90 protein-coding genes, 1 tRNA gene and 1 riboswitch (2 of these 92 cut by a window edge) are annotated in these 115,343 nt (G+C 48.6%); of the genes, 43 read left to right on the top strand and 48 right to left on the bottom strand.

What is annotated here, in order from left to right:
- The 5 genes from panB to asnB all read left to right on the top strand — a co-directional run.
- Positions 1 to 336: the end of a 3-methyl-2-oxobutanoate hydroxymethyltransferase gene (gene panB, locus G499_RS0103840; protein WP_026998849.1), read on the top strand. 483 nt of this gene lie to the left of the window's left edge; the window shows 336 of its 819 coding nt (coding positions 484-819); the start codon falls outside the window, past its left edge; it ends in the stop codon at positions 334 to 336.
- 352 nt (positions 337 to 688) lie between these two features.
- A complete protein-coding gene (locus G499_RS0103845; protein WP_026998850.1) occupies positions 689 to 1,099 on the top strand; it encodes an OsmC family protein in 411 nt (136 codons plus the stop codon).
- A gap of 447 nt (positions 1,100 to 1,546) precedes the next feature.
- Entirely contained in the window at positions 1,547 to 2,992 is a 1,446-nt protein-coding gene (gene sufB, locus G499_RS0103850; RefSeq protein WP_026998851.1) for a Fe-S cluster assembly protein SufB, read from the top strand.
- 235 nt (positions 2,993 to 3,227) lie between these two features.
- Positions 3,228 to 5,090 carry a tRNA uridine-5-carboxymethylaminomethyl(34) synthesis enzyme MnmG gene (mnmG, locus tag G499_RS0103855; protein WP_026998852.1) on the top strand — a complete coding sequence of 621 codons (1,863 nt, stop codon included), beginning with the start codon at positions 3,228 to 3,230 and terminating at the stop codon, positions 5,088 to 5,090.
- Positions 5,091 to 5,200: 110 nt separating this feature from the next.
- A complete protein-coding gene (gene asnB, locus G499_RS0103860) occupies positions 5,201 to 7,108 on the top strand; it encodes an asparagine synthase (glutamine-hydrolyzing) (RefSeq protein WP_026998853.1) in 1,908 nt (635 codons plus the stop codon).
- A 102-nt stretch (positions 7,109 to 7,210) separates the two neighbouring features.
- Here asnB and G499_RS0103865 read toward each other — a convergent pair whose 3' ends face one another.
- Complete coding sequence (locus G499_RS0103865; RefSeq protein ID WP_161627689.1) at positions 7,211 to 11,632, bottom strand: lamin tail domain-containing protein; 4,422 nt, start codon at positions 11,630 to 11,632, stop codon at positions 7,211 to 7,213.
- Between the two features lie 299 nt (positions 11,633 to 11,931).
- On the opposite strand from G499_RS0103865, the gene G499_RS0103875 reads away from it, so the two are divergent.
- Positions 11,932 to 12,768, top strand: coding sequence for a DUF481 domain-containing protein (locus G499_RS0103875; protein WP_051295888.1), 837 nt, complete (start codon positions 11,932 to 11,934; stop codon positions 12,766 to 12,768).
- A gap of 281 nt (positions 12,769 to 13,049) precedes the next feature.
- On the opposite strand, the gene G499_RS0103880 is transcribed toward G499_RS0103875, so the two are convergent.
- Complete coding sequence (locus tag G499_RS0103880; RefSeq protein WP_026998856.1) at positions 13,050 to 13,583, bottom strand: DUF4199 domain-containing protein; 534 nt, start codon at positions 13,581 to 13,583, stop codon at positions 13,050 to 13,052.
- A complete protein-coding gene (locus G499_RS0103885; protein ID WP_026998857.1) occupies positions 13,580 to 14,851 on the bottom strand; it encodes a dihydroorotase in 1,272 nt (423 codons plus the stop codon). The genes G499_RS0103880 and G499_RS0103885 overlap by 4 nt, the downstream gene beginning before the upstream one ends.
- Before the next feature lie 266 nt (positions 14,852 to 15,117).
- On the opposite strand from G499_RS0103885, the gene G499_RS0103890 reads away from it, so the two are divergent.
- Positions 15,118 to 16,629, top strand: a complete 1,512-nt coding sequence (locus G499_RS0103890) for a S1C family serine protease (protein ID WP_245576645.1) — start codon at positions 15,118 to 15,120, stop codon at positions 16,627 to 16,629.
- A gap of 23 nt (positions 16,630 to 16,652) precedes the next feature.
- Here the strand turns inward: G499_RS0103890 and G499_RS0103895 are convergent, their stop codons facing one another.
- Together G499_RS0103895 and G499_RS0103900 are read right to left on the bottom strand one after the other, a co-directional pair.
- Positions 16,653 to 17,048: a diacylglycerol kinase family protein gene (locus G499_RS0103895; protein ID WP_026998859.1), complete on the bottom strand. Its 396-nt coding sequence runs from the start codon at positions 17,046 to 17,048 to the stop codon at positions 16,653 to 16,655.
- Positions 17,049 to 17,771 (bottom strand): hypothetical protein, encoded by a 723-nt coding sequence (locus G499_RS0103900; RefSeq protein ID WP_026998860.1) that lies wholly within the window; start codon positions 17,769 to 17,771, stop codon positions 17,049 to 17,051. It lies immediately after the preceding gene.
- 339 nt (positions 17,772 to 18,110) lie between these two features.
- On the opposite strand from G499_RS0103900, the gene G499_RS0103910 reads away from it, so the two are divergent.
- Together G499_RS0103910 and groL are read left to right on the top strand one after the other, a co-directional pair.
- The gene (locus G499_RS0103910; RefSeq protein WP_026998862.1) at positions 18,111 to 18,386 is read left to right on the top strand and encodes a co-chaperone GroES; all 276 of its coding nucleotides are present in this window, start codon (positions 18,111 to 18,113) and stop codon (positions 18,384 to 18,386) included.
- A 62-nt stretch (positions 18,387 to 18,448) separates the two neighbouring features.
- A complete protein-coding gene (gene groL, locus G499_RS0103915; protein WP_026998863.1) occupies positions 18,449 to 20,086 on the top strand; it encodes a chaperonin GroEL in 1,638 nt (545 codons plus the stop codon).
- A gap of 261 nt (positions 20,087 to 20,347) precedes the next feature.
- Here groL and G499_RS0103920 read toward each other — a convergent pair whose 3' ends face one another.
- Entirely contained in the window at positions 20,348 to 22,027 is a 1,680-nt protein-coding gene (locus G499_RS0103920; RefSeq protein WP_026998864.1) for an AMP-binding protein, read from the bottom strand.
- A 390-nt stretch (positions 22,028 to 22,417) separates the two neighbouring features.
- Positions 22,418 to 22,528, top strand: a riboswitch (SAM riboswitch).
- Between the two features lie 358 nt (positions 22,529 to 22,886).
- Here G499_RS0103920 and G499_RS0103925 point away from each other — a divergent pair.
- The 4 genes from G499_RS0103925 to G499_RS0103940 all read left to right on the top strand — a co-directional run bounded on the left by G499_RS0103925 (position 22,887) and on the right by G499_RS0103940 (position 27,493).
- The gene (locus tag G499_RS0103925; protein WP_026998865.1) at positions 22,887 to 24,182 is read left to right on the top strand and encodes an O-acetylhomoserine aminocarboxypropyltransferase/cysteine synthase family protein; all 1,296 of its coding nucleotides are present in this window, start codon (positions 22,887 to 22,889) and stop codon (positions 24,180 to 24,182) included.
- Between the two features lie 127 nt (positions 24,183 to 24,309).
- Entirely contained in the window at positions 24,310 to 25,401 is a 1,092-nt protein-coding gene (locus G499_RS18635; protein ID WP_081413634.1) for a homoserine O-acetyltransferase family protein, read from the top strand.
- Positions 25,402 to 25,490: 89 nt separating this feature from the next.
- The gene (locus tag G499_RS18640) at positions 25,491 to 26,729 is read left to right on the top strand and encodes a homoserine dehydrogenase (protein WP_035726554.1); all 1,239 of its coding nucleotides are present in this window, start codon (positions 25,491 to 25,493) and stop codon (positions 26,727 to 26,729) included.
- 329 nt (positions 26,730 to 27,058) lie between these two features.
- On the top strand, positions 27,059 to 27,493 hold the full coding sequence (locus G499_RS0103940; RefSeq protein ID WP_211231581.1) for an FKBP-type peptidyl-prolyl cis-trans isomerase: 435 nt from the start codon (positions 27,059 to 27,061) through the stop codon (positions 27,491 to 27,493).
- Between the two features lie 59 nt (positions 27,494 to 27,552).
- Here G499_RS0103940 and G499_RS20885 read toward each other — a convergent pair whose 3' ends face one another.
- From G499_RS20885 to accC, 10 genes are all read right to left on the bottom strand, one after another.
- Positions 27,553 to 29,997 carry an OmpA family protein gene (locus tag G499_RS20885; protein ID WP_026998867.1) on the bottom strand — a complete coding sequence of 815 codons (2,445 nt, stop codon included), beginning with the start codon at positions 29,995 to 29,997 and terminating at the stop codon, positions 27,553 to 27,555.
- Between the two features lie 220 nt (positions 29,998 to 30,217).
- A complete protein-coding gene (locus G499_RS20890) occupies positions 30,218 to 31,318 on the bottom strand; it encodes an FKBP-type peptidyl-prolyl cis-trans isomerase (protein WP_161627691.1) in 1,101 nt (366 codons plus the stop codon).
- 32 nt (positions 31,319 to 31,350) lie between these two features.
- Positions 31,351 to 32,181 (bottom strand): Rossmann-fold NAD(P)-binding domain-containing protein, encoded by an 831-nt coding sequence (locus G499_RS0103955; protein ID WP_035726555.1) that lies wholly within the window; start codon positions 32,179 to 32,181, stop codon positions 31,351 to 31,353.
- A 109-nt stretch (positions 32,182 to 32,290) separates the two neighbouring features.
- Complete coding sequence (locus G499_RS0103960; RefSeq protein WP_051295891.1) at positions 32,291 to 32,641, bottom strand: phage holin family protein; 351 nt, start codon at positions 32,639 to 32,641, stop codon at positions 32,291 to 32,293.
- Between the two features lie 113 nt (positions 32,642 to 32,754).
- Positions 32,755 to 32,828 (bottom strand) — tRNA-Pro (locus G499_RS0103965).
- 124 nt (positions 32,829 to 32,952) lie between these two features.
- On the bottom strand, positions 32,953 to 34,233 hold the full coding sequence (locus G499_RS0103970) for a DUF2851 family protein (protein ID WP_026998870.1): 1,281 nt from the start codon (positions 34,231 to 34,233) through the stop codon (positions 32,953 to 32,955).
- Between the two features lie 200 nt (positions 34,234 to 34,433).
- Positions 34,434 to 34,922, bottom strand: coding sequence for a hypothetical protein (locus tag G499_RS0103975; protein WP_026998871.1), 489 nt, complete (start codon positions 34,920 to 34,922; stop codon positions 34,434 to 34,436).
- A gap of 12 nt (positions 34,923 to 34,934) precedes the next feature.
- The gene (locus tag G499_RS0103980; protein ID WP_026998872.1) at positions 34,935 to 35,798 is read right to left on the bottom strand and encodes an SPFH domain-containing protein; all 864 of its coding nucleotides are present in this window, start codon (positions 35,796 to 35,798) and stop codon (positions 34,935 to 34,937) included.
- 87 nt (positions 35,799 to 35,885) lie between these two features.
- Entirely contained in the window at positions 35,886 to 36,389 is a 504-nt protein-coding gene (locus G499_RS0103985) for a hypothetical protein (protein ID WP_026998873.1), read from the bottom strand.
- Between the two features lie 18 nt (positions 36,390 to 36,407).
- Positions 36,408 to 37,910 (bottom strand): acetyl-CoA carboxylase biotin carboxylase subunit, encoded by a 1,503-nt coding sequence (gene accC, locus G499_RS0103990; protein ID WP_026998874.1) that lies wholly within the window; start codon positions 37,908 to 37,910, stop codon positions 36,408 to 36,410.
- A 201-nt stretch (positions 37,911 to 38,111) separates the two neighbouring features.
- Between accC and G499_RS0103995 the strand changes: the two genes are divergently transcribed.
- Positions 38,112 to 39,302: a WG repeat-containing protein gene (locus tag G499_RS0103995; RefSeq protein ID WP_026998875.1), complete on the top strand. Its 1,191-nt coding sequence runs from the start codon at positions 38,112 to 38,114 to the stop codon at positions 39,300 to 39,302.
- A 526-nt stretch (positions 39,303 to 39,828) separates the two neighbouring features.
- Here G499_RS0103995 and plsY read toward each other — a convergent pair.
- The 9 genes from plsY to G499_RS0104050 form a co-directional block, all read right to left on the bottom strand.
- Complete coding sequence (plsY, locus tag G499_RS0104005) at positions 39,829 to 40,494, bottom strand: glycerol-3-phosphate 1-O-acyltransferase PlsY (protein ID WP_026998876.1); 666 nt, start codon at positions 40,492 to 40,494, stop codon at positions 39,829 to 39,831.
- A gap of 253 nt (positions 40,495 to 40,747) precedes the next feature.
- The gene (locus G499_RS0104010) at positions 40,748 to 42,778 is read right to left on the bottom strand and encodes an OmpA family protein (RefSeq protein WP_035726619.1); all 2,031 of its coding nucleotides are present in this window, start codon (positions 42,776 to 42,778) and stop codon (positions 40,748 to 40,750) included.
- A 226-nt stretch (positions 42,779 to 43,004) separates the two neighbouring features.
- Positions 43,005 to 43,991 carry a ribonucleoside-diphosphate reductase small subunit gene (locus G499_RS0104015; RefSeq protein WP_026998878.1) on the bottom strand — a complete coding sequence of 329 codons (987 nt, stop codon included), beginning with the start codon at positions 43,989 to 43,991 and terminating at the stop codon, positions 43,005 to 43,007.
- A 439-nt stretch (positions 43,992 to 44,430) separates the two neighbouring features.
- Positions 44,431 to 46,656, bottom strand: a complete 2,226-nt coding sequence (gene rnr / locus G499_RS0104025; RefSeq protein ID WP_154658304.1) for a ribonuclease R — start codon at positions 46,654 to 46,656, stop codon at positions 44,431 to 44,433.
- Between the two features lie 129 nt (positions 46,657 to 46,785).
- Positions 46,786 to 48,705, bottom strand: a complete 1,920-nt coding sequence (locus tag G499_RS0104030) for an ABC transporter ATP-binding protein (protein WP_051295892.1) — start codon at positions 48,703 to 48,705, stop codon at positions 46,786 to 46,788.
- A gap of 152 nt (positions 48,706 to 48,857) precedes the next feature.
- Positions 48,858 to 49,268: a hypothetical protein gene (locus G499_RS0104035; protein WP_026998882.1), complete on the bottom strand. Its 411-nt coding sequence runs from the start codon at positions 49,266 to 49,268 to the stop codon at positions 48,858 to 48,860.
- A gap of 211 nt (positions 49,269 to 49,479) precedes the next feature.
- Positions 49,480 to 50,232 carry a 3-deoxy-manno-octulosonate cytidylyltransferase gene (kdsB, locus tag G499_RS0104040; protein WP_026998883.1) on the bottom strand — a complete coding sequence of 251 codons (753 nt, stop codon included), beginning with the start codon at positions 50,230 to 50,232 and terminating at the stop codon, positions 49,480 to 49,482.
- Positions 50,233 to 50,303: 71 nt separating this feature from the next.
- On the bottom strand, positions 50,304 to 51,161 hold the full coding sequence (locus tag G499_RS0104045) for a hypothetical protein (RefSeq protein WP_026998884.1): 858 nt from the start codon (positions 51,159 to 51,161) through the stop codon (positions 50,304 to 50,306).
- Positions 51,162 to 51,251: 90 nt separating this feature from the next.
- Entirely contained in the window at positions 51,252 to 52,988 is a 1,737-nt protein-coding gene (locus G499_RS0104050; RefSeq protein WP_154658305.1) for a BamA/TamA family outer membrane protein, read from the bottom strand.
- Here G499_RS0104050 and hemW point away from each other — a divergent pair.
- Positions 52,988 to 54,139: a radical SAM family heme chaperone HemW gene (gene hemW, locus G499_RS0104055; RefSeq protein ID WP_245576647.1), complete on the top strand. Its 1,152-nt coding sequence runs from the start codon at positions 52,988 to 52,990 to the stop codon at positions 54,137 to 54,139. The two genes, G499_RS0104050 and hemW, sit on opposite strands and share 1 nt — an antisense overlap.
- Before the next feature lie 22 nt (positions 54,140 to 54,161).
- Here hemW and G499_RS18655 read toward each other — a convergent pair whose 3' ends face one another.
- Both G499_RS18655 and G499_RS0104065 read right to left on the bottom strand, forming a co-directional pair.
- A complete protein-coding gene (locus G499_RS18655; RefSeq protein ID WP_154658306.1) occupies positions 54,162 to 55,079 on the bottom strand; it encodes a fructosamine kinase family protein in 918 nt (305 codons plus the stop codon).
- Positions 55,080 to 55,084: 5 nt separating this feature from the next.
- The gene (locus tag G499_RS0104065) at positions 55,085 to 56,395 is read right to left on the bottom strand and encodes a cryptochrome/photolyase family protein (RefSeq protein WP_026998887.1); all 1,311 of its coding nucleotides are present in this window, start codon (positions 56,393 to 56,395) and stop codon (positions 55,085 to 55,087) included.
- A 336-nt stretch (positions 56,396 to 56,731) separates the two neighbouring features.
- On the opposite strand from G499_RS0104065, the gene G499_RS0104070 reads away from it, so the two are divergent.
- Positions 56,732 to 58,759: a TonB-dependent receptor plug domain-containing protein gene (locus tag G499_RS0104070; RefSeq protein ID WP_026998888.1), complete on the top strand. Its 2,028-nt coding sequence runs from the start codon at positions 56,732 to 56,734 to the stop codon at positions 58,757 to 58,759.
- A 94-nt stretch (positions 58,760 to 58,853) separates the two neighbouring features.
- Positions 58,854 to 61,337 carry a SpoIIE family protein phosphatase gene (locus G499_RS0104075; RefSeq protein ID WP_161627692.1) on the top strand — a complete coding sequence of 828 codons (2,484 nt, stop codon included), beginning with the start codon at positions 58,854 to 58,856 and terminating at the stop codon, positions 61,335 to 61,337.
- A gap of 217 nt (positions 61,338 to 61,554) precedes the next feature.
- Here G499_RS0104075 and G499_RS0104080 read toward each other — a convergent pair whose 3' ends face one another.
- Complete coding sequence (locus G499_RS0104080; RefSeq protein WP_026998890.1) at positions 61,555 to 62,013, bottom strand: lipocalin family protein; 459 nt, start codon at positions 62,011 to 62,013, stop codon at positions 61,555 to 61,557.
- Positions 62,014 to 62,093: 80 nt separating this feature from the next.
- Here G499_RS0104080 and G499_RS0104085 point away from each other — a divergent pair, with 80 nt between their 5' ends.
- The 3 genes from G499_RS0104085 to G499_RS18660 all read left to right on the top strand — a co-directional run bounded on the left by G499_RS0104085 (position 62,094) and on the right by G499_RS18660 (position 64,769).
- Positions 62,094 to 62,978, top strand: coding sequence for a C40 family peptidase (locus G499_RS0104085; RefSeq protein WP_051295893.1), 885 nt, complete (start codon positions 62,094 to 62,096; stop codon positions 62,976 to 62,978).
- Between the two features lie 346 nt (positions 62,979 to 63,324).
- On the top strand, positions 63,325 to 63,744 hold the full coding sequence (locus G499_RS0104090) for a hypothetical protein (protein ID WP_026998892.1): 420 nt from the start codon (positions 63,325 to 63,327) through the stop codon (positions 63,742 to 63,744).
- Between the two features lie 170 nt (positions 63,745 to 63,914).
- Positions 63,915 to 64,769 (top strand): UDP-2,3-diacylglucosamine diphosphatase, encoded by an 855-nt coding sequence (locus G499_RS18660; RefSeq protein WP_051295894.1) that lies wholly within the window; start codon positions 63,915 to 63,917, stop codon positions 64,767 to 64,769.
- Between the two features lie 355 nt (positions 64,770 to 65,124).
- On the opposite strand, the gene G499_RS0104100 is transcribed toward G499_RS18660, so the two are convergent.
- The 7 genes from G499_RS0104100 to G499_RS0104130 all read right to left on the bottom strand — a co-directional run bounded on the left by G499_RS0104100 (position 65,125) and on the right by G499_RS0104130 (position 71,381).
- Positions 65,125 to 67,155, bottom strand: coding sequence for a M3 family metallopeptidase (locus G499_RS0104100; protein ID WP_026998893.1), 2,031 nt, complete (start codon positions 67,153 to 67,155; stop codon positions 65,125 to 65,127).
- Between the two features lie 12 nt (positions 67,156 to 67,167).
- Positions 67,168 to 67,611: a lipocalin-like domain-containing protein gene (locus tag G499_RS0104105; RefSeq protein WP_026998894.1), complete on the bottom strand. Its 444-nt coding sequence runs from the start codon at positions 67,609 to 67,611 to the stop codon at positions 67,168 to 67,170.
- On the bottom strand, positions 67,611 to 68,033 hold the full coding sequence (locus G499_RS0104110) for a lipocalin family protein (protein WP_026998895.1): 423 nt from the start codon (positions 68,031 to 68,033) through the stop codon (positions 67,611 to 67,613). The genes G499_RS0104105 and G499_RS0104110 overlap by 1 nt, the downstream gene beginning before the upstream one ends.
- A gap of 359 nt (positions 68,034 to 68,392) precedes the next feature.
- The gene (locus G499_RS0104115) at positions 68,393 to 68,920 is read right to left on the bottom strand and encodes a DinB family protein (protein ID WP_026998896.1); all 528 of its coding nucleotides are present in this window, start codon (positions 68,918 to 68,920) and stop codon (positions 68,393 to 68,395) included.
- Between the two features lie 139 nt (positions 68,921 to 69,059).
- Complete coding sequence (locus G499_RS0104120) at positions 69,060 to 69,920, bottom strand: DUF4249 domain-containing protein (RefSeq protein WP_026998897.1); 861 nt, start codon at positions 69,918 to 69,920, stop codon at positions 69,060 to 69,062.
- Between the two features lie 165 nt (positions 69,921 to 70,085).
- Positions 70,086 to 70,865: a hypothetical protein gene (locus G499_RS0104125; RefSeq protein ID WP_051295895.1), complete on the bottom strand. Its 780-nt coding sequence runs from the start codon at positions 70,863 to 70,865 to the stop codon at positions 70,086 to 70,088.
- Between the two features lie 63 nt (positions 70,866 to 70,928).
- Complete coding sequence (locus G499_RS0104130; RefSeq protein WP_026998899.1) at positions 70,929 to 71,381, bottom strand: DinB family protein; 453 nt, start codon at positions 71,379 to 71,381, stop codon at positions 70,929 to 70,931.
- Positions 71,382 to 71,638: 257 nt separating this feature from the next.
- Here G499_RS0104130 and G499_RS0104135 point away from each other — a divergent pair, with 257 nt between their 5' ends.
- The 3 genes from G499_RS0104135 to G499_RS20895 all read left to right on the top strand — a co-directional run bounded on the left by G499_RS0104135 (position 71,639) and on the right by G499_RS20895 (position 73,822).
- Positions 71,639 to 71,992, top strand: a complete 354-nt coding sequence (locus tag G499_RS0104135) for a hypothetical protein (protein ID WP_026998900.1) — start codon at positions 71,639 to 71,641, stop codon at positions 71,990 to 71,992.
- Positions 71,993 to 72,113: 121 nt separating this feature from the next.
- Positions 72,114 to 72,611: a hypothetical protein gene (locus G499_RS0104140; protein WP_154658308.1), complete on the top strand. Its 498-nt coding sequence runs from the start codon at positions 72,114 to 72,116 to the stop codon at positions 72,609 to 72,611.
- 92 nt (positions 72,612 to 72,703) lie between these two features.
- The gene (locus tag G499_RS20895) at positions 72,704 to 73,822 is read left to right on the top strand and encodes a hypothetical protein (RefSeq protein WP_026998902.1); all 1,119 of its coding nucleotides are present in this window, start codon (positions 72,704 to 72,706) and stop codon (positions 73,820 to 73,822) included.
- Positions 73,823 to 74,004: 182 nt separating this feature from the next.
- Here G499_RS20895 and G499_RS0104150 read toward each other — a convergent pair whose 3' ends face one another.
- Positions 74,005 to 74,721, bottom strand: coding sequence for a pyridoxine 5'-phosphate synthase (locus G499_RS0104150; protein WP_026998903.1), 717 nt, complete (start codon positions 74,719 to 74,721; stop codon positions 74,005 to 74,007).
- Between the two features lie 114 nt (positions 74,722 to 74,835).
- Between G499_RS0104150 and G499_RS0104155 the strand changes: the two genes are divergently transcribed.
- From G499_RS0104155 to G499_RS0104180, 6 genes are all read left to right on the top strand, one after another.
- Positions 74,836 to 75,285, top strand: a complete 450-nt coding sequence (locus G499_RS0104155) for a GatB/YqeY domain-containing protein (protein ID WP_026998904.1) — start codon at positions 74,836 to 74,838, stop codon at positions 75,283 to 75,285.
- 36 nt (positions 75,286 to 75,321) lie between these two features.
- Entirely contained in the window at positions 75,322 to 75,822 is a 501-nt protein-coding gene (locus tag G499_RS0104160) for a CvpA family protein (RefSeq protein WP_026998905.1), read from the top strand.
- Positions 75,823 to 75,864: 42 nt separating this feature from the next.
- A complete protein-coding gene (locus G499_RS0104165) occupies positions 75,865 to 76,629 on the top strand; it encodes an alpha/beta fold hydrolase (protein WP_035726630.1) in 765 nt (254 codons plus the stop codon).
- A gap of 17 nt (positions 76,630 to 76,646) precedes the next feature.
- A complete protein-coding gene (locus G499_RS0104170) occupies positions 76,647 to 77,312 on the top strand; it encodes a CBS domain-containing protein (protein WP_026998907.1) in 666 nt (221 codons plus the stop codon).
- A 12-nt stretch (positions 77,313 to 77,324) separates the two neighbouring features.
- Positions 77,325 to 79,142 (top strand): 2-succinyl-5-enolpyruvyl-6-hydroxy-3-cyclohexene-1-carboxylic-acid synthase, encoded by a 1,818-nt coding sequence (menD, locus tag G499_RS18670; RefSeq protein ID WP_051295896.1) that lies wholly within the window; start codon positions 77,325 to 77,327, stop codon positions 79,140 to 79,142.
- Positions 79,143 to 79,292: 150 nt separating this feature from the next.
- The gene (locus G499_RS0104180; RefSeq protein ID WP_026998908.1) at positions 79,293 to 80,291 is read left to right on the top strand and encodes a 3-oxoacyl-ACP synthase III family protein; all 999 of its coding nucleotides are present in this window, start codon (positions 79,293 to 79,295) and stop codon (positions 80,289 to 80,291) included.
- A gap of 76 nt (positions 80,292 to 80,367) precedes the next feature.
- On the opposite strand, the gene G499_RS0104185 is transcribed toward G499_RS0104180, so the two are convergent.
- On the bottom strand, positions 80,368 to 80,583 hold the full coding sequence (locus tag G499_RS0104185; RefSeq protein ID WP_026998909.1) for a hypothetical protein: 216 nt from the start codon (positions 80,581 to 80,583) through the stop codon (positions 80,368 to 80,370).
- Between the two features lie 439 nt (positions 80,584 to 81,022).
- Here G499_RS0104185 and G499_RS0104190 point away from each other — a divergent pair, with 439 nt between their 5' ends.
- The 4 genes from G499_RS0104190 to sucD all read left to right on the top strand — a co-directional run bounded on the left by G499_RS0104190 (position 81,023) and on the right by sucD (position 84,515).
- Positions 81,023 to 81,958: a lysozyme family protein gene (locus tag G499_RS0104190; RefSeq protein WP_026998910.1), complete on the top strand. Its 936-nt coding sequence runs from the start codon at positions 81,023 to 81,025 to the stop codon at positions 81,956 to 81,958.
- Between the two features lie 28 nt (positions 81,959 to 81,986).
- A complete protein-coding gene (locus tag G499_RS18675; protein WP_245576648.1) occupies positions 81,987 to 82,631 on the top strand; it encodes a SiaB family protein kinase in 645 nt (214 codons plus the stop codon).
- A gap of 11 nt (positions 82,632 to 82,642) precedes the next feature.
- Positions 82,643 to 83,539, top strand: coding sequence for a DnaJ C-terminal domain-containing protein (locus G499_RS18680; protein ID WP_051295898.1), 897 nt, complete (start codon positions 82,643 to 82,645; stop codon positions 83,537 to 83,539).
- Positions 83,540 to 83,639: 100 nt separating this feature from the next.
- Complete coding sequence (gene sucD / locus G499_RS0104205; protein ID WP_026998911.1) at positions 83,640 to 84,515, top strand: succinate--CoA ligase subunit alpha; 876 nt, start codon at positions 83,640 to 83,642, stop codon at positions 84,513 to 84,515.
- Between the two features lie 424 nt (positions 84,516 to 84,939).
- On the opposite strand, the gene G499_RS0104210 is transcribed toward sucD, so the two are convergent.
- Both G499_RS0104210 and G499_RS0104215 read right to left on the bottom strand, forming a co-directional pair.
- Entirely contained in the window at positions 84,940 to 86,286 is a 1,347-nt protein-coding gene (locus G499_RS0104210) for an APC family permease (protein ID WP_026998912.1), read from the bottom strand.
- Positions 86,287 to 86,537: 251 nt separating this feature from the next.
- Entirely contained in the window at positions 86,538 to 87,512 is a 975-nt protein-coding gene (locus G499_RS0104215; RefSeq protein WP_026998913.1) for a peptidoglycan DD-metalloendopeptidase family protein, read from the bottom strand.
- A gap of 398 nt (positions 87,513 to 87,910) precedes the next feature.
- Here G499_RS0104215 and G499_RS0104220 point away from each other — a divergent pair, with 398 nt between their 5' ends.
- Together G499_RS0104220 and G499_RS18685 are read left to right on the top strand one after the other, a co-directional pair.
- Positions 87,911 to 88,885, top strand: coding sequence for an NADPH:quinone oxidoreductase family protein (locus G499_RS0104220; protein ID WP_026998914.1), 975 nt, complete (start codon positions 87,911 to 87,913; stop codon positions 88,883 to 88,885).
- 156 nt (positions 88,886 to 89,041) lie between these two features.
- Complete coding sequence (locus G499_RS18685) at positions 89,042 to 90,748, top strand: acyl-CoA dehydrogenase family protein (RefSeq protein WP_051295899.1); 1,707 nt, start codon at positions 89,042 to 89,044, stop codon at positions 90,746 to 90,748.
- A 148-nt stretch (positions 90,749 to 90,896) separates the two neighbouring features.
- On the opposite strand, the gene G499_RS18690 is transcribed toward G499_RS18685, so the two are convergent.
- Positions 90,897 to 92,393, bottom strand: a complete 1,497-nt coding sequence (locus tag G499_RS18690) for a thiolase C-terminal domain-containing protein (RefSeq protein WP_051295900.1) — start codon at positions 92,391 to 92,393, stop codon at positions 90,897 to 90,899.
- A 392-nt stretch (positions 92,394 to 92,785) separates the two neighbouring features.
- On the opposite strand from G499_RS18690, the gene G499_RS0104240 reads away from it, so the two are divergent.
- The 3 genes from G499_RS0104240 (at position 92,786) to era (ending at position 96,027) form a co-directional block, all read left to right on the top strand.
- Positions 92,786 to 93,994: an NAD(P)-dependent oxidoreductase gene (locus G499_RS0104240; protein WP_026998915.1), complete on the top strand. Its 1,209-nt coding sequence runs from the start codon at positions 92,786 to 92,788 to the stop codon at positions 93,992 to 93,994.
- Between the two features lie 65 nt (positions 93,995 to 94,059).
- Entirely contained in the window at positions 94,060 to 94,977 is a 918-nt protein-coding gene (locus G499_RS0104245) for a DUF4846 domain-containing protein (RefSeq protein WP_081413659.1), read from the top strand.
- A 135-nt stretch (positions 94,978 to 95,112) separates the two neighbouring features.
- Positions 95,113 to 96,027, top strand: a complete 915-nt coding sequence (gene era, locus G499_RS0104250) for a GTPase Era (RefSeq protein ID WP_051295901.1) — start codon at positions 95,113 to 95,115, stop codon at positions 96,025 to 96,027.
- Here era and G499_RS18695 read toward each other — a convergent pair.
- Together G499_RS18695 and G499_RS0104260 are read right to left on the bottom strand one after the other, a co-directional pair.
- Positions 96,002 to 96,817: a YoaK family protein gene (locus G499_RS18695; RefSeq protein ID WP_081413636.1), complete on the bottom strand. Its 816-nt coding sequence runs from the start codon at positions 96,815 to 96,817 to the stop codon at positions 96,002 to 96,004. The genes era and G499_RS18695 overlap by 26 nt on opposite strands.
- 251 nt (positions 96,818 to 97,068) lie before the next feature.
- On the bottom strand, positions 97,069 to 99,870 hold the full coding sequence (locus G499_RS0104260) for a PAS domain-containing hybrid sensor histidine kinase/response regulator (protein ID WP_026998918.1): 2,802 nt from the start codon (positions 99,868 to 99,870) through the stop codon (positions 97,069 to 97,071).
- A gap of 274 nt (positions 99,871 to 100,144) precedes the next feature.
- Here G499_RS0104260 and G499_RS0104265 point away from each other — a divergent pair, with 274 nt between their 5' ends.
- The 5 genes from G499_RS0104265 (at position 100,145) to G499_RS0104285 (ending at position 108,763) form a co-directional block, all read left to right on the top strand.
- Complete coding sequence (locus G499_RS0104265; RefSeq protein WP_026998919.1) at positions 100,145 to 100,777, top strand: TetR/AcrR family transcriptional regulator; 633 nt, start codon at positions 100,145 to 100,147, stop codon at positions 100,775 to 100,777.
- Positions 100,778 to 100,795: 18 nt separating this feature from the next.
- Positions 100,796 to 102,190 carry a TolC family protein gene (locus tag G499_RS0104270; RefSeq protein ID WP_026998920.1) on the top strand — a complete coding sequence of 465 codons (1,395 nt, stop codon included), beginning with the start codon at positions 100,796 to 100,798 and terminating at the stop codon, positions 102,188 to 102,190.
- Positions 102,191 to 102,214: 24 nt separating this feature from the next.
- Entirely contained in the window at positions 102,215 to 103,399 is a 1,185-nt protein-coding gene (locus G499_RS0104275; protein WP_051295904.1) for an efflux RND transporter periplasmic adaptor subunit, read from the top strand.
- A 41-nt stretch (positions 103,400 to 103,440) separates the two neighbouring features.
- A complete protein-coding gene (locus G499_RS18700; RefSeq protein ID WP_081413637.1) occupies positions 103,441 to 106,962 on the top strand; it encodes an efflux RND transporter permease subunit in 3,522 nt (1,173 codons plus the stop codon).
- A 376-nt stretch (positions 106,963 to 107,338) separates the two neighbouring features.
- The gene (locus tag G499_RS0104285) at positions 107,339 to 108,763 is read left to right on the top strand and encodes a CCA tRNA nucleotidyltransferase (RefSeq protein WP_026998922.1); all 1,425 of its coding nucleotides are present in this window, start codon (positions 107,339 to 107,341) and stop codon (positions 108,761 to 108,763) included.
- 152 nt (positions 108,764 to 108,915) lie between these two features.
- Here the strand turns inward: G499_RS0104285 and hslU are convergent, their stop codons facing one another.
- From hslU to G499_RS0104315, 6 genes are all read right to left on the bottom strand, one after another.
- Positions 108,916 to 110,268 (bottom strand): ATP-dependent protease ATPase subunit HslU, encoded by a 1,353-nt coding sequence (gene hslU, locus G499_RS0104290; RefSeq protein WP_026998923.1) that lies wholly within the window; start codon positions 110,266 to 110,268, stop codon positions 108,916 to 108,918.
- A gap of 177 nt (positions 110,269 to 110,445) precedes the next feature.
- Positions 110,446 to 111,594, bottom strand: a complete 1,149-nt coding sequence (locus G499_RS0104295) for a regulatory iron-sulfur-containing complex subunit RicT (RefSeq protein ID WP_026998924.1) — start codon at positions 111,592 to 111,594, stop codon at positions 110,446 to 110,448.
- 162 nt (positions 111,595 to 111,756) lie between these two features.
- On the bottom strand, positions 111,757 to 113,034 hold the full coding sequence (gene purD / locus G499_RS0104300) for a phosphoribosylamine--glycine ligase (protein ID WP_026998925.1): 1,278 nt from the start codon (positions 113,032 to 113,034) through the stop codon (positions 111,757 to 111,759).
- A 144-nt stretch (positions 113,035 to 113,178) separates the two neighbouring features.
- Complete coding sequence (locus G499_RS0104305) at positions 113,179 to 113,832, bottom strand: C39 family peptidase (RefSeq protein WP_154658309.1); 654 nt, start codon at positions 113,830 to 113,832, stop codon at positions 113,179 to 113,181.
- A gap of 49 nt (positions 113,833 to 113,881) precedes the next feature.
- Positions 113,882 to 114,607: a hypothetical protein gene (locus G499_RS0104310; RefSeq protein WP_026998927.1), complete on the bottom strand. Its 726-nt coding sequence runs from the start codon at positions 114,605 to 114,607 to the stop codon at positions 113,882 to 113,884.
- A gap of 388 nt (positions 114,608 to 114,995) precedes the next feature.
- Positions 114,996 to 115,343 carry the 3' portion of a 3-oxoacid CoA-transferase subunit B gene (locus G499_RS0104315; protein ID WP_026998928.1) on the bottom strand. The gene runs 312 nt beyond the window's last position, so only the last 348 of its 660 coding nucleotides appear in the window; the start codon falls outside the window, past its right edge — the gene reads right to left on this strand; the stop codon is at positions 114,996 to 114,998.

The following is a 115,343-nucleotide window of genomic DNA, read 5'->3' on the forward strand; positions in this document are numbered from 1 at the left end:
AGGGCCAAAGAAGAAGCCGAAGCCCAAAAACTAAAAGACGATGCCCTGCTTTTGCAAGAGATTGGGTGCTTTGGGCTGGTACTCGAAAAAATCCCTTCTGCCCTAGCGCAAGAAGTCAGCCAACAACTCCATATTCCTACTATCGGTATAGGCGCAGGAGGGCATACTGACGGACAAGTACTCGTATTACAAGATATGCTCGGTATCAACAAAGATTTTCACCCTCGCTTCTTACGTCGTTATGCAGACCTTCATGACATCATCAAAGGGGCTGTATCACAATATGTGCAAGATGTACGAGACCGTGATTTTCCCAATGAGAAAGAACAGTATTGATGTAACATAACCTTCAGGCTGCCGCTTTATTGGCCAAATAAATAGGCTAACGCCTTTTTTACAATCAACTAAACTATTGGATAACGCCATCGCCAGTGTGTTTATACCAATATTCACAACATCTGATGCTCAAGGATTTTAAACTTGAATATAAAGAAACACACCACTGGACATTTTTGGAAAAGGAGCTCGGAGCGCCAGCTCCGAGACAAGTTTGAGGTCTCATTTTGGGGTAAAATGAGGTCTAGCCCACAATTTTAACTGTGGGATTTGAAAAATGTCCAGAGGCGTGTAAAAGAAATTAATCTCTGGCGTGTTTTATGACACCCACTAATATGCATTCTGAACAAATATGCCAACCATCAAAAGTACTTATCTAGGGCAGCTGCGCACGCAAGCCACCCACTTACAATCGGGCAATACCTTGCTGACAGATGCCCCTACTGACAACAACGGTCGGGGAGAGGCTTTTTCGCCTACCGACTTAGTCGCTGCTGCCCTGGGCAGCTGTATGATGACCATCGTGGGAATTGTGGCTGAGCGTGAGGGAATTTCCCTAGAGGGGGTTACTTGGGAAACAACCAAGAAAATGGCCTCCCAGCCCCGCCGTATTGAAGCCATCGAAATACGCATTACCTTCCCACAAGGTCATCAACTTAGCCAAGTCCAGCAAGCCAAGCTTCGTAATGCTGCCCAAACTTGCCCGGTAGCCCTGAGCCTACACCCTGACTTGCGCCAAGAGTTGACCATCGTCTTCGAATAGTCAAGTATTATGTCTTGGCTTTAGAGCTTGTCTAAAATTCTGTTCATCAACACCAAAACATTGCTTTTTGACTGCTACTTCGTTAAAGATGCTCGCCGTAGCCCTCCCACCATTAAAATCGTGGGCTAAACAAGCGCCTGCGCTTTTTGCCTAATATCAGCACAAAAAACAGCTGTTTTGAGCGCCGCGCTGAAAATTTAGACAAACTCTTGGGGAGTGGGTAAGTTGTTTATTGAATAGTCCCCTACCAGATTTAAGGATACACAAACATTTTTGACCAATGAACGAATACTTTTTGGTACAAAAAGAAGTCGAGACTAGTACAAAATCTCTTTTTTGCGAAAAAAGCTCCCTCTGAAAACCTTCAAAGCCAGAAATTTGTTATATTTTTGCGATGGCTTAAAACCATTCTAAATAAAGTCCTAAGGAATTAACCCCCCTCACTATATGTCAAAGGAAACCGACGTTTTAGAGAAGCACATCAGTTCGGACTATAAATATGGCTTTGAAACCAATATAGAGACAGATGTAGCCCCAAAAGGGCTCAATGAAGATACAATCCGTTTTATTTCTGCAAAAAAAAACGAACCCGAATGGATGCTCCAGTGGCGGCTAGATGCATACCAGACTTGGCTGTCAATGACAGAACCAAACTGGCAAAATGTACAGTATCCACCAGTAGACTACCAAGGCATTAGCTATTATGCTGCGCCCAAGCAGAAAAAGCAACTCAATGACCTCAACGAAGTAGACCCAGAGTTGTTGGCTACTTTTGAAAAGTTGGGAATCTCGCTTGATGAGCAAAAACGCCTGACAGGTGTTGCTGTAGATGCCGTGATTGACAGTGTGTCTATTACCACTACTTTCAAGTCAAAGTTGGCTGAGATGGGTATCATCTTCTGCTCTATGAGCGAAGCCATCCAAGAACACCCCGAATTGATACGCAAGTACCTCGGAAAGGTAGTACCGGTAAATGATAACTATTTTGCTGCCCTCAACTCAGCAGTATTCAGTGATGGGTCTTTCTGCTACATCCCCAAAGGAGTACGCTGCCCAATGGAGCTTTCGACTTATTTCCGTATCAACACCGCCGGAACAGGTCAGTTTGAGCGTACCCTCATCGTGGCTGACGAAAGCAGCTATGTGAGTTATCTCGAAGGATGTACAGCACCCATGCGTGATGAAAATCAGCTACACGCAGCTGTAGTAGAGCTGATCGCCCTCGACAATGCCGAAATCAAATACTCTACTGTACAAAACTGGTATCCCGGCGACAAAGAAGGCAAAGGAGGGATTTATAACTTCGTAACCAAACGCGGTATCTGCGAAGGAGCACACTCCAAAATCTCTTGGACACAAGTAGAAACCGGTTCCGCCGTTACTTGGAAATACCCCAGCTGTATCCTCAAAGGTGATTACTCTATTGGGGAGTTTTATTCGGTGGCGGTTACCAACAATTACCAGCAGGCTGATACCGGAACAAAGATGATTCACATCGGCAAAAACACCAAGAGCCGTATCGTCTCCAAGGGTATCTCGGCAGGCCACAGCCAAAACTCCTACCGAGGCCAAGTAAAGGTGTTTAAGAGAGCAGAAGGTGCACGCAATTTTTCTCAGTGTGATTCGCTTTTGATGGGTGATTTGTGTGGCGCACACACCTTCCCCTATATCGATATAGACAACTCCAGCGCCGTAGTAGAACACGAAGCTACTACCTCCAAAATTGGAGAAGATCAACTGTTTTATTGTACCCAGCGCGGTATTGACCCCGAAACCGCTGTGGCGCTTATCGTCAATGGTTATGCCAAGGAAGTACTGAACCAGTTGCCGATGGAGTTTGCCGTAGAAGCGCAAAAACTACTGGCCATCAGCCTCGAAGGCAGTGTCGGATAAGCTCTAGGCACCGTTCATTGTTCCCGCTTTAGTTACTTGAGCTTGGCATTTCGTAGTGCCAAGCTTTTTTGGTGTAACCAGCCCGTAGTGAGGAAAGTGTGCGGCTCTCGGGCTTTTTTATTATTTTTGCAAAGCCTTAATTACCAAAGGGTTTGGCGCATCAACTGGGTTGGCAACAAACCCTTTACTGTCGTTATCAATTCATCAGAAAAACCGCTCACAAAGAGCCAATGATATGTTCCCAATATATGATGTAATCGTAGTAGGTGCCGGACACGCCGGCTGTGAAGCCGCCGCCGCCGCCGCTCAGATGGGCTCCAAAGTAATGCTCATCACGATGGATATGAACAAAATCGCGCAAATGTCGTGCAACCCTGCCATGGGTGGGGTAGCCAAAGGGCAGATAGTGCGCGAGGTAGATGCCCTAGGCGGGATGAGTGGCATCATTTCAGACAAAACCATGATTCAGTTCCGAATGCTCAACCGCTCCAAAGGCGCTGCCATGTGGAGCCCCCGTTGCCAAAGCGACCGCATGCGCTTTGCCGAAGAGTGGCGCTTGGCGCTAGAGCAAATGCCCAACGTAGATTTCTGGCAAGAAATGGTTACGGGCATTGTCGTCAAAGATGGGCGCGCCTGTGGCGTGCGTACCGCTATCGGAGTAGAAATCAATGCCAAGGCCGTTATTCTGACCAATGGCACGTTTATGAACGGCATCATCCATATTGGCGAAAAACAGTTTGGTGGAGGGCGTATGGGCGAAAAAGCTTCCAAAGGCATCACTGAGCAACTTGTTTCTTTGGGCTTTGAGGCCGGACGGATGAAGACTGGTACACCGCCACGCATCGATGGGCGCTCGCTCAATTACGAAGCTATGGAAGAACAACCCGGCGACGAAAACCCCAGCAAGTTCTCTTTTATGGATACCCCGGCGCTGACCAAACAGCGCAGCTGCCATATTACCTATACCAACCCTGCCGTACACGATATTCTGCAAACAGGCTTCGAGCAGTCCCCTATGTTTACGGGGCGCATTCAAGGCCTTGGGCCGCGCTATTGCCCTTCGATAGAAGACAAGATCAACCGCTTTGCAGAACGGGACCGCCACCAGATTTTTGTAGAGCCAGAAGGATGGAGCACCGTCGAGGTGTATGTGAATGGTTTTTCGACCTCCTTGCCTGAAGATGTGCAATACAAAGCCCTACGATGCATCCCCGGTTTTGAAAATGCCAAGATGTTCCGCCCCGGCTATGCCATCGAGTATGACTATTTCCCACCCACACAGCTCAAACTCACCCTCGAAACCCAGCTGATAGAAAACCTCTATTTTGCAGGGCAAATCAATGGCACTACAGGCTATGAGGAGGCCGCCTGCCAAGGGCTGATGGCCGGCATCAATGCCCACCGCAAAATCCACGAAGAAGAGCCGCTCGTGCTCAAGCGCTCAGAGGCTTACATAGGCGTACTCATCGACGACCTCGTAAACAAAGGTACTGATGAGCCCTACCGTATGTTTACCTCCCGCGCCGAGTACCGCATCTTGCTGCGACAAGACAATGCCGACTTGCGCTTGACCGAACTGGCCTATGCGCTGGGCGTAGCCACAGAAGAACGTGTAACCCGTGTACGGGAGAAAAAGCAGCAAATCGCCGCCCTACAGCAAGCTTTTGAAACCCTCAAAATTCGTACAGAAGAGGCTAACCCTATGCTGGAAGCCATCGGCTCCTCTCCCATACGTGAAACGACTACCTGTCTGCACCTACTCCGACGACCCAACATCGACTTGGCCTATATGGCACAATATTTTGTCCCCTTGCGCCAACTACTGGAGCAGTATGACGGCGAAGTGGTCGATCAGGTAGAGGTGATGACCAAGTACGATAGCTATATCGAAAAAGAGCAAAAAATGGCCGAGCGGATGGCCGAGCTCGAAGACTTGCGCATCCCACAAGATTTTGACTATGCGCTGTTGCAGGCCATTTCTATCGAAAGCCGCGAAAAACTGCGTAAAATACGTCCCGAAACCATTGGCCAGGCCGCCCGCATTAGTGGTGTGCGCCCATCGGATATTTCAATTTTGATGGTATATTTGGGGCGATAAGGTTTCTGAATAGGCCAAACTGCGTGGATTCGCCCTAGCGTGTGCACCTCATTCAGGGCGCTGCCAGTTTGGCCTAGGTTTTTATTGCATCAATCATACTCCCCAAGCCTGTGTGTGGAATAACCGGTATTTTTGCCTTCAATGAGCTAGGCCGCCTGTTCAGTATCAACCTAGCTGCCGCCCTTCAGACCCTCGACAAGCGTGGGCCTGATTTTTCCAGACAATACCTCGACGGGCGCGTATGCCTTGGCCATAGCCGCCTATCTGTGATAGACCCCAGCCCCGAGGCGCACCAACCGATGAGTACGGACGACGGACGCTACACCTTAGTGTTTAATGGGGAAATTTATAACTATCGCCAACTGCGCCAAGAGTTACAAAGTGGCGGCCTTGTTTTCCAAACACAATCCGATACCGAGGTAGTACTACAGGCGCTTATCCGATGGCGCGAAGAGGCGCTGCCCAAGCTGGAGGGAATGTTTGCCTTCTGTTTTTATGACCAAGCCCGCCAAGAACTACTGCTAGCACGCGACCCACTGGGAGTCAAGCCGTTACTCTATTATGTAGATGAGGACAAATTCCTGTTTGGCTCAGAGATGAAAGCCTTGTTGCGCTTTGGCGCAGAGCGTGAGCTCGATTACCTCAGCCTCAAACAATATTTTCATCTACACTATGTGCCTGCTCCTTATACAATGATAGAAGGAGTGCGCAAACTACAACCCGGGCACTGGCTGCGCGTGCGCAAACAAGAACTGAAGACAGAGGCATATTATCGAATACCCAAAAACTACCTCATCGCAGCCGATACAATCAGGAATTATGACCAAGCTCAGGCGCGCTTGCGAACAACCTTAGAAGCCTCGGTACAAGAACAACTCGTGGCCGATGTGCCCTTGGGGACTTTTCTGAGCGGAGGCATTGACTCTTCCATCATTACGGCCTTGGCTGCCCGCCACAAGCCCGACCTCGAAGCTTTTTCGATTGGCTACACAGATGCCGCTTTTTTCGATGAGACACCCTATGCGCAGGCTGTGGCCAAAAAACTGGGCATCCAACACCATATCGTCAAGCTCAGTACCCAAGACCTCTACAACCACCTCGAAGAGGTATTGGCCTATCTTGATGAGCCTTTTGCAGACTCTTCGGCCTTGGCTGTCTACCTGCTCAGCAAACATACCCGCAAACATCTCACTGTAGCGCTTTCGGGCGATGGGGGCGATGAACTTTTTGGAGGCTACCGCAAACATTTGGCCGAGGCTAGGATGCGGAGTGGAGGCTGGAAAGCCCAGCTGGTGATTAAGGGAGAGCCACTTTGGGCAGCCCTACCACAGTCGCGCAGCGGCAAATGGGGGAATCTTTTCCGCCAATTGCATCGTTTTGCCACAGGAGCAAAACTCACTCCCCGTGAGCGCTACTGGCAGTGGGCCGGGTTCGCTTCTGAGTTGGCGCTAGGCCGTTTGTTTAAAAGCGAAGTATTTGAAAAATGGGCTGTAGACGATGAAAATAAGCGCAAAAACCGCTACCTACAAGGCATCCGCTCCGACGACCTCAACGACTTGCTCTTTACAGATACACAGCTGGTATTGCCCAATGATATGCTCACCAAGGTAGACCTGATGTCTATGGCCAACAGCCTTGAGGTACGGGTGCCGTTTTTGAGTACCAAGATGGTAGATTTGGCCTTTGCCCTGCCTGCCGAAATGAAAATCAAGGACAATGTAGGCAAACGCATTCTGAAAGATGCTTTTCGGGAGCTGTTGCCTCAAGAGTTGTACCGACGACCCAAGCAAGGGTTTGAGGTTCCGCTCCAACAGTGGTTTAGGCAGTCGCTACGCGACAAAATACAGCAGCACTGGCTATCTGCCGAGCGAATTGAAGCCCAAGGTATTTTTGAGTATGATGAGATTGCCAAACTCCAAAGACAGGTATTTTCCAATAATCCACAAGACAGTGTGGCGAGGGTATGGGCCCTGATTGTTTTTCAGGAATGGTGGGAGCGCTATTTTGAGAAAAAATAGCCCAACGTATATCAAAGCGTATTTTTCAGCTATCCGGTGGCAGTGCAGACACCGCCACCGGAGCGAGCCATCCATTTTCCAAACTAACAGTGTCTTGTTTGTCTAGAATCTAGCTCCCACAGCTATTTTTTCTTTAATCAGTTGGCGTACACCATCTGCGTCAAAGACCTCTACAAAGACCACATAATAGCCCATACGAACCTTCTGACCTTGGTTGTCGGTGCCATCCCATACATAAAACCCTTCTACACCAAGCAAGTCGCTGGAGGCGATATCGCGGACTAGCAGGCCGTTGGAGTCATAAATTTGGATACGCCCTAGGCGGCCATTGCGTTCAACCCGGTAGCTGATAGTGGCAAAGTCATTGTGGCCGTCGCCGTCGGGAGTAATGGCGCGGGGCTCTATGGTTACGGTTCCGGCGGCTACAAGGCTGCGTCCTTCCACCGATTGAGAGTTGAGGTATCCCGGGGTGGCAAAGTTTTCGCGAGTAGCAGCAGACTGCCAGCTGCGCCCTTCGTTGCTGGGGGCGCTAAAGCTAATACGCTCCAACGACACCCCACGGCGGTTGTCTACCAAGGGGTTGTGCATCCGTTCGTCGTAGTCAAAGCGCTCCCAAACACGGTTGCGGGGATTGAGCAGGATAAACGACCCTCTGCTTTGGGCATAGCTGGGTAGGTTTAGCTCAAAAAACGTTTCTTCCTTACCACGCGGGTATTGTGCCTTGACACTGCTGGGGTCATCGGACAATACGAGGTAAGATCTAGGGCCTATCACCAACAGGTCTGTAGTGATTTGGCGTTGGTTAGCCACTACGCCGCTGCTGTTGACATTGGCCAGCTGCCAGCCTCTCAAGCTGATGTATTTCTCGGAGCGGTTGTATAGTTCTACAAATTTGGAGCTTCCCGTGCGTGCGTTGAACAAGATTTCATTCAAGATAATGTCTGAAGAATCGGCAGGTTCTGGGATGCCAAATGTACCACTGTTTTGGTCGGCAATGACATTGCCACTACAATCGCGCACATTGCGTACTGTCAGCGTATAGCTGGTACGGGCTTGGAGCGCAGGGCTGACCCGCAGTACCACACTCCCTGCATCGGGAAAGCGGACAGAGATCAAGCTAAGGCTAGCGCCGTTGTTGAGGGTATATTGTCCGTTGACTAAGCTGAGGCTATCCATTTTTTCATTGAAGTAGACCTGTACCGTGTCAGCACTACGGGCAAACACATTGCGTACAGTGGGTGGTGTTAGGTCGGGCTTAGAGGCACGCACGCTATTGGGGCGGTTGGGTGTGCCACCGCTAGCGTTTTCGGACGGTAGCCAGTTGGGTTGTTCTACACAGGGGTAGTCTGTATCGATCATCTCTAAAGTCCAACCACCATTGCGTTTTTCGCTTGCGCCATACCAGCCTTGGCGATAGGAGACGGTATGGAGGAGTTGGTTATTGGCGTTTTTGAGCACCAAAGTACGCCCGCCAATGGTTAACGAAAAGTTAGACACCCCTACCACCTTGCCAAAACGCTGTAGCGCGGTTACGGAGCTACTGGCACAAATAAGGGCATACTCGCCCGGCAGCAGGCTCAAGCCCTGAATCACGCCATCATTGGCGCTGCCTCCGGTATTGAGGCGGCATCCTTCAAGTGAGAGGAGCTTGTCGCTACGGTTATAGATTTCGATAAAATTCAAGGCCGGTAAGCCCACCACTGGGTTAGGGTTAGACATAATTTCGGTCATCACAACCTCCTGATATTGAGGAGAAAAGCCAAGGCCAAAGTCTTGTGTGGTAGCGGGCAGGTCGTTGCCCGGGCAGTCTTTCAGACTGCTCAACGCCAGGGAATAGACTTGGCCTTGTACGAGTGGCGTTGCCAAAATCAGGCGAACCGATTCGAAGGCTGTAGGAATAGCCGTGGCTGATTGGATGTTGATAGTTGGGTTGATGCTATAATTGCCAACAGCGTTGAGCGTTGCTGCATCCATCCGTTTGTCAAAGCGGATGATGATTTCTGTCGCTGATACCACAATCACACTGCGTACTCTGGGTGCGCTGAGGTCTGGTGCTGTACTGAAGACAGCATTTTGCGCCAGCGGCGTTCCTCCCGAGGGGCTGGTAGATGATGTCCAGTTATTGGCTCCGCTGCAAGGAGTTTCAGGATTGATTCGTTCCAAAGCCCAGCCTCCGTTTTGTTTTTCGCTGCTGGTATGCCATTCTTCGCTGTAGGTTACGCGGTCGATGTCTTCGCCGGCTTGGTTTTGCAATACTAGTTCCTTGCCCGAGTTGGTCAGAATAGTAGTAGAAGTTCCGCCCCAACCCACGACATTGCCCGAAAACAAGGCCCTGTTGCCATTGGCTGTCAGCAACAAATAGCCGTTGGGTGGGATGCTGACATTGTTGCCAAAATTACCGGTGCTGGTGCTTGCGCCTTCCAAGCGCCAGCGACTGAGGTCGAGCGAGCGTGGGGTACGGTTATACAGCTCTACATATTCGGCATTGGGTTGCCCGACTACAGGCGAGGGAGCCGCCATAATTTCATTGATAATTACGTCGCCGGCAACGGGTGTGTAAGGGGCAAAATAGGTGAAATTGGCCGTTGCATTGGTGAGTGTGTTGCCCACCGCATCGGCGATGTTCTGCACAGTGAGGGTGTAGCTGCGCAAGTCTTCGTATTCATTCCCCCAAGTCAGCACGACAGAGTCGCGTCGTGTGGTATTTTGTACCGCAGTGCTAGGGTTGCCCACCCCTTCGAGGCTGTAGTTGGCGGTATTTTGAGCGCTGGCCTGCGCTACCGGCTCCGAAAAGATAACAGCCAATTGATTGGTGCCAATGACACGCACGCGCAGCAGGCTAGGCGCAGTGTTATCAAGGCTAAAGTCGAGGTTTTGGGCTACCGTCATCGTATTGGGCGCAGGGTTGGTGCTGCGGTCTACGATGTTTTGTACAGTCAGGGTATTTTGAGTGCTGGCACTGAAATCTTGGCCAAAAGTCAGGCTGACCTCCGCAGGGTTATCGCCCGACTGTACGGCGCTCGTAGGGTTGCCTAAGCCGTTGTTGACACTATAGTTGGCCACATTCTGGGCGCTGGCCTGCGCTACCGGCTCCGAAAAGCGGACAAGCAACCCTCTAGCGGCATTCTGGGTAACCGACAACACCGTAGGTGGCACACGGTCAAGCAAGACCACATTGTCAAAGTAAAATCTATTGGCATTGGTGATGGTATAAATGGCCAAAAAACCAAAAAAGCCAGTTGGCACATACGTTGCATCGGTGGCTGTGCCGGTATTGCTGCTGAAATTGAAGCCTCCGGAAGGATCTGCGCTTATAGCCCAAATACCTGTTTGTGAGCGTGCTACGCGGATGGTGATATTAGGATTGACCGCTACCTGCCCCAGCGGCCCACGAATCAGCAGGGTGCTGTTGCTGCCATCTTGTCTGTAGAGCTCTATGGGGTCGTTAGCACCGTTTTCCCCAATACGGATATAGTAGCCCCGTAGGTCAGGTGAACTAAGGTTGGCAGTATTGCTGACCAAGTAAATACGGGCTTGGTTCGTGTTACTAGGCTCAAAGGTGAGGCGTACTTTAAAAATCCACTCATCTGCCTGATCAAGCGGGAGGGTCAGGTAAGACTGTCCCGCTACACTGGCGTTGAGGCGCAACTCGCCATTTTCTACCGTAAAGTCTGCCGTCGTGCCGCTCCAAGTAGGGTTGTTGGTAAAGTCCCCATCCGAAAAGTTATCTGTAAATGTATAGTGCCTAAAAGACAGCGAGGCCAAACCCATCGCGTTGCCGGCAATGTCTTGTACGTTTTGAACCTGAAGGGTATAATCCTCTCCACTCAAAAGGCTATTGGCTAGTGTCAGTACTACCCTCGCCGGATTGCCCCCATCCTGTGCAGCTGCCGTAACGGTATTGCCTGCAAGGCCATAGTTGGCAGTGTTTTGGGCGCTGGTTGTCTGTATGGCCTCCGAAAACAAGACTGCTACCTGTGTAGCTGATACCGAACTTACCGACACCAAACTCGGCGGATCTGTATCAGGAAAGGCTATGCTGCCTTGGAGGTTGAGGGCAGAAAGCCTGCCTGCACCAGTGGTCCCAGATGCGCCATAACCATAAATGCGAAATTCTACATTCGTACTGGCCGCTATATTGGCAAAAGCGATTGGTAAAGTAATGCTATGAATACTGCCTGTACCAGAGCTAACAATCTCGTCCCCGATATTATTAGCAAACCCATCCAAGCTCGACCTAACGACCCACCGACTCGGCCCTGTGCCGGTATATGTCAGGGTAAAGTTTAGGGTGTTTAGCGTCATCACAAAACCGGAGTTAGCCTGTATGCTAAAACTAAAATATTTAGTTAAGTCTATGGTAGCGCCACTCCCCCATTGATTTGCTGCAAACTGATTTGAGGAGCTTGCTGAGCCTAGGTTGGCACTCCTTACAATCGGTGTGGCTGTACCGTTAGCAGGTTGGCCCGGTGGCACATCTACTTGTGGGGCTTCTCCTGCAAGTCCGCTAAAATTGTAGGTCAAAACAGCTTGAGCTTGCAGCTTTGGGGCAAGCCAAGTACAGCATAAGGCGATCCATAGCCCAATAATTTTACTATATCGCGGTGTGTCGAATGATTTCATCAGCATTTCCAACCGTTAATCCAAAGAAACTTTTGTGTGATTTTTTCAAAGATACATCCTTGCTTGCAAAAGCACGAAATAAGCCTCAAAAACAAATTGTTAACAATTGCCTATGAGCACTTTGGGCAGGGCGCTGGCTTTTATCCTTTGGCAGGCTTTTGTAGTTTTGTGCAGATATGATTTACCTAAAAATAGATTCTATGTTATTTCAGCGTCTTAGCCGCGTTTTTTCGTTTACGCTTATTTCCTTTAGCTTTATCCTAGGGGTGTTCCCAATGCAATCTATTGAAGCACAGATTCTTAATATAGAGAAAAGCTTGATACGAGAGGATGAGGAGAACCATTTTTTCACAGATTTTTCCTTTGCAGTCCGTGCCAACAACCGCAGTGCGGGAGCCAACGACCCGGTGCAGCTTTTTAGTGTCAATGGCAATGCCGACCTAGCCTACTACACCCCCAAACACAGCTTTATGTTGCTCAATTTTATGGATTATCTCGGCATCAACGACAATACTTTTTTGAGCTTTGGCTATAGCCACTTCAGAGTAAACCTGCTCCGCAATCAGTTTTTTTCCTACGAGGTGTTTTCCCAAGGGCAATATGATTTCCAGCGTGGCTTAGACCAGCGTTTTTTGGGCGGTGGTGGTATTCGGCTGCGCCTTATCGAATCCGAAAAACTGAGCATTACTGCCGGTATAGGGGCTATGTGGGAGCACGAGCGTTGGCAGGAGCCTTATGAAGAGGCGCTGGTACGCGAAATCAATATGCCCAAAACTTCTAACTACTTGCGTATTCGTTGGCAGCTCAACGAGCAAATCAGCTTCAATACAATTGGGTATTACCAATATGGTCTCGACCCTGTTTTTCAGCGGCAGCGCCACCGTATCAGCAATGATACCAACCTCAATATCAAACTTAGCCAGCGGCTTTCGTTTCGCTGTGCCTTAAACTTTGCCTACGAAAGCGATCCCATTGTGCCTATCACGCCCCTGATATACAGTCTGTCTAATGGGATACGGTTTAATTTTTATAAATAGTGTTGATACCAAGATTTGAAGACTTACAAACCTATATTTCCCTGATTATCAAGGATTTTTGGTGTGTATTTTTTCCAAACCAAATTTGATGGGGCATAAAAAAACTCCTCAGTGATAGGTTTGTCAACTTATCGCTAGGGAGGTTTTTTTAGGCTGAATTAAAAAAGAAACTATCCAAAGTCAGTCAAGTGATATCCTCTTTGGAAATGGGCAAGTTATTGATTGAATAGTCCTTTATGACTTTAGCATCAAAACGACAGAAGAGCCAATCTTTTTTAGCCTTACTCTGGGCGGGATTTGCGCATCAAAATTGCGGGCACTACACTCAACAAGACACACAAGAAGCCTTTCTTGAACAGGTCGTCTCTGATAAGCTGTGTGGGGCTGAGCTTGGCCAAATCTTTTAATACAGCCTCGTAGCGCGCTTGCCCTCCGAGCGTTTCGGTGGCCTTGGCCGGGTCTGCGCTGATGGTCTCTACCAATGCTTGTCGGTATTGTACCAAGGGAGCAATGTCTACATAACTCAAAAAATACCAGAGTGCGCCTTCTGAAATCAGAAGCATCCACAGACAGATAGTGCTGCCAAGAATCAGGCCTTGTACAAAACTCATATATCCGCCATTGCGCTGAAAGCGAAAAGCATAAAGACTGCCAATGACGGCAGCAAAATAAAAGAAGAAATCATAGGTGCGCCTTGCCGGATCTAAGGGGTTGGGGGCGCTATAATAGAGCCATCCCAGCCAGCCCAAGAGCAAAAAAGCGCCGGCAAGGCCGGTCAAGGTGCCAAATCGGAATACAGCTTGGTATTGTTTCATACAAAAATTTGGGCCATTTGGTTGTTGAATACAGCCGCCACACGCCCTTGGAGTGTTTGGCCAAGGAAGGGGCTGTTTTGGGATAGGGAGCGCAGCGTTGCCGGGCCGACTGTCCACGAAGCTTGAGGGTTGAACAAAGTCAGGTTTGCCGGCTGTTCTACGGCGATTAGGGGTTGGGGCAAGCCCAAAATTTGACGAGGCGCTACACTGACCTTAGCGATGAGCTGCTCGATAGACAATTGGGTATTGTGTGTGAAGAGCGCCGAAAAAGCCGTTTCTAAGCCAATAGCGCCAAAATCTGCCAGATCAAACTCTAGTTTTTTGCTTTCTTCATCTTGTGGTTGATGGGCCGAGACTACGGCATCAATGGTGCCATCGGCTAGGCCTTCCCAAAGCGCGGCGATATCGTCAGGAGTACGGAAAGGAGGGTTTACCTTAAAATTGGTGTCAAAATCTGATAGTGCACTATCATCAAATACTACTTGGTGTGCGGCAATATCGCAGGTAAGCTGTAACCCTTGGGCCTTGGCTTGGCGTACCAAATCGACGGCCTTACGTGTAGAGAGCAGGGAAAGATGTAAACGCCCACCGGCATATTCCAAAAAGTTAAGGTCGCGCTGTACCATCAGCTCTTCGGCCAAGGCCGGAATCCCCTTCAGGCCGAGCAAGGTGCTGTGCATCCCCTCGTTCATTGTCCCAAAGCGGGTAAGCATGGTATCTTCTGGACGATTGATAAGCAACCCGCCAAACGGCTGTAGATATTGTAAAGTTTTGACCAACACATCTGAGTGCCACAGAGGCTCAGTGCCATCACTGAAAGCAACGGCTCCGGCGTGATGAAGGTCTATCATTTCGTTGAGCTCCGTCCCCTTGGCATCTTTAGTAACCGCAGCCACCGGATGTAAGGTTACCAATTGCCGCCCTTGTGTTTGGACAATGCGTGCAAGGTCATTTTTATGTTGGGTTACCGGCTCGGTATTGGGCATCAAAAGCACCTCCGTAAAGCCTCCGGCCATCGCTGCATCACTAAGAGATGCGAGGGTTTCTTTGTGTTCTAGCCCTGGCTCTCCAGCCTGAGCACGCATATCGAACCACCCGGCAGAGAGATACATCCCTGCTGCCTCGATGATAGTGGCCTCGGGTGGAGGCGTAGCCTCATCGCCGATACGTTTGATGATGCCGTTTACAATCCAAACATTTTGTGTTTGCAACTGCCAACCGGTAGCTGTTGGCTGAAGCACGGTTGCCTGCCGAATGAAATAATTCATAAGTATGCGTTTGTTGGGAACGCCTCAAAAAGCACTTTGAGGCCGGGTATTGCAATCTTGTGCTAAATTAGGGATTGGGCGGTGTAGTTGCAACAAGCTGCCGATTTTTAACAGCAATGTGTAGGCTGGCCTATGGCAACCCAATACGGCCAGATAGCCTTTTGACCGAAGTACCGAGGTGAAAATATCCTCAAAACATAACTTTTTCGCTGCTTTATTTGTATATTGAATTCAAGTTGATGACGAATACTTTAGACAGTGAGGTTATGATGCGTCCAAGAGTTTATTTTGCCAGTTTGGTGGCCGCAGCTTTTTTGGGAGGGATAATTGCCTTGGGCCTAAGTGCCTTGTTTTCTCCCCGCTCATATAGCAACGAGCCTATCAGTGCGCGCCAAGCACGCGCCTACCAACCCTATACTACCGCCACACAAGCCGAAATGGCAGTGCCCGATGGAATTAACTTTGTCAATACTGCCGAACAAGTGCGAGAGGCCGTAGTGTATATAAAAGTCCGCTACCGCAAAGTAGAAACAGCCCGCAACAACGAAGACGAGCTAGACAATATCTTCCGCAAATACCACGGTGGGCACACCCCAATGGCTTCTTCGGGCTCCGGTGTGATTATCACGGACAATGGCTACATCGCCACCAACCATCACGTGGTAGACAAGGCCGTAGACATTCAGGTAATCCTAAACGACAAACGGAGCTACCGAGCCAAACTCATCGGCCAAGACCCTTCTACCGACTTGGCGCTGCTCAAAATAGAAGAAACCGACCTGCCCTTTGTGCCCTTTGGTAATTCCGACCATACCAAGGTGGGTGAGTGGGTGCTGGCCGTAGGCAACCCTCTAGAACTAAACGCCACCGTAACGGCAGGCATTATCAGTGCCAAAGGACGAAATATCAACCTCCTACGTGATGTACGTGATGGGGGCAATTATGCCATTGAGTCCTTTCTCCAAACCGACGCAGTGGTCAACCCCGGCAATAGCGGCGGCGCATTGGTCAACTTGCGTGGGGAGTTGATTGGTATCAATACCGCGATTGCCTCACAAACAGGCTACTATGCAGGCTACTCTTTTGCTGTGCCGGTCAATATTGTCCGCAAGATTATGGAAGACTTGCAAGAGTTTGGTACTACCCGACGGGCGCTGCTGGGGGTACAAATCAGAGATGTAGATGCCGTACTGGCCGCCGACCAAGGGCTGGCCGAGGTCTCGGGAGTGTTTGTGGCAGGGCTGAGTGCCGGTGGTGCTGCCGAACAAGGGGGGCTACGCATCGGGGATGTCATCCAACAAATTGATCAACACCCCACCCAAACCAGCTCTGAGCTTCAAGCGGTCATTGCCACACACCGCCCCGGGGATAAGATATCGGTGAGCCTTCTCCGAAAAGGCCAACAAATCACCCTCCAACTAACACTACAGGGGGATGATAGCCGCGCTCAAACGATTGCGAAAAATACCGATAAATCAGGAAAAACAGGGGGTGTCGCCACCCAAGACCGCCAAGTATTGGGCGCGCTACTCAGCCCATTGCCCTCAAGCCTCAAGCAGAAGCTCAAGCTCAAAACCGGCGTACAAGTCGTGGCTATTGAAGAAGGCAAACTCCAAAAAGCAGGCCTGAGACAAGGCTTTGTCATTACTCACATCAACGAAACACGCGTAGCACTTCCCGAAGAAGTAGAAAATGCCCTCAAGCCCCAAAAACGTGTAACGACTATTGAGGGGGTGTATCCTAATGGCGACAAAGCGCATTATGCCGTCGGTTGGTAGATGCTTCCGACACATCTCCCAAACTAATAGAGCAACGCCAATATCTTGGGCACAAAAATCATCAACCCTACTATAGCAGCACACAAAGCCGCCCAAAGTACTGCGCCGGCTGCCACATCTTTGACCAAACCGGCCTGAGGGTCATAATCGGGCTGCTGAGCATCCACCCAACGCTCTATGGCAGTGTTGAGCAGCTCTGTAGTGCCTACCATCCCAATACATCCTACAACAGCCACCCATTCCCAAACGGCAAGCTGATAGTATGCCCCAGCCACACAGACCGCAAGGGCGGCAGCCAGATGTACTTTCAGATGACCTTGTGTGCGAATGGCATAGGCTAGGCCTTTGAAGGCCACCACAAAGTAACCCCAGCGGGTTTGGGGCTTATATGGCGGAGTAGTAGGGCGGTGTTTGGACATTTATGCAGCGGCCTTGGTCAGATGTTGGATAAGCATACGCTTGGCTACGGGCAAAAAAGTAGCTTCCAAAGGTACACTTACTTTGGCATAAATCTGATAAGTGGCTGGGTTGGGCAGCTGCTGCCTGCGGCGGATAAGATCGCGCTTGAGATGCTCCACACCTTGCACCCAACTGAGCGTAGCTGTTTCGAGGTATTGGGTCTGCAAACCCCGATACATCTCGCTGGCCTGCTCAAATACCGTCATCCGGTACTCATACACCTGTACCTCTGATTTTTTGGCCTTGCGCAAGAAGAAATAACCTTCTTCTAACCTGAGGGGCGAAATGCCCACTGGGTTGATTTCGATATGCTCGGCTACATATTCGTAAATATCCTTGCCCGATTCTATGAGTTCTTTGAACTGCGGGATGGCAAAAGCTACAATCGCCTCCAACTCTTGCATCAGCCCATCATCGTCCACCATAGTTTCATAGCGCAAACGCAAACGCTCAAAATCAGCCTGAGAAAGCTCCTTAGGAAAATTCTCTTTCAGCAGGCTTTTGTGTTCTCGAAACTTGACCAAGTTTTGGTAATGAAACACTAAGTCAGACATAAAGGGGTAGAGCTGTACCCTGTCAAAGTTTTCTTTTACCTCCGACAAGTAGGCCAGTAACACATACTTTTTGTACTCAAAATCAATCCAGTCTTGAGTAAGCCAGTGGGGGTTGAGTGGAGAAGCCATCGTACTATTAGTGCTTATATTTGAGGACAATACGCCAAGAGTTCGCTCCTGACAGCTGACAAATTGACATAGCAACCTGTCAAGCAAAATATTTATGGGTTAAAATAATGATTGGTGGAATATTTGACAAGCATTGCGGCTATAAAAACCTATAAAAACCAACAAGTGTGCCGAATTTTGGGATTATTCATTGTCCAGTCCTGTCAAATTTTCAGCCCATTAGCCGCAAAAATGGCAGGAAATCCGCCTGCGCAATGGTTGGCACAAGAAATGATATATGTGGGAGCAAAAGCAAAAACCCTTAAATTTTTAGTTTAACCTCTAAATCTTGAACCTAAGATGGCTTTAAGTATCAAACCCTTGGCAGACCGAGTAGTGGTAGAGCCAGCTCCTGCCGAAGAAAAGACTGCATCAGGTATCATCATCCCTGACACTGCCAAAGAAAAGCCTCAGAGAGGCACTGTAGTAGCTGTAGGAGCAGGCAAAAAAGACGAGCCTGTAACGGTAAAAGTAGGAGATACCGTGCTTTATGGTAAGTATTCTGGTACTGAGTTGAACATCGACGGCAAAGAGTACCTCATCATGCGTGAGTCTGACATCTTTGCAGTGATTTAATTGTCCATCCTGTTGTTCATTCCCAACATTTTTCCCGCAAATCTCAAAACCATTTGATTGATATGGCAAAAGAAATCTTATTCAACACCGACGCACGCGACCAACTAAAAAAAGGCGTGGATATTTTGGCCGATGCCGTAAAGGTAACCCTAGGTCCCAAAGGTCGTAATGTCATTCTTGACAAAAAATTTGGCGCTCCCGCCATCACTAAAGACGGCGTAACCGTTGCCAAAGATATCGAACTAGAGAACGCCATCGAAAATATGGGCGCTCAGTTGGTAAAAGAAGTTGCTTCTAAAACTGCTGATACCGCTGGTGATGGTACTACTACTGCTACCGTATTGGCTCAAGCCATTTTCGGCAATGGTATCAAAAACGTAGCCGCAGGTGCCAACCCTATGGACCTCAAGCGCGGTATCGATAAGGCCGTAGCCGCTGTCGTAGCTGAGTTGAAGAAAATCTCTAAAACAGTAGACAACTCCAACGAAATCGAGCAAGTAGCTACTATCTCTGCCAACAACGACGAGGAAATCGGTAAAATGATTGCCAACGCCATGGAAAAGGTAGGCAAAGACGGTGTCATCACCGTAGAAGAAGCCAAAGGCACCGAGACAGAAGTAAAAACAGTAGAAGGGATGCAATTTGACCGTGGCTACCTCTCTCCTTACTTCGTAACCAACACCGAGAAAATGGAAGTTGAACTAGAGAACCCTTTCATCCTCATCTCTGAGAAGAAAGTGTCTTCTATGAAAGAGCTACTCCCTGTGTTGGAAGCTGTAGTCCAAACCGGCCGCCCCTTGCTTATCATCGCTGAAGATGTAGACGGAGAGGCTTTGGCTACCTTGGTAGTCAACAAAATCCGTGGTGCGTTGAAAATAGCTGCCGTAAAAGCTCCAGGCTTTGGCGACCGCCGCAAAGCGATGCTCGAAGACATTGCCATCCTTACCAATGGTACTGTCATCAGCGAAGAGCGCGGATACAAGCTCGAAAACGCTACGATAGATTACCTCGGTACTGCCGAAAAAATCATCATTGACAAAGATAATACCATCATCGTAAACGGCTCAGGCACCAAAGACGCTATCCAAGCGCGTGTAGCCCAAATCCGTGCTCAGATGGAAATCACTACTTCTGACTACGACCGTGAGAAGCTCCAAGAGCGCCTCGCCAAATTGTCAGGGGGTGTGGCTATCCTCTATGTAGGAGCTGCTACCGAAGTAGAAATGAAAGAAAAGAAAGACCGCGTAGACGATGCCCTACACGCTACTCGTGCTGCCGTTGAAGAAGGTATCGTACCAGGTGGTGGCGTAGCCCTACTCCGTGCGGGTGCTGTGCTTGACGGTGTGAAGTATGCGAACGAAGACGAAAAAACCGGTATCAATATCATCCGCTTGGCTATCGAAGCGCCTTTGCGCACAATCGTAGCTAATGCCGGTGGCGAAGGCTCGGTAGTAGTCAACAAGGTGAAAGAAGGCAAAGATGCTTTTGGCTATAACGCCCGCACCGATGTTTACGAAGATATGATGAAGGCCGGTGTCATCGACCCCACTAAGGTTACACGCCTTGCCCTCGAAAATGCGGCTTCTATCTCGTCGCTTCTGCTCACTACTGAGTGTGTGATTGCCGACATCCCTGAGGAGAATGGCGGTGGACACGCCGGTATGCCGGGTGGAATGGGCGGAATGGGCGGCATGATGTAATCTCCTCCCTTCGATTGAAAACCCCTTTTTTATAAACTCCATTTTTCAGATAAAAAGCTACTCCGATTCGGGGTAGCTTTTTTCGATATAGAGCTCATTTTTATAGGTTTTCTTATGTCACTGGATACTTTCTGATGGTGAGTGCTCGCTAGAGGCTAGAGAACAAAAAAGCCATTCCCAAAAACTGGGAATGACCGATGTGTTAGTGGTGGGAGTTGATACCCACCTATCTGCGTATTACAACAATCCTACAGCATTGTGTTAGGCGTTGGCTGCGGCATCCTCTTCTTCTTTGAGTTTGCGACGCAAGATTTTACCAACATTTGTTTTGGGTAGTTCTTCACGGAACACAATTTCGCGTGGTACTTTGTAGCCGGCTAGGTGATCTTTGCAGTGCTTGATCAGCTCTTCGGCAGTCAAGTTGGGGTCTTTGCGTACGACAAAAAGCTTCACACGCTCAGTAGATTTGTCATCGGGTACTCCAATCGCTGCTGCTTCGAGTACGCCGGGGTGTGTGGTGGCGGCATCTTCTACCTCGTTGGGGTACACATTGAAGCCTGAAACCAAAATCATTTCTTTTTTGCGGTCTACGATGCGGAAATAACCGTCGTCATCCATCATCCCGATGTCGCCAGTACGGAACCAACCACCTTCGAAAAACACCTTAGCAGTTTCATCAGGGCGTTGCCAATAGCCTTGCATTACTTGCGGCCCTCGGGCGCAAATCTCACCACGCTCACCGGCAGGTACGGGCTTGCCATCATCATCCAAGATAGCCAGCTCAGTAGAAGGTACTGGCAAGCCAATAGAGCCGAGGCGTTCATTACCGTCGAGAGGGTTTACAGACAATACGGGGGCAGTTTCGCTCAAGCCATAACCCTCGGCAATAGATTTGCCGGTGATGGCCTTCCAGCGCTCTGCGGTGGCACGCTGTACAGCCATACCGCCGCCAACGACAAACTTCACCTTACTAAAATTAATAGCATCAAAACCCGGTGTATTCATTAAGCCTACAAAAAGCGTGTTTAGGCCTGTAAAAATAGTGAAAGGATTTTGTTGTAGTGTTTTGACAAAGCCGGGCATATCGCGTGGGTTGGTTACCAAAACGCTCTTAGCTCCTACGAAGAGCATCAAGAAACAGTTGATTGTCAAGGCAAAAATATGGTACAGTGGCAAGGCCGTAATCGCCACTTCTTTACCCTCTTCTACGCCAATAAACCATTCTTTAGATTGCAAAAGGTTGGACAACATATTGCGGTGTGAGAGCATTGCTCCTTTTGAGACTCCTGTTGTACCGCCGGTATATTGTAAAAAAGCCAAATCTTCGGCATCTACCTCTGGGCGCGTATAAGGCGACTTAGCTCCTATTTGAAGCGCTCGTTTGAAGCCCACTGCGCCGGGAATGTGAAAAGGGGGAACCATTTTCTTGACATACTTCACTACTGCGTTGGTCAACATCCCTTTGAACGTACCGAGCAAGTCTCCGATTTCCGTTACGATGACATGCTTGACCTGTGTTTTGGGCAATACTTCCTGAAGCTTATCCGCAAAATTGGCCATAATGATGACGGCCTTTACGGTTGCATCGTTGTACTGGTGTGTCATCTCGGGAACAGTATACAAGGGGTTGATGTTGACTACCGTCAGACCGGCACGCAACGCGCCCATCAAAGCCACCGGATACTGGGTAACATTGGGCATTTGGATGGCAAATTTATCGCCTTTTTTCAGCCCAAGGCTTTGGAGATAGGCCGCAAAATCACGCGACATTTTGTCTAACTGTGCATAACTGTGTTCTACACCCATATTGTGGTAGGCCGGCGCGTTCCCATATTTTTGGAAAGCCTCTTCCATAAGGGCCAAAAGATTGGGGTAGCGCTGATAGTCAATGGTATGTGCTACACCTTTTGGGTAGTGGCTGTGCCAAGGAAATGTGTTCATTGTGTTTGGAGTTTTTAGCTTATCGTAATTAAGAGTAGGTGTGCTTCTAGTATATCCTCAGATAAAATGTGTGGAGAAGCGCATATATGTCAGTATGTTTGTCAAGGGGGAACATCTGAAGTTCTAAAAATCTCAAAATAATGATGATTTACCAAAAAAAGGTCTAATTTTTATCAGTACGTATTGCTTAAATAGCTTATTATGAGGTGTTTAATAATTTTATCATTTTTTGCTCATCATACGGTCTAGCAGAAGAAATCAAAAATATTTTGCCGCAAAAGTTGCGCGTTCCAAAATCATCCTCTAACTTTGTAAACAATACGTGTATTTCGATATCGAAATCACATTGACTGTTTCAATTACTGCTCAACCATTGTTTTGCTAGTAGTTGATTTATACAGAAGCACGGAGAGAATAGGCTCTATGAAGTGCTGGCAACCTGCTTCCCGATAGGGTGTAAGGTGCTAATTCCTACCTAAATCAAATTAGGGCATATAAATTAAACACTTATGTTCGCAAACAATTTTTCTTCGGTAGCCAATCAGGCCAAGGCACTTCTCCAAAATCATTCGGCAAATTTAGCCTTTGGGGCAAATTTGAGCAGTACTTATCCTCATACCATTACCCCCCTTACGATTACAACGATTATTTGCTGTTGCTAAGCAACGCTTTTGCAGTTGTTTGGTGATGTCGAAACCCTGTGCTAAGCCGTTACGCTTAGTCTGAGTCTTTTCGCACATCTACCCCTCAAAAACAAACTGCCAAAGCGCTGCTCAGGCTTTTTTGTATGTAATCAGCAATATAGCTAATCCATAGATTTTGTACACTTTGTAAATACTCACTCAAACCATATGCTCCTATGTCAGACCTAAGATTTGAAACCCTCCAATTGCACGCCGGCCAAGAAGTAGACCCTACAACAGGTGCGCGCGCTGTACCCATTTATCAAACTACCTCTTATCAGTTCAAAGATGCCGCACACGGTGCCAATCTCTTCGCTCTCAAGGAATTTGGTAATATCTACACCCGTATTATGAACCCCACCACGGATGTTTTTGAGAAGCGCGTAGCCGCGCTCGAAGGCGGGGTGGCGGCCTTGGCGGTAGGCTCAGGGCAGGCGGCGCAGTTTATTGCCCTCAACAACATCCTCGAAGCCGGAGATAACTTCGTCTCTACCTCGTTTCTGTATGGGGGTACTTACAATCAGTTTAAGGTCGCTTTCAAGCGTTTGGGCATCGAAGTGCGCTTTGCCGAAGGCGACAATGTAGCCGCGTTTGAGCGCCTGATAGATGAGCGTACCAAGGCGTTGTATTTGGAGACCATCGGCAATCCGGGCTTTAATATTCCTGATTTTGAGGCGATTGCGGCGTTGGCCGATAAGCACCAAATTCCGCTGATTGTAGACAATACCTTCGGGGCGGCGGGCTATCTGTTTAGGCCTATCGAGCATGGCGCTGCTGTCGTGGTACAATCAGCCACGAAGTGGATAGGCGGCCACGGTAACAGCATCGGTGGGGTGATTGTTGACTCAGGCAAGTTTGACTGGGGCAATGGCAAGTTCCCTCAGTTTACCGAGCCTTCGGAGGGCTACCACGGCCTGAAATTTTGGGAGGTTTTTGGTGAAGGTGGGCCTTTTGGCAATATCGCCTTTATCATCCGAGCAAGGGTAGAGGGCTTGCGCGATTTTGGCCCGGCCTTGAGTCCGTTCAATGCCTTTTTGCTGCTGCAAGGGCTGGAAACCCTCTCGCTACGGGTAGAGCGCCACGTATCGAATGCCTTGGCTTTGGCACAGTGGCTGGAGGCGCACCCGCACGTAGTACGTGTCAATTATCCCGGGCTGGAGAGTAGTCCTTACCACGGCTTGGCCAAAAAATACCTCAAGCGTGGCTACGGGGCGGTGCTCTCGTTTGAGTTGAAGGGCGGTAAGGACAAGGCAGAGCGCTTTGTGAACAGCCTCAAGCTGACAAGCCACTTGGCCAATGTGGGCGATGCCAAAACCCTGATTATCCACCCTGCTTCGACAACACACCAACAGCTGGGCGAAGCCGAGCAGTTGGCCGCCGGTGTAACGCCCGGGTTGCTGAGGGTGTCGGTGGGGATTGAGCATATCGATGATATCCGTGCCGACTTCGAACAGGCTTTTGCGGAGTTGTAGGCAGTGGGAGTTTACGGTTTGGGATTTTGGATTTACGATTAAATCGTAGCTCGTCAATCCCAAATCGTAGCTCGTCAACCTAAACTCGTAGCCCGTCAATCTAGCATCGTCAATTCCAAATTATGTTATGTCAAGTAAAATAACGGCCTTAGCGGCACTCAGAAATACGCCTTATATCTTGAAGAACAAGGTTTTTTATCATAAAAAGCCCCTTTCATTGGAGTTGGGGGGGCAACTGGCGGAGTTTCAGCTGGCCTACTCGACCTATGGCAAGCTCAATGAAGCCCGCGACAATGTCATCTGGGTCTGTCATGCGCTCACGGGCAATGCCCGTGTGGATGACTGGTGGGGCGGCCTTTTTGGCGTGGGCAATGTGCTCGACCCCTCTCGCTATTTTATTGTGTGTGCCAATGTGCTGGGCTCGTGTTATGGCTCTACATGTGCGCTTTCGAGCGACCCACAGACGGCCAACCCTTATTATCATCGATTTCCGGAGCTGACCATCCGCGATATGGTGCAGGGGCTAGAGTTGCTCGCCCAACACCTAGGGATACATACCGTTGCTCTAGGCTTGGGAGGCTCCTTGGGCGGACAGCAACTGCTGGAGTGGGCGGTGATGTATCCGGAGCGCTTCCGACAGATTGTGCCTATCGCAACCAACGCCTGGCATTCGCCCTGGGGGATTGCCTTTAACGAAGCGCAGCGAATGGCCATTGCGGCAGATGCCTCTTGGGCTGAGTCGCACGCCGAGGCAGGCAAGGCCGGTCTGAAGGCCGCCCGGGCGATGGCGCTGTTGTCGTACCGCAACTACCACACTTACCAACAGACGCAGGCCGAGCCACAGATTCCCGAACTGCCCCATACCTTTAGGGCGGCTAGCTACCAACAGTATCAGGGGCAGAAGCTGTGCAATCGCTTTGATGCCTTTGCTTATTGGACGCTCTCGAAGGCGATGGACAGCCACCATCTAGGCAGGGGGCGCGGAAGCGCAGAGGCCGCGCTGGCGAAGGTCAAAGCCCGTGCCTTGGTCATCGGTATTCGCTCAGACTTGCTTTTCCCTCCGGCTGAGCAACAGTTTTTGGCCACACACCTACCACAGGCGGTTTATGAAGAAATTGACTCAGCCTATGGGCACGACGGCTTTCTGCTCGAATGTGACCACCTGAGAGCACTGCTCTACAAACATCAGTATTGGCTGCCGTCTAACCCTTTGCCCTAAAGTATTTTAGGTTGTCAAACATTTGATTATCAAAATTTTATACCCATATATCACTAATCAATCGTAGTACCCTTAATTGTTGTTGACTTATGAACAGACCACTAAAACTCGGATTTTTCGGATTTGGCTGCGTAGGCCAAGGATTGTACGATATTCTCCAAAAAATTGATTTTCAGGTAAGCATCGAGCGGATTTGTGTCAAAGACCCACAAAAGCCCCGCAGCTTGCCACAGAAGTTTTTTACTTTTAATTATGATGATATTCTGGAAGACCCCACCATCAATGTGGTTGTAGAGATGATCAGCGATGCCGATGAGGCCTACGAGATTGTCAAAAAAGCGCTAGAGCAGGGCAAGGATGTAGTAACGGCCAATAAGAAAATGGTGGCCGAGCACTTGCCCGAGTTGTTGGCTATCCAAGAGGCTACCGGTACTTCCTTGCTTTATGAGGCGGCAGTGTGTGGCAGTATTCCCATCATCCGTACATTGGCAGAGTATTATGACAATGAGCTGCTCTACTCTGTGGGGGGAATTTTCAATGGATCTTCTAACTACATCCTGACCAAGGTGCTGCAAGAAAACCTAGACTATGCCGATGCGCTCAAACAAGCACAAGACCTAGGCTTTGCTGAAGCCGACCCTACCCTCGATGTGGGTGGGTTTGATGCTAAGTACAAGCTTTGTATTGTGGCTGCTCAGGCATACGGCCTGCTGGTGCGTCCGGAGGCAGTGTTCAATTATGGTATCGATACCCTGAGCAGCTACGATGCGCGATTTGCCCAAGAAAAAGGCTTCAAAATCAAATTGGTGGCCGAAGTAATCAAGTTGGATGAGCACCAAGTATCGTTGGCCGTATTGCCAAGGTTTGTCAACGCCGACCACTACCTCTATCATGTCGAGAATGAGTACAATGCTGTGATTGTGGCGGCGGCTTTTTCGCAAAAGCAAGTGTTGGTTGGCAAGGGCGCAGGTGGCCACCCTACCGGCTCTGCCGTACTGTCGGACATCTCGGCGCTGCGCTATGGGTATAAGTATGAATACAAAAAATCAAAGCGCAACCGTGCCCTGCAGCTCAGCCAAGCCCTCCACAAAGAGGTGTACATTCGTTATCACGAGGAGCAGGATTTGGCGCTTTTTGATTTTGCCGAAATCAGCGTACGCTACAGCGAAGCCGGCTTCAAGTATGTCATCGGGGTAGTGTCGTTACAAAACTTGGTCGATGTTCGGGAAGAGTTGTTGGCGCGCCGTATTTTCATTGCCGACACAGGGCGGGAAGTTCCTCAACCGACAGCCATTCGGCAAGAAGCCGACGCATTGACTGCGGCCTAAGTCCTTGCTTTGGTTTGTGTTTCCACAGAGCCTTTGGGGGTAACAAGCCCAAGGGCTTTTGTGTTGGTATCTCCTAAAAACGCGCCCTCCAACGCACACACAGCGATGCCCTACTGCTAAAAACCTCTCTATGAGCGATCCTTGTTGCCTTTGTGGGAAATAATCATCTGCCAACACAAGGCCAATATTTTTTGATTCCAGTTCTAAAAGCCGTACCTTCGTAGTCGAACTCCTTCGGCCTGTATTTGAATCATCAGCGCTAGTCCTTCAACATTGTCTACAGCGCATCTTCTGTGTTTTTCTATTTTCCCATTTAGCATATTTTAATTATGAAAGCATCTTCAGGACACATCGTAAAAGTTCACTATACAGGAAAGTTTACGGACAACACCCTTTTCGACTCATCAGTTGATGCGGAGCCGCTTGAGTTTCAACTAGGCCAAGGAATGATGATTCCGGGCTTTGAGGCCGCCGTATTGGGAATGGAAGTAGGCCAAGCCAAGCAAGGAGTATTAATTCCGGCAGCAGAAGCCTACGGGCCTGTCAACCCCGAAATGATGTTTGAGGTTCCTATGAACGAGTTGCCACCGGCAACAACTGTAGGCACACAGCTCCAAGCCGAAGCCGGCAACGGGCAGGTAATTCCTGTAACTGTGGCTGAGGTGAATGGCGATGTAGCCGTAATCGATGCCAATCATCCGCTAGCAGGCAAAGATTTAGTTTTTGATATCGAATTGGTGTCTATCACCCCTTCTGCCGACTAAGTACGAGCGTATTTTCAGCGATATGGCCACCCCAAGTTTTTTGAGGTGGCTTTTCGTATTTACTCAAGCAGAAGCACTTCTATCCGCCTGTTTTCTTGTGCCTGCCAAGGGGCTTTTTCCTCGGGCCATACGGGAGCCGCCTTTCCAAACCCTTTCGTAGCAATACGCTCAGGCGCTATTCCTTGGCTGATGAGGTATTGTTTTACTACCTCTGCGCGCTGCTCCGAAAGCACAACCTGCCGCTGTGTATCGCCCACCATATCCGTATGGCCATAAACTTCTATTACGGCCTTAGGCCGTTTGTTTAAGAAGCTGATGATAGGCTGCAGATTGGTTTTGTAGGCTTCTTCTAAATTGGCTTGGTTGAAGCCAAACAAGGCTACCACCTGAGGTGCGGCGATGATGTGTTTGCCTTTGAAAATAGGCTCAAAGCCAGCCTTGAGGCTAGGGACATCGCCCAAGTCCAGCTTCGACAAATCATAGCCCTCTCCAACAAACATTCCTCTTCCAGCTTGATGCTCAGACTGTTGATTGAAGTATGTTAGCTGGATGAAGCGCCCTCCGTCGCGGGGGGTGGGTTTGTAGCTGATTTCGTAGTAGTGTTGAAATAGCCTGGGGATTTCTTGATAAATATCGATTAGGTCCTTGGCTTGATTTGTAAAATAGATATAGCCGCCGGTTAGTTCGGCTACTTGTTGCATTACCTCTTCATTGGCACCTTGCCCATAAACCACAGGATAAATGCCTACTCCTTGGGCGCGAGCCTTACGCACCAACTCCATCGCCGAGAAAGCCTTATTTTCGTGTAGTAATGAGGCGTTATCCATCCCGTCGGTCATCAAAACCAAGACCTGATTGTACTGCTGCGGCTCAAACACCTCAAGGGCAAGGTCTGCTGCTGCATAGAGCGCTGTTGCGCCGCCAAACTTACTTAGCCCCATGGGGTATTGGGCTAAGATACTGTCAGGGTTTGTTTGTGCACGTACCACAGTATGCAGGTTATGGTCAAACTTAGTCAGGCTGATGCGGTCTTTCGGGCTTTTCTGTCGGATAAACTCTTTTAGTCCGGCTTCCAATGAGGCGATGGGCGCACCAATCATAGAACCGCTATAATCTAGCGCCAAAGAGAAATGATAAGGAGCCGATACCTCGCGACTGACTTCTTTTACCTGAAAGTTTCCGACCTTGGCTACCTGCTTGTCGAAGTTTTCGGTAAGGCTTACAAAATACTTCTTGACAAGGTCTGGCGAATTGGCCAGTCCGCTGACAAAATTACCCACTGTATCCACGGCCAATACGCGCAAGGTAATCCGGTCAGGGTATTGGCTGTAGTCTGTTGCGATAATTTCCATCATTATGGGATGATCTTTGGCGAGCTCCTGCAAGGCAATGTTATTTTTGACAAAATGCCTGTTGCGTACCGTAACCTGTACCGAAGTCTCCTCCCAGTGCCTTTGTTCGGGGTCATAAGCCCTCATTTGGTAAGTTCTGCTGGTGAGTGGTGCGGTGAGTGTCCGCGAGCCGTTACCTTTGAATTGGCCTATGAGTTTATTTTCTTCATAGAGCCGCAAGCTATCGAGGTTGGTCGCATTCCATACCAACCTAAACATTTCTCCTTGGCCTAAGGTGAGGTGTGTAGTGCCTTTTTCTTCTTGTGCTAACTTGGCCACTAGCCGTAGCCTTGTAACCCTCGACCACAGGCGCGCTGTTTGTTCGCCAATAGCCAGCCCTTCTTTGAAGGCCGTCAGCACAAACGTTCGCCCGTTGGGGTAGGCATCGAGCGTACCCACCGTAAGGCTTCCTACAGCGGGAAGTGCCTCCCCCAAAATTTGAGGTTTGGGGTAAGTTTCTTCTAGCCGGACGCTGTCTGCTTGTGGAATATCCCATCTCAAAAGCCCTGCTTCATTGGGCAAGACACTCCCTCCCTCAAACTTTCCTCCCAACCGATGGTAAATGGATAGGGCTTTTGTGATAATCAGCTGTTGGTCTGGAACTTCTGCTATCAGTTGCAAATAAATATGTTCCTTGCCCATACGGATTTCCTTGCTTCCTGATAGTGGTAAGTCATCGGCTAGCAGTTGCCCGTTGGCTTCTAAGCGCAGCTTGACCGCATCTTGTACCTGCCAGCTGACGAGGGTTTTCAGGTCGGAGGCCAGTAAGGTGTCTTTGGCTATAAAATGATTGATTTTCAGGGTTTTAAAAGGGATGCGAACATTGTATGTCCGCATTTGTTTTGGTTTTTTCCCGTACGCAATGAGTTTGTATTGTGTATCTGGCTCAAAGTTGAGGAGGTACTCTCCACTGGGAGGCAGCTCATCTACCAGTCCCACAATCTCCACACGGCGAACATTGCTCCCCTCCCAGCTGAGATTTACTTGTTGTGGAGCATAGATTTGTGCCGGATGGAGGCGAATTCTCAGCTGTGGCTCATTATTGCTTTGTGCAAAGATGGGAAAGCCCCAAAGTACTCCTAGGAGTGTTATTACTAAAGGCGTTATTTTCATAAACACACAACAAATCGTTGGGCAGGGCTAGCTGCTTCATTCAGATTAGATAAATATGGGCATACATTAGTGCTTATAGTAATGTAGCTCAGCCTTTAGAGAGAAACTTCTCTACTAAATGGAGCTTCCGAAAATTCGGCACAAACCCTTATCAGTGGCTTTGTAGCCCAATCGATAAGGAGATTTTTAATGGCCTTAGCATCTAAATCACAGAAGCGCCCTACTTTTGTTTGGGTCTGTTACCCCCTGGATTATCTAGCTTACGTTTTCGGGCATCTTCTTCATACTTTTGCATTTTTTCCTTATCCAATACCAGCCGGCTTTTGCCTACTTCTTCAACAATCACTTTGTCGAGGTTGGTCTCTGTGCCAAGGTTGCGGGGGTCAATGTTGACTGCGTCAGGCAAGAGTCTGCTTTTGTCGATGGTGGCATTTTCGCGCAGAATTTCGAGTAGCTCTACATCAAACACCATGATAGCATTGGGTGGCACAAGGCCGGGTATTCCCTTAGCGCCGTGGGCTAGGGTAGATGGGATGATAAAAGAACCGCGCCCACCCTCACGCAAGGTTTTGATTCCTTCGCTTAGGCCATCGGGTACAAAAAACTGATCTACGGGAAATTCTAGCGGCCCATAAAGTTCTGAAGATGCCACAAAAGTACCGTCTAAGAGGTGGGCTGTATAGGCAATACTGACAATATCAGAGGCTTTGGGGATGCGGCCATTCCCCTTATCATAAATGGCATAACGCACCCCTGAGTAGGTTTTGTTGTATTGTACTCCTTCGCGGTTTTTGCTCAGGTATGCCAATATTTGTTCTTCGTCGGCTTTGATTTGTTGGCGGTTGGCCTCGCGTTTTAGGTTGTCGAGTTTGGCTCTGGTTGTTACATCCAATACTTTTACGACAAACCGCAGTTGCTCGTGCGGCTGTAGATAATGTGGTACGGGTTTTTGGATGGCGTTGAAATAGACTGCTGCGGGTATCTCTAAGGTTGCACTATCGCCTACGGCCAGCTTGAGCAGGAAGTCGTGTAATACCCCGCGATCACCTTTTTCGTAGCTTTGTGGGTGCGATAGCCGTGATAAAATACGGGTAGCAGGGCGGTCAGGATAGGTAGTATATACTACTGAATCATCGCTTCGGTGTATTTGCAAATGAAATTTGGCATAGTCGTTATACACCAAAATCCGCCGGTTGGTGGTATTACGGTGTTGGAAGCTGATGGTTCCTTGGTCTATGGCCAAGCGCTGTGCCAAGACTTGAGGCAAGTTCATCATGACAATCCATCCACAGACCAAACACAAGAGCAAGTATTTTTTCATAACAAACATACCAAAGAGTGGGCTAGACATTTTTAAGAGGCCAAAGAAGGGGTATAGCTAAAATGGAGCGGGTCAGGGTATAGGAATTTGTATCCGAGTTTTGTTTGCAGTTTGTCTGCCAATACAACTTTGTGGGGCAGTATCTTGGTATCATTGAATTGGGCTTCTTCCCAGCCACAATCGGCGATGCTTTGACTGATGACAGCTTGGCGGGTAGGGTGCTGGGGGGCTACTACATTAAACACGTCTCCCCAGTGTTTTTGTTGTATGATTTGGTGAATAATTTGCACCACATCATCTCTATGAACATAATTCACAGGCACATCTGCTCCCGGCAAGTCTTTTTTACCTCGGTAATATTTCCCGGGAATGCGTTCGTAGCCCATCAGCCCGCCACAACGCAAGATGGTCAGTTGGTTGCCAAAGGCTTGCTGCATTAGATATTCGGCTTGTAATAGCAGGTTTTCATCTTCGGGGTTGGGAATGGCATCGACTTCGCTTACATGCGTGGAGACATCAGGGTAGACCGATGTTGAGCTGATCAAGATGACATAGGGAGGGAGTATTGTACGGCGGTCATACATCCATGTAACAAGGCGTGCCATTTGGGCGGGATAATCTGTAGCGCCAGCACGCAGGCGTGGCGGGATATTGATAACCCAATATTGTACTTGTTCGGGGCAGGGAGGCAGGATATCCCCAGCATCGCTATCAAGGCGAAGCTGTGCCTGTTGTATGAGGGGCGATACATTGGGATGAAAACGTTCGGGTTGTGTATGTGTACCCCAAACAGGCAAACCTTCGGCAGCCCAGTATTGTGCCAATGGCCAACCAAGCCAACCCAAACCAATGATTCCGTACATGAGCGTTTTTATTGAGCGTCTAAAAGTTCAAAACTAAACAAATCTTGGACATTAGCGCTTACTTTGTAAGTTTAGTTGTGATTCTGTAGCAATTCGCTTGGTGTCAGGTTTATACAGCCCGCACCAAGCGGTCAACAAACCACAACACTACCGAAAGGAGGCTACTGAACAAAAAGACCCACAAGATACCCCCCACAGAAAACCCAGGCACAAAGTCTGCGAGTAGATAGACAATGACAAGGTTGAGCAGTAGCGGAAAAAAGCCCATTGTTGCCATAGTCAGGGGGAGAGCCAGAAACTTAAGTACAGGTTTTACAAAAGTGTTGATAAGCGCCAGCAAGAGCGTAACAATAAAGGCCGGCACCAGTCCATTAAACTCAATATCGGGCACGATAATGCCTACAAACATAATGGCGATGAAAAAAGTCAACAAGCGCTTGGCAAACACAATGAAGTCCATAAGGGTAAGTCGGTTGCGATGTGAAGAGCGAAGATACTAAAAAAATGCTGCCATCTAGCTGTAACGCACAAAAATAGCCTGTAGGTACAAGACCTACAGGCTTTTATTGTTCGTCGGGGTGGCGAGATTTGAACTCACGACCCCTTGCACCCCATGCAAGTGCGCTACCGGGCTGCGCTACACCCCGAACAATGATTGCTTAAAAAAGCAACCCCTTTTGGGACTGCAAATATAGCAACACAGTGCTGAATTTTGCAAGTGTTCGGCTGTTTTTTCTGTCTGTGCTGGATTAAAAGTCGATAATTAACTGATTATGAGTCTGGTTTATTTTTTAGCAAGGCTGTCCCGATGCTACAACGTAGGCATTGTTTTGGGGCGCAAAAACCTTCATACAGGCCCAACAGGGCTTGTGAGTCGTGGGCGTTTTTGGCTTCCCAGCCTAGGTCATACCACATCCGCAGGCGGTGATTGTCTTCGGGTGGCAGGCTTTCGAGCAAGTCTACGGCTTTCTCGGCATAGTCAGGATTGGCCTGCAACTGGGCATACCACATCAACAAGGGGGCAGCGGCATTGATGACAATCTGTTGGGCTGTACTCTTGCCTAACTTGCCCGAGGGGCGCTCCTGTTTTTTGGCAAACTGATAGTGTCTTTGCCAGTACTCAGAAGGTTTTATTTGTAAGTACTGAAGGAGTGCTTTGGCTGGCATTCGCAAAAAAGTACTGAACCAGTGCGGCTCTTGATGGATAAGTGCTGCTAGTTGGGCGACACGTAAAGGCGGAAAGCTCCCCGGGCGCAAACGGCTATATTGCCACATCTCAGTGGGGAGTTGCTGCGGCGCAAGGTCATATTTATGTGCTAAAAAGCGGTATTCTTCTACCAATTGTTGGCTGTAGCTATCCGTTGGTTCTTGGGGCAATAGTCCGGCTACGCCCATCAATATCGCCTCTAAAGCAAGCAGTTGGTCACGGTGTTTGTGGAGTATTTTGAGCGGAACCTGCCGGCTGAGGGCTTCGAATGGCTCTGCATTGACCTTGGCTCCCAAAGCCCTAGCCAATGCCTGATAGGCGCTTTGTTCCCAGTCTTGGTTGGTTTGATATTGGGCGATGCGTTGGGCTTTGAGCTCCATCCGTTGTACTAGCGCTCTGTCTAGGGTCATTGTACGTATGAGTGGCGCTACTTTGGGGAGTTGTGTGGCACAGGGGATGGGCGCTTGGCTTTGCATCAGCCCCTGATATTGTTGAAGGAGGTTCAGGTCTACCAATCCTTCTAGCGCTAGGGTGGGCATAGGGCTACCGTCGGGGCGCAGACAGGGAGCGTCATTTTGCCATACTACGTGTAAAATTACATTGTTGTACTGTAGATTTTGGCTGTGTTGGTGTCGCTGCCAGTCTGAAGAACGCAGGTGTATCTCGACACTCCCAACCCAGAGTACTGTCCCTATGGTCATTTTAGCCATCTGAAAATCAGCACCTTCATTCAGGTTGGTAATTCCTCGATGGTGGATGTGTAGTGGCTCCCCTGAGCTAGTAACCAAGTGGTTTGTATCAAAGGCTTGGTATTGCCATACGAAGTGTAAAAAGTCTTCGCGCATAGTGGTTTTGTTTTGCGGAAAATAGCATATTTTTATTAGCTATACAACAAACCACTGATTTTTGAATAAATATTTTTGGCTTTTCTACCAATTTGGCACAAGTCCTTAGCAATAGGGTTGCACCCCCCTCACTAAGGACTTGAATGGTTTCAGCGATTAAGCACCCGGGGGGTATTAAGGGTATTTTCTGTTTTGGTGTATTAATAGCGCTGAATGCTGTCGAGCAGTGTTTGTGCGGCTTCTTGGGCATTGGTACGGTGTACCACCATCGCAAAAAACTTGGTACTCCCCGTGGGTGCGTGCATAAACAAGCAGAGAGCGGGATATCCGTCTACAGTAGCGGTAGCCATGAGACCAGTAAATCCGGCCTGCTCGTGCTCGGCGATTTCCCTGATTTGCACCTCGTCGCTGTTGGCCATTTCTTGTAGCAGTGCCAAGAGAGCAGCTTCTCGGTCTTGGCTGCTGCGTTTTTTGTTGGTAACAGCGTTGAGGCTAAAGGTGATGATGCCTGAGTTGCGGGTATTGCCTACAAAGAAATCATCGGTTTGCTTGTCAATCACAAAATCATCCGGCGTTTCGAAGCGTAGTTGGTGCTTGGCCATTTGATATTGTTTTTGAGCTTGTACTGGTTGGGTGTATAGCAAAACACCAAGTACCAAGGGGAGCAAGTGTTTGATTAGTGGTTTCATGCAATGTGGGTTTTATTGTCCCTTGAAAAACACCGCACCTCCGGTGCCTGTTCCCACATATTGCGGATTTTTGCCATCCCATTTTTTTACTTTCTCATACTCAATGAGGTTCGGGGAGATAGACTCAGCCACGACACGGTTGGCGTTGGCTTCGGCCTCGGCACGAATACGGATAGATTCGGCAGCGCCCTTGGCTTGTTCGATAGATTTTTGAGCCTCGGCGCGCTCTTGGGCTACTTCTTGTTCTTTTTTGAGGGCAATTTGGCGAGCGTTGATTTTTGCGTCAATATTGGCCATCACACTCTTAGGAAGGCGCAGCTCATTGAGCAATACGACCTGCTCTACAATAAAGCCTTCTCTGCCCAAGCGGTTAGAGATTTGCTTCTCGGCTTCTTCCATAAACTTGTTCTTGTTTTCGTAGAGTTGCTCGGCGGTGTAGCGCCCCGAAACCTCGTTGTAGGCATCGCGCAGGAAGTTGCGCATGATGGTGCGGTCTAGCTCGTGGAGAGGCTTACGGTATTTGACAAAAATCTTGGATACTTGCCCGGGGTCTACCCGATAGTTGAGCGATATATCAAAAGCGACACTGAGTCCGTCTTTGGTCGTTACTCTAAACCCTTCTTGTGAAGTGCTGCCTTCGTTGCGCCCGTCGGTAAATACGACGTTTTGCACAAAGGTAGGGAACTCATAGATGCGGGTGGTCATGGGGTTGTACCATACAAATCCTGTAACCTCAGCTACGTCTTGTACCCCACGCTTAGAGCCATAGAGGTTTACGACCAGGCCTACATGTCCGGCATCGATGCGGGCACAAGAGGCCAATAGGGGGAGTAGGAGTGCGAACGCAGCCAAGCGCTTTAGTTGTATTGATTTCATAGGTTTGTGAGTTTGTGTTAAACGGTGAGAGTGTGTTGGGCCAAATGGGTGGGGAAGTTACCCACCATTTGGCCGATATAGAAGGGACTAATCCAGGGCTTGTTTGTTATTGCAGCGCTCGATTGAAGCGCGGTAGGTGTCTATATCCTCATTAGCGATGGAGTAGCGGATAGCGTTTTTGTAAGCTTCAACAGCCTCATCATAGTTGAGTTGCATTTCGTACATAATGCCAAATTCATTCCAAATCTTGCCACGGTTGATACCGGGTACTTCGAGAGAGGCATGTAGCAGCTCTTGGAGGTCGTTCCAACGCTCAAGGGTAGAGAGCAACACGGCGTAGTTGAGGTATACGGCAGTATACTCAGGAGCATAGCGGCGTGCTAGGCGGTAGCATTCTTCGGCCTTGTGGTAGTTTTTGTATTTGGTTTCGTACATCCAGCCAAGGTGATTGTAAGCCTTGCCATAGCGGGCATCTTGCTCGATGATGTAAGTGAGGGTATCAAAAGCTTGGCTGATGTTCCCATCTTTGATTTCTTGGTCGGCTTGGTAAAAAAGTTTGTCCAATTCAATGCCGTGGTCTCCTGTGTGCATAAAGTCAGGGGGTAATTTTTAAGCTAATCTGTTTTTGCGCCAAGGGCTGATGGCTTGGGGGGCGCTCGCACCATTGGCTGCAGGTTGTGCAGCGGGGCTTTGCTGGCTGTGAACCCACCCGGCGAGCGCAGCGGCCACGGTCTTATCGTCTTCGGTGGAGGCTTGTGCCAAGACTTCAGGGCGGTAATGTTGGGCTACAAAATGAGTATCGAAAGAGCCATCAACAAAAGCCTCGTGCTCTAATACGAAACGGCAAAACGGCAGGGTAGTTTCAATTCCGACGATTTGATAGGTATCAATGGCCTGTTTCATCCGTTCGATGGCCTCTTGGCGGTCTTTGCCGTGGGTGATGAGTTTGGCAATCATGGGGTCATAATAGATGGGGATGTCCATTCCTTGCTCAAAGCCATCGTCTACCCGAATGCCCAAGCCCTGAGGGCGTTGGTATACACGGAGCTTGCCAATATCGGGCAAGAAATTGTTCTTGGGGTCTTCGGCATACACCCGAACTTCGATGGCATGCCCCCGGATGCGTAGGTCTTCTTGTTGGAAGCTAAGTTTTTCGCCTTGGGCAATGCGGATTTGCTCCTTGACAAGGTCGATGCCTGTAATCATCTCAGTAACAGGGTGTTCTACTTGCAGGCGGGTGTTCATTTCCAAGAAATAAAAATTGCGCTGCTCGTCTACGATAAACTCCACCGTGCCTGCTCCATAATACTGGCAGGCTTGGGCTACCTTTACGGCGGCCTCGCCCATAGCGCGGCGCATCTCCGGCGATACAATGGCCGAAGGGGCTTCTTCGACTACTTTTTGGTGGCGACGCTGTACCGAACACTCACGCTCAAAGAGATAAGCCACATTGCCGTGTTGGTCGCCGAGTATTTGTATTTCGATATGTTTGGGTGAGCCAATATATTTTTCAACAAACACTGCTCCGTCGCCAAAGGCAGAAGTAGCCTCACTTACGGCGCGTTGCATTTGCTCTTCGAAGTCAGCCTCTTGCTCCACTACCCGCATTCCTTTGCCCCCGCCGCCGGCGCTGGCCTTGATGAGCACCGGATAGCCAATTTGGTTGGCTACAGCCTTGGCTTCGGCTATTTCTTGGATAGCACCAGGCGTACCGGGTACCAACGGAATATCATATTGGCCCACTGCTTCTTTGGCGGCCAGCTTGCTCCCCATTACAGCGATAGCCTCTGCCGAAGGCCCTACAAAAATCAACCCTGCTGCACGGACAGCCTTGGCAAATTCGGCATTCTCAGACAAGAACCCGTAGCCCGGGTGGATGGCATCGGCGCCGGTTTGTTGAGCCGCTGCAATGATTTTCTCACCTCGTAGGTAAGAGGCCGAAGAGGCAGCTTCGCCAATACAGACGGCCTCATCGGCATAACGAACGTGTAAAGACTGACGGTCGGCTTCGCTAAATACAGCTACAGTAGCGATGCCCATTTCGCGGGCGGAGCGCATCACGCGCAAGGCTATCTCGCCACGGTTGGCGACCAAAAGTTTGCGTATTTTCATTAATAATTAAAATGTGTCAAGTCAATGAGTACTAGTCTGTTGTTCAAATTTACCAAATATTTCAACATTCGCAAGCACTGAGCCTGGCGATAAGCCGAATATACGTCCTTAGGAGCAATATGTACCCCAATGCAACAAAGCTTCCTGAGAAAGAGTATATCAAAAGCAAAAACATATCTACTCACTTGACTGCAAGTACCTATGACAAGATTGTTGACGATGGCCGGGAAGTGGCTGCTTTGTGTGCTCAGCCTCAGCCTTTGGGAGCTACAAGCCCAAGACCGATGGGAGGCCTGGCACTACTACATCAATCCCAAGGGTGAGCAAGCCCTGAAAGTCAGTGCCAAATCTATCAATGCCTTTAGCGATGGGGTGGCCTGGATAGAAAAAGCGCATTTCGACGGGAGCAAATCTTTCTGGAACTATGCGCTCATAGATACCAAGGGGCAGCTGATTTTACCCCCACACTACGACCGCACCTACCCTTTCAAAGAAGGGGTTGCTGTGGTGCGCAAACGGGGGGAGAGTAAATTTATCCTCATCGACAAAGAGGGCAAACAAGTCTGTAGCCAACAATTTGACAGCCCACCACTGATTACAGAGGGGATGATTCGGTTTGAGGAAAACAAGCGCTATGGATATCTAAACCTCAAGGGTGAGGTAGTTGTGCCGGCCAAATATGTAGATACCGGGGGCTTTAAAGAAGGTTATTGCTGCGTGGCTATTGAGCGTGATGCGCAGACTTGGCTATATGGCTTTATTGACAAGACAGGAAAGGAGGTGATACCTTGTGTGTATAACCAAGCGGGTACCTCCTCCTTTGAAGATGGGCTGGCTCGGATGCGTATGCCCAACGGGCTGACGGGCTTTATCAATGCCAAAAATGAGGTGGTCGTCCCGGGCAAGTATGCTACTGCCAGCACTTACCGCGAAGGATTTTATCCGGCTGCCTTTGGCCCTAACCATACACAGTGGGGCTTGGTCAACAAACAAAATCAGGTCGTTATCCCGGGGCGGTATGATGATATGCAGCCGGTATACAATGGTATTGTGATGGTAGCGCTGAAGGGCAAGTATGGAGCCCTCAAAACAGACGGCTCGGTACACATTCCGCTGGAGTACGATGAGTATTATTACAAATTTCACGAAGATGGCCTGATTGTGGCCAAAAAAGGAGAACGCTCCTTCGTAATACTGGCTTCGGGCAAGGTCATCGGCCAAGATGGCATTACCCCGGGGGCAGTCAATCTTGAGGAAGAAGCAATGCCCTTTTATACAGCCGATAGGCGCTGGGGCTTGATGGATTTTGATGGCAATATACTTTTAGCACCGACTTATTGTTTTATTGGGCGCTTTTCGTCTGGCTTGGCTCCAGTCAAACTGTGCGAATAGTAGTGTACCGAAGTACAAATACCAGAGTTTAGGTCTTTAGCGTTTTTGATACCAAGATTCACAAGAGTTGAGGATTTACAGGATTTGATTTTCTTGATTCTCAAGAATTTTCAGCATACACATTTCCCAAGCCAATTTTGATTGGGTTTAAACAAGCGCTTAGACAGTAGCTAGTGTATTGAGGGGAGCTTGGGCGGATAGGTATTGGTCACCTAATAAAAAAAAGTATACTCAAGAGAATAGCGCGCCAAGCAAGCCAAGCTTAATCGTAATGACTATTGATAAATACCGCTTGTTGTGTGAGTAGGGAATCAAAGCCTATGAGACATAGCACCAAGGGCAATAGAAAAAGGCTTCCCAAATTTTCAAGATTTGGAAAGCCTCAAACAAAGGGTAAATATCAGAAGTCTCAAGGGCTATGCTGAGTGGGCAAAGCGCCTTTTTGTGTGATGTTTTTGGGGACTCAATCCACATCAGTTTGGGAAGTGTGTGAACTGAAAATCCGTAAATCCAGTGAATCTTGGAATCAGCTACGGGAACGTTTTAGGCGGATGTTGACCTTGCTTTCTTCACCTTGGATAAGGCGGCCAATATTTTTTTGGTGTGTCAATACTACTACCAAAAACATCAGAAAACCAAACACAATCAGCTCTGGGTCGTCGGGTTTGAAGCGCGGCATCAGCAACAACAACGGAAACGACAGGGTAGCCAAGATAGAGCCTAGAGATACATATTTGGATAAGAGCAATACCAATACAAATATCCCCACACACATCAACGTGATTTGAGGGTTTACAGCCAGCATCATCCCTAGGAGTGTGGCTACGCCTTTGCCTCCTTTAAATCCGATATATACTGGGAAAATATGCCCCACGATGGCTAAAGCTCCAAATAGTAGTTTGTAGAAAATTGTCTTATAGAGGATAAACTCATCGTAAGACACTACTTCATAAATCACCAAAAGCGTGGCTAGTGAGGTGGCTGCCCAGCCTTTGAGCATATCAATAGCCATAACGATAGAGCCGGCTTTGGCTCCGAGTACACGAAAAGTATTGGTTGCGCCTGAGTTACCGCTACCGTATTGGCGCACATCTACTCCATAATAACGCTTGCCAAACCATACCGCTGTGGGAATAGAACCCAAGAGATAAGCAGTAACACAAGCCAATAAAATCCAAAGCAAATCGAACATATATAATCAAAATTAGGTGTTAAAGTAAGCAAGGGTAGGGCTGATACATTGTGCCCTGCTTGGCTAGAGGCTGGCATTTATTGAGGAGCATCGTAACAACACACTTATCACAAAGATACAAAATATCTTTCGCAAAACCAACTGATAACAACTGTCCACCGAGGAAAAGTTCCAAGATGCAAGAAGACCAAGCACAAAAAAGGAGATGACACACATATCATCTCCTTTTCGCTTGAGCATCAGGCGATAGTTGCTATTGCTCCAATATTTTTACTTCTACCCTACGGTTGATAGCACGGGCTTCTTCCGAGCGCCCGGTATTGATAGGTTTCTTGCCTCCAAAGGCTTTATACTGGACACGAGATTCTTCAACGCCGGCATTACTGAGGTATTTGCGTACCGCAATGACACGTTTTTCGGAGAGTTTGAGCAACTCTTTTTTATCCCCAAAAGGCTCTGTATGGCCTTGTAGCTCAATGACCATCGTCGGGTTATCAAGCATAGTACGGCTGAGGCGGTCTAGCTCGGGGAAAGACTCTTCCATCAGCTCATCTTTGGCTCGGACAAAGAAAATATTTTGCAGCCTGACTGTTTGGCCTTTCTGTACAGGCATCAGGTAAAAATCTTTGGTGATTTCGCTATAGTCGGCTGTCGTAGCCAGCGTGATGCTCTCATCTGCGGCAAAAAAGCCTTTGGCTTCGGCGCGGAGCGCATAATCATTCCCCATTTGTAAGACTACCTGATATTCTCCACTGCTGCCCCTTGTGCTGGCGGTGCCGCTGAGGCTGTCATTTTTGGGAGTGGTTTGGTAGTTAATTTCTGCGTTGATGGGCTTCTTGGTAATGGCATCGTATACCACTCCTTTTACCAGTGCTACAGGCTTGGGCTTTTCTTTTTCTGAGAGCTTGATACGGAAGATGTCGCCGTCTCCGATGGCGTTATGATAAGAGGTAAAGTAGGCATATTCCCCCGATGCGGTCAGGTTGAAATAGGCATCCCAGTTGGGGGTATTGATGCTGGGACCGAGGTTTTCGGGCTCTGACCAACGCAGCCAGCTATCGTCCAAGCGACGGGTTACGAAAATATCATAAGAGCCGTAGCCACTCAGGCCGGCTGTAGCATAGTAGAGTGTGGTGTTGTCGGCTGCTAAGAAGGGGGAGGTCTCGCTATCTGCGGTATTGACTATTGGGCCGAGGTTTTTGGGGGTAGAAAACAAGTTTTCTCCCTTTTTGAAAGACACATAAAGGTCTTTGCCGCCAAAACTGTCATCGCGTTGGGCGGTCATCAACAGGATTTTGCCATCGGCAGAGAGGCAGAATTCTGAGTATCGGTTCTTGTTATAGTAGTTTTCTATCGTTACGGGTTGTGGGTTGCCCCATTGGCCATCGCGGCCAAGCGTAGTAATGGAAAGCCCCTTGGTCATAGTACCATCGGCATTGTAGATGTTATTGAGCAGCATTTTGCTGCCGTCAGGCGTAATCGAAAACGAGGAGTTGTGGTGGTCGGTATTGATGGGAGGCCCTATGTTTTTGGCAGGGCCAAAGTTACCATCAGCTTGGCGCTCAGCATACCACACATCTTGGCGTTTTTCGTCGCCTATGTTGTCGGGGTGATTGTAGCGGGTAAAATAGAGTGTTTTGCCGTCAGGCGAAATGATGGGAGATACCTCTTGGTATTTAGAATTGATGTTGCTGCCTAGGTTTTCGGCCTTATCGTTGATGTGTAGCTCATCGGCTAGTTTTATGACAGCCTCTATCGGAGTATTGCTATTGGAGATGCCAATTGCATCTATCTGAGGAATATCATTGATTTTGAGGGGATTGAGCTGCAACTTGATTGCTGCTACTTTATAATTGGTGGGTTGTATGTTGATTCGGAACATACGTCCACCGTGAAGGTTGGTGATATTGGTATTTTGATAAATGGCAGGGTATTCCTTCCCGCTTTCGTCATATAGGTAGATATGGGTAATGGCTCCGGGGTTGTGGTTTTCGGCAATGGCGATTTGTTGGATGACCATCGGCTTGTCAAAACCTACCTTGATAAACTCTCCGGCAGGGTTGGTAGCTGAGGCCGGAGACCAAGCACAGGGGCTTTTACCTGTTGCTGGAAGCTTGTTGGGTTTGCCTAGTGCTTGTGTGGCCTTGTATTGTTTGTTGCTGGCGTCGTCTGCATCTTGTAGCTCTGAAGATACTTCTATCACGCGGCTGGCCCATTGTACGGCCTCTTGGCCTTGAGCATTAAACCAAAGACCACACAAGAGTATGATGAGAAATCGAGTCATGAGAAAGGTTTTTTGTATATCCATCAAAAACGTGCCCTATGTGTATGAAAGTATACAAAAGGCTTATTTTGGGCTAATTTACGTCATATAAAGAGATAAACTCAAAAAATATCCTTGTTTTTTGTTTGTTTATCAAACGCAAGTAACGATGTAAGGTTAGCATCCTTTAATATAATTCGCAAAAAAAGCGCCAAAAGGCGCTTTTACAAAAGGCAGAAACAGTTGCCTAGAAATCTTCATCCAGTTTAAAGGTATGGTTATCGGCTGTATTGCTGTTTTTTACGCCGGCTTTTTGGTATTCAGCTACTTTTTTCTCAAAGAAGTTGGTTTTGCCTTTGAGCGAAATCATCTCCATAAAATCAAAGGGATTATCCACATTGTAGACCTTGTTACAGCCTAGCTCGCCCAGCAGACGGTCAGCTACAAATTCGATATACTGCGCCATCAGGTCGGCATTCATTCCGATGAGCTTTACGGGGAGGGCTTCGGTGATAAACTCTTTTTCGATGCTGACAGCCTCGGTGATGATGTCGGTGATTGTCTGCTTGGGAAGTTTATTCTTGATGTAGTTGTTGTACAACAAGCAGGCAAAATCACAGTGCAGTCCTTCGTCTCGCGAAATAAGCTCATTAGAAAAGCTCAAACCGGGCATCAGGCCGCGTTTTTTGAGCCAGAAGATAGAGCAAAAGCTACCTGAGAAGAAAATGCCTTCTACTGCGGCAAAGGCAATCAGGCGCTCGGCAAAATGCTCGCTTTCTATCCAACGCAGCGCCCATTCGGCTTTTTTCTGAATACAGGGAATGGTTTCGATAGCCCGAAACATCTTGTCTTTCTCCGTAGGGTTTTTGATATAAGTATCAATCAGCAAGGAGTATGTCTCCGAGTGGATATTTTCCATCATTACCTGAAACCCATAAAAACAGCGGGCTTCGGGGCTTTGTACTTCTTTCATAAAATTGACAACGAGGTTTTCGTTGACAATCCCATCGCTGGCGGCAAAGAAGGCCAAGATGTGTGAAATGAAATAACGCTCGCCATCATTGAGGTTATCCCAGTCACGGAGGTCTTGGGAGAGGTCTATCTCTTCGGCTGTCCAAAAAGAGGCTTCCGCATTTTTGTACATTTCCCATATATCGTGTTGTTGGATAGGGAAAAGCACGAAACGGTTTTTATTTTCTGCCAAAAGCGGCTCAGGCAAAATATGAGTAGACATAGGCTTAAGGGTTGGGGTGAGTGATAGGGGTATGGTAACAAATAGGTATGCTAAGTGTTTGGTATGGTGATAAACTGCTTAGCTAAGTGTTGGTCGAAGTAAATTGTTTGCAAAAACGCTTTTATTTGCTCAAAAAACGCTTTTTCCCGACCAATGAGCAGTACCTCAAGGCTAGAGCGCCTGCCCGCTGCGCTGACAAATTTGCTAAATATTTGTGCCAAAAACAACGACGTGTCTTTTTTTTGTGGGAGTATGTTGATAATCAACCTCAAAACTTGACGACCCATAATTATCTGGCAAAAATCGCGCTATCCAAACTTTGGCAGATGTTTTTGAGCCTTGCGGATATATACTAATGTTTGTACTTTTTTGAGAATAAAAAAAGACCTTGGAAACTCCAAGGCCTCTATTGTTTGTGTAGGCGGTTAGGATATTGGTTTTAGGCTACCAGCTCTAGGTCTATAGTACGTTTGGAGAGGTTGGCGTCAAGCACTGTTACTTTTACTACATCTCCAAAGGCGATGATACGCTTTGTGCGACGGCCTATGATGCGGTAATTATCTGCATCAAGCTCATAAAAATCATCATCAATGTCTGACATGCGCACCATTCCTTCGCATTTATTCTCAATCATTTCTACATAAATCCCCCACTCGGTTACGCCCGTTACCACGCCTTCGTACACCTTCCGTTCGGCGGCCTGCATATACTCTACTTGTTTGTACTTGATAGAGGCGCGCTCTGCGTCGGCAGCGCGTTTTTCCATATCGGAGGCGTGCATACAGCGCATTTCGAGTTCTTCGGCCTCTACGGCTGCGCCTTTGCGCAGGTAATGGTGTAGCAGGCGGTGTACCAACATATCGGGGTATCGACGGATAGGCGAGGTAAAGTGCGTGTAGTGTGAGAATGCCAGACCAAAATGCGAAGTAGAGAGGGTTGTATATTTGGCCTTGGCCATCGTGCGGATGGCGAGGTATTGCAACACATCTTGTTGTGGTTTGCCCTGAACACCCTCAGAGAGTTTGTTGAGCGAAGCCGCTAGGGCACTACCTTGGGTTTTGATTTCATACCCAAACTTTTTGGCAAAGCCCACAAAATTTTGGAGCTTCTCTTGATCGGGGGCGTCGTGAGTACGATACACCATCGGCAGGGGCTTGCGTTTGTTGATATTGCTCACAAACATCGCCACCCGTTTGTTGGCCAATAGCATAAATTCTTCTACCAAGCGGTGTGCGTCTTTGCGTTCTTTGATATAAATACCAATGGGCTTGCTGTTTTCGTCAAGGCGAAACTTGACCTCGGTCGTCTCAAAGTTGATAGCACCATTGGCGAAGCGCTGCTTGGTCATTTGTTTGGCCAAAGCATTGAGTGTTTTGAGAGCCTTCGTCATCTCGTCGGTATCGCTTCCTTCTATGGCTTCTTGTGCTTCTTCGTAGGCATAGCGACGGTCGGAGTGGATGATGGTTTTGCCAAACCACTCTTGCACTATTTGGGCTTCGGGAGTCATCTCAAAGACTGCCGAGAACGTTAGTTTGTCTTCGTTGGGGCGCAGCGAACACAGGCCGTTGGAGAGGCGCTCGGGCAACATCGGCACCACCCTATCTACCAAATATACAGAGGTAGCACGGCGGTAGGCCTCTTTGTCTAGCCCTGAGCCATCTTGTACATAGTGGGTTACGTCAGCAATATGTACCCCGATTTCGTAGTTACCATTGTCTAGAATTTGAAAAGAAATGGCATCATCAAAATCTTTGGCATCGTGTGGGTCTATGGTGAAGGTCATTATCTTGCGCAAATCGCGGCGCTTGCGAATTTCGGCCTTCGAGATAGCCTCCGGAATCATCTCAGCCTCCTGCAATACTTCAGGGGGGAAGCGCAGGGGTAGGTCAAACTCGGCCAAGATGGCATGCATCTCGGTATTGTTTTCTCCAGCCTTGCCCAATACTTCTATTACTTCGCCGCTGGCGTTGGCCTTGGGGGTGGGCCAGTCTACGATACGTACCACTACTTTGTCGCCGTTTTTGGCTCCGTGGATACGGTGTTTGGGTATAAAGATATCGGCGTGGATGCGGCGGTGGTCTGGGATGACAAAGGCATATTTGGCCGATACTTCTATCGTACCGACAAGCTCTTGCCGACCGCGCTCGATGATGTCTACTACTTCACCTTCTAGGCCTTTGCCTTTGGGGCTGTTGGGGAATACCTGTACATCTACGATGTCGTCGTGTAGGGCATAATGCAATGCATCGGCATCTACCCAAATATCCTCGTCGCTTTGATCACTGATTACATAGGCAAACCTTGGGTTGACAAAATCTACCCGCCCGCGTACTATAGGCAGCGGTTTTTGTTTGGACTTGAACTTGCCGTCGGCAGTTTTGATAATCTCGCGCTGTTGTGCCAAGCTTTGCAATGCTTCGGCAGCTTGCTGTTTTTCGTTGGGAGTTTGTACTTGTAAGCGCTTAAAAATCTGCTTGATAGAGTAAGATTGTTTGCCACCGGTAGAAAACACATCGAGTACACGTTTGGCCAAAGACTTCTTGGCCACAAGGGGTTTTTCAGGATAGTTATTGTTGGCTCTAACTGTCTTCTTGTTGCGAGGGGTAGAGGATTTTTGACGCGGCGATTTGGGTTTCTTTGTGTCAGCTTTAGGATTTTTGTTCATTCGTTTTTTCATATTCAATCAATATTAGGTGTCAGGCACTCACAAGGGGCTTGTGGTATTCGTGCGCGCTTCTGGTCATCAAGCCCCCAAGGGGAGTGTTATGTTGAGCGCCTGACTATGAGCGGGTGATTAGGCTATGCCCAGTTTTTTTTTCCGTTGCTCATAACGGTTGCCAATGGCTTGGTAGATTTGCTCTAGTGTGCCTTTGGGGATAGCACTGATTAGTTTTTGGGTATATTCCGTTTGTGGGTTTTCATAAATCTGCTCAGAGAAGCCCATCTCTTCTATCCGGCCTTGGTTCATGACAATCATTCGGTCGGCCATAAACTTGACCACAGAGAGGTCGTGTGAGATGAAGATATAGGTCAAGCCAAACTCTTCTTTGAGGTCGTTGAGCAGGTTGAGTACTTGGGCCTGTACCGATACGTCGAGCGCCGACACAGACTCGTCAGCGATGATGAACTTGGGTTGTAGACCCAAGGTACGCGCAATACAGACGCGTTGGCGTTGCCCTCCCGAGAACTCATGTGGGTAGCGGTTGAAGTGTTCGGGCTTCAGCCCTACTTTTTCGAGCAGATACATGACTTTTTCGCGGCGCTGCTGGTCGTTGTCCAAGATGCCATGTATACGCATCGGTTCCAGAATAGCCCGCCCTACCGTCAGGCGTGGGTTGAGCGAAGAGTAAGGGTCTTGGAAGATAATCTGCATGCTTTCGCGCAAGGCTCGCATGTCGTTCTTGTTGTAGTCATTGATGCGTTTGCCCTCAAAGATAATATCACCAGAGCTAGGCTCTACCAAGCGCAAGATAGTACGTCCGAGGGTTGTTTTGCCACAACCTGATTCGCCTACCAGCCCAACAGTTTCGCCCGGGTATACCACAAAGCTCACATCATCTACAGCTTTGATAGGGTCTCTTTTGGTGCCAAAAAGCCCTTTTCGCTGGTAATAATACTTACTCAGATTACGTACTTCGAGCAAGGGGGCTTGTTGAGCCAAGGCTTCATTACGTTCTTCTATCTCAAAATCGTGGATTACGTTTTCCAGAATCATATCGCCCATACCGTGAACGATATTATCCTTCTCCGAGATTTCGCCCGATTCGTTAATCTGTATAAAGTCAGCCACCACAGGCAGCTGCCGCAGCTTGAAGTCAAGGCGAGGCCTACAGCTCAATAACCCCTTGGTGTAGGGGTGCGTTGGGCTATCAAAGATATTCATGACTTCGTCTTGCTCCATCACATTCCCCTGATACATCACCATCACACGGTCTGCGACTTCAGCGATTACGCCCAAGTCGTGTGTAATGAACATCAGGGCTGCATCTTGTTCGTGGCGCAAGATTTCCATCAGCTCTAAGATGGTTTTCTGTACCGTTACATCCAAGGCTGTTGTAGGCTCATCGGCAATCAGCAGCGAGGGGTGGGCGCAGAGTGCCATGGCAATCATCACCCGTTGTTTTTGCCCACCCGAGATTTCGTGTGGGTAGGAGTGGAATATCTTTCCAGGGGTAACGCGCCCGTCGTCGCTGGTCAGGCGTACTAGCTTGAACAGGTCTAGGGTGCGCTGTTTGGCTTCTTTTTTCGAGATAACATAGTCTTTGGGGAGGCCTTCTTTGTGGGCGATATCCTTTTGGTGTAGCAAGATAGCCTCCATCACTTGGTCGCCACAGGTATAGACCGGGTTGAGCGAGCTCATAGGATCTTGGAATATCATCGCGATATCGCCTCCTCTGATTTCGCGCATGGCCTTCTCGTCCAAATGCAGCAAATCAATCTCACCAAAGCGGCTAGAATGAAAGATGACTTCTCCCGAAACTTTGGCCGAGCTGTCCAAAAGCCCCATAATAGCCAAAGAGGTAACCGACTTGCCAGAGCCTGATTCTCCTACAATACCGAGGGCTTCGCTACGGTGGAGCTTAAAGCTGACATTTTCGACTGCTTGGGTCTTTTTGCCGTTTTTTTCAAAAACTATTTCTAGGTTACGAACTTCTAAGATAGGCTCGGTATAGAGATTCTCAATGCTATTTTTTCTGAAGACGTTTTCTTTCATAAACGCGATGGGATTTGAGGTAAATCAAACCAATAGGTTAGGTTGATTGTGTGAGGGGGTGGTTGGGCGTATGGTTAGGCCAAAACCGCTCAAAAATCACCTCAATATACAGCAATTATTTATCCAAAAAAACAGCGGGGTAGGGATTGCACTTATTTTTCTGCCAAAATTCCTAGGCTCTTCATCAGCGGTAAGGGCTTGAGATGAGCGACTTGGATACTGTCGGGGTAGAAGATAAATCGCTGGTCGTAGAGTTTGTCCTCGATATAATAGCTTAACCAATATTGGTTTTGCAAATGAAATACAGAGGGCTGTATTCGTTCGATGGCGGTAGCGCTGTAGGCAGCTACTTCGGCAAAGTGATGCCTTAGGGTAGAGGTGGTTTGTTGGTCTTGGGTGTCGGGGCTGAGACCATAGCCCGAAGCTGCTACAAAAGTGTGGGTGAGTGTGGTAGCGCTGTTATTAATCAAATACACCAGCCACTCTTCTTCGGTTTGGATTTCAGAACGTACAACAGCGATGTATACATCAGTTACCGCAGGAAAATCAATATCTTTTTTCATAAACAAAAAGCAAGAGGTAAATAGTTCGGATAGATGATTAAAGCATCAGATATTTGGGGAAAGTCAGGATGAGTATTGGGCAAAATATACTAAAATCCACTTGATATGAGGATTCATAGGGTTTTGATACCTGAATCTTAGTGGTCTTCAGTGTACCCATTCCCCCAAATCAATTTGCATGGGGGGAATAACCGTTGTTGGGCAGGGTAGGTTATTGGGGGTTTGTAGCGAGATGTTGCCGCACTTTCTCCAAGTCCTCGGGAGTATCTACAGACACGGTGTCGATATGACTAAAGGCTATTTTGATGCGGTAGTGTGCCAGCCAACGCAACTGTTCGAGGCTTTCGGCCTGCTCCAAGGGGTCTGGAGGGAGTTGGGCGATATTGGCCAATATCTCTGTACGAAAGCCATAAATACCCAAGTGTTTGTAGAAGTCAAAAGTTTGCGCCCATGTTGTTTTGGGGACTTGGTGTAGGTAGGGTAGCGGGCTGCGGCTGAATAAAATCGCTTCGTGTTGGGCGTTGAAAATCACCTTGGCCTCTTTCTCATCGAAAATTTGGTCATTGACATCAATTTTTTTGACCAAGGTGCCAATTTGGGTGTCGGGCTGTGCAAATAAGGCTGCTACAGCATCAATCTGTGAAGGGTCAATAAAAGGCTCATCTCCTTGGATATTGATACAGACTTCAAAACCTGCGCCTATTTGTTGGGCTACCTCTGCGCAGCGGTCTGTGCCATTCTGATGCTTAGGGTCGGTCATGGCGGCTTCCCCTCCAAAAGCCAATACGTGTTCGTAGATGCGGGCATCATCTGTAGCCACAACCACGCGGTCTACTTGTTGCGCCTTGCGTACCTGTTCATAAACCCGCTGTAGCATACTTTTTCCGCCTAAGTCTATTAGGGCTTTACCAGGAAGACGGGTAGAGTTGTAACGTGCTGGAATGATTCCAAGGATTTTTGTCATTGAATTTACGATTTGGGATTTACGATTTATGATTTGAGGGTTACGGTCTATCACTCGCCACTCTAAAATCGTCAATCAAACTGGCCTATTTTGAAAATGGAGGTTGATTCGAGTGTGATACCGGCTTTTTGGAGGGCACGATGAGCGCGTCGGCGTTCTCGGACGAGCCATAGGATATAGCCGGCCATCAAGACCAATACAATACTAAAAACCACGATTACCCGGATGATATTGGCGCTTTGTACGCTTTGTTCAAGATTTTTAATACGTTGATATTTGGCCAGCAATCGGGCATTGTTGATTTTGTTTTGGTCATATTGTTGGCTGAGTTGGTCGGCGGCAGCCAGTGCATCAAGTGCTTTATCATCTTGCTCTAGGTAGCTATACAATTCTGCTAGGCGTTCGTAAGCCTCTACTATTTTGGCCGTATCACGGGCAACGGCCTTGCGTTGTTGTAGCTCTTCTTTGTAATAGTTGAGGGCTTGATTGTAGCCCTTGTCGCCTCCTAGGCGATAATAATAGGAGCCGATGATTTCGAGCAGCTCGATTACCTTGGCCTTATCACCTATTTCGCGGTAGATGCTGAGCGCTTTTTGATACTCTTTGATAACCTTTTCGGCTCCGGCCAAGTCATTGGTACTAAATAGCCCGACATATACAATGGCATCAGCAATCCCTTTTTGGTAGTTTACTTTTTGGGCGGTTTGGAGCGCTTTCTGCGCATAGAGTGCGGCCACGGAGTTGTTGTTGGTGGCAGCGTAAGCCTCTGCTAGGGCGTTGTAGGTATTGATGACGAGGGTATCATTGTTTTTGACAATCAGCAATACACGGCTGAGGCTGTCGATACGTCGGCAGTTGGACAACTGCGCCCAGGCAGGTGTTTGCAACAACACAACCAAAAACACGCAAGTAATCAGGCGAAGATTCATACAGACGAAATTAGGTACAAGCCAATAAGGGTAAGGTAAGCAAAATTTTAACCAAAGCTCATAGTATTTTACAAAATTACGCAATTCACGTCAAAAGCGGCTCACATAGCCAAAGTGAATTTTGGAGCGATCAAAAACGGCGGCCTGTTGTGCGGATGCGCCTAGGGCAAATACCAGCTGAAATGTGCCGGCATTGGTGTCAAAATTCATCCCCCCTCCAGCGCCCCAAGGGGTATCTTCGAGGAGGGGAAGTTGTAGGGCATCGCGCCGATACCAAGCTTGGTCATAGAAAAGAAAGAAATAGGTTTTGGGGTCTGCGTAGAGCCTGTATTCCAGCGTGGCTACAGCATAGAGGCTGGCGTAGAAGTTGTTCTCGTTGTGTCCACGCAGGCTTTGCAACCCACCTATACGGAGCAGGTCGCTGGCCAATAGCGCCTCATTGCCCAAGTAGCCGCCGATGAGGCGTGTATACAAACCACTGTTTGAGCCAAGAAAGCTATGTTTTTCGATACTCAATAGGCTTTGCAACTGCAAACTCTGTGCAGGTACGGTGAGGGGTAGGCTGTCGGCTAGTAGTGGGTTGATTGTCAGCGACTTATTTCCGAGCCCAGCTTGAGCATGTATCTGCCAGCCCTTGCGAGGGTAATGGTAGCTGTCGGTATTGCGCCACTGATAGCTAAGCTCATACATCAAAAAACGGCTGTTGGCATTGAGTACCAAGCTTGCTGCGCTGGTATTGGAAACTGTGGCTGTCTGTAGTGCGATACCAATACCCAGCTGTGCTTGTGGGTTCAGGCCAAACTTCAGTCCGGTGGCGCGGCGTATTTGTAAAAAAGTCGAATCTTGTTTGAGTAGGTCTAGCTCGGCATAGCCACTCATCGGGAGTCTGAACAACCCTGGGTGCTCATACCCGAGCTGCAATACTTGTGATTCGCTCTCGAAGCGCCTCCAGACAGCCTCTAGTAGTTTGCCTGTGGCAAATAAGTTATGTAGTTTGAGGTTAAACTCTCCGGTGAGCAAAACCGTACCGGGGCGCTCTTGGTTGGGGAAAAAGCCAACGATACCATATAGCTCGTTCACATTTTGAGCCTTGGTTTGTAGTTGTACTTGTGCCAATTGGCCTTTGAAAAGCAGCTGAGGACTCTTTTGAAGCCGCAGATAGGGCAAGTTGGCCAAGAGTCTCGGAATCTGCACGATGCGCTCGGCTTGGTAAGGCTTGCCCGGGCTAATGCGCAGGTAGGCCTCCAAAAAACTCCTTTTGATACGTGGTGAGCCACTGAGCGCCAAGGTATCAAAGCGAAAAGTGGGGCCGCCTTGGTAGGAGAAGGCCGTTTGCACCTTGCCATGGGGGCTGATGTTGAGTACCGTATTTTCGAGTTGGGCAAATGGATACCCTTGCGCATCGGCCAAGGCCAGCAACTGGCGTTGGTAATGTCGTAGGGCGGTCATCGAAAAAGGAACCGGTAGTTTTAACAATCGTTTGGCCTCTCGGTTTAACTCAGGAGGCAGCCCATTTAGCTCATTGTCTTGCCATTCATAATATTGCCCCCAATAAACCCATACCCGCAGAAGGCTGTCAGTCTGCACAAGCGAATCGATAGAGGCTTCTAAGTAGCCTTGCTCCCGCCCACTGTCAAGCCATTGCTGTAGGGCGCTGAGGGCGGCTGTAGTGTCGGGGTAGGCCGTCATAGCAGGCGGCGCTAGGCCGTCGGGTGTGGCAGTATTGAGCAAAAGGGTGTAGCTTTGTGCCTGCAACAGCCCACTACTGCCAGACAACAACAGCCCACAACATAGGCTCCACCAAAAGCGTTTTAGTTTTTGAACCATTGACATTCCCTAGCTTGGCCGGATTATACCTACACATCCCTTTTTGCAAACAGGCTTGCCACTACTGCGACTTCCATTTCAGTACCAATCGCTCCAACCAAGAAGCGATGGTGGCTGCAATGGTACAAGAAATCAAGTGGCGGCACAACTATTTGCCCGAAAAAAGCCTTCAAACCATCTATTTTGGGGGCGGAACTCCCTCCCTGCTCCCTACGCCGCTCTTGGCAGCCCTGCTGGAGGCCATCCATCAGACGTTTGATACAAGCGCCCTGCGCGAAGTAACCCTAGAGGCCAACCCCGATGACCTGAACCCTGCGGTATTGCAAGCGTGGTATGATCTAGGAATCAGGAGGCTGAGTGTCGGTATACAGTCTTTCAACGAGCAACACCTGCGTTACCTCAACCGAGCGCACGATGCTGCGCAAGCCCTGCGCGGGGTAGATATGGCGCGGCGTGTGGGATTTGAGGCTTTCAGTATCGACTTGATTTATGCCATTCCGGCGGAGAGCCATCGTGTCTGGGAAGCTGACCTCGCGCAAGCGCTTGCCCTCGATGTGTCCCATATTTCGGCTTATTGCCTCACCATTGAAGAGCGTACTGTTTTTGGCAACCGCTTGGCCAAGGGGTTGATGGCTCCCATTCCCGACCAATGGGCCGCCACCCAGTTTGAAATGCTCACCCAAGCCTTGGGCGATGCTGGTTATGAGCATTATGAAATCTCCAACTTTGCTCGACAAGGGCGCTATGCTATTCACAACACGGCTTATTGGCAAATGAAACCCTATATCGGCATAGGTCCCGGCGCGCACGCCTTTGACGGTCAAAACCGCCACGCCAATGTGGCCAACAATGCCCGTTATATTCGGAGTATTTTGCAAGAAAATACGCTGCCGGCCACGCTCGAAGTCCTTAGCCCGGCTGACCGAGCCAACGAACTGTTGTTGGTAGGGCTGCGTACCCAGTGGGGCGTGTCAGTGGCCGCCCTTAGCCAACTGTTGGGGCAGGACTGGTACATATACAACCAAACCACGGTCGAAGCACACCTAGCACAAGCTTGGCTCGAATGGACGGCAGATGGCCAACGGTTGCGCATTCCGCCCCAAGCGAGGTTGTTGGCAGACCATATCTGTGCGACACTTTTTGTAGATTAATTTTTCTGGAGCAAGACAAGCCCTAGCCTACATATTTTTGTACAATCTGCCGGATGCCGCTCAGATAGCCTTGGCCGAAGAGGTTGAGGTGTACCAAAAGGGGATAGAGTTGGTAGAGGTCATAGCGTTGCTCAAAGCCGTCTTCCATCGGGAAGGCCTCCTGATAGGCGGCATAAAAAGCCGGTTCAAAGCCCCCAAACAAGCGCGTGAAGGCAATTTCAGCTTCGCGGAGGCCATAATGTACCGAGGGGTCTACCAAGACAGGGCGGGCTTGAGTGTCGGCCAAGACATTGCCACTCCACAGGTCGCCGTGTAAGAGAGCCGGCTTGCTACGAGGCAGTAGGTCGGGCAGCTTTTCGTAAAGCATCTCTAGTTGATGGTACAGCGCTGTGGGCAGGCGCTCTTCGTAAAGCGCCAAACCAGCCTGCGGGTGCAGCCGTTGCGTAATCCAAAACTGGATGCCGTCAGTTGTGGGGGTGTTGGCCTGGGGCAACGAGCCGATATAGTTGTCATAATCAAGCCCAAACTGGGGCTGCGTGTGGGCGTGTAGGGTGGCTAGCTCTTGCCCCAACAGTGTCCAAGTGTGTGTTGTTGGCTTGATAGGCTGTATGTACTCCAGCAGTAGGTATTGCTGCCCTTGAGCCTCCCCCTGCCCTATGATTTTGGGAATGCGAACAGTACCGGTTTGTGCCAAACATTGAAGCCCTGCCGCTTCTTTGGGTAGCAGGTCTGCCGGCGCGGTTTCTACCCATTTCACAAAAAAACGCTGCCCGTTGGCGCGTAACTCTGCGGCCACGCTGATATTGCCACCCGACAATATCCCATAGCCCTCGACGACAGGGGGAGGGTCAAAATGTTGGTGCAGGATTTGGGCAAAAAAATCGTCATAATTGATAGTATTCCACATAACAGGCAGTATTTTTTGGAGGAGAGGAATCATAGGTGCTACTCAGGCTTACTGAGTGCTTTTTTGTAAGTGGCCAATGCCCGCTCACGGGCGAAACTGTGCTCTACCATAGGTTGTGGATATTTGAGACTGCTCAGCTCAGGCACCCATTTTTTGATATAGCGCAGATCTTTGTCAAATTTTTGGGTTTGCAATGTAGGGTTGAACACCCTGAAGTACGGGGCAGCATCACAGCCTGAGCCGGCAGCCCATTGCCAACCGCCGTTGTTGGCCGATAGGTCAAAGTCGAGTAGCTTTTGGGCAAAATAAGCCTCTCCCCAGCGCCAGTCGATGAGCAGGTGTTTGACCAAAAAACTAGCCGTAATCATCCGCACACGGTTGTGCATAAACCCGGTTTGGTTGAGCTCACGCATGCCTGCATCTACAATAGGGTAGCCGGTTTGGCCTTGACACCAGCGCGCAAACTCCTCCTCGTTATTGCGCCAATCGATGCGGTCGTAGTCAGGTTTGAATGCCCTAGTGGCTACGTGTGGAAAGTGATGGAGGATGTTCATATAAAAATCCCGCCAAATCAGCTCATTCAGCCACGACTCACTCAATTGCTGGGCTTTTTGAGCCAGCTGGCGGATACTCACCGTCCCAAAACGCAGGTGTACACTCAGGCGGGTAGTACCTTGTATGGCCGGAAAATCGCGTTGTTCGGCATATCGGCGGATGAGTGCATCTGAAGTTTCGGCAGGGGGAAAAGCTACCTCTGCCCCCACAAACCCCATCTCTTCCAGACTAGGTACGGGCAGGGGTGCTTGTTGATAAAAGTTGCCAAAATACTTTTCGGTAGGATAAGGTTGCAAGTAAAACGCATTGACTTGCTCTTTCCACTTCCGGCTATAAGGCGTAAACACGGTGTAGGGTTTGCCCTGGCCAGAAAGCACCTCGTCTTTTTCAAAAATCACTTGGTCTTTGTGGGTTTCAAACGCAATCCCTTTGCTTTTCAACAACTCGGCTACTTGAGCATCCCGTTCAAGGGCATAAGGTTCATAATCGTGGTTGCAAAACACCTTCTTAACAGGGTACAACTCCGTCAGGCGGGCGAATACCTCCAGTGGTTTGCCATAAGCTACCTGTAGGGAGCTGCCCATAGCTGTTAGATCAGCCTGCAACTGTGTGAGTGTATGATGAATAAACTGCACACGACGGTCTTGCTTGTCGGGCAGGGCATCCAAGATTTGGGTGTCAAAAATAAAAATCGGCACTACCGGTTTCCCCTCCCGAAGGGCGTGATACAGGGCGGCATTATCGTGTAGGCGCATATCGCGCCGGAACCAAAAAAGGGAAATTTCTGAGGCCATATTGGTGGGAAAAATAATTGCTGCGCTACAAAGTTATCCGTACAACCGCCAAAAGCCGTCGTATGTTTGTGCTCAGCAGGGGTTCATCAACGAAGTCTTTGATAAAGTGTGAGTTATTATAGTTTGTGCTTTTATGTTATCTGTACCAAAATGGCACATTAGACTTTATGAATTTGTATTTATGCCATATATTTGCAGTTACTTTTAGGTCTTATCTCGCATTTATCGCCATAGCTCGTATTTTTGATAGATAGTGTGATACCCCCAACCGTTTTTGGCAGTTGGTTTGTAGTATGAACAACGCACACATATACATACGATAATTTTGAAGCATTCATGAATTTGAACAGAGCGCTCTCCGGTATAGTAATGGGTATTTTGGGAATATTGGTATTGTCGCCAAAGCACAGCTTTGCCCAACAAGACAGCGCCCAGAATGTGTTCTTCAGCTTTGGTATTGATGATATACTCAATCTTGAGCCTCGCGAAGAGCTACGCTTGAGTACGGCTTCTCGTTTTGCCGAAAGCGTAGAAGATGCCCCCTCGTCGGTAACCGTCTTTACACGGGCGCAAATACAAGCAATGGGCATAGAAAACCTGTTTGAGTTGCTCAATTTTGTGCCCGGCTTTCAAGTTACCCGGATTATCGAAACAGCCGAAACCCCTACCGCTCATATTCGCGGGCGCGATGCTTTCCGTGGTTTGCTCTTACTCATTAACGGGCAGCGGCTTACGGAGCTTTATCAAGGCTCTTCTTTTTTGTTTACCCGCTTTCTGACTACCGGCAACATCAAACAAGTAGAAGTAGTGCGTGGGCCGGCCTCAGCGCTTTATGGCAGCAATGCTTTTTTGGGAGTGGTCAATATCATCACCGAAGATGAAACCAATGAACTTGCCATCAATGTTGGTTCCCAACAGGGTATCAATGCCTCAATGAATATCAGCAAGCCTATCAACAACAAGCTCGATTTTACAGCCTTTGCTCAAGTACTTCGAGATGAGGGGTTTAATTATACAGGAGCTAACTACAACACCAACGACCCTTTTACGCAGTCAAGTTTTTATACCCAGTTCAGGTACAATCAGTGGCAACTGACGACAAGCTATGGGCGTACGCGCACCGAGAATTTTTTACTCTTCAATGGCAGGGTAGGCAACGAAATCAATAAAAATACAACCAATCACTGGCAGACCGCCCTAAGCTATGATGGGCAGATTTCCGAAAGAACCCTGATTGCCCCTAGGTTTTACTATACCCGTCTATCTTGGGAACAAGTAGGCATATCTACACCGGCAGGGGTTGCCAACAACAATTTTGATTTTATTGTAGGCCCGGCTTTCACCTACAACGAATATGAGTTTACGCTAGATCTCATCAGTAATCTCAACAAAAACAATGACCTTTTGGTGGGGGTGGGCTATCGGCGCTCAGGCTTAGATGGAGCCGGTACCTATACCAATCACATATCGCCTGATGGGTCGGCGATAGCGCCTCGGAATGATTTTTATATCGGACGGATTGAGCGCATTACAGGAGTAACTCAGTTTGAGGTTTTTAGAAGGCCTATTCGCCTTTTTAGTGCCTATGCTCAGTATAAGTTACAGTTCAATGACAAGCTGATGGCTTATGCTGAGGCCCGATACGACAATTACTTCGGCATCGCCAGTACCTTTAACCCCCATATGGCCATCATTTACCGCACGCCCATCAACAGTACAATCAAACTAGTAGGAGGAACGGCCTTCCGTGTACCCAGCATTGCCGAGTTATATGCTGATACGCCAGTACTCATTGGCAATCAAAATATCCAGCCCGAAAATACAATCGGAGGAGAGTTGATTTATATGCAAAGGGTGGGCAAGGCCAATTTTGAGCTCATAGGCTTCATCAATCAATATACAGATTTGATAGGGGGCAGTATCTCTACAGACAACCGCCGTACCTTTGTCAATGTAGGTGAGGCTGTCAATACTTCAGGAATAGAGTTTGCGGCATATGTGCCACTTGGCCAACATTGGCAAATTCACAGTAATTTTACGTACTTGCTACAAGGAGCAGACAGTACTACTTTTGGCTATTTTGGCAGCACGGCCATCAACTATCGACAGCGTAAGTGGAATTTGAATCTCAGTGGTGTATACCGCCCAGCGTTGCCCGAAACAGTATTGGCCAATCAGCCAGCTTACGCATTAATCAATAGCCGAATACAATATGCGTTTTCTGATAAAATGGCGCTTACTTGGCATATGAACAACCTGCTCAATGAGCGTTATCTTACCTACAGCCCTAGGTTTTTGCAACCCGAAGGCGGCGTACCCAACCGTGGGCGCTGGTGGCGCGTAGGAGTACTTGTAAAAATGTAATGATACCTGTCGTTTTGGAAAAATTGAAGAAGGGTTTATGCCGATGATGAATTTTGGAAAATATAGCTTGTTTTGTCTAACCTTAGTCTGTTGTTTGGCTTTGGGGCAAGTCGTTTTGGCGCAGGCCAAAATGGATGAGCTGATTGTAAGGCTCAATAAGGCCACCGACGATGCCACCCGTGCGCAGTTGTGTTATGAAATTGGGCTTGGGTTTCAACGAGAAAATGGGCATAAGAAAGCCTTGGAATACTTTGACCAAGCGCTACAAACCAAAAAGCTCGACGAAGCACAGCGCGTGAAGGTGCAGCAGCGGGCTGCTATCTCTTACCTGCGCCTCAACCAACCAGGCAAGGCAATCAAGCTGTATGAAGAGGTGATTGCTTATGAAACAAAGGCTGGTGACAAACAGGCCTTGCTCAATACCTCGCAGCTTCTGATGGATGCCTACCGCCAAGAAGGGCAGTATCAAAAGGCATTAGAGGCAGCTTTTAAGGTATTACAATACCAAACCGAAACCGGCAGAGCCAACGAAAGGGTAGATACCTACAACAACATCGGCTACCTCTACAAACAGATGGGCAATGAGACCAAGGCCATTGAGTTTTTCCGCAATGCCATCCAAGAGGGGCAGCTCAATGGCAACCAATCTCTACCGGCAGACAAAAAAGCGACTATGCACCTCAACATCGGGGTCAGCCATACACATCTCGGCGATTATAAAAGCGCAAAAGAAGACTACAGCAAAGCGCTAGATATCTATGCCGCACAAAACCTACCTGTACAACAGGCCAATGTATACAATTATCTGGCTGTCAATGATTACCTCAACCGCCGAAACGACCAAGCTATTAGCAATGCCCAGCGGGCAGTCGAACTGGCTGAGCCTAATCGAGCACATGAGGTGTTACAGGTGAGCTATAAGCTCCTATCGGATTTTTATGCGCTGAATGGCGATATACAGGCGGCACAAATATATTACGAAAAATATCTCCAAAGCAAAGACCAACTTCAAGCACAAGAGCGCGACCGCAACCGCGAACAAATACAGCGCGAAATGGACTTGGAGCGCCGCGAAAGCGACCTCAAACTATTTGCAATCGACCAAGAGCGCAAGGAGCTGGAACTCAATCAAGTAAAACTCGAAAAAGAAAAACAAGAGCAAGACCTAGCCCTCCAAAAACAACAGGTCGAGATTCTTCGTCGCGACCAAGAGCTGCAACAGGCTGCCCTCCGCAACCAACAACTAGAGCGCGAGCGGGTAGAACAACTCCTGCAAATCACCCAACAACAAGCCCAAGCCGAGCAACAAAAGCAAGCCATTGCCTTGCTCGAAAAAAATAAAGAGCTACAAGCCCTCGAACTGGAGAAAAAAGAAGCTGAAGAGAAAAAGCAACAACAGGCTCGACAACTACTGGAGCAAGAAAACCAACTCCAAAGCGAACGCGTCAAAGCGGCCAACCGTAACCAACAGTTTGCGTTCTGGATTGTGGTCTTGGTATTGGCTGTTTTGATATTGGCTATCATAGGTTTTGTCCAAACACGCCGCACAGCAAGGCGCTTGAAAGATAAAAACCGCGAAATCGAATCGCAACAGCAGGAAATCTTGACCCAAAACGAGGAGCTATACCAAAATCAAGAAGAAATCTTGGCACAGCGAGACTTCATTGAGCAGAAAAATAAAGAGCTAGAGGCCAACAACCGCAAGATGGCAGCCAATGAGCAAATCTTGCAAAAAGCCTATGCCCGTATACAACAAGCACAAGAAAAACTCAAAGACCAAAATAAAGAGCTGGAAGACAGAGACCGCCAAATTGTAAGCAGTATCCGCTCTGCCACTACCATCCAAACGGCTATCTTGCCTTACAAACAAAAGCTCGACAGCCTACTGGGCGACTACTTTGTCATCTACAAACCCAAGGATATTGTGTCAGGAGATTTCTTCTGGCTCAACGAAATAGAGCGAAAGACTTTCTTAGCCGCCGTAGACTGTACCGGCCACGGCGTACCCGGCGCATTTATGACACTCATCGGCAATACCTTGCTCGATAAAATCATCAGGGTTTGGAATATCTTTGACCCTGCCCAAATCCTCACGCGCCTACACGAAGAGGTAACCATTATGCTCCGGCAAAAGGAAACCAAGAACAACAATGGGATGGACTTGGTGCTTATTATGGTAGAGTCTGAGCCGGTATCTCCCCCAAAAGAGTATACCATCAGCTTTTGTGGTGCCAAAAACTCTCTCTACTACTTCTTGCCCAACAACCCTGAGCTACAGGAGCTTAAAGGCGACCGGAAATCAATCGGTGGAGAGCAGAATGATGAGACAGTATTTACTACCCAAACCATCACCCTCCCTTCTGGCAGCATGCTTTACCTAGGCTCGGATGGTATCGAAGACCAAAACGATGCCAAGAGGAAGAAATTTGGCAGCAAACGTTTGCGCGCCCTCTTGGCAGAAGTGGTTGATATGCCTACCGACCAACAGCAGGAAACGATTGAATCCAATCTGGCGCAGCATATGGAAGGCACACACCAACGCGATGACATGCTGCTCATAGGGGTAAGACTGCCCTAGACTGCGCCGCTCTAACAACACGATATACCCAATCAAAATTGGTTGGGGAAATCCATACCCTGAAAATCCTTAGTCGTCAAATCAAGTGAATCTTGGTATAAAAAGCCCCCAAGGGAGCAGCTGAGCAATCGTTGTAACCTTTGGGGGGGGGAACTAATCCCAATCAAAATTGGGAATAATGTGTGCCGAAAATCTTTGAAGTATCAAATAATCGCTGCTAGGGGTGTGGCATTCGGTGTAGTGCTATCCGAAACCGTACTCCGCTTTCATCCTTACTTACCAATATCAGTTTTTCGGCTGTCAGCTTCTGTACCTCCCAGACAGATGTTTTTCCTTGTTCAGTATCGGTGAGGGTGATGGAGTGCTTTTGTTTATCCATTTGCCACAAACCTTCGGTATGAGTGGGTTTGGTAGGCGCATTGAATACATCAAAAACATAGCGTCCGTCTTTTCCAAAAACCATTGTCGATTTAGCATACATTGTTTTGTAGGCTTCTTGAAAGCTCTTTTTGGCGGTTTCATCTAGCTGCTCATAACCCGGCGGGCTAAACTGCTCTATCCTCCAAGTACCTACAATGCTATACTTTTGGGTGCTGCGGTCGCAGGCCGTGGCCAACAGTACCCAGATGGTCAGGCCGACACCGAACCAAGGTTTGGGTAAAAATCTGTGTTTCATAAAAATTTAGGGGTTGACAAATAGAAAGGGTGGTATCAATATTGCCTATGGGGTAGGTGAATGCTTAACGCCTTTTTATAATGCCTTTATTGTTTGTTGAACCGCTAAATATACGCCTTTTTGGGCAGAATATCTTGGCACGGCTATTTTTATACCTTGGTTTATGGGGCTTGTGTGGAGCAATATTCCCTGTATCGGCGCAAACCTATGGCCTTTGTGAGCAAAGCCATATCGCCCTCAGGGCGCAGCCCGGCCACCAAGCCGAACGGGTTACGGAGTTGCTTTTTGGCGAAGCATATCTGGTACTCGAAGCCAATACCGACAGTTCTTGGCTCTATATCCGGACGCAGGCCGACCAGTACCCCGGTTGGATTCCAAGCGCCCAGCATAGTGCCATTACGCCCCAATATTATGCCGAGTATAGTCAGGTAATCCACCCTGTAGCGGCGCAAGACCTACAGCTCCCCGGTCAAGGTTGGATTCCGGCAGGGGCAACGCTGCCATTTTACCAAGGCACAACTATCCGCCTGAGCAATACGACCCTCAACTGCCCACAACCCCTCCCCACTCAAGCACAGGGGACTCTCCTCGAAACAGCGCAGCGCTTCCTCAAAATTCCGTACTTATGGGGTGGCAAAACAAGCCAAGGGCTGGACTGCTCGGGCTTTGTGCAGGTAGTACATAAAATTCACGGTATCGCCCTGCCACGTGACTCATACCAGCAGGCCGAAGTAGGCCAACAACATCCCTTTGCGCAAGCCAAGGCCGGGGATTTGGCTTTTTTTCAGCGACAAGCCGAAGGAAAGGGAAAAGTCGTACACGTAGGAATATACCTTGGCAATGGAAAAATTATCCACGCCGACGGACAAGTACGCATAGATACCCTCGATACAAAGGGCTTATACCGACAAGACCAAGGGCGCTATTCGCATTATCTCAAGTTTCTAACACGTTTGAAACAATAACATCACTTTTTAGTAAGATGTAATAAATGTTTCAAAATAATACAAGATGCCCTCAGGCAATTTCCCTATACCCATTCAGGAGTTCTCCCAAAAAAAGCCACTCAGAGGCCGTAAGAGGCTATTGCCAGGCGGATGATAACATAATAAGCGGAGTAACAAATCCGAATACAAGCGCCAAAACAAGGTGTAAAAGTGAGTGTTTTACAATCTTTGCTAAGGTCTTAATGCCTGATTTTCAAACACTAGCAACTGTAGTTGAGTTTTATTCGTAATTTTGTACAAACAATCGGATGGCTCTCTCAACCTACTTAATACCACATCATTATACCAAATCATTGTGATACCCATGGAGCAGACAAATCAAAGCGACGACATCACATTCTTGGATCTCGCAGTCCACTACCTGCAAACCGAACAGCTGGTAAAAATTAACCAACTGACCACCATCATCTCACAGCAGCAAAAGCTGGTTCAAAACTCACTTCGCATCTCTCACAAAATATTCCTACGCGCCTTTCAAAACATCGAAGAGTACTTGACCTGGTTCAAGTTTGCGTATGAAACAGGCCAAAACAGTAAGGGCAACTATATCGCCTTTCCTTACGAAGCCTTTGCCAAGCTCAACCGAGAGTGCAACACCGAAATGGAGATTATGTACTCCGCCGAAGCACAAGAGTTTCACCCCGAACATGTCCGCATTTACCAAGACATCCACCAAGCCCTACCCGAAGACATGATTCAACGCTACAAGCACTGGAAAGCGTAGCTGGGTTTTTGGAAAAACAATCTCTCAAATCCTTCTCTACAGCCAAGAGAAAGCTTAACAATTTAATAACCTCATTTTTCGTCTAAAAAAGCCCGCTTGTATGCAAAAGCCCTTCGGTAATTCGCGTATAATTCAATATATTTGTAATTGAGACAAGGCTTACAACGGTTTTGAAACACTACAAGACTATTATTATTTCTGATGTGCATCTGGGAACTGCCGGAGCCAAGGCAGAAGAAGTGGCGCACTTCCTGATGCAGCACTCCTGTGATGTACTTATCCTAAATGGAGACATTATCGACGGCTGGGAGCTTAAAAATTATGGTTCTTGGCAAGTCAAGCATACCCGATTTTTTAAAGTGGTATTGCGCATGATAGAACACTACAACACCAAGGTCATCTATCTACACGGCAACCACGATGATTTTTTGGACAATATCTTGCCTCTGACCGTAGGCAACCTCTCCTTGCAGATGGACTACATACACGAGAGCGCAGGCCAACGCTACTATGTTGTCCACGGAGATATTTTTGACACCGTTACTACACGGCTCAAATGGGTGGCCAAGCTTGGCTCTATCGGCTATACTGTATTACTTTGGCTCAACAAAGGTTACAACGCCTACCGCAGGCGTATGGGGCGTAAGCCGTATTCCTTCTCTCAGTATATCAAAAGTAAGGTCAAATCGGCAGTATCGCCGGCCAAAGTTTATGAACAACAGCTCACAGAACTAGCACGGCTCAAGGGCTGTCATGGGATTATCTGTGGGCATACACACAAGCCCGCTGTCAAACAGCTGGGAGATGTGATGTATATGAACTCCGGCGATTGGGTGGAATCAATGACGGCCTTGGTAGAAGATTTTGAAGGAAAATGGGAGTTATATCGCTATCAAGACCATCACCAAGTCAATGAGGCCGAGCAACAAGACCTGACGCGTGAGGGAGATGAGATTGATCAGATGAAATCTTTTTATGCCAACATCGCCTCAGCGGCGTTGTCTCAGAAAAACGGAAAGCACTAATATCAGTTTGAATTTCTTTAAGTGTCAGGTGCTTTCTATCCATCGCCAAGCATTGTCCTGATATTAGCCCCAGCAGGCCACAAAAACCTATACGTACTTAAACAAAAGTGGTATTATATCACTTCGACATTATTGTTGTGTATAATCCTGTCTTGAATTTATAATTTATACCCAATCAAAATTGGTTTGGGGAAATGGCAGGTATACCCGACGGCGGAAGTACATAAATCAAAACAGTATGAGTCGTTATTCTGTGTTGCTTCTGTGAATTTAGGCAAAAAAAATCCTTAGCGATAGGGTGCAAACCTACCCACTAAGGATTTGGGCTTCCACTGTATGGAAGCTTCAGGATGATTTAGGCTTTCAATAACCCGGCACGTCGTAGGAGTGCCTTAGGATCAGGCGCTTGCCCACGGAAACGCTGATAAAGCGCCATAGGATGTTCGCTGCCTCCTTTGCTGAGGATATGTTCTTGGAAGGCTTGTGCTGTTTGGGGGTCAAAAATGCCCCGCTCCAAAAACAGCTCAAAAGCATCCGCATCAAGTACTTCGGCCCATTTGTAGCTATAATACCCGGCGGCATAGCCTCCTTGGAAAATGTGAGAGAACGAAGTGCTCATATTTGTACCTTCTACCGCAGGCAGTAGCTGGGTGGCCTGCATGGCAGCATCTTCAAAAGCCGTGAGGTTGGTATTGTCTGCCGCTGCTTGGGTATGCCAAGCCATATCGAGTAGGGCAAAACCTACTTGGCGGAGGGTCTGGTAGCCGGCCATAAAGTTGGCGCTATCCTTGATTTTTTGTACCATCGCCGCCGGGATGGTCTCCCCAGTTTGGTAGTGTTTGGCAAAGAGATCGAGCGTTTCTTGGTGGTAGGCCCAGTTTTCCATAATCTGCGAGGGCAGCTCCACAAAGTCCCAATACACACTTGTGCCCGAAAGGCTTTCGTAGGTTGTGTCGGCCAACAAACCGTGCAGGGCGTGTCCAAATTCGTGGAACAACGTTGTTACCTCATTGAAGGTCAGCAACGAGGGAGTAGAAGCGGTAGGCTTGGTGAAATTGCAGACAATCGAAATATGTGGGCGTTGCTCTTGGCCTTGGATACGTTTTTGGCCACGGAAAGAGGTCATCCAAGCGCCACTACGCTTACCGGCTCGGGGGAAGAAGTCTGCATAGAAGACCGCAATGTGTTGACCTTGGGCATTTTGAACTTCATAGGCCTGCACTTCGGGGTGGTACAGCTCAATGTCTGTACGGGGGATAAAATGTAAACCATAGAGTTTTTTGGCTACTTCAAAAACTCCTTCGATGACGTTTTCGAGGCGGAAGTAAGGTTTCAGCGTTTCGTCATCGATGGTAAATTTTTCTTTTTTGAGTTTTTCGGAGTAGTAGGCTATGTCCCAACGCTCTAGGTGTTCGATGCCGTCGAGTTGTTTGGCATAAGTACCCAGCTCTTCTATTTCGCGCTTGGCAGCCGGAGTGGCAGCTTCTAATAATTCTTCGAGAAATGCCTGCACAGTTTGTGGGTCTTTGGCCATCCGCTCTTCGAGCACAAAGTGGGCGTGAGAGGCATAGCCCAAGAGCTGCGCCCGTTCGTGGCGCAAGGCACTGATTTGGCGTACAATCTCTTGGTTATCAAATTCATTCCCCTGAAAACCCTTGGCCCCAAAAGCCCTGAAGAGCTGCTCGCGCAGTTCTCGGTTTTGGCAATAGGTCATAAAGGGCACATAGCTGGGGTATTGTAGTCCGAAGAGCCAAGCCCCCTCGTGCCCGGCTTGTTGGGCGGCTTCAGCGGCGGCCTCCTTGATGCTTTCTGGAATACCGGCAAGATCTGCCTCGTTTTCGATGATGAGCTGATAGCCATTGGTTTCGGCCAGTACGTGCTCACCAAACTGTAGGGAGAGCTGCGAAAGCGATTTGTCAAGCTCGCGCAGGCGGGTTTTGTCGGCCTCGTTGAGTCTTGCACCATTGCGTACAAAGCTCTTATAGGTTTTTTGGCGGAGGGTTTGTTGTTCGGGGCTGAGCGTGGCCTCAGCGGTTTGTTGGTAAGCTTTTTCGATAAGGGCAAACAGCGCCTCATCAAGTAGGATATCATTGGCATATTCACTCAATAGAGGCGAAGCCTCACGGGCGATGGCCTGTAGCGCATCACTGGTTTCGGAAGCGTTGAGATTGAAAAGGACGCTCGAAATCAGTTGTACGCGGCTATCACAGGCTTCGAGCACTTCAAAAGCTTCAAAACCTTGGGGGCTGCGCGCTTTCAGTTGTTGGAGAGTTGCTTTTACCTCAGCAATGGCTGTTTGTAGCGCGGGCATAAAATGCTCTGGCTGGATGCGGGTAAACGGCACTGTATCAAAAGGTGTATCAAAGGCTTGCAAAAATGGATTCATAAGAAATAATCGTTAATCGTTGATTTTTTGGAGAGTAAATATGTATGCCTGTTCTTTGCGCATACGAAAACGCATTTGGCGCTCATCAAGGCTGAGGACTTTGAGTGTTTCGCGGCTTCCGCCTTTGGCGCTGGTGGTAAGGGTGCTGTCTTCGTTTTTGTACTCCCAAGTGCCTTCCTCACAGTCTTGGCCAATACAGATACGGTATTTACGGTCATCTTTTTTGTCGCCCTTAAACTCAAAGCGCATTTTATCGGGTAGTTCCGCAATACCTTGCTGATATGCTTGGTATGCCGCCTCTTTGAGGGTGTTTGCGAGGGTATCATAGGTTTTGGCCTCGATATTCTGTACCTGCCAAGTACCTACAAATTGCTTGGGATTCCACGCATTTGGGCGAAAAGCCCAAGCGATGCTGCAAGTGGCTGCGGCGAGTATAAAGTATCTAACTTGTTTCATCAATCGGTGGTTTGCGCAGTAAGGGTAAGGGTAGTTTCTTCGTCAATGGTTTTGATGATGAGCTGCTCGGCAGATAGGTTGTCGATATGGTACTTTTGCTCTGCTCCTTGGCTAGGATATAGCCAGAGGCTGCGGGCATCGTCAGTCAGTTTCCAAGTTCCTTCGGCTTCCTCAATAAACTTGATATAATAAGTACCATCAGCATTGAACTGGAAAACGGCGCTGGTCTTTAGCTCGTCCAACTCTCGGCGCTGTGTGTCGGTCATATTTTCTTCGCTAGGTATCTGTAAGGCGCTGATAGCTTGTAGTTTCCACGATTGCGCCAAGAGTTCTGTTGGGTTGGTTTGGCGGCAAGCGCCAATATTTATCAACACAATCAGCAACAAGAGTGCGCGAAGTGTTTGTTTGAAAGGTGTTGTCATGGGCAAATATAGGGAGTTGAAATATGAGCAGGATTTTCTTAGATAAGCCTAAACAAAGGTACAAAAAAGCGATGAAAGGGTACTAGTTTGGTTTTGGTCGCTATGATACTGCTTTTGACCTTCTCTAGCTCTCAGCAAACCACTGAACATTTTTAGAAAAGTAGCTCAGAGCTTCAGCTCCGAAATAAGCTGAGGCCTCATTTTGGGGTTAAAATGAGATTTAGCCCACAGTTTTATACTCAACCCAAATTGGTTTGGGAAATGTGTGCGCCGAGAATCCTTAAGAATCAAGAAAATCAAATCTTGAGAATCTTGGTATAACTGTGGGACTTGGAAAATGTCCAGTGGTTTGAAACGCCTTATCGAACACCAGCCAATTGTTCTAGCTCGGTTTGTTGGCGGTTATGATGTTTGAGGTGCATTCCGATGATTTGATACCAATCTTGAGCGGTGAGCATTCCCCAGAACACATGCCGAGTTTTGTACTGCCCATCATTTTGGGCTACCCGTTCTTCTAGCTTGCTGACATAATCTAGGGTGCTTTGTAGGGCTGTGCGGTAGTAGGCTCTGTCCTTGGCTTCTGGGTCGGGGCCTCTCCAAGCTTCGGGTACTTCTATCTTGATTGGGGGAAAGCTGTTGTACTGAAAGGCCTTGTCGCCGTGTTCGTTACGTTCGCCTTCTGTACTTCCGTTTTTTTGTTCTAGGCAGCTTTTTAGTTGGATGACAAAAAACTTACTGCTCTGTATAAGGTGTTCGTACATTTGCCCCAAAGACCACACCTTGTCGGCAGATTTGTAGGCAAACTGCTCGTCAGTATAGCGGTCGAGATCTTGAATATAACGCTCCACTAGCGCTTGGGTTTGAGCGCGCATTTCGGATACTTGCATAGGTACATTGTGTTTGGTGTGTTATCCAAAGTTATCATTTTTTCAACAAATCCAATGGAAGAGCCAAAGCGCCTGAGTGCTGTTATACCAAAATACTCCACCGCAGTCAAAGCCATCGATTTTTGGCAGCCCAACGATGTTAGTCTGTCAAGACCAGTGCTTGGTTGGGTCGTATGCTGATGCGCCTACGTACAAAGGAGAGGGTGGTGAAAATACCCCTGCCGCCATTGATATTGGATTTGATAACAGCTGGCTGTGCAAAAGGATTGCCGTTGGCATTGGCCGCATCACGAAGGGTATTGACAAAGTCATAATACTCTTTTTCGACGTGAAAAAGGGTGATATTGAGCGTGTCGCCTAGCTCGAATCGATAGGAAGTGCCGATGGTTACGAAGCCATCTGTCGTAAACCTACCTTCAAAGGTAAGGTCTAGCTCGGGTCTGTCTGCGATGCTGTCTACCTCCTTGCCTACCATAAGCCGGTAGAAGTTCTCTCCGTTGGGGTTGTTGTCGGGGAAGCGGAAAAACAAAAACGACAAGGAGTCAGAAGCACGGGTAGTTACTCGTATATCTTCAAAACTTGGTGGCTCCATATAGCGGGTGATGGCAGTAGCAGTTCGGCCTTTGGAGTCGGTGATGCTAAGCCGTATTTCGTCGCCCACAGTAGGCTGAAAAATTTCTGGAGACGAATAATTAAAACCTTTTTGGCTGCTCGAATCAATCACAGGGCGGAAGCTCAAGGAGATGTCGCGGCCGTTGTGGCTGATGATGACTGTCGCATCATTGACCAAGGGCAGCTGCGGCACACTCAAAAAGGGGACGCTCTCGGTGAGCAAAAGGCGATAGGGCTTGCCTGGTTCGAGGTAGGCCTCTACGACGAGCTGGGGCTCGCTTTCGGGCAACTTGATGGTAATGTCTTGCTCTAGGTTACAGGCGGCTAAGCCTAATAACAAACAGAGGCAGCTGATTGGGGCAATTCTGAAGCGGAATAAAAAAGACATAGTGGTGCTTGGGGTTGATTTTTGCAGCAATGCGGGAACATTGATTCTTCAAAAAGTAGTTGGCTATTTTGGGCAGCGCCAACAGACTACCTAAGATAACCAAAACAAGACATTATTGGTTGAGTTAGCCGAAGGGTTTAATGTTTATTTAACTTTTCGGAGCCACTACACCCGCTTGATGAAACGTATAATCTCCACGATATTGTTGATAAACTGCCCGTCTTGTGTTAGTTGGGCTACTGCTTTTTGGGTTTGTTGGGCGAGTTGTTCGTGGGCTTGTTCATTGTTTTGGTAAAGGCTTTCGAGCTGCTGTTGTTGTTGTCTCAACGCCGATTGTTGCTGTTGTATTTTTTGGTCTATCTTTTTACGCCACGAGTCTTCTTTGCTCTCATCAAGCTCCGAAGAGAGGTTTTTGAGCAAAATTTCCAAATCAAGCACCCTTTTTTTGAGCGCATACACATCTTCTTTGGGATAATCTACCTCTTGGCGTATCGCCGCCAACTGCGCCGAGAGGTACTCATAGGCGCTCATGCTTGGCCGTAGGAAGGTCAAAATAGCTGCCACTACAGAGGCATAATACCCAACAGCACTGATATTTTGATATGCCAGCCAGTACAGCCCAGCAGCTGTGAGGATGTGTAATACAATAGCCGAAAGTAGAGAAAACACAGCTACCCTACTTACATAAGACATGGAAATATGTGAGGGAATGGGCTTTGTGGGGTTTTTCTGAAGCGAAAGTACTTCGCGTGCTTCAAAATAAATATTCCAGGGAACAGTGATGAGGGTCATCAGCCAAACAAAAGCGACAATACCGATAAGCCAGTCTATAAAAGTCCCAACTGGCATCTGTAGCCACTGCAATACGCTGAAGGTTAACAAGGCCAGTAGGAGCACGCCAGCGGTGATGGATAATACATTGGGAGCTTGACTTCTTTGTGCCATAGTTGTTGTGTAAAGTTTGTTAGGTTGGATACAGGTTTTCAGCAGAAGAGCACTTCAAGCCCTTCAGACAAGGCGGCGTTGTGCCAGAACATAGCCGTAGTGTAGGCCTTCGTGGACATTGTTGAAGACCATCGCATCGTGGAGGTTATTCAGAATAGCGCCATAGCTTGTTGCGTAGGGAGTGTATGTTTCAAAAGCGCCCTGCTCAAAGTCTAGGGCTGTTTTATAAATTAACTCCAAGGCGAGGCGCTCTAGTTGTGCTCGTTCGGCTTGGGAGGCTTTGCCATCAGGAACGGTTCCTTTTCGGTATTTGACTATCAGCTCTTCTGGTACGATAGTCTGTAGGCCGCTGTTTCGATAGACCAACAATTGCTGGGTAACGACAAGATGCCCTAAGTTCCAAATCAAGTTGTTGCGAAAGCCTTGTGGGATATGGTTGAGCTGCGCCAAAGACAAGGGAGCCAGGGCTGTGAGCAAATTTTGGCGGCTGTTTTTCAAAAGGGTTAGTGGTTGCATGGGGGTATAGGGACTATCATTCAAAAAAATAAAACCAAATGTGAAAGTACGTAAAGATACGAGTTGTAAGCAACTTCCACAACCTAATAGACGCAATAGGGGCCTGCAATTGCTCACAAAATCAGCTGATTAACCCCAAACAAGGGCTGGCGGCTTGGAGAAAAGTCTTTTGCTAATTTGGATTTAATTTAAATAACATCTATTTTTGTGTCCGTTAAATAACACGGATTTATCTGATTTAATTCTTGTCGGCGCTTATGCTTTCTCAAAACACCGTTTGTCAGTTTTTAGAACTTTTTGCTAGCCCACAGGGTAGCGTAACGCAATGTGGCCTGAGCCGCAAGCTTTGGCTTCAATTCAAAGACACCCGCGTGGCCTTAAACGTCCGCCAATTTACAGCGCTATACCGCTATCTCAATGGGCTAGACTGGGAAGCCCTGCTCGAAGAACCCAACCGTGATTTTACTTTTTTGCACCTGCCCGAAGCTGATTTTTTTATGGCTTTAGGACTCACAGAGCTAGTACAGCTACAAGCCTTGGTAGAAGGCGCCAAAACAATGCTGGACCTGAACAGCATCTTGTATGAAAGACTGTACTCTGTATTTGCCTGATAGCCAATCAGCTGTAAATACATCCATCGGGCGACAGCACTAGTATGAGGTATTTTTCGCATCTTTGTTTGATAAGGAATAATTTTTGCGACAATACCCATCAGAACATACTTTTCAAACAATGACTCCTCAGACCTCTGTCTTACCAATCAAGCTACCAATGAGCCTGTTGCTGACGCTGCTGTGCTTTATGGCTTCTTTTGAGGTACAGGCGCAATACACCAGCTTGCGCAATTTACAAGCCCAGCAAATCACTTGGACTTATGGCTCTCAAATTATTACCCCCGCAGCTATGGGGCGCTCGGGTATCCTAGAGCGACAAGGCCTACTAACACTGCGCATTATTTTGGATGAAGCCAACTTTTTGCGTTTTTCCCGAGGTGATTTCCCGCTCGTAGCCAAATGGTATCGCTATAACCGCGCCCGCAAGATTTTTATCCGTGCTCAAAACATTGAGGCCTTTTTTCACTATCAATCCAGCAATACTTATGGCCTTTTTATACAACTCGAACGCGACCAAGTCTTGGAAGGCACTTGGGTAGTAGAAATAGGGACAGCTCAAAACACCTTGTTGAGTTTTAGTGGTACAACAGAATTTGAGGTGATTGTCTCCAAATAAGGATTGCTTTTCGTAGATTGGCCGAAACTTCAAGGTTGCTTTTTGCGTCAAGCAAAAGCAACTACCCATACACCTTTCTGCCCCTTACAATTATGGCCAAAGAAGTATCATCTGCGGATACCAACCCTGATAAAAACCCACCCAAGGAGGCACTTGCAGCTGAAGCCTCCATCATCCCCAACAAAGGCAACAGCAATTTGCAAGAGGCGCTGCTTCGCGCCGAGATGTTGCTTGCCCATGCGTCTGAGCAAGGCGTAGAAATCCACGACGATCTCACACGAAAGGTGGTACGGGCAAAATATTTGGAAAAAACCCAAAACTGGAGCGAAGAAGAAGAATCAGAGTTTTGGATTGCCTACCGCAAGATTGCCAAATCTATTCACCCCGTAACCATCAACAGTCTCTTGGCGGCTATCGAAAAACGAGAGCTGCCCCGACTAGGGCTTTGGGGTATGATGGGCTTTACGACCAAAATCACACTGGCCCAACGGGCCGTACAACGCTACACTTATTGGGCCTTGTTTTTTTTGTTTTTGATGTTGGTGGTGCAGATATTTTTCCTCATCGGCTCTACTATTTTGAGCAATATTAAAGAACGGGACAAACAAATCCAGCAGTTGGAAGAGATGGCTTCGCGCCTCAAAGACAATGTGTCTGAAGTAGAACGTATCAATACCGACATCGATAAAATTTCGACCGAACGTGAGAAAAACATCATTATGTTGGCCCGTTGGCAGTCTGTTATCAACAGGCTCATCCTCGATTCCAAACCCTATGACCTGAGCATCTTTGAAGAGCGCCAACGGGTGCGTGCGGCATCTTTTAGGCGCATCAATAACCTCAGTACCGAGGTAGAGCAGGCCGCTATCCACCCGCTGATGATCATCGGCTCTTATATCCTGCCTTTGTTGTACGGTTTGCTGGGAGCCTATGCTTATGTCTTGCGCGTATTGTCCGAAGAAATCAAACACCAGACCTACTCCCGTGAGTCTGATATCAAATACCAACTCCGTGTTCGCCTAGGAGCCTTAGCCGGGTTGGTGGTGGGTATTCTGACCGTTACGGGTGAAGAGTCTTTTATGGTGTCTATCAGTAGTTTATCGCCAGTGGCTCTGGCCTTTATAGCCGGATACAGCATCGAGTTTGTCTTTACACTAGTAGACCGCCTTATTTCCAACGTAACGACTTCTGCCCCCGGAGGCAAGAAATAAGCCTATACCCATTCGAGAGTCAGAGACTTACCTATCAGCCATCCCCAATTTTCGGGATGGCTTTTTTTGCCCGGATGTGTGTTGGCTACCCGGATGTGTGTTGGCTACATTTTCTGGGGGACTCCTCCTCAGGGCTGAGGGGGAGTCATCGTACTCCGGTTGTTGAAGCCCGTATTATTATGTTAACTCAGTTGCCGTAGGTACATCTGAATAGTATTGGCTAGCCCATAATATAGGGCATCACAAATCAGGGCGTGCCCTATGGATACTTCGAGTAGATGGGGTACTTCTTGTTTGAAAAACTTCAGGTTGTGCAGGTCTAGGTCGTGTCCCGCATTGACCCCCAGCCCCAGCTGGTATGCCAATAAGGCACAGGCTGTATAGGGGGCAACGGCAGCCTTGGGGTCGGTATGAAATTGCTCGGCATAAGGCCCTGTATATAGCTCGATACGGTCAGCGCCGACCTCAGCAGCCCCCTGTATCATTTCGGGCACAGGGTCTACAAATATCGAAACCCTGCCTGCCCCGGCAGCCTTGAGGTCTTGTATCAGTTGTCGCAAATAGGCCGCATGCGTTACAGTATCCCAGCCACTGTTAGAAGTCAGCACATCTGCCGCATCGGGTACCAATGTGGCTTGTGCTGGCTTGACTGCCTTGACGAGCTCAAAATACCGCTCGTCGGGGTTTCCTTCTATATTGAACTCAGTATACACTACCGGAGCCAACGCTAAGACATCTTGGCCTCTGATGTGGCGCTCGTCGGGGCGGGGGTGAACCGTGATGCCCTGCGCACCAAAGTGCTGGCAGTCTTGCGCTACACGCACCACATTGGGGTTGTTGCCACCACGCGCATTGCGCAAGGTCGCCACCTTGTTGATATTCACACTTAGTTTGGTCATCAGATTTGCTTTTATTGTAAATTTGTGCTAAAATTGACATCTTACACCAAAACTAACAAATTGTCCCTATATTTTTGTTATCATCTAAGGGACACCCTAAACACCAATTTTGTTATGACCCTCAAAGACCAAATCCAAGAAGATATCAAAACGGCTATGAAGGCCAAAGACCAAGACGCGCTCCGTGCCTTGCGCGCCATCAAATCCTTGCTGATGCTTGAAGAAACGAAGGAAGGTGCCACCGAAATCACGCTCGAAGACGAGATTCGGGTATTGACCAAGGCCGTCAAGCAGCGCAAAGACTCAGCTGATATCTATACACAACAAAATCGCCCTGATTTGGCCGAGAAAGAGCTTATCGAAGTGGCCTTTATTGAAAAATACCTCCCAAAACAACTTTCGGAGGAGGAGTTGCGCGGCCGTTTACAAGCCATCATTGCCGAGGTAGGGGCTGCCGGCCTCAAAGATTTGGGCAAGGTCATGGGCCAAGCTACTAAGGCGCTGGCCGGTCAGGCAGATGGCAAGGCCATCTCGGCTATGGCCAAAGCCCTACTAGGTGCTTAAAACTGTTTTTAACAACCGCTCAAACCTAACAAAGCCTTGATACTCGACATCGTACTCCTGTTTCCTTTTGCTTGGGGCGCATACCAAGGATACAAAAACGGCATCATCCAAGAAATCATTAATTTCTTGCACTTTATGATTGCCTTTGTTTTGTGCTTTAAGGTATCAGGTATTGTCCTGAAGTTTATAGACAACAACTATTTCAACTTCCATGACAACACCTTTGCCCAGGTGGCCTTTTTCTTTTCGCTGGGGCTGACCATCATCGCACTCAAACAAATCGGGAGCCACTTCAAAACCGAAACGGACTATGACCTGCCCGGCCAGTGGGATAATATCGTAGGCGCTATCTTTGGGCTTATCAAATACGCTTTTATCATTAGCTTTGCACTTTGGTTTTTGTCGGCCTTTGGCGTAATGCGCGATGACCTGAGCCGCAACGGTTTTGTTCACGTCATGGTCGAAAAAATAGGCATCTATGCTGTGGGCGGCAAAAACAAACAAGACATCTCTTTTGCAATCTTACAAGCGCTCTAGGCAAGAGCCTTGTTTATTTCTGTTTTACAAATTATAGAAGCTATGCCAACCATCCAACAAGACGGAAACTTTACATTCATTGACGAAGGGCAAGGCGAAACCCTGCTCCTTCTACACGGCCTCTTTGGTGCGCTCAGCAACTGGGAAGGCGTACTCAATGAATATAAACAGAATTACCGCGTAGTCATCCCGATGATGCCCATCTACACGATGCCTGTCAAAAAGGCCGGATTGGAATCACTGACGGATTTTATCGAGTCTTTTGTGGCTTACAAACAACTCACAGACCTGACCCTCTTGGGCAACTCTTTGGGTGGGCATTTGGCCTTGCTCTATACCTTGCGCCAACAGCAAAACGTAAAACGCCTGATTCTCACAGGCAGCTCCGGCCTCTTTGAAAGCTCTATGGGCGGCTCTTACCCCAAGCGAGGTAGCTATGCCTATATCAAAGAACGGGTAGAATATACCTTCTACCGCCCCGAAACAGCCACCAAAGAGCTCGTGGATGAGGTGTTTGAAATCACCAACAGCATCAAAAAATGCCTCAGTATTGTGGCCATTGCCAAATCGGCACAGCGACACAATATGGCCACCGAAATAACTAAAATACACGTTCCAACGTTATTAATTTGGGGATTGAACGACACCATCACACCGCCCTCCGTAGGGCACGAGTTCCAAAGACTTCTCCCCAACGCTCAACTGCGATTTATTGACCAATGCGGACACGCCCCTATGATGGAGCACCCCGAGAAATTCAATACCATCGTCAATGAGTTTTTAGCTCAACCAAGTGTTTTAGCTTGACCACACACACCTCTGTTATGATAGCGCAAGACCTTATCAATCAAATCATTTCGCCGCTACGCCCCAGCGATACGGTACAGAAAGCCATTGACACGCTCGAAGATATGCGGGTCAATCATCTGCCTGTCGTAGACCAAGACCGCTACCAAGGGCTCATTAGCGAAGAAATAGCCCTCGGCTACCCCACTCCGGAAGACAGCCTCGATAAGGTCATGTGGCTATATCCTGATGTGTATGCCTTGGCCAACCAACATTTTTACGATATTCTCAAAATAGCCAGCAACCACAAAATGGATGTGGTGGCTGTGGTAGATGAGGAACAGCAGTATCTGGGCGTGGTTACGGTCAATGATACCCTGACGGCCTTTGCCGGCTCGATGGCCTTGCAAGAGGTGGGTGGTATCTTGGTACTAACGATGCACCATCGCGACTATTCGCTGGCCGAAATCAGCCGTTTGGTAGAGTCAAATAATGCCAAGATATTGAGTACCTATATCAGCCAAAATACCCACGACCCACAACATATCAATGTAACCCTCAAAATCAATCAGGCTGACCTCAGCCGTGTGATTGCTACCTTTGAGCGTTTTGATTATCAAATCATTGCCAAATACCACGCTGCCGAGCACTCAGACCTAGAAAAGGAGCGTATCGGCTTATTGCTCAAATATTTGGACTTATAGCCCTCCCCCCCAGTGATATTACAGCCCTTGATTGACTTGGTGCAGATATGCGCCTTGCACGGCGTGTCGGAGGCGGTGCTTTCGCCCGGTTCTCGTTGTGCGCCGCTGACAATAGCCTTTGCACGACACCCCCGCATCCATACTCGAACGATTGCCGATGAGCGCAGTGCTGCCTACATCGCCCTTGGGCTAGCTCAAGAGGCTATCCGGCATAGCCTGCTCCAAAAACCTAGCGCTGAGGCTAGGCCTGCGCCAGTGGTATTGGTCTGTACTTCGGGTACTGCGGCGCTCAACTATGCACCAGCAGTAGCAGAGGCTTATTACCAACAAGTGCCGCTCTTGGTACTGACCGCCGACCGCCCTCCCGAGTGGATAGACCAGCAAGACGGGCAGGCCATCCGCCAAAACCAACTCTATGGCCTACACGCTAAGGCGGCCTATACGCTGCCAGCAGATTATGAGCACCCTGATGCCACATGGCATATAGAGCGGGTAGTCAATGAAGCGCTGATAGCTGCCAGTACGGCCCCCTATGGCCCAGTGCATATCAATGTGCCTATCAGGGAGCCTTTTTATCCTAGCCAAGGGGAAGAAATGCATTTTCGCCAGGGAGTCAAACACTTGCGCCCTTATCATACGCGCCGCACAGTACCCAAGGAAGCTTGGATAGACTTGATGGATATTTGGGAAGAGACCGAGCGCATTCTGGTGGTAGCAGGGCAAATGCCGCATAACCCCCGTTTGATAGAGGCCTTGGCACACCTAATGGCCGATTATCAGATTCCTGTTGTGGCGGATACTACTGCCAACTTACAGGAGTTACCAGACGTAATCCGGCATCACGACTTGTTTTTGGCCAATGTAGATACCCAAACCATCAAGGCGCTTAAACCAGAGCTCTTGGTTACTATGGGGCAATCATTGCTGTCTAAGCCGCTCAAACAGTTTCTTCGGCAAGCTGCTCCATCACAACATTGGCACATACAAGAGGGCTTTCCTGTACCAGACCCCTTCCGCAGCCTCAGCCATTGGATTCCGATGGATGCAGAAGACTTCTTTGTACAGCTCTTCGCTGACCTTGACTTCAGGCACTTGCTCGAAACCGAACACGATGACCCTGCTGGCTATGCTGCCGCGTGGCAGCAGTACGAAAAGCAGGCGATGCGCCCTCTATTTGGGCAATTGCGTCATCAACCTACTCCCTTACATGAGGCTTGGGTGGTTGGCAATCTGATTGGCCTGCTCCCCCAAAACACCCTTTTACACGCAGCCAACAGTATGGCGGTGCGTTATCTCAACCTTTGGGGCATTCCGGCAGGGCGAGGTATCATCATCAGTGCCAATAGGGGTACTAGCGGTATCGATGGCTGTACTTCTACCGCCGTTGGGGCGGCCTTAGCCAACCCAGATCTGCCGGTAGTATTGATTACGGGTGATGTAGCCTTTTTTTATGATAGCAATGGCTTGTGGCACAATTACTTGCCAAAAAATTTACGCATCTTATTGCTCAATAATCAAGGTGGGGGAATCTTCCGAATTATCCCCGGCTCGCGCTCACAGCCAGAGTTAGATGAGTACTTCGAAACCCGCCAACAAGCCCGCGCTCAAGGAATAGCTCAAACCTTTGGCTTGGACTATCAGGCTGTCTCACAAGCCGATATGCTGTCGGAAGCTCTAGATTGGCTGCTGGCATCTGCTACCCCTACAGCGCGCTTGTTAGAAGTATCTGTAGATAGCAGTGCCAACGCAGCCGCTTTTGTACAATTCAAACAAGAGGCTACCCCAGGTTTTTTGCTCCGCAACGAGGACAGGAGTGAGACTCAACAATGATATTCCAGTTTTTTTAACTATTTTTAGGGCAATTTGCAATTAACCAACAATCTTTAGCCTCCTCATACCACGATTCTCCACAGATTTTGGGTGCTTAGGCGGGTATTTGTGCCAAATAATTGTTTTCTTTGCCCTCATATTGAAAGGCTTATGTATTATTCAAAAATTACCGGACTGGGGTACTATGTACCCGAAAACATCGTTACCAACCACGATTTGGAAAAATATATGGATACAAGCGATGCTTGGATTCGTGAGCGCAGCGGGATAGAGCAGCGCCGTTTTTTTAAAGAAGGTGAGGATACTGTGGCTACTATGGGAGCCAAGGCCAGCAGCATCGCCCTAGAGCGCGCAGGTATCAGCCCCGAAGAGGTCGATATGATTGTATTTGCTACCCTGAGCCCCGATTATAATTTCCCCGGCTCAGGGGTTTTGTTGCAGCGTTTGCTGCCTTTTCGTGAGATAGCCGCCCTCGACATCCGCACACAGTGTACAGGGTTTATCTACGGATTATCGATTGCAGACCAGTTTATCCGTACGGGGATGTACCGCAATGTGTTGGTGGTAGGCTCAGAGGTACAGTCAAATATTTTTGAGAAAAGTACCCGAGGCCGTGATTTTGCCGTACTCTTTGGCGACGGCGCAGGCGCAGTAGTCGTACAACGTACGGAAGACCCTGAGCACCGTATTTTGTCAACGCACCTTCATTCTGAAGGAAAATATGCCGAAGACCTGATGTTAGAACACCCGGGCAGTCGCCTACAAGATCGCCTCTGGCCTACGATGGTAGAAGAGGGCAAACACCTGCCTGTGATGCGTGGTAGTGCGGTATTCAAACACGCCCTCCAGCGCTTCCCCGAAGCCATCATGGAATCTTTGGAAACCAACAACTATACCTTGGCAGACTTAGACCTGCTCATCCCGCATCAGGCCAACCTACGTATTTCTAAGGGCGTACAGGAGAAGCTCGGCCTGCGCGATGACCAAGTATACAACAACATTCAACGCTATGGCAATACTACTGCCGCAACTATCCCTATTGCCTTGGCCGAACTATGGGAGGCCGACCGCCTCAAAGAAGACCAACTGATTTGTTTGGCGGCTTTTGGTAGTGGCTTTACCTGGGCCTCTGCACTGATTCGCTGGTAGTAAGTTTTTAGCGAAAAAATGAAGCCTTTAGTTGAGGAGCTCCCAGCTAAAGGCTTTTTCTTTTGTGTTCATACTATTATTTTTTACTTAGAAAAATCACATCTTCAGGAGATTTGAAGTGCAATTTGCCGGTGTCATCCCTTACAATGGCCACAACGGTTGAGTCTACAGGATGCTCTCCCCACTCTTCAAAATAGCCTTGTACTTTAGTATACTGTGGCTTTCCTGCCACAATCATCAGCGCCTCAAACTCTACTCTGTTCTGCTGCTGCTCATTCAACGTTTTAGACATTAGGGTGGTATACAATTTAGGTGTGCGAATTATTTCGTTTATGGTATCACAAACGAAAATATGCCCAAAAAGTTACTCCAAAAACACATCATAGTTTCGGTTTATCAGCATGCTAATAGGCGGTGGGTTTATTTTGAATAAAAATAACAGTTTCATTTTCAGGAAATTAGCCTCAAATCTTCTGAGTTATTTTTTATGTTGCTTGCTGCAAAAAACTTGTTTAAACAAATATTTTCCCTAGCTTTGGTACATAACCAGCAAGCACCCCTCTCTCTGTCAAGATAAAGTCCTATTTTGAGACGCAGACTTGTGGAAAATAGCTGTAAGGTATTGTCAAAAAACTAGGCTAAGCCCAAGGATTTTAGCCCTTATCCATTATATTGCAGACAAAACTCTGTTCGCACACAAAAGCACCTGTTACCTATTTGATGAAACATTTATGGCCTATAAGTACTTCTGGATAGCGGCAGTCCTGAGTATAAGTCTAGGATTGTTGTGTTATTGGCCGGCTATCTCTAAGACAGATAGCCGCCATATCGTTGGGGCAACATCGGGTCTAGCCGATGAAGATAAGCGCTGCCTCAACCTCAAGATGAAGCCTATTCACTTAGGGTACTATGTTCGCCCGGGATTTCAGTACAAACAACGCGAGCTAGAAAACTTACGTCTCCCGAGTAAATCTAGTACCAATGGCAAAATTATTGAGGCTCTGCGTTATGAGAATATCAGCGACGCTGTAGAAGCACGCTATTGCTTGCCACCCAAGATAATTTTGGCCATTATGATTCAGGAGACACGCGGCCAAGACTGCCTACCCAACGTAACCGGTAACTACTCTTGGGGAGATGGCGGCTTCGGCCTCTGTCATATTCAGGGAGTTGTTGGCCGAGAGTATGGTCTCAATACTGTTTGTAATGACCACTGTGGCGAAGCTGACTCCAAGTTCAAATGCTATAAACACGCCCGTGAATTGGGAATGGCTATGACCTACCTAGACCAATGTGATATGCGCAAGAGTATCTACCGCGACGACCGCCTCCACCCAATCCTCAATCTCGATGCTGTGGGGCGTATCTTGGCGCGTAAAGGTGGTGACCCCAAGGAGATGGTTTTTCATTTTAGAGGAGGAACTTGGCAGCAAAAAAACGGCTATTGGAAAAACGTAGAACAATTCCGCCTGCAACTCATCAGCTCTTGGCGGCGCGAAAATATCAAACAAGAATTTAACGAACTCAACAAACATATGCTTATCGACGGCGAATATGTAGACAACCCTTACGAAGCATACATCGCCTATCACCAAGCGCAGAATATCAACTACGGCCTGTGGAACTATGTTGCTATGGGCGTGTGCGAAAACTGCTGCCAACGGTAACCCCTCACCCCACACACCTCCCATAACTATGATGAAACTTAATGTCAACCTCATCAAGTCTGTACTGACCATCTATGATGAGCTGCTCAGCAATGGCATCTCCTTGGTATATTTGGGCGAGTTTAGCCAAGACATTACCAAAATGTTTACCTCTATGGCCGAAGAGGATATGGACAAAAACCAAGAAAATCCCTCGGTACGCCGCAAAGTATACCATGTGATGGTCGAAACACTCCAAAATCTGGCCAAACACTCCGACGAAATAGCCGACCAAAACGAAACCGGGCGCGGCCTCTTTATGATTGGCAAGAAAGATGAAAACTACTATATCATCACGTCTAACCGCATTGCGATTGACAAAAAAATAGAGCTGGAGTCTGCCCTGCTACAAGTCAATCAAGCAAGCCCCGAAGAGCTCAAGGAAATGTACCGCAAACAAATAAAAGAAGGCAAACTCTCAGAAAAAGGAGGTGCAGGGCTAGGGCTGATTGATATGGCTCGGAAGGTAGGCGAAAAACTTGACTATCATTTTTTGCCTTATGATGACAACTACTTTTTCTTTGTGCTCAATGTGGTGCTGAACAGCAAGAAACTTTCTGGCAAACACATCTCATCTGCAGAGCACGACAACGACAACGAAACACCTGCTGACGAAGCCCCCACCCAAGCATAACCCAGCGTTCTATGCCTGCCATTACAGACTACTACCAACTATTGGGCCTGAGCCGCAACGCCACCCAAACTCAAATCAAAGAAGCCTACCGAGAGCTGGCCGTAAAGCTACACCCCGACCGCAACCCCGGCAACCCCCACGCCGAAGAACATTTCAAGCAAATAACGGAAGCCTACAACGTATTGAGTAACCCCAAAAAGAGGGCACAGTATGACCAACTACGGCTCACGCGGCGCATGCAAGAAATGGTGGCTACTGGCAATGTAGACTTAGCAGAGACCCTCAAAGATATTTTTGGGGAAAATATCCTGACTAACTTTGTTGATGATCTTGTCAATTATCGTGGAGAAGACATCCGCCAAACACTGCACATCAGCCTCGCAGAAGCCCTTGAAGGCAGCCAACAACGCATCGAAGTCTTAGGCAAGCCGCTGCGCATACAACTCAAACCCGGTATCGCCCACGGGCAAGTACTCAAAATAAAGGGACAAGGGGGGGAAGGCTCCAAACCCGAAAAACGTGGCGACCTCCTGTTGACCATTCACATTAGCCCACAGCCCGGTTTCACACGCCAAGGCAATGACCTTTATACCCATTATACGATAGACCTCTATACCGCCTTGTTGGGCGGCCAAGTGCAAGTACCTTCTTGGAAAGAAGGCTTCGAACACCCCCTGAGCATTCCGGCAGGCATACAGCCCAACACCACCCTGACGCTTCAGGGGCACGGTGCGCCTCTGTATGAGCAGCCTGGCGAGTATGGCAATCTACACATCAATGTCCAAGTAGCCCTTCCCACACAGCTCAGCCCCGAAGCACAAACGCTTGTCCAAAAATTGGCACAAAAAGCCCCAGTGCAGTTTAAAAGTCTGCCTTCTGAAGATACCGCCAAGGCATCCGAGGAATGAATTTACCCCCCAACGCACACAAACCCGTGGGTACGTTTGTTTAAGGGGTAAAAAAATCTATTTTTGTAAAAAAAACCACCCAACTCAAACTTGTATATTCATGAGCGTATTAGTTAATAAGCAATCCAAAGTCATTGTACAAGGCTTTACCGGTACTGAAGGCACCTTCCACGCCGGCCAAATGATAGAGTACGGCACCCAAGTGGTAGGCGGAGTAACGCCGGGCAAAGGTGGTCAAACACACCTCGACCGTCCTGTGTTCAATACTGTAAAAGAAGCAGTAGACCAAGCCGGAGCAGATGTATCGATTATTTTCGTTCCCCCTCCATTTGCTGCTGATGCTATTATGGAAGCTGCCGACGCTGGCATCAAAGTTATTGTCTGCATCACTGAGGGCATCCCTGTCAATGATATGATTGCTGTCAAAGAATACCTTCGCGATAAAGATGCCCGCCTTATTGGCCCTAACTGCCCCGGTGTAATTACCCCCGGTGAGGCCAAGGTAGGAATTATGCCCGGATTTGTATTCAAAAAAGGCAAAATCGGCATCGTTTCTAAATCAGGAACCTTGACTTACGAAGCCGCAGACCAAGTAGTGAAGGCCGGTTTGGGAATCACAACTGCCATCGGTATCGGTGGAGACCCTATCATCGGTACTACTACCAAAGAAGCCGTTGAGATGTTGATGAATGACCCTGAGACCGAAGGCATCATCATGATTGGCGAAATTGGGGGTAACCTCGAAGCCGAAGCCGCCCGCTGGATTCAAGCCAATGGTAACAAAAAGCCAGTGGTTGGTTTTATTGCCGGACAAACCGCCCCCAAAGGCAAACGTATGGGACACGCCGGTGCTATTATTGGTGGCGCTGACGATACGGCAGAGGCCAAAATGCGTATTATGCGTGAGTGTGGCCTACACGTAGTGTCTACCCCAGCCGAAATTGGAACTACAATGATTGAAGCTTTGAAGAAATAAGCCGAAGGAGCATTTCAGTGAACCCAAGATACAAAGCGCTTTCTTGGGGTAGAAGTCACAGAAAAGCCAAAATTAAACCAATAGCTCTCAGCAGATACTGAGGGCTATTGGTTTGTTATTCTCAGACCAAATTTGATTGGGTATGAATCAGAATAGACTTATAGCAAAATCTGTTTTATGGTTCTTCCGAAACTTCGACCCCAACCCTTAGTGATAGGTAGACCTATCACTAAGGGATTTTTTTTCGCTAAGACTCATAGGATTTAGGGGTTAAAGGGACTTGGTTGTTCTCAAGTGTTTTCATTTCCCTAATCATTTTTGATTGGTTGTAATGACCTTAGCCCCACAACCACAGAAGGGTCTATTTTGTGCTCAAGGGTGTTCAGCACCTATATTTCCCAAGCCAATGTTGGTAGGGAGATGCTTAGTTGTTTTGAGTTTTAGGTTTGACTTGCTCATTGATGAGATACACCAACAATCCAGCGCCCACGATGGCCAAGGCCACGAGCGATTCCTTGGTGCGTGTGGTGAAGATGAAGTACATCGTCCAGCCGGTAGCCGCCAAGAAAATCAGCGGTGTTATGGGGTAGCCCCAAGTGCGATAAGGTCGTGGGGCGCTTGGGGTACGCAGACGCATCACAAAAACCCCCAATACGGTAGAGAATGTAAAGATGTCGAGTGTGAAGGCGATGGCGAAGAGCACTTGGTCGAAAGTAGAGGTCAAAATCAATACCGCCGCTACCAAGCTCTGAAACACAATGGCCATAGAGGGAATGCCTTTGGCATTGGTACGCGCCCAAAAACGCAGTAGGTGAAGGTCTTGCCCCATTACTTGCGTAACCCGAGGACCGGCAAACACCATCGCACTGATAGACGAAATCAGGAGCAAAGCAATGACCATCCCCATTACTTGGCTACCCACACCACCCAAGAACATCTGTGCTGATACATAGCCTACTTCGAGTGAGGTACCGAGCTTGGCCTGCTCTGCGCCATATACCGCCGCCGGAACAGTATACAAAAATACAAAGTTGAGCAGCAAATAGGCTATCATCACTGCCAAAGTACCCAAAAATAGTGAGCGAGGTACGTTACGCTGTGGGTTTTCAATCTCAGTAGCCAAGTAGGCCGAGGCATTCCAACCCGAATAGGCAAAAGACACAAAAGCCAATGAAACAGCAAAGCCGCCGCTGAAAATCATACTCCAATCACCAGTAACGGGCAACAGATTGACAGGCTGTGGCTCAGGGGTAAGCAATAGCCCTAGGCCAATAAAAACGATGATAAGTGTTACTTTGACACTGGTAGAAAATATCTGGAAAATACTGCCTAGCTTCAGGTCTGTGGCGTGGATGAGTGTAATCAGTACCAACACACTCAGCGCGACGGCTTGCTCCGGTAAGGCCGGAAATACCGCCGAAACATAACGCCCTAAGGCCATCGCCGAGAGCGCAATAGGTGCGGCAAAGCCTACCCACATCGAAGCCCAACCTGACAAAAAGCCGTAGGCAGGATGATAAATCTTAGACAAAAAATGGTACTCACCGCCTGAGCGGGGCATCATCCCGGCTAGCTCTCCATAGCTCAGCGCACCACAGAGCGCCACTATCCCCCCAACCAACCAAAGCATCAATAGCGGGAACGTATTCGTAACCCCTCCCAGTACTTGGTAGCCCAAACTCGTAAATACACCTGCGCCAATCATATTGGCCACTACTAAAGATACAGCCGTATAAAAACTCACTTTGGCTGTAGAGAGGTTTTGGTTCATTTTGCTCCGTTTTGTTGAATAGTTATACCTTGATTTTCTTGATTTTCAGTACCCACATCTCCAAATCAACTTTGATTGCGTATACAAAAGATAAAGGCGGCTCTAAGGCCGCCACAAGTATACACATTTTATATCAAGATTCACTTGACTTGAGGATTCACAGCGTTTGATTTTCTTGATTTTCAGTGCCCATATTTCTCCGACTAATGCTAACGGAGATATTGCTTTGGCAAATCAGCTTGCCGACAGATTTAGGACAAAGACTGGTTTTCGATAGAGGCCAACTCCAAAATCTTCTGATACTCGTCGGGCTTGAGGTCGTTGAAGAAGTAATATACAGGGTTGACCCACTCGCCATTGTAAAACACCTCGTAGTGTAAGTGAGGAGCAGTGGAGAAACCTGTGTTGCCTACATACCCAATTAACTCGCCGCGCTTTACCTTTTGGCCAGGGCGCACCGCAAAGGCCGACATATGGGCGTAGTAAGTTTCGTATCCATATCCGTGATTGATTTTGACGGCATTGCCATAACCTCCCGAAAACTTGGCCTCTGTGATGGTACCATCGCCGGTAGCATAAATAGGCGTGCCGTGAGGCGCGGCAAAATCAACCCCAGGATGAAACTGTGCCACCTTATAAATGGGGTGCATCCGTACGCCAAAACCAGAGCTGAGGCGTGTTAGTTGTTTGTTGTTGATGGGCTGAATGGCGGGGATAGAGGCCAACATTTTGGATTTGTTTTTGACTAGCATCGAGATTTCATCATAAGATTTGCTCTGTACATACATCTTGCGTTTTAGCTCGTCTATCTTTTGGAAAGTCCCCACGATGAGGTCTTCTTCTTGTAGGCCTTTTTTGAGCAAATCTTCGTAGCGGTTTACGCCACCAGTACCGGCATTGCGCACAGAGGCGGGAATAGGCTCGGCTTCAAAGATAACTCGGTAGATATTATCGTCGCGTTTTTGAAGGGCGGTCAACATTTCGTTGACTTCGGTGAGTTGTTTTTTGATTAGCTTGTAGTGCATCAACAACTCCTCGTTTTTCTTTTTCAACACAATCTCTTGGTCGGTTTTGTAGTATCGGCTGAAGATAAGCGTCATGCCGAGGGCAAAAATCACAGATAAGGTAACAAAGCCTAAAAGGTTGAGGACTATGTCGACCGGGCGAACTTTCACTACTTCATACTTACAGGTCTCTGTGTCGTAGTAATACTTTACTCTTGCCATAAATTGTGAGAATAAATCCAACTTAAAAATTCGACGAGTGTTTGTTTTTTTTCGATTAACCACCTGTCGAAGGGGTTGAGTGAGGTTGTTTAGACCTCCCCCAACATAGCAACGACAAAGTTAATACCTATTATGCTAAAAACCAGAAGAAATTTTACAATATTTTTTAAAACCCCTTCAAAACAGCTGTTTAAGGCTCATTTTACGGTAAAAACCTGAAAACAGCTCAGGTTTTGGCCGCAACTAGGGGGTATGATTTCCCGTTGGTTTCCCCCTGTTTTGGAAGCAAACGTCCTATCAGAAGCACTTGGCATATTGTACGTTTCCTATTTGCGATTCCGAGCTAAAATGCGCATCTTGAGTACTCAAATGACTTTAAAACAACCTACTCGATTTTTATGAAAGCATTTTTGTGTAAACAATGGGGCACTCCCGACGACCTCGTATTGGAAGACATCAGCGCCCCCGAGCCTAAGCCGGGCGAGGTGCGTGTGGCTATCAAAGCCGTGGGCATCAATTATCCTGATGTACTGATGATTGCGGGTAAATACCAAGCAAAGCCTCCCTTTCCGTTTATTCCTTGTGGCGAAGTAGCCGGTGTAGTAGAGGCTGTAGGCGAAGGGGTTACTCACTTGAAGCCCGGGGCAAGGGTAATTGCGCTTTGCGAAACAGGCGGGCTGGCCGAGTTGGTCTGCACGCCGGCGATGATGGCCTTGCCCATCCCCGACAGCATGAGCTTTGAAGAAGCGGCTGCCTTTACAATCGTCTACGGGACGGCACACGTGGCGCTCAAACACCGTGGAAATATCAAGGCCAAAGACACACTCCTCGTTCACGGAGCGGGCGGCGGCGTTGGCTTGGCGGCCATCGACATTGCTCGGCACCTTGGGGCTACAGTCATCGCTACGGCCAGCACTGCCGAAAAACTGGCCGCCGCCAAAGAAAAAGGCGCTGCCCACTTGATTAATTATGTCGAAACTGACTTTGTAGAACAGACCAAGGCCATTACCCAAGGCCGTGGGGTAGACCTTGTGTTTGACCCCGTAGGTGGCGATGTGTTCGACAAATCGCTCAAGGTCATTGCTTGGGAAGGCCGCCTGCTGGTCATCGGTTTTGCCGGAGGCCGCATCCCCGAAGTGCCTACCAACTTGCTGCTGCTCAAAAACGCGGCTGCCGTGGGAGTGTTCTGGGGAGCCTACAGCAAACGCAACCCGCAGGTATTGCTCGGCTCGCTGATGGAACTGCTGCAATGGTACCAACAAGGGCATATCAAGCCACACGTCTCGCAGGCGCTGCCCTTAGCCCAAGCCCCTGAGGCACTCAAGGTGTTGGCCAACCGCCAAGCCATCGGAAAGGTGGTCGTAACTATCTGATGAATATACCTAATCAAAATTAGTTTGGAAAAATACATCTATTGAAAATCCTTGATAATCAAGAAAATCAAATCTTGTGAATCTTGGTATAAATTATTGTCAAATAACAGAGAGCACCTTTGTCGGCCCTCTCCTTACTCCTACTTCTCGAACCCTATGTCTACCCAAAGTCTTATTTCCCTCAACAAGAACCAGGTCCTACGTGAAGATTTTCGCGTCAGTACCAACTATTTTGAGAGCGATTTGCCCTTGCGGCATTTTCTCCAAACCCGCACCTCTGCCGAAGGCTATGCCCATATGCAGCCTAAGCTACAAGCCTTGGGCGAGGCAGCAGCTGGTGAGATGAACCCCCTTTCGCTCACCGCCGACAAGCAAGGCCCAGTGTTGGTGAAGCGCGATTTTTATGGCCGCGATACCAACGAGATTCAGTTTCATCCGGCCTATGACGCACTCAAGCGCATCGCCGTAGACTCGGATATGTTTCGGGTTAAGTGGGAGCCATCTTTGCGAGAGCGCTTTGCTCCTGAGCTGCACCGGCTGGGCTTTTCTACCGGTTTTCTGTATGCCATGAGCGAGAGCGGCCTCTACTGCCCCTTGTGTATGACCGATGGCGTGGCGCGGCTCATCGACCGCTACTGCAGCACGGAGGACAAGGCGCGGCTGCTGCCCCGTATCTACACCGACAAGGTCGAAGCGCTTTTTACAGGGGCGATGTTCCTGACCGAAAAAGCTGGCGGCTCGGATGTGGGAGCCAATATTGTCCGTGCTACCCCACACCAAGGCGACTACTACCTCCTCAATGGTGAAAAATGGTTTTGTAGCAATGCCAATGCCGAAATCATTTTTGCCCTCGCCCGCCCCGAAGGTGCAGCAGAAGGCACACGTGGTCTCGGTATTTTTTTGGTAGAAAAACAAAAACCTGACGGCAGCAAGAACGAGATGAACATCATCCGCCTCAAGGACAAACTAGGCGTACGCTCTATGGCCAGTGCAGAGTGTATCTTGACAGACACTTGGGGCAAGCTCATAGGTGAGGAGGGGCAAGGGTTCAAGATTATGACAGATATGATTAACCTCTCACGCCTCTACAACGCCGTAGCCGCCATGGGGGGCAGTCGGCGTGCGCTCATAGAAGTGTATCAGTTTTTGAAATACCGTACTACTTTTGGTAAGTCTGCGCTCGAACACGCCCTCATTCGCGAAAAAATGGCCGAACTAGGGACACTCCACCTGATGCAGTTTTACCTTACTTGGCGCGCCATTGAGGCGCTCGATGCTGCCGACAACGGCCACGAACAGGAGGCCGAACTCATCAGGCTGCTGACACCCATGGTCAAAAAATCGACCGCAGAGCACAGCGTGTATAGCATCAGAGAGTCGATGGAGCTGATGGGCGGCATCGGCTATATCGAAGATGGCGTGATGCCCAAACTCATGCGCGATGCGATGGTACTGCCCATTTGGGAGGGAGCAGGCAATATTATGACCTTGGATATGCTGCGGGCTTCGCTCAAATCGAATGGCTTTGGGGTAATGTGCGCCGAAATTGCCGCCTTGTTGCCCAAGGCCGGAGTACACGAAGCCGTTTTAGCTGCCCAACTACAGGAAATTCAGGCTGTGGCCAAGGAACTGTTCCGCCAGCCTCAGGAAATCATCGAGACAACAGCCAAGCCCCTGTTTGAGCGCTTGACCAAGCTCTATGCTGTGGTGGCGATGCTGCGTTATGAAGACAGCCAGAGCAGTGTTTGGATACGCATTGCCCTTGAAGAAGCCGTAACGCGTTATTTTACCCCCTCCAGCCTACAACCCAAAGCTCCCCGCTCAGTAGCAGAGATTGATACGCTGATTGGATGGGAGTTTTAAATATCAAGTTGAGTCATCCCAAATTATTGGGATGACTGCGCCTTGAAACGCTTGTTTAGACTTTCACCTTGGCACTCAACACAACTGATTTTGTACTGTTACTCAGTAAAAAGCGTAAGCGTTACGCATAACCTACTTAAACAAGCACTTAGCATTTTACAACAAAGTTGCGTTTCTTTTCAACTTGGTATGCTACCTGTATTTTTTTTCCAACAAGTTGGTAGGTGGGCAAGGTTGTCAAATCCAGTGTTTCGGCATTGAGGATGGCCAAGGTGCGTTGCTTTTCGCCAATCCGCCCTAGGACGATGGCTTTTTCAGGCTGCCCATTGCGGTTAAACAAAAGGCTGTAAGCCTCTACTTGCATTTCGCCGGTATATTCAGCTTGGGCACTCATCCAGGCCGAGGCATCAATTTGGTTTTGAGCCTCGATGTCAGTTTGTGGGTCATAGTTTTCCCAGGCTTGTAGCCCGGGTTTTTTGCCATACACCCCTATGGCGTGTTTGGTAACAAACCAACCCAATGCCGTAACCATCACCTGTTGGTGTGTGCCCTGTTGTAGTCGCTCTACGGCTGTGGCGATTGCGTGTAGGGAGTAGTTATTTCCCGGCCCTCCAAAATAGGCCAAGCTACCTGTGAGACTGAGCGGGCGTGGATCGTCTATCGTGAGTCCGATGGCTTTTAGGGCTATCTGCACGGCAGAGGGAAAACAACTATAAAGGTCAAAAGCATCGATGTCTTCGAGACGGCTTCCGGCTTGTTGGAGCGCCTGTTGGGCTGCATAGGCAATCGCCGGCGATTCAGCCAAATTGGGGCGTGCGCTTACCTCCCATACATCATTGGCTGCTGCTCCTCCTCTAAGATATACCCATTGAGCCTCATCAATGCCTAGTTGGCGCGCCAGCCCTACCGTAGTCATTACCACAGCGGCGGCCTGGTCGGTATTGATATTGGCAGTGAGCCGTTTGGTATAGGGGTAGGCGATGTAGCGGTTGTCGTCGCTAGGGCTGACAATCTGCTCAGGGCTATAGCGCTCCTGTGTCCAAGCATACGGATTTTGGGCGGCTACTTCTGAAAATCGGGCATACAGCGCCCCTATTTTGGCGATATCATAGCCTGGTTCAGCCTCTAGTGCGGTCTCAAAAAGGGGATACATATTGGTAGGCAAATAGAGGTCGTAGCTGTTTTCTAGCTCTGTGGAGCCGAGCCGCTGTGAGCCGTTGATGTATTCGGGAGCGGCTTTGGCCGGCCAATCCAGCTTTAGCCCGCTGCGCATAGCCTTAGAATAGCCATACATAGCCTCTGCGCCTGTAATGAGCACAGCCTTGGCCTTGCCCTGAGCCAAGGCAAGGGCAGCTTGGTTGACCAGATACTGCGGGGTGTTGCCTCCTATTTCGGAGTATACAAAAGCGCTGGGCTGTAGTGCGAGCTGCTCGGCTAGGGCTCGGGGTGCATCTTTGTAGGTATACGAAAAAACATTGACTACCTGAAGGCTGTCAATTTGCGAGCTGATGCTCTTGGGTAAGGTGTCTAAAGCCTGACGAGCGGCTTTTTCCATCAATGCTAAGGGATGTTGGGGCATTTCGCCTGTAGTGAAGCGCTGTACCAATTGGGCAGCCGCGACCAGAATGGGGGTGTTGTTATTCATAAGACCCAAAGTAGTGTTAGTTTACGTTGATGGGCAAAAATAATAATTTCCTTGTTGTTTGGCTTATCAGGTTGGGTGAGTTAGCGGATCAACAACTTGTAATAATGCTCAAAAAACACGTTCTTGTGCAAAAATCATAGGATTTATACACAGCCAGATTCGTGTATAAACCCTTAGAGTTTGTCTAAATTTTCAGCGCGGCACTCAAAACAGCTGATTTTTGTGCGGATACTAGGCAAAAAGCGCAGGCCTTATGTTCAGCCCACGATTTTAATCGTGGGAGGGCTACATCGAGCATTTTTAACGAAGTAGCAGCTAAAAAGCGGCGTTTTGGTGTCGATGAAGAGAATTTTAGACAAGCTCTTATACCTAACAATACTGCTAAACAAATTATGAAGATTGGAATTATCCGCGAGGGCAAGGTTCCGCCCGACAGCCGTGTAGCCTTACTGCCCCATCATTGTCAACAACTACAATCGTACTACCCACAGTGTCAAATTGTGGTGCAGCCTTCTACTATTCGTTGTATCTCGGATGAAGCCTATCAACAAGCAGGGGTTTTGTTACAAGAAGACCTGAGTGACTGTGAGGTGTTGTTTGGGGTCAAAGAAGTACCTATTCCGCAGCTATTACCCCAAAAGACCTATCTCTTTTTTTCGCATACCATTAAGGCACAAGCACACAACAGGGCTTTGCTACAGGCCATACTGCGGCAAGGGGTACGCCTGATTGATTATGAATGCCTGACCGACGAATCAGGGCAACGGGTAGTTGCTTTTGGTCGTTTTGCGGGTATTGTAGGAGCTTATAATGCACTTTGGGCTTATGGCCAACGCAGCCGACGCTACCAACTTAGGCGCGCCCACGAATGTATCGATTATGCAGATCTCCAAACAGAGTACACCAAACTACGCCTACCTAATCTCAAAATAGCCCTCACCGGAGCAGGAAAAGTAGCCAATGGGGCTATCGAAGTATTGCGTGCAGCGGGTATTCGACAGGTGTCGGTGGCGGAGTATTGCGGGCAAACTTTCCAAGAGCCGGTGTTTGTACAATTGCGCTCTTCGGATTATTATCAACCCAAAAAACCGGGGCTGGGGGCTGATTTCTATACCCAGCCGCAGTTGTTTATGCCTGCTTTTGAGCGTTTTTGGTCACAGACTGACCTGCTGATCAGTGCGCATTTCTGGCATCCTCAAGCCGCCCCGCTTTTTAGTTGGACAGATACCCGCCGAGGGGACTTTCGCATCCGGCTTATTGCCGACATTACCTGTGATGTAGATGGTTCTATCCCTACTACCTTGCGTACTTCTAGCATTGCTGCCCCGCTATATGACGTGGACTTGAGCACGGCTATGGAGGCAGCGCCTTGTAGCGATGACAAACACCTGACGGTCATGGCGATTGACAATCTCCCCAGCGAGTTGCCGCTCGATGCTTCGGATATGTTTGGAACACAGCTGTGCCAACACGTCATGCCTGCCCTTATTCAAGAGCAAGATACGCCGATGCTGCGCCGCGCCACCATCGCTGCCCAAGGCCAACTCACGCCTGCTTTTGACTATTTACAGGCTTATGTTGATGGTTTTGAGACTGCATAAGGCTGCGTCTTTACCGCCCCTGATTTTTTGGTTATCTTTGCCTCATACTTTGTAGAATGAATGTTATGCGTGCAATTTTGAACCTTTTGTCAGGGGGGGTATGGTTTTGTTTATGGATTGGTTGGGCGGGGCAAGTGCCATTACAAGCACAGGCACTTGACGATAGCTCCTTGCCTGCTGTATGGCCTCAGTACAGCCCTGAGCCAGTGTTACCCGCTGTTCAAAAAAGCATCTGGGAGGCTTCCCAGATTGGCGAAATTCCTTTACCCGATGGGTTTGAACGGGTAGCCGTTGATGAGGCTAGTTTTGCACACTATCTGCGGCATTTCAGACTCAAGCCCGATACCACGATTTACCTCCACAATGGCCAACGCAAACCCGATCAAAGCTTTGGTTTTAGGGTCTTGGATATTGATGTGGGCAGTCAGAACTTGCAACAGTGTGCCGATGCTGTCATCCGTTTGCGCGCCGAATACCTCTATCAAAGCCAAGCACACGACCAGATTCGCTTCAACTTTACCAATGGCCAACCGGCCGTCTACCAACAATGGCGCGAAGGTTACCGTGCTTATGAGCAACGGGGACAAATTGTATGGCGTAAAGAGGTTGACTATGACGGCTCATATCCCAACTTTAGAAAATATTTGGACTTGGTTTTTTATTATGCCGGTACCTTCTCCTTAGAGCGTGAGCTGATAACAGTGCCGCTTGGTGCGCCACCACAAATAGGCGATGTACTCATTCGTGGCGGCTTTCCCGGGCACGCGATGCTCTTGGTTGATTTGGCCCAAAACCCCCAAACAGGGGAGTATATTTTCTTGCTAATGCAGAGTGCCCGCCCCGCACAGGATATGCACCTCGTGCGCAACCGAAACACCCCCACGCTCAGCCCTTGGTATAGCCTCACAGAGTTGAATCCAAAAATACAGATTGAAGAATGGACGTTTGACCGCAGTAACCTGAAGCGCTTTGCCGGGGAGTAGCTCCAAGAGGATGTTTTGAGGCGCTTGCCTGATAAATGTAGCCCTACTGTTGGCAATGCACTGATTTTCTGCGTAATTTGCCGCCCATTCTATCCGCTGTTGCCGCCTAGCAGCCTCGAACTGTCTCAATATCTTATGGAATCACCGAACACCGGAATGCCTATCGACGGCTTCCCTCCACACTATAAAGCAGGGTTTATCAGCATTGTGGGCAAGCCCAATGTAGGCAAATCTACCCTGATGAACCAGCTCGTTGGCGAGCGCCTTTCTATCATTACCCCCAAGGCCCAAACTACCCGCCATCGAATTATGGGCATTATCAGCGGAGATGAGTATCAGCTGGTATACTCTGATACGCCGGGCATTATAGAACCCAAATACGCGCTCCACGAGTCGATGATGGAGTTTGTCAGTAGTGCTTTAGAAGATGCTGATGTGGTCTTGTTTGTGGTAGATCCTGAAGACAGCCCCGAGGGTAATGTGGTTGTCGAGCGCCTACAAGGCATCAGCACACCCATCTTGGTGTTGCTCAATAAGATAGATTTGCTCGACCAAGAAAAGCTAGAAATCAAGGCCGCACAGTGGCAAGCCGCTTTTCCTAGTGCGCCGGTGTTGCCTTTATCTGCGCTCAATGGCTTCGGTACAGAAGTAGTGATGGGGCAAATATTGGCCCGCATCCCTGAGCACCCGCCGTTTTTCCCTCCTGATGAGTTGAGTGACAAAACCGAGCGCTTCTTTGCTTCTGAAATTATTCGGGAGAAAATTTTTGAACTCTATCAACAAGAAATCCCCTACAGCTGCGAGGTAGTGGTAGCTGCTTTCAAAGAAGAGCCAGACATTATCCGCATCCATAGCGAAATATGGGTAGAGCGCGACAGCCAAAAGGGAATCTTGATTGGCAAAAAAGGAGAAGCGCTCAAGCAGGTCGGTATCCGCGCACGCAAAAGCTTGGAAGCTTTTTTTGGCAAACAGATATTTCTGGAGCTATATGTGAAGGTAGAGCCAGACTGGCGGCGTAAGAAAACTACGCTGAAGCGTTTGGGCTACTAGGGTTACTGTGGTCGGTATCGCTGGCAGAAGGGGCTTCGGGGGGCTTGATAATATCAAAGGGCAGCAGTTGCTGAGCCTTGTAGATGGGTGCTCGGAAATTGATTACATCAAAGAGCAATGTCCCCAAAAGCACCATCAGCGGAAAGTAGTAGGCATTGTACAAAAACTTAGAAAACAAAAAAGCGCCCAAAATCCCGCCCGATAAAAACCCGCCCACAATGCTAAACTGCAAGATGAGCTTGGAGCCAATGCTCTTGTCGCGGTGTACGAAGCGCTTGGCCAGATTGATTCCCATATCGGTGAACAACCCCGTCAAGTGTGTCGTACGTACGACTGCGCCCGAAAGCGTTGTAACCATGGCGTTCTGAAGCCCCATCGCAAAAAGCAGGCTTCCGGCTAGGAGCTGTACAATGGCGGGGCTATAATGGTTGTAGTGTAGGTAGCCTCCGTAGGTAGCTATAAATAATAAAATAGCCATTTCAATGACCAGAGAAGGGGTATGCGCATAACGTTGGTAGCGTTTACTCATTGCTTCGATGATGACAGTATTGGTAAATGCGCCCAACACAAACAAGAGCAACAACAAGATTTTCAGCTCTACCAACTCCCATTCTCTAGCCACCAAGTGGTTGGAGAGCAAGGCGGCGTGCCCGGTTACGTTGGTGGTCAGCTCTTGGAATGCAAACCAACTAGCAGAATTGACAGCTCCGGCAGCCAACGACAGCAAGGACGCTAGGCTAAGATTGTGTGAAAGGCTACGGTCTTTTCCTCTGGAGTCAAATAATCCCACGGTGTTTGTCTAGTTTTATCGCCTAATCTTTGGCTTAATGGTGTGTGTGTTGTTATGAAAACCAAAACCATACCGTTTTGGCTCCCTACCCAATCCTAAACCCGCTAAAATAATATAGTGAGCATCCTCCAATTACAAAAATAGACGCTTACAGCAATGCTACAAGCGTCTATGAAACCTAACTAATCAAAAACTTACAATTATGAAAACCTGATTTAAAAACTCGACAAGTCAGGAAAATGTTTGGGTGTTTAAACATTTTTTTTCCAATCCTCCAGTTCTACACATACTTGAGTGTAGATTTGGGCAATGGCTTCGAGTCTTTCGCTCAGAAAAGCAAGGTCTGGCGGGGTTTGGCGATAACCTTCTATTTCGCTGAGCAATTCGTTGGCTTGGTGTACCCCAATGGTATGGAAAAGCGGGCGGGCCTTGTGTGCCTGCTTGCGGAGTTGCTCAAAGTGTTCTTGGCTCAGGCTCTGGCGCATTGCTTCAATGGCCTGTGGCGCATTTTCTATAAAAATACGGCTGATTTCCTCACACAGCTCTTGGCTTCCGTCAGTAAGGTCATTGAGATATTCAAAATCCACATATCGGACACTGCCTTGGCTTGGTGAAGCCACAAGCTCTTTCCCGTTGAGCCCCTGCGCATTGCCGGTCAGCGGCAGGTGAATGAGCGTATCTATCAGTTTGTTTTTGAGTTCTTCTACGTGAAAAGGTTTTTTGATAAAACCATTCATCCCTGATTGCAGGGCTCTGCGGACTGTTTCCTCGTCGGAGGCTGCTGACATGGCCAAGATAGAAGTAGTTTGGGGCAGCAGTTGCTCAGTACGAATTTGTTGGGCTACTTCGTATCCGTTCATTATCGGTAGTTGGATATCGAGCAACACCAAGTCATAAGCCTCTTGCTGGATGCTATCGGCTACGGCAGCGCCGGTATCGACCAAGTCGACCACTATCCCCCATTTGCTCAACAGTTTGTTGATGATTTTTTGGTTCATCACATTGTCTTCTGCAACCAAGATTCGTCTACCTTGGAGCACCTCGGGGTTGCGTTTTGGGGGTAGCTCTGCTTCTCCAGCCACACCGCCCGGGGCGATTTCAAAAGGCAATTTGACCGTAAACACGCTACCTATTCCTTCGCGGCTTTGGACGTGAATACTGCCGTTTTGGCGCTCTATCAGGGCTTTGGTAATGCCTAGGCCTAGCCCACTACCGCCATAACGCTTAAAAATATCGGGTGAGGCTTGGGTGAAATAATCAAATATGCGGCTGATTTTATCTTCGGGAATACCAATGCCGGTGTCTGCTATTTTGAACACTACTTCAGCTTGGGTATCAGTTTTGGAATCAAGGCGGACATCGACCTTGACGTGTCCGTCTTTGGTAAATTTGAGTGCATTGCCAATCAGGTTGAACAAAATCTGAATCAGCCTAGCCGAGTCGCCCACGAGATGATGCGGCACTTGTGGGTCTATCTGAATCAGTAGGTCATTGCGGTTTTCGCGGGCTTTGAGCATAAAGCCGTGTTTGAGGCGCTTGAAGAGGTGTGGCAAATCAAATACTACTTGCGAAAACTTGAACTTACCCGAGTCAAGACTGCTGAAGTCAAGCAAATCTTGGATAAGCGTTACCAAGTTGTTGGCCGAAAAGAGAATAGACTGTAAAAACTCTACGTGTTCGGGGTTTTGTTCTTCGGAGAGCATCAACTCTGTCAGCCCCATAATGGCTTGAAGAGGCGTGCGTATTTCATGCCCCACAATAGAGATAAAGCGCTCTTTTTCGGCGATAGATTCTTCGATGGTCTGTTTGGCACGCCGTAGCTCATACTCTACTGTACGTCGGCTGGTGATGTCTCGGGCCAACATTTGAAAATAAGGCTGCTTGTCGGCATCATAGGTGAGGTGGGCGCTTTGGCCTAGCCATACAGTCCGGCGCTTTTCTTTGTGATAAAAGGGCAACTCTATGTAGGTATTGCTGCGGCCTTGTTGGAGTTGCTCTTTATAAAATCCTTGGATAAAAAGCAGGTAATCTTCGCGCAAGAGCGTAAAGATATTCTCTACCCCGAGAAACTCCTCTTCTTGGTAGCCGAGTATTTTCTGAATAGCCGGATTGGTATAGGTACAGCGTCCTTGTACATCTACTTTGTAGATAAGGTCGCTGGCATTTTCGACCAACAGGCGGTAGCGCTCTTCGTTTTGGCGTAGTTGCTCTAGGGTGTGCTCTTGCTCGGTAATGTCCCAAAAAGTAACTAGGTTTACGAGCGCATCGCCGTAGCGATAGGGTCGTAGGCTGGCCTCAACATATTTTTTGGCAGCGCCTCCGTGTTTGATTTCGAGGGCGATATACTTTTGATTGTCTTTCCGGTAGATGCGGCGTTGGCGTTGAGCGGTTTTGGGGCTGATAAGTTGGCCTATAGGGCGTGTCACCAGGGCATCCTTGCTGTAGCCAGTGATATGTTCGGCGGCTTGATTGAGGGTCAAGATTTTCCCTTGTTGGTCGTAGAGCAGGATACCTTCTTGAGCAATCTCAAAAAGGTCTTGAGCGGCCTCGTATGTTTGTTCGGGGGCGATGCTCAGCCCTAGGGTATAGCCGATAATCTGTAGATAAGTGATGGAAGTGTCTTTGGATACATAGATAGGGCTACATTCCCAGCGGCGCACGCGATTGTCGGGCAGGGTTTCGAGCCATACCAATGTGCCTTTGTGGCGGCGCATCCAGCGGGGGAGCAGTCGTGCTCCTTTGCGCCAAAGAGGGTTGGCTGCTAGGCGCGCCAAGGGTTTGCCCTCCCAAGCTTCGGCAGGCTGCCCCAGATAGCCGGCCAAGGCGCTATTTAGCCCCAACACAAGCCCTTGCTCGCTGAGTAAGGCCCAGCAGGTATCCTCAGCCACACTTGACTGTGCCAAGAGCTCATACACACCTTGCCACCACACCTCAGCGCTAGGAGCGCTCTCTAGTGGTTGGGCAACCAAATAGCGCTCCATAGTGTTGGCAAGCTGGCGTGTTTGCTGCTTGGTTTTTTCCAAGTAAAAAGGGCTAAACCGGCTATCTGTCATAGGAATTATCCAAACTCATCTAATAATTTTTCTAAGCGCAAAGGGTGTTAATTTTTTTTAACAGAAACTTGAAAACATTTTTTAGTTTCCCTAGTTCCTTTTGATATCTTTGTGCGTTCTTATCGCAAATGTGTGTGAAACCACTTGTTTGTTCTTAGCAAAGATTGTACGTAAAACGCAAAATATAGTAGATAGTTTTAGGGGAAAGTAGCTCTGTTGGGCTATCAAAACCGTTGCTTTGTCTACAAATATCTGCAATTCACAGAAAAAAGCCTTGGATACTAAAGAAAAAATACTCCAAACCGCCGAAGAGTTGTTTATGCGCTATGGAACGCGCAGTGTTACGATGGATGATATCGCCAAGGAGTTGGGAATGTCTAAAAAGACAATATATCAGTTTTTTAAAGACAAAGACGCTATCGTTCAGCTGATTATGAGCCGTGTTTTTGAAGAAGAGCGTCAACAATTGTACAAAATAGAGGCCGAATCAGCTGACCCTATTGAGGCTGTATTGAAGATTGCCGAAGTAACAGGGGAGCGCATTCGCAATATCAACCCTATTGTGCTCTATGACTTACAAAAGTACCATAGTCAAGTCTGGGACGAGTACAATAGCTTCTGTGAGCAAGATGCACGCGCCTCGGTTGTGCGTAACCTCAAAAGAGGGATAGAGCAAGGACTTTATCGGTCTAACCTAGACCCTGAGGTGATGGCTACGCTGCATTTGGTGTGTATGGATGCCATTTTTGACCAAAATATCACCGATAGTATTTCGCATAAAAAATACGACTTGGGCGATTTAAGCACGATGGTTATCGAGCATTTTTTGCGGGGTATCGTCACCCTCGAAGGATTTCAACTTTTAGAACAGTACCAACAACGAAAAACTCATACAACCCAACCCTAACCGCTTGTCGGAATATTCATGAAACTATACATTTATCAGATTCTCGGTTTAGTGGGGCTTTTTTGGCTCGGTTTAGCAGCCCGCCCCTTACAGGCTCAATTTGGCGACGATGCCGCAGCGCTCTCGTCTTTCAACCTCCAAGAGTGTATTGCCTATGCGATGGAACACTCGGAGCAGTTACGCATCCAGAACATCGAAGTATATATCTCCTCACAAACTGTGCGGGAAAGCGCTTCGATGGGCTTGCCACAAATCAATGTGGAACTTGGTACCAACTACAACGCCATCATTCAGAAGGCGTTCTTACCGGCGGCCATCATCAACCCTGCCGCGCCCGAAGGCGAGTTTGTCGCCGTAGAGTTTCAGCCTCGTATGACAGGGCAGGCCGCTATTACACTCTCACAGTTGGTCTTTGATATGTCGTATTTTATTGGTTTGGAAGCCGCCCGGACGTTCAAGAAGCTGTCACAAAAGCAGATGGCTCAAACCAAGACTGAAATCGCACAGAACGTAGCCCTCGCCTATTATGGGCTGATGGTGGCCAACGAACGGATTACTTTGCTGAATCAAAACTACCAACGCGTCGACTCGCTCCTGCGCGAAACGAGGGCGCTCTACCAAAATGGGTTTGTTGAAAAAATTGATGTCGACCGCACCGAGGTAACCTTCAACAACTTGCGTACTGAGCGCCAAAAAGCCCAACGCCTGATTGGCTTGGCTTCACAAGTGCTCAAGTTTCAGATGGGAATGCCGCTCAAAGACTCTATCAGCATAGAAGACAAGCTCGGCGACCTCACCCTCGACGAAAATCTGCTGGCCGAACAAGTAGACTTCCGCAACCGCCCCGAATATGAGGTATTGCAAATCCAGCGTGAGCTGGCTGCGCTCGACGTGCGCTACAAACGCTCTCAAAGTTATCCCTCGCTGCGCGCTTTTGCAACCTATGGCTACAACTCTGGGGTGCCCAATGTGGGAGAACTATTCAATGGCAACCGCTGGTTTAACTATGGAATCGTTGGGCTGACACTCAATATCCCCATACTGACAGGCTTCCGCAATGGCGCTCAAACCCAAAAATCTAGGCTGGAGCTTGAGAAAATCGACTGGGCCTATCGTCAGTTGGAGCGTGTGGCCAATTTTGAAGCAGCTCAAGCCCATACCGAGTTACGCAACGCCCTTGATGACCTCCAAGCCCAAAAAGCCAATATGGAACTGGCCTCCGAAGTAGGCCGAGTGGCGCGCCTCAAATACCAAAATGGAGTCGGTACCAACCTCGAAGTGCTCGACGCAGAGACTTCGTACAAAGAAGCCGAAACCAATTATTATAATGCCGTTTACAATGCCTTAGTGGCTTCGGTAAACCTCAAAAAAGCCCTCGGCACGCTTTATACCGAAGACCAAAACGATAATTAGTACACCCTCTCAAACTATACACTAATGCCATATACCCTCTTGTCGATGCCTATGAAAACGATGCAAGTACTTAAAAAATATCCCCTACTCTTGAGCCTGGCGTTCTTGGCCGCCTGCGGCGGTGGCGCAAATGACCTTGAGAGTAAGAAAAATCAACTCCGTGATAAGAAAAAAGCGCTCGAACAACTTCAGGCCGAAATCAGCCAGCTAGAGCGCGACATAGTCGCCCTAGACCCTAGCTTCAAATTGAGTGCAGACAATAGCACGCTCGTCAGTGTGATACAGCTGAGCAAGGGCGATTTTGTGCGCTACAACGAAGCCCGTGGGCGTGTCGAAACCGACCAAAATGTCATGGTAACCCCCGAAACCGCCGGAGTCATCAAACAGATTCTTGTGCGCGAAGGGCAGTCTGTAGGCGCGGGTCAAATACTCGTTACGCAAGACAGCGAAGTGCTCCAACGCTCTATGAATGAAGTAACAACCGCCCTAGAGTTGGCCAACGTAACCTATGAGCGCCAAGCCAAGCTCTGGGAACAAAACATCGGCACTGAGCTACAATACCTCCAAGCCAAAAACCAAAAAGAGCGCCTCGAAAAACAGCTCCAAACCCTCAAAGCACAGGTCAATATGACGGCTGTCAAAGCCCCGTTTTCGGGAGTGGTAGATGAGATCATCGCCAAAGTAGGTGAGGCCGCTTCCCCTGGTGTACCCTTGTTGCGTTTGGTAAGCCTGAGCAATATGCGTGTCAATGCGGATGTACCCGAAAGCCTCTTAGGCAAAGTAAAAGTAGGGGATAAAGTTCGGGTATCTTTCCCTTCTATCAAACGAGAAGTGGATGGACAGGTGGTTGTAGTAGGGCAAATCATCAACCCCGACAGCCGCTCGTTTCGTATCGAAGTAGCCGTAGGCAATGTGGATAACCTGCTTAAGCCGGACTTGCTGGCCGTGGTGAAGATTCAGGACGAAACCAAGCCCGATGTTATCATCATCCCTACCAATCTCATCCAGCGCGAAGGCGGCCAAGAGTTTGTATATATCGCCGCCCAAGATGACCAAAAACAGCCGATTGCCAAAAAGGTGATGGTTGAGCGTGGAGAAACCTACGACAACAAGACCTATCTCAAAAGTGGCCTCAAGGGAGATGAGCAGCTGATTGAGAAAGGGTTTAGAGATGTAACTGATGGAGCCGCTATCAAAATCGGCAGCTAACCCTATCCCCAACAGCGTCCACTATAATTGTCATCATTCCTATGAAAAATCAAGAAGAACAAGCGCAGAAGCACCAAGTAATCAAGGAATTTGGTCTCACCTCCCTTGCCGTAGATAATCGCACCAGTGTGATTATCTTGGCCCTAATCATCGGGTTGTTTGGTATCATTTCTTATGGTTCTATGCCCCGCGAGAGCTTTCCCGAGATTGTGATTCCGAATATCTACATCGGCACTTTCTATGCAGGAAACTCCCCCAGCGATATGGAAAACCTCGTAACCCGCCCCATAGAGAAAGAGCTGAAGACCATCACCGGTGTCAAAAAAATCACTTCTACCTCTATTCAGGATTACTCGACCATCATCGTAGAGTTTAACCCGGATGTCGCCATACCCAAGGCCCTTCAGGATGTGAAGGATGCCGTTGATAAGTCTAAAAGCGAGCTGCCTAATGACTTACCCAAAGACCCTAACGTATTTGAGATTAGCTTGTCAGACTTGCCCATTATGTTTATCAACCTATCGGGCAACTATGACCTTGACCAGCTCAAACGCTATGGAGAATACCTCGAAGACCGCATCGAGCAGCTGCCCGAAATTTCGGGTGTAGATATTCGCGGTGCCTTAGAGCGCGAAATCCAGATTGATGTAGATCTCTTTGCGATGGAAGACAGCAAGGTGGCCTTTAGTGACATCGAACAGGCCGTCAGCAGCGAAAACGTAACCATCTCTGGAGGGAATATCCTAGCCGAAGACTTCCGCCGTTCTATCCGTGTTACGAGTGAATTTAGAGAAGTAGCTGAAATAGAAGACATTATCGTAAAAAGTGAAGATGGTGCAGCCGTATATCTTCGCGATATTGCCACTGTAAAAGACAGCTATAAGGAGCGCGAAAGCTATGCCCGTTTCAACAAGCAGCCTGTGGTTACGCTTGAAGTAAAGAAGCGTAGTGGCGAAAACCTCCTCAATGCCGCAGACCAAATCAAGAGTATCATCGAAAAATCACAGGTTTCGGCTTTGCCCAAAGATTTACAAATCAGCATTACCAACGACCAATCTCGCGAAATCAAGTCGATGGTCAGCAACCTAGAAAACAGCATTATCTCTGGGGTTATCCTAGTAGTAGGGGTCTTGCTTTTCTTTATGGGTTTGCGCAGTGCCTTGTTTGTGGGGGTAGCCATCCCATTGTCAATGTTTATTTCCTTTATTGTCTTGGGCAATGCCGGTGTTACGCTCAACATTATGGTGTTGTTCTCGTTGATTCTGGCCTTAGGAATGTTGGTAGATAACGGCATTGTGGTGATTGAAAACATCTACCGCCTCCGCGAAGACGGCTACCCGCTCAAGCGTGCCGTCAAAGAAGGGGTAGGCGAAATCGCTTGGCCTATCATCAGCTCTACTGCCACAACAGTGGCGGCCTTCTTGCCTTTGGCGTTTTGGGGGGGGATTTTAGGGCAATTTATGCGCTTCTTGCCCATTACACTGATTATCGTATTGTCGGCATCCTTATTTGTGGCCTTGGTGATTAACCCTGCCGTCGTGATGATATTCTCCAAAGAGGGCGACCTCGAAGCCGGTAAAAAGGCCATTACGGTACGCCGACTGCTTACGGCCGGTGCTTGGGTGTTGTTGGCTATTCCGCTGTACATATTACAAGCCACACAGGTGGTGTCCTTACCAGGGCAATATACTGTGCCCAACTTGATGGCGATCTTGGGGGTGTTCCTATTGGCCAATATGCTCTTCTTGACTAGTGCTGCGCAGTCTTTCCAAGACAATGTACTCCCAAGATTAGAAAGTTTTTACTCCCGCATCATCAGTTATGCTGTTACGGGTGCGCGCCCCTACTTCTTCTTGGTCGGCACGGTATTTCTCTTGGTATTCTCCTTTGTGCTCCTTGGCAGCGCCGGGCTGAAAGTGCTCTTTTTCCCCGAAAATGAGCCCAACTACATCAATATTTTTGTGGAAAAACCCATCGGTACCGATATCGAAACTACCAATGAGTTGGCCAAGAAGGTAGAAAGCCGCGTCATTGAGATGATGAAGCCCTACGACTATATGATTGATGCCATCATTACCCAAGTAGGCGAAGGCACCTCAGAAGACGGTCTTGGCGGCGGCGGCGGCGTAACGCCACACAAAGCCAAAATAGCGGTCTCGTTTAAGGAATTCGAGTTCCGAAAAGGCAAGAATACTTCTGATATTTTGGAGGATATTCGGGCAGAGTTGAAAAACTACCCCGGAGTACAAATCACCGTAGCCAAAGACCGCAACGGCCCGCCTGTAGGCGCACCTGTGAGTATCGAAGTAGTAGGTGAAGATTATGCCAAGCTGATTGCTACCGCTACCCGCATCCGTCGTACTGTCGATGAGGCGGCCATCCCCGGTATTGAGCAGCTCAAGCTCGACCTCGAAACCGGCAAGCCTGAACTCATTATCCACGTAGACCGCGACAAAGCCCGCCGGCTTGGCCTTTCGAGCGCCTCAGTGGCAATGGAATTGCGTACGGCGCTCTTTGGCAAGGAAGTCTCTAAGTTTAAAGACGGCAAAGACGACCACCCCATCCAGCTGCGCCTCCGCGAAGACCAACGCCACAACCTCGAAGCCCTGCTCAACAAATCGGTAACCTTCCGCAACAACAGAGGGCGTATTGTGCAGATTCCTATCAGCACCGTAGTCGATATTGAGTATAATGATGCCATCGGCTCTATCAAACGCAAAGATCTCGACCGTGTGATTATGATTACTTCTAACGTAAAAGAAGGCTATAATCCGACCGAAATCGTCGATAAGGTCAAAGACATCGTTGGCGCAATGAGCATCCCCGAAGGTTATACGGTCAAGTTTACGGGAGAACAAGAAGAACAAGAGAAAACAGCTGACTTCTTGGGCAAGGCCTTGATGTTGGCCGTATTTATGGTGTTTCTCATCATCGTTACCCAGTTCAACTCACTCACTGCCCCAGTGGTCATCATCAGCTCTATTATATTCAGTACCATCGGAGTGTTCTTAGGCTTGGTGATTTTCCAAATGGACTTTGTAGTCTTGATGACTGGTATCGGTATCATCTCGCTGGCCGGGGTAGTGGTGAACAATGCCATCGTATTGATTGACTACACCAACCTATTGCGCAGCCGCCGCAAAGCCGAGTTGGGTATAGACGAAGAAGACCCGCTGCCTTATGACGAGTTCTTGGCCTGTATTGTCGAAGCCGGCAAAAAACGCCTCCGTCCTGTATTGCTCACTGCCATCACTACCATTCTAGGGCTGATTCCCTTGGCCATCGGCTTGAACATCGACTTCATAGGCCTGTTGGCTAAGTTTGATGCCAATATCTATTTTGGTGGAGACAATGCCGCCTTCTGGGGGCCTATGGCTTGGACGGTGATTTTCGGGCTTAGCTTTGCTACCTTCCTGACCTTGGTCGTGGTGCCGGTGATGTACCTGCTTACTGCCAAGCTGACCCGCAAAACACCCAAACACCGCACTCCTAGCGTACAGGTTGCTACGAGCACCAATGGCGCTGAAAAAACAGCCAAAGTAGCCGATACATACGTTTCATAACTATAGCCATATCGTTTTGTCAGACGATTCGAAAGCCTACCGACCTTTGTTGGTGGGCTTTTTTCTGGCTAATCCTGCTCAGAGCTTGTTTATACCAAGATTTGAGGATTCATAGGACTTGATTTTCGTGATATCTAAGGGGTTTCAGCCCATAGATTCGTATCAAGGATTGAGAGCAAAACCTGAATCCGAGATAGCTACAAAGGCCAAAAACGGCGAAGGCTGTCAAACACAAATAACACTGGCTCGAAATAGCCCCGTCTTGCCTCTGGAGCATCAACCGGAATGATCCCGGGCATTTTAGGGCAAACACATTTTTATTCGTATTTTTGTAGGTGATTGACTAATCGCCCTTGCAACTCAGGCATACATCATGATGGAATTTGCCCAAACACTACATCAAAACCCGCTCTTCGCTGTCATTGCCGCTAGCGCCCGTACGCTCGGAGTAGAGACATACTTGGTAGGCGGCTTTGTACGTGATTTGCTTTTAAAACGCCCCTCAAAAGACATAGACGTGGTTTGTGTGGGAAGTGGAATTGACTTGGCCAATCACGTAGCCATACAACTAGGCCAAGAAGGAAAGGTCAATATTTTCAAACGATTTGGCACGGCCATGCTGCGCGCCGATGACTGGGAGATAGAGTTTGTGGGTGCTCGCAAAGAGTCATATAACCCTGACTCCCGCAAACCTATGGTCGAAGACGGTACTTTGGAAGACGATCAAAAACGCCGAGATTTCACCATCAATGCGCTGGCTATCAGTCTGCAAGAGCATAACTATGGCCAGCTTATAGACCCCTTCGACGGATTGCAGGACTTGCAACGCAAGATGCTTCGTACACCGCTTGACCCGGGCATTACTTTTTCTGATGACCCCTTGCGGATGATGCGTGCCGCACGCTTTGCCACACAGCTTGGCTTTGATATCGAAGGAAATACCTTCGAAGCTATCAGCCAATACAAAGAACGTATCAGTATCGTATCACAAGAACGGATTACTGACGAACTAAATAAAATCATTGCCGCCGACAAGCCCTCATACGGCTTCAAGTTGCTTTATTATGCCGGCGTTTTGGAGCTGATTTTTCCTGAGCTTGTCGCCTTACAAGGGGTAGAAACTGTTGATGGCAAAGGGCATAAAGACAATTTTTTTCATACCCTACAAGTGCTCGACAACGTCGCCGAGGTATCAGATGATCTTTGGCTACGATGGGCGGCTATCTTACATGATATCGCCAAGCCTGCCACCAAACGCTTCGATAAGCGCCACGGCTGGACTTTCCACGGGCACGAAGACAAAGGGGCGCGAATGGTGCCCGGAATCTTCAAACGCATGCGTCTCCCCCTCGATGCCAAAATGCGCTTCGTACAAAAACTCGTACGCCTACATCTCAGGCCTATTCCACTGTTTCGGGACGAAATCACGGACTCGGCGCTCCGCCGACTGCTCTTTGATACCGGCGAGGACTTAGAAGCGCTGATGATGCTCTGTCGAGCAGATATTACTTCCAAAAACAATGATAAAGTCAAAAAATATCTCAAAAATTTTGACATTGTAGAGAAAAAATTACAAGAGATTGAAGAAAAGGATAAGCTGCGCAATTTCCAGCCTGTTATTACAGGCGAAATCATTATGGAAACTTTTCAACTCAAACCCTGTCAACAGGTAGGGTTGATCAAGCAAGCTATCCGAGAAGCCATCTTAGACGGCCAAATCCGTAATGAGTATGAAGAAGCTTATGCGTTTATGTTAGAAACGGCTCAAAAGTATGATTTACACCCCATAAACGCTTCCTGATAACTGGCCTTGCCCTCGCAACAATGAAGGCAGGCAGATTTTCTTCAATAGCCAAAAGGTTTTTGGCCGCCACTGTACGCCTGACACTCAAGCATAAATTTAACCCACGGGTTTCGCCGTGGGTTTGGAGTTTGCCAAGTCTTGTATCTTCATTACAGGATATACTGGCTTAAGTCCCTATTTTTGACGAGGCCTTGGAGTCGTTCTTCGACCATCGTCTTGGTAACCAAGATGTGGGCATTGGCACCGATGACATCTGGCACATCAAAGAGAAACTCGTTGAGCAAGTGACTCAAGACAGTCTGAAGGCGGCGCGCACCAATATTTTCAACTTCGGCATTGACCTCAAAGGCTATTTCGGCTATTTTGGCTAGGGCTTCGTCGTCGAAGCTGAGCTGTACGTTTTCGGCCTGCATCATCGCCTCATACTGCTTGGTGAGTGCGTTTTTGGGTTCTTTGAGGATATGGTAGAAGTCGTCCTTGGTGAGGCTTTGCAGCTCCACGCGGATGGGGAAGCGGCCTTGTAGCTCGGGGATGAGGTCGGAGGGCTTGGCCACGTGAAACGCCCCCGCAGCGATGAAGAGAATATGGTCAGTTTTGATGAGGCCATACTTGGTATTGACCGTACTTCCTTCGACAATGGGCAGGAGGTCGCGCTGTACCCCCTCGCGGCTGACATCAGGCCCACCGCCACCTTTGGCAGAGCGGCTGGCTACCTTGTCTATTTCGTCGATAAAAATGATACCGGCATTTTCGGCTACTCGGAGAGCTTCTTCTTTGACCTCGTCCATATCGATGAGTTTGGCGGTTTCTTCTTCGAGCAAGATTTTGCGGGCTTCTGCAATGCTGACCTTGCGGCGGCGGATGCGCTTGGGCATCATCCCCGAGATCATCTCCTGAAGGTTCATCATTGCGGCTTCGTCAATGCCCGGTCCGAACGCCCCTACATTGGGGCTGCTGCTTTGTTGCACCTGAATTTCGACCTTGCGCTCATCTAGTTCGCCGTTTTTGAGTTTTTCGCGGAAGCGCTCGCGGGTCTTTTCGTTCATCTCGATATCTTCGTTGCTGCCGCTACGGAGGGGCGGGATGAGGATGTCGAGTAGTGCATCTTCTACACTCTGGATAGCCCTAGACTTGACCTCTTCGTGTTTTTGGGCACGCACCATATTGACAGACTGCTCCACCAAGTCGCGCACCATACTCTCCACATCGCGCCCCACATAGCCTACTTCGGTAAACTTAGAGGCTTCAACCTTGGTGAAGGGGGCGTTGGCGATTTTGGCCAAACGGCGGGCGATTTCTGTTTTGCCTACGCCCGTAGCACCAATCATCAGGATGTTATTGGGCATAATTTCTTGCTGCATCTCTTGCGGGCTGTTCATGCGTCGCCAGCGGTTGCGCAGGGCAATGGCTACTTGTTTTTTAGCATCTTTTTGACCGATAATGTACTTGTCGAGCTCAGTAACAATCTGATGGGGGGTAAGGTCTGGGTTATGTGTTTGCATTGCGGAATACGTTTCTTTCTGATATTTGTATGTAGAGACGGCAAATGGCCGCTGTATGTGTAGCCTTGTAGGTGAGTTGGGCTATATTCACCAAAGCCCCTCAAGGGTTTGAGTATCTTGAAGGGTAGAGGGCAAAAAGGTTGTTATGCATTACAATATAACAGCCTGAAGGATGTATTAGTTTTGTGAACGATCTTGCCCGTTGTTACGTGGGTGGTTGTTGTTGGGTTTTTTCTTGGGCTTCTGTCGCAGGTTTTTCTTATTAGCTTGAGGGGGACGTTGTTGGGAGCCATTTTCGCGGGGTGGGCGCTCGGGCTTTCCATTTTCTTGCTGATTTTTTCGTTTTGGGCGGTTTCCTTTTTTGGGCGGCATCGGCAAGATAGACTGATTGGTCAGTACGGGGGCTTCGTCCAGCTCTAGCGATTCGGGGGCGATACCTTTTTGGTTGAGCGCAATGATTTCGCCCACACGCTCTGCCGAGATAGGATGCCATACGCTTTCGTCGTTGTAACTAAACCACAGGACTCGCCGGAAGATATCTGTTTTGTGTAAGAATGCCTTGCCGCGCTTTGTCAGTAGGGGTTTGTCTAATTCGGGGAGGTCTTTGAGCGCCTCTACATAGGTCTCTAGCTCATAGTTGAGACAGCACTTGAGGCGGCCACATTGGCCGGAGAGTTTATTAGGATTAAGGGATAGATTCTGATACCTTGCGGCAGCTGTTGATACGTTTTTGAAATCAACCAACCAAGTAGAGCAGCATAGCTCGCGCCCACAGGAGCCAATTCCACCCAATCGGCCTGCCTCTTGTCGGAGGCTGATTTGCTTCATCTCCACTCGGATGCGAAACTCCGAAGCCAGCAGCTTGATTAACTCCCTAAAATCCACCCGCTCATCGGCAGAATAGTAAAAGGTAGCCTTGGTATTGTCGGCCTGAAACTCTACGTCTGAGAGTTTCATCTTGAGGTTCAGCTGCTGGATGATTTCGCGGGAGCGGTACATCGTGGGCAGGTTGCGGCTTTGCGATTGTTCAAATTTCGAGAGGTCACTCTCATTGGCTACCCGCAATACGTGTGGCAAGTCAGTAGGGGCTACGGCCACCTGTTTGCGTTTCATTTGCAGGTTGACCAGCTCGCCCTGCATCGACACAAAGCCTATGTGAAAGCCGTTGGCCATTTCGACCACTACCGCATCCCCAGTAGTAATCGCAATGCGCTCTTTATTGAAAAAGAAATCTTTCTTCCCATTCTTAAACCGCACTTCTACCAAGAGGTCGTCTTCGGTCTCGAAGGGCATTTTCATATCCGATAACCAATCGAATACGTTCATTTTATTGCAACCACAGGATTTGCCACTACTTTTTTCGCCATCGGCGCTTTTGGTTGTGCTACATCCGGTGGGACAGGTCGTGCATCCCATATATTTTACAGAGAGGTTGATGGTTCAAATAAAAACAGCTACAATTCAGACAAATACCTCAACAACACTGTGTTAGGCCAAATCCTGCCCGATGTCTCGGCGGTAGTATTTGCCTTCATATTGAATAATTTCGGCGGCGTTGTAGCTCTGTTGCAGGGCTTCTTCGCGAGTGGCACCGAGGCCGGTGAGCGCCAATACACGCCCTCCATTGGTGAGGGTTTGGCCTTTGGCATCAAGGGTAGTACCGGCGTGGAAAGCCAGGGCATCTTGTACTTTTTCGAGCCTATGGATAGGCAGGCCCTTAGGGTGGCTATCTGGGTAGCCGCCCGATACCAGCACCACTGTCGTGGCTGTTTTGGCCAAGGTGGTCAGGGGTAGTTCGGCTAGGCGTTGATGTGCCACCGCATCCAATATCTGCGCCAAGTCAGTTTTGATGCGTGGCATCACTACTTCGTTTTCGGGGTCGCCCATACGGACGTTGTACTCAATCACATAGGGGTCGTCGCCTACCTTCATCAAGCCAAAAAAGATAAAGCCAGTATAGTGGATACCTTCTTTGCGCAGCCCATCGAGCGTAGGGCGGATGATACGCTGATCTACTTTTTGCATAAAGGCCTTGTCGGCAAAAGGTACTGGCGATACAGCGCCCATTCCACCCGTGTTGGGGCCGGTGTCGCCTTCGCCGATGCGCTTGTAGTCTTTGGCCTCAGGGAGGGTATAGTAGTTCTGCCCGTCAGTGATGATGAATACCGACAACTCAATGCCTTGCAAAAAGTCTTCAATCACTACCTTTTGGCTTGCCTCCCCAAATTTATGGTCTACCAACATCGCCTCTAAGGTCGCCTTGGCTTCGTCTTTGCTTTGGGCAATCACTACGCCTTTGCCAGCTGCGAGGCCGTCAGCTTTGATGACATAGGGTGCAGGGCGGCTGTCGATGTAGGTCAGCGCCTCATTGAGCGTTTGTTGTACAAAAGTCTGCGATTGTGCCGTGGGAATATTGTGGCGCATCATAAACTGTTTGGCAAAATCCTTACTACCTTCGAGCTGTGCGCCAGCGCGATCAGGGCCAATCACGTGTAGGCCGCTGAGCGTTGGGTGTTGGGCAAAGAAGTTCTTAATCCCTTTGACCAGCGGCTCTTCAGGGCCTACCAGCAGGTGGGTGATTTGTTTGGCCTCGCAGAACTGTGCGATGCCTTCAAAATCTGTAACTGATATATCGATATTCTGTGCTACTTGTGCCGTGCCGGCATTGCCGGGGGCAACATAGAGCGCTTCTACTAAGGGGCTTTGGGCTAATTTCCAAGCAAAAGCGTGTTCTCTTCCGCCTGAACCTAACAATAATATATGCATATACTTGGTACGATTAGGGCAAATGGGGATTGTTTGCGGCCTCCTGAGAGGCAATGACGATATTTTGAGTAATAAAACCTAGTCAAAGTTACAAAAAAACATCGGATTTCGCACGTGTGGGAAAGCAATCGGGGCTACCTTCTCTCAATATACCCGTACATACCAATAAACATCGATATGGTCGGCTAGCTCTTTGGCCGAAAGCACTACACGCCCGTGTTGGGCTGCGTTGCGTGGGTTGGGATCGGGGTCTCTGATGACGAGTTGGTGGATTAGTGGACCGTTGGGTGTGGGGCGGAAGGCTGCGGCAGTCAACACCACTGCGTGCCCTTGGTTGAGGCCTGTACGGTATCCAATGATGACTGGATGGCCGGCTTCTAGCTCTGCTATCAAGGTGAGGGGGACAGGGGCGCCACGCCCCATTGTGGCCACTACCTGATAGCGCCGCCCTTGGGCATCTACTCCACGGTAGTTGAGGTTTTGGTGAATGGCCTCAATGCTGCCGGCGCGGTCAGGGATGTAGCCATTATAGGGGTTTTGCCCATAGGTGCGGGCCACAATTTGTTCTTGATTGATACGGATGCCATAATAGTTGAGTACCATTTGGATGGCAGCAGCCCAGCACCACTGGGAGCGCTGTTGGGGCGCGGCAAAGTAGTTGAAGTCTTGTGAGGGGAGGCCTACCCATACTTCTTGTTGGGCATAGACTGCAGGGCTTCTCCAATACAAACAACAGCACAGCAACAGCCAAACAGCATTGCGCCTACAAACGTGAGATAGTATAGACCCTAATTGCATAAAAAAACAGGTTAAGCCTTGGAGGTTTGCCAAACCCCCAAGGTTTTTGCTACACAGAAATACCCTGTGCTACGGCCTGAGGATGTAGGGCATAGAAAATACTTCCTCCGGCTGTAAACACAGAAAGCCAAGTATACTTCCTTCCGGCTGCGATGACATTGGGGTTAGAGGCGGCACCGGTGGCGATGGTCTGAATGCCCAGACGTGAGTATAGCTGTCCGTGGGCGGGGTTGCCTAGCTCAAGCCCGGTTTGGAAACGATAATGTGCTTGGTAACGGGTGAAGACATCGCGCCCGTCCCAGCCGACAATATCGGAGTTGGCAATATCGGCAACATCGCCCTCGTTGCGCGTAAAAATTTTGATGACGGCCAAGGTCGAGAGCTTACGCCGCAAGTGATCGCCGCCAGTGGTATAATATTCTTGATAAATGGGAGTGCCTTTGCCTTTGGCATAATTGGCATCGGTGAGGAGCTGTTTCAGTCCGTAGCTACCTCTGTTGGCACGCTGAAGCGCTTGGTTTTTTTTGATGGTATAGTTGAACATCGCCCGCGCCATGCCATAGGTCTCCCGCGCCATCTCGCGCTCTACGTTTGCGCCGCCCGTAATCTGGGTAACCAAACCTTGTGAGGCTGATTCGGAATAAATGATAGCGGCATAGGTTACGAGGTCTGCCGCCGAGATAAAGGGTACTTCTTGGTTGCCTATGAATGCTTTGTTGCTTCCGGGGCGAGTACTGGCCAGCGAGCCATCGGTATTGAAGAGGTAGTCTGTCATAGGTTTTTTGGGTAAACGTAAAAAGGTGGATGAGTTGATGCTTATACGCATAGCGGCCAAATCAGGCTGTCAAATATAAAATTTTTCGACATCAATTCCACAGCCAAGGCGTGTTTGATATAGCTCCAAGTCCAAAAAAATGGCCTAACACCCTCAAGGGAGTTGGGCAATGTGTCTGTGTTACTCCGTGCTGTCTCTGGCGCATCCCATTATAGAGGTTGGAGCACGGCAGGACAACACAGAGCCTGCCTGAAGCGCTTGTTGTATAGGGGAGGCCATATAAACACCTCACTGACACCTTCGCTCCCAGATTTAGGGAGGCCTAATGTGAGTGTGTCGTATATTGAACATCAAGGCTTCAGCAAATAATCACAGCAGTTTTACGAAGCTATAGCTTCATTTCTTGCACATTATCAGGAATGATTAGTTTGCCTTCAGTAGCCGTGCGGATGTCTTCTACAGATACTCCGGGAGCCAGCTCCAGCAATTGGAAACCGCCTTCAGCCAGTACCTCATAAGCACCTAACTCGGTTACTATTTTTTTGACACAGCCGATGCCTGTCAGAGGGAGGCTACAGTTTTTGAGTAGTTTAGAATTGCCATATTTATCTACTTGCATCATCGCCACGATGATATTTTTGGCTGCAGCCACCAAGTCCATTGCGCCGCCCATTCCCTTCACCATCTTGCCGGGGATTTTCCAGTTGGCAATATCGCCGTTTTCGGATACTTCCAT

The sequence above is a fragment of the Eisenibacter elegans DSM 3317 genome, assembly GCF_000430505.1.
GTDB classification, from domain to species: Bacteria; Bacteroidota; Bacteroidia; order Cytophagales; family Microscillaceae; genus Eisenibacter; species Eisenibacter elegans.

Excerpts from the sequence above, each read along its gene's own strand:
- G499_RS0103845 (WP_026998850.1), top strand. The coding sequence starts at position 689 with ATGCCAACCATCAAAAGTACTTATCTAGGGCAGCTGCGCACGCAAGCC.
- sufB (WP_026998851.1), top strand. The coding sequence starts at position 1,547 with ATGTCAAAGGAAACCGACGTTTTAGAGAAGCACATCAGTTCGGACTAT.
- mnmG (WP_026998852.1), top strand. The coding sequence starts at position 3,228 with ATGTTCCCAATATATGATGTAATCGTAGTAGGTGCCGGACACGCCGGC.
- G499_RS0103875 (WP_051295888.1), top strand. The coding sequence starts at position 11,932 with ATGTTATTTCAGCGTCTTAGCCGCGTTTTTTCGTTTACGCTTATTTCC.
- G499_RS0103880 (WP_026998856.1), bottom strand. The coding sequence starts at position 13,583 with ATGAAACAATACCAAGCTGTATTCCGATTTGGCACCTTGACCGGCCTT.
- G499_RS0103885 (WP_026998857.1), bottom strand. The coding sequence starts at position 14,851 with ATGAATTATTTCATTCGGCAGGCAACCGTGCTTCAGCCAACAGCTACC.
- G499_RS0103890 (WP_245576645.1), top strand. The coding sequence starts at position 15,118 with ATGATGCGTCCAAGAGTTTATTTTGCCAGTTTGGTGGCCGCAGCTTTT.
- G499_RS0103895 (WP_026998859.1), bottom strand. The coding sequence starts at position 17,048 with ATGTCCAAACACCGCCCTACTACTCCGCCATATAAGCCCCAAACCCGC.
- G499_RS0103900 (WP_026998860.1), bottom strand. The coding sequence starts at position 17,771 with ATGGCTTCTCCACTCAACCCCCACTGGCTTACTCAAGACTGGATTGAT.
- G499_RS0103910 (WP_026998862.1), top strand. The coding sequence starts at position 18,111 with ATGGCTTTAAGTATCAAACCCTTGGCAGACCGAGTAGTGGTAGAGCCA.
- groL (WP_026998863.1), top strand. The coding sequence starts at position 18,449 with ATGGCAAAAGAAATCTTATTCAACACCGACGCACGCGACCAACTAAAA.
- G499_RS0103920 (WP_026998864.1), bottom strand. The coding sequence starts at position 22,027 with ATGAACACATTTCCTTGGCACAGCCACTACCCAAAAGGTGTAGCACAT.
- G499_RS0103925 (WP_026998865.1), top strand. The coding sequence starts at position 22,887 with ATGTCAGACCTAAGATTTGAAACCCTCCAATTGCACGCCGGCCAAGAA.
- G499_RS18635 (WP_081413634.1), top strand. The coding sequence starts at position 24,310 with ATGTCAAGTAAAATAACGGCCTTAGCGGCACTCAGAAATACGCCTTAT.
- G499_RS18640 (WP_035726554.1), top strand. The coding sequence starts at position 25,491 with ATGAACAGACCACTAAAACTCGGATTTTTCGGATTTGGCTGCGTAGGC.
- G499_RS0103940 (WP_211231581.1), top strand. The coding sequence starts at position 27,059 with ATGAAAGCATCTTCAGGACACATCGTAAAAGTTCACTATACAGGAAAG.
- G499_RS20885 (WP_026998867.1), bottom strand. The coding sequence starts at position 29,997 with ATGAAAATAACGCCTTTAGTAATAACACTCCTAGGAGTACTTTGGGGC.
- G499_RS20890 (WP_161627691.1), bottom strand. The coding sequence starts at position 31,318 with ATGAAAAAATACTTGCTCTTGTGTTTGGTCTGTGGATGGATTGTCATG.
- G499_RS0103955 (WP_035726555.1), bottom strand. The coding sequence starts at position 32,181 with ATGTACGGAATCATTGGTTTGGGTTGGCTTGGTTGGCCATTGGCACAA.
- G499_RS0103960 (WP_051295891.1), bottom strand. The coding sequence starts at position 32,641 with ATGGACTTCATTGTGTTTGCCAAGCGCTTGTTGACTTTTTTCATCGCC.
- G499_RS0103970 (WP_026998870.1), bottom strand. The coding sequence starts at position 34,233 with ATGCGCGAAGACTTTTTACACTTCGTATGGCAATACCAAGCCTTTGAT.
- G499_RS0103975 (WP_026998871.1), bottom strand. The coding sequence starts at position 34,922 with ATGAAACCACTAATCAAACACTTGCTCCCCTTGGTACTTGGTGTTTTG.
- G499_RS0103980 (WP_026998872.1), bottom strand. The coding sequence starts at position 35,798 with ATGAAATCAATACAACTAAAGCGCTTGGCTGCGTTCGCACTCCTACTC.
- G499_RS0103985 (WP_026998873.1), bottom strand. The coding sequence starts at position 36,389 with ATGCACACAGGAGACCACGGCATTGAATTGGACAAACTTTTTTACCAA.
- accC (WP_026998874.1), bottom strand. The coding sequence starts at position 37,910 with ATGAAAATACGCAAACTTTTGGTCGCCAACCGTGGCGAGATAGCCTTG.
- G499_RS0103995 (WP_026998875.1), top strand. The coding sequence starts at position 38,112 with ATGACAAGATTGTTGACGATGGCCGGGAAGTGGCTGCTTTGTGTGCTC.
- plsY (WP_026998876.1), bottom strand. The coding sequence starts at position 40,494 with ATGTTCGATTTGCTTTGGATTTTATTGGCTTGTGTTACTGCTTATCTC.
- G499_RS0104010 (WP_035726619.1), bottom strand. The coding sequence starts at position 42,778 with ATGACTCGATTTCTCATCATACTCTTGTGTGGTCTTTGGTTTAATGCT.
- G499_RS0104015 (WP_026998878.1), bottom strand. The coding sequence starts at position 43,991 with ATGTCTACTCATATTTTGCCTGAGCCGCTTTTGGCAGAAAATAAAAAC.
- rnr (WP_154658304.1), bottom strand. The coding sequence starts at position 46,656 with ATGAACAAAAATCCTAAAGCTGACACAAAGAAACCCAAATCGCCGCGT.
- G499_RS0104030 (WP_051295892.1), bottom strand. The coding sequence starts at position 48,705 with ATGAAAGAAAACGTCTTCAGAAAAAATAGCATTGAGAATCTCTATACC.
- G499_RS0104035 (WP_026998882.1), bottom strand. The coding sequence starts at position 49,268 with ATGAAAAAAGATATTGATTTTCCTGCGGTAACTGATGTATACATCGCT.
- kdsB (WP_026998883.1), bottom strand. The coding sequence starts at position 50,232 with ATGACAAAAATCCTTGGAATCATTCCAGCACGTTACAACTCTACCCGT.
- G499_RS0104045 (WP_026998884.1), bottom strand. The coding sequence starts at position 51,161 with ATGAATCTTCGCCTGATTACTTGCGTGTTTTTGGTTGTGTTGTTGCAA.
- G499_RS0104050 (WP_154658305.1), bottom strand. The coding sequence starts at position 52,988 with ATGGTTCAAAAACTAAAACGCTTTTGGTGGAGCCTATGTTGTGGGCTG.
- G499_RS18655 (WP_154658306.1), bottom strand. The coding sequence starts at position 55,079 with ATGATTCCTCTCCTCCAAAAAATACTGCCTGTTATGTGGAATACTATC.
- G499_RS0104065 (WP_026998887.1), bottom strand. The coding sequence starts at position 56,395 with ATGGCCTCAGAAATTTCCCTTTTTTGGTTCCGGCGCGATATGCGCCTA.
- G499_RS0104070 (WP_026998888.1), top strand. The coding sequence starts at position 56,732 with ATGAATTTGAACAGAGCGCTCTCCGGTATAGTAATGGGTATTTTGGGA.
- G499_RS0104080 (WP_026998890.1), bottom strand. The coding sequence starts at position 62,013 with ATGAAACACAGATTTTTACCCAAACCTTGGTTCGGTGTCGGCCTGACC.
- G499_RS0104085 (WP_051295893.1), top strand. The coding sequence starts at position 62,094 with ATGCCTTTATTGTTTGTTGAACCGCTAAATATACGCCTTTTTGGGCAG.
- G499_RS0104090 (WP_026998892.1), top strand. The coding sequence starts at position 63,325 with ATGGAGCAGACAAATCAAAGCGACGACATCACATTCTTGGATCTCGCA.
- G499_RS0104100 (WP_026998893.1), bottom strand. The coding sequence starts at position 67,155 with ATGAATCCATTTTTGCAAGCCTTTGATACACCTTTTGATACAGTGCCG.
- G499_RS0104105 (WP_026998894.1), bottom strand. The coding sequence starts at position 67,611 with ATGAAACAAGTTAGATACTTTATACTCGCCGCAGCCACTTGCAGCATC.
- G499_RS0104110 (WP_026998895.1), bottom strand. The coding sequence starts at position 68,033 with ATGACAACACCTTTCAAACAAACACTTCGCGCACTCTTGTTGCTGATT.
- G499_RS0104115 (WP_026998896.1), bottom strand. The coding sequence starts at position 68,920 with ATGCAAGTATCCGAAATGCGCGCTCAAACCCAAGCGCTAGTGGAGCGT.
- G499_RS0104120 (WP_026998897.1), bottom strand. The coding sequence starts at position 69,920 with ATGTCTTTTTTATTCCGCTTCAGAATTGCCCCAATCAGCTGCCTCTGT.
- G499_RS0104125 (WP_051295895.1), bottom strand. The coding sequence starts at position 70,865 with ATGGCACAAAGAAGTCAAGCTCCCAATGTATTATCCATCACCGCTGGC.
- G499_RS0104130 (WP_026998899.1), bottom strand. The coding sequence starts at position 71,381 with ATGCAACCACTAACCCTTTTGAAAAACAGCCGCCAAAATTTGCTCACA.
- G499_RS0104135 (WP_026998900.1), top strand. The coding sequence starts at position 71,639 with ATGCTTTCTCAAAACACCGTTTGTCAGTTTTTAGAACTTTTTGCTAGC.
- G499_RS0104140 (WP_154658308.1), top strand. The coding sequence starts at position 72,114 with ATGACTCCTCAGACCTCTGTCTTACCAATCAAGCTACCAATGAGCCTG.
- G499_RS20895 (WP_026998902.1), top strand. The coding sequence starts at position 72,704 with ATGGCCAAAGAAGTATCATCTGCGGATACCAACCCTGATAAAAACCCA.
- G499_RS0104150 (WP_026998903.1), bottom strand. The coding sequence starts at position 74,721 with ATGACCAAACTAAGTGTGAATATCAACAAGGTGGCGACCTTGCGCAAT.
- G499_RS0104155 (WP_026998904.1), top strand. The coding sequence starts at position 74,836 with ATGACCCTCAAAGACCAAATCCAAGAAGATATCAAAACGGCTATGAAG.
- G499_RS0104165 (WP_035726630.1), top strand. The coding sequence starts at position 75,865 with ATGCCAACCATCCAACAAGACGGAAACTTTACATTCATTGACGAAGGG.
- G499_RS0104170 (WP_026998907.1), top strand. The coding sequence starts at position 76,647 with ATGATAGCGCAAGACCTTATCAATCAAATCATTTCGCCGCTACGCCCC.
- G499_RS0104180 (WP_026998908.1), top strand. The coding sequence starts at position 79,293 with ATGTATTATTCAAAAATTACCGGACTGGGGTACTATGTACCCGAAAAC.
- G499_RS0104185 (WP_026998909.1), bottom strand. The coding sequence starts at position 80,583 with ATGTCTAAAACGTTGAATGAGCAGCAGCAGAACAGAGTAGAGTTTGAG.
- G499_RS0104190 (WP_026998910.1), top strand. The coding sequence starts at position 81,023 with ATGGCCTATAAGTACTTCTGGATAGCGGCAGTCCTGAGTATAAGTCTA.
- G499_RS18675 (WP_245576648.1), top strand. The coding sequence starts at position 81,987 with ATGATGAAACTTAATGTCAACCTCATCAAGTCTGTACTGACCATCTAT.
- G499_RS18680 (WP_051295898.1), top strand. The coding sequence starts at position 82,643 with ATGCCTGCCATTACAGACTACTACCAACTATTGGGCCTGAGCCGCAAC.
- sucD (WP_026998911.1), top strand. The coding sequence starts at position 83,640 with ATGAGCGTATTAGTTAATAAGCAATCCAAAGTCATTGTACAAGGCTTT.
- G499_RS0104210 (WP_026998912.1), bottom strand. The coding sequence starts at position 86,286 with ATGAACCAAAACCTCTCTACAGCCAAAGTGAGTTTTTATACGGCTGTA.
- G499_RS0104215 (WP_026998913.1), bottom strand. The coding sequence starts at position 87,512 with ATGGCAAGAGTAAAGTATTACTACGACACAGAGACCTGTAAGTATGAA.
- G499_RS0104220 (WP_026998914.1), top strand. The coding sequence starts at position 87,911 with ATGAAAGCATTTTTGTGTAAACAATGGGGCACTCCCGACGACCTCGTA.
- G499_RS18685 (WP_051295899.1), top strand. The coding sequence starts at position 89,042 with ATGTCTACCCAAAGTCTTATTTCCCTCAACAAGAACCAGGTCCTACGT.
- G499_RS18690 (WP_051295900.1), bottom strand. The coding sequence starts at position 92,393 with ATGAATAACAACACCCCCATTCTGGTCGCGGCTGCCCAATTGGTACAG.
- G499_RS0104240 (WP_026998915.1), top strand. The coding sequence starts at position 92,786 with ATGAAGATTGGAATTATCCGCGAGGGCAAGGTTCCGCCCGACAGCCGT.
- G499_RS0104245 (WP_081413659.1), top strand. The coding sequence starts at position 94,060 with ATGCGTGCAATTTTGAACCTTTTGTCAGGGGGGGTATGGTTTTGTTTA.
- era (WP_051295901.1), top strand. The coding sequence starts at position 95,113 with ATGGAATCACCGAACACCGGAATGCCTATCGACGGCTTCCCTCCACAC.
- G499_RS0104260 (WP_026998918.1), bottom strand. The coding sequence starts at position 99,870 with ATGACAGATAGCCGGTTTAGCCCTTTTTACTTGGAAAAAACCAAGCAG.
- G499_RS0104270 (WP_026998920.1), top strand. The coding sequence starts at position 100,796 with ATGAAACTATACATTTATCAGATTCTCGGTTTAGTGGGGCTTTTTTGG.
- G499_RS0104275 (WP_051295904.1), top strand. The coding sequence starts at position 102,215 with ATGCCATATACCCTCTTGTCGATGCCTATGAAAACGATGCAAGTACTT.
- G499_RS18700 (WP_081413637.1), top strand. The coding sequence starts at position 103,441 with ATGAAAAATCAAGAAGAACAAGCGCAGAAGCACCAAGTAATCAAGGAA.
- G499_RS0104285 (WP_026998922.1), top strand. The coding sequence starts at position 107,339 with ATGGAATTTGCCCAAACACTACATCAAAACCCGCTCTTCGCTGTCATT.
- hslU (WP_026998923.1), bottom strand. The coding sequence starts at position 110,268 with ATGCAAACACATAACCCAGACCTTACCCCCCATCAGATTGTTACTGAG.
- G499_RS0104295 (WP_026998924.1), bottom strand. The coding sequence starts at position 111,594 with ATGAACGTATTCGATTGGTTATCGGATATGAAAATGCCCTTCGAGACC.
- purD (WP_026998925.1), bottom strand. The coding sequence starts at position 113,034 with ATGCATATATTATTGTTAGGTTCAGGCGGAAGAGAACACGCTTTTGCT.
- G499_RS0104305 (WP_154658309.1), bottom strand. The coding sequence starts at position 113,832 with ATGCAATTAGGGTCTATACTATCTCACGTTTGTAGGCGCAATGCTGTT.
- G499_RS0104310 (WP_026998927.1), bottom strand. The coding sequence starts at position 114,607 with ATGACAGACTACCTCTTCAATACCGATGGCTCGCTGGCCAGTACTCGC.